This is a genomic window from Pseudoalteromonas caenipelagi (genome assembly GCF_013140855.1).
GTDB lineage: Bacteria > Pseudomonadota > Gammaproteobacteria > Enterobacterales > Alteromonadaceae > Pseudoalteromonas > Pseudoalteromonas caenipelagi.
In genome coordinates this window covers 1-115,343 of the sequence record NZ_JABBPG010000007.1, presented here as the reverse complement: position 1 = coordinate 115,343, position 115,343 = coordinate 1, and the positions used below count along the sequence as shown (strand labels likewise).

98 protein-coding genes, 1 tRNA gene and 3 pseudogenes are annotated in these 115,343 nt (G+C 41.8%); 37 read left to right on the top strand and 65 right to left on the bottom strand.

All coding sequences use genetic code 11. The annotated features are described in order from the left end of the window. Positions 1-125: 125 nt before the first annotated feature. The 9 genes from der to ndk all read right to left on the bottom strand — a co-directional run bounded on the left by der (position 126) and on the right by ndk (position 10,387). The gene (der, locus tag HG263_RS15900) at positions 126-1,601 is read right to left on the bottom strand and encodes a ribosome biogenesis GTPase Der (RefSeq protein WP_171627073.1); all 1,476 of its coding nucleotides are present in this window, start codon (positions 1,599-1,601) and stop codon (positions 126-128) included. Between the two features lie 72 nt (positions 1,602-1,673). Continuing rightward, positions 1,674-2,846, bottom strand: coding sequence for an outer membrane protein assembly factor BamB (gene bamB, locus HG263_RS15895; RefSeq protein ID WP_171627072.1), 1,173 nt, complete (start codon positions 2,844-2,846; stop codon positions 1,674-1,676). A gap of 8 nt (positions 2,847-2,854) precedes the next feature. Next, positions 2,855-3,475: a YfgM family protein gene (locus tag HG263_RS15890; RefSeq protein WP_171627071.1), complete on the bottom strand. Its 621-nt coding sequence runs from the start codon at positions 3,473-3,475 to the stop codon at positions 2,855-2,857. Between the two features lie 9 nt (positions 3,476-3,484). Continuing rightward, positions 3,485-4,762, bottom strand: coding sequence for a histidine--tRNA ligase (gene hisS / locus HG263_RS15885; protein ID WP_171627070.1), 1,278 nt, complete (start codon positions 4,760-4,762; stop codon positions 3,485-3,487). 164 nt (positions 4,763-4,926) lie between these two features. Next, positions 4,927-6,045 carry a flavodoxin-dependent (E)-4-hydroxy-3-methylbut-2-enyl-diphosphate synthase gene (gene ispG, locus HG263_RS15880; protein WP_171627069.1) on the bottom strand — a complete coding sequence of 373 codons (1,119 nt, stop codon included), beginning with the start codon at positions 6,043-6,045 and terminating at the stop codon, positions 4,927-4,929. A gap of 7 nt (positions 6,046-6,052) precedes the next feature. Further along, entirely contained in the window at positions 6,053-6,970 is a 918-nt protein-coding gene (locus HG263_RS15875) for a RodZ domain-containing protein (protein ID WP_171627068.1), read from the bottom strand. Further along, positions 6,967-8,490, bottom strand: coding sequence for a type IV pilus biogenesis/stability protein PilW (gene pilW, locus HG263_RS15870; protein ID WP_171627067.1), 1,524 nt, complete (start codon positions 8,488-8,490; stop codon positions 6,967-6,969). Before pilW ends, HG263_RS15875 begins: the two co-directional genes overlap by 4 nt. Before the next feature lie 125 nt (positions 8,491-8,615). Further along, positions 8,616-9,752 carry a dual-specificity RNA methyltransferase RlmN gene (gene rlmN, locus HG263_RS15865; RefSeq protein WP_171627066.1) on the bottom strand — a complete coding sequence of 379 codons (1,137 nt, stop codon included), beginning with the start codon at positions 9,750-9,752 and terminating at the stop codon, positions 8,616-8,618. Positions 9,753-9,955: 203 nt separating this feature from the next. Further along, positions 9,956-10,387, bottom strand: a complete 432-nt coding sequence (gene ndk / locus HG263_RS15860) for a nucleoside-diphosphate kinase (protein WP_171627065.1) — start codon at positions 10,385-10,387, stop codon at positions 9,956-9,958. A 255-nt stretch (positions 10,388-10,642) separates the two neighbouring features. Between ndk and trhP the strand changes: the two genes are divergently transcribed. Continuing rightward, on the top strand, positions 10,643-12,001 hold the full coding sequence (trhP, locus tag HG263_RS15855) for a prephenate-dependent tRNA uridine(34) hydroxylase TrhP (RefSeq protein ID WP_171627064.1): 1,359 nt from the start codon (positions 10,643-10,645) through the stop codon (positions 11,999-12,001). A gap of 2 nt (positions 12,002-12,003) precedes the next feature. Beyond that, positions 12,004-12,255, top strand: a complete 252-nt coding sequence (locus HG263_RS15850) for a YfhL family 4Fe-4S dicluster ferredoxin (RefSeq protein ID WP_171627063.1) — start codon at positions 12,004-12,006, stop codon at positions 12,253-12,255. A gap of 64 nt (positions 12,256-12,319) precedes the next feature. Here the strand turns inward: HG263_RS15850 and HG263_RS15845 are convergent, their stop codons facing one another. Together HG263_RS15845 and HG263_RS15840 are read right to left on the bottom strand one after the other, a co-directional pair. Then, the gene (locus tag HG263_RS15845; protein WP_171627062.1) at positions 12,320-13,249 is read right to left on the bottom strand and encodes a porin; all 930 of its coding nucleotides are present in this window, start codon (positions 13,247-13,249) and stop codon (positions 12,320-12,322) included. Between the two features lie 214 nt (positions 13,250-13,463). Continuing rightward, positions 13,464-14,309 carry a LysR family transcriptional regulator gene (locus tag HG263_RS15840; protein WP_171627061.1) on the bottom strand — a complete coding sequence of 282 codons (846 nt, stop codon included), beginning with the start codon at positions 14,307-14,309 and terminating at the stop codon, positions 13,464-13,466. A gap of 87 nt (positions 14,310-14,396) precedes the next feature. Between HG263_RS15840 and HG263_RS15835 the strand changes: the two genes are divergently transcribed. Together HG263_RS15835 and HG263_RS15830 are read left to right on the top strand one after the other, a co-directional pair. Continuing rightward, positions 14,397-14,765 (top strand): MaoP family protein, encoded by a 369-nt coding sequence (locus tag HG263_RS15835; RefSeq protein ID WP_171627060.1) that lies wholly within the window; start codon positions 14,397-14,399, stop codon positions 14,763-14,765. Between the two features lie 184 nt (positions 14,766-14,949). Continuing rightward, positions 14,950-16,185: a diguanylate cyclase domain-containing protein gene (locus HG263_RS15830; protein WP_171627059.1), complete on the top strand. Its 1,236-nt coding sequence runs from the start codon at positions 14,950-14,952 to the stop codon at positions 16,183-16,185. A gap of 25 nt (positions 16,186-16,210) precedes the next feature. On the opposite strand, the gene rarD is transcribed toward HG263_RS15830, so the two are convergent. Further along, positions 16,211-17,113, bottom strand: a complete 903-nt coding sequence (gene rarD, locus HG263_RS15825; RefSeq protein WP_171627058.1) for an EamA family transporter RarD — start codon at positions 17,111-17,113, stop codon at positions 16,211-16,213. Between the two features lie 356 nt (positions 17,114-17,469). Continuing rightward, positions 17,470-17,925, bottom strand: a complete 456-nt coding sequence (locus tag HG263_RS15820; RefSeq protein ID WP_171627057.1) for a thioesterase family protein — start codon at positions 17,923-17,925, stop codon at positions 17,470-17,472. A 109-nt stretch (positions 17,926-18,034) separates the two neighbouring features. Here HG263_RS15820 and recQ point away from each other — a divergent pair, with 109 nt between their 5' ends. From recQ to HG263_RS15800, 4 genes are all read left to right on the top strand, one after another. Next, the gene (gene recQ / locus HG263_RS15815) at positions 18,035-19,852 is read left to right on the top strand and encodes a DNA helicase RecQ (protein ID WP_171627056.1); all 1,818 of its coding nucleotides are present in this window, start codon (positions 18,035-18,037) and stop codon (positions 19,850-19,852) included. 17 nt (positions 19,853-19,869) lie between these two features. After that, a complete protein-coding gene (locus HG263_RS15810) occupies positions 19,870-20,166 on the top strand; it encodes a DUF3630 family protein (protein ID WP_171627055.1) in 297 nt (98 codons plus the stop codon). A gap of 78 nt (positions 20,167-20,244) precedes the next feature. After that, positions 20,245-21,942: a BamA/TamA family outer membrane protein gene (locus tag HG263_RS15805; RefSeq protein WP_246240001.1), complete on the top strand. Its 1,698-nt coding sequence runs from the start codon at positions 20,245-20,247 to the stop codon at positions 21,940-21,942. 71 nt (positions 21,943-22,013) lie between these two features. After that, the gene (locus HG263_RS15800; protein ID WP_171627202.1) at positions 22,014-22,565 is read left to right on the top strand and encodes a mechanosensitive ion channel family protein; all 552 of its coding nucleotides are present in this window, start codon (positions 22,014-22,016) and stop codon (positions 22,563-22,565) included. Positions 22,566-22,814: 249 nt separating this feature from the next. Here the strand turns inward: HG263_RS15800 and HG263_RS15795 are convergent, their stop codons facing one another. Genes HG263_RS15795 through HG263_RS15785 form a run of 3 tightly spaced genes read right to left on the bottom strand, consistent with a single transcriptional unit; the run spans position 22,815 to position 25,202 of the window. Next, the gene (locus HG263_RS15795) at positions 22,815-23,873 is read right to left on the bottom strand and encodes a succinylglutamate desuccinylase/aspartoacylase domain-containing protein (protein WP_171627054.1); all 1,059 of its coding nucleotides are present in this window, start codon (positions 23,871-23,873) and stop codon (positions 22,815-22,817) included. Further along, the gene (rimK, locus tag HG263_RS15790) at positions 23,860-24,765 is read right to left on the bottom strand and encodes a 30S ribosomal protein S6--L-glutamate ligase (RefSeq protein WP_171627053.1); all 906 of its coding nucleotides are present in this window, start codon (positions 24,763-24,765) and stop codon (positions 23,860-23,862) included. Before rimK ends, HG263_RS15795 begins: the two co-directional genes overlap by 14 nt. Next, positions 24,762-25,202: an ATP-dependent zinc protease family protein gene (locus tag HG263_RS15785; protein ID WP_171627052.1), complete on the bottom strand. Its 441-nt coding sequence runs from the start codon at positions 25,200-25,202 to the stop codon at positions 24,762-24,764. Before HG263_RS15785 ends, rimK begins: the two co-directional genes overlap by 4 nt. Before the next feature lie 142 nt (positions 25,203-25,344). On the opposite strand from HG263_RS15785, the gene HG263_RS15780 reads away from it, so the two are divergent. Further along, positions 25,345-26,316 carry a zinc transporter ZntB gene (locus tag HG263_RS15780; RefSeq protein ID WP_171627201.1) on the top strand — a complete coding sequence of 324 codons (972 nt, stop codon included), beginning with the start codon at positions 25,345-25,347 and terminating at the stop codon, positions 26,314-26,316. Between the two features lie 22 nt (positions 26,317-26,338). On the opposite strand, the gene HG263_RS15775 is transcribed toward HG263_RS15780, so the two are convergent. Further along, positions 26,339-26,413 (bottom strand) — tRNA-Arg (locus tag HG263_RS15775). A gap of 244 nt (positions 26,414-26,657) precedes the next feature. On the opposite strand from HG263_RS15775, the gene HG263_RS15770 reads away from it, so the two are divergent. Beyond that, positions 26,658-26,840, top strand: a complete 183-nt coding sequence (locus HG263_RS15770; RefSeq protein WP_171627051.1) for a helix-turn-helix domain-containing protein — start codon at positions 26,658-26,660, stop codon at positions 26,838-26,840. On the opposite strand, the gene HG263_RS15765 is transcribed toward HG263_RS15770, so the two are convergent. The 8 genes from HG263_RS15765 to HG263_RS15730 form a co-directional block, all read right to left on the bottom strand. After that, positions 26,819-27,616, bottom strand: a complete 798-nt coding sequence (locus HG263_RS15765) for a phosphotransferase family protein (RefSeq protein WP_171627050.1) — start codon at positions 27,614-27,616, stop codon at positions 26,819-26,821. The genes HG263_RS15770 and HG263_RS15765 overlap by 22 nt on opposite strands. Positions 27,617-27,632: 16 nt before the next feature. Beyond that, positions 27,633-28,259, bottom strand: coding sequence for a nicotinamide riboside transporter PnuC (pnuC, locus tag HG263_RS15760; protein ID WP_171627049.1), 627 nt, complete (start codon positions 28,257-28,259; stop codon positions 27,633-27,635). Next, positions 28,259-28,507 (bottom strand): hypothetical protein, encoded by a 249-nt coding sequence (locus tag HG263_RS15755; protein WP_171627048.1) that lies wholly within the window; start codon positions 28,505-28,507, stop codon positions 28,259-28,261. The genes pnuC and HG263_RS15755 overlap by 1 nt, the downstream gene beginning before the upstream one ends. 12 nt (positions 28,508-28,519) lie before the next feature. Beyond that, complete coding sequence (locus tag HG263_RS15750; protein ID WP_171627047.1) at positions 28,520-29,026, bottom strand: nuclear transport factor 2 family protein; 507 nt, start codon at positions 29,024-29,026, stop codon at positions 28,520-28,522. Positions 29,027-29,058: 32 nt separating this feature from the next. Then, entirely contained in the window at positions 29,059-30,441 is a 1,383-nt protein-coding gene (locus HG263_RS15745) for a Gfo/Idh/MocA family protein (protein ID WP_171627045.1), read from the bottom strand. A gap of 126 nt (positions 30,442-30,567) precedes the next feature. After that, positions 30,568-31,641, bottom strand: a complete 1,074-nt coding sequence (locus HG263_RS15740) for a phosphotransferase enzyme family protein (protein WP_171627200.1) — start codon at positions 31,639-31,641, stop codon at positions 30,568-30,570. A gap of 52 nt (positions 31,642-31,693) precedes the next feature. Continuing rightward, positions 31,694-32,569, bottom strand: coding sequence for a sugar phosphate nucleotidyltransferase (locus tag HG263_RS15735; RefSeq protein WP_246240000.1), 876 nt, complete (start codon positions 32,567-32,569; stop codon positions 31,694-31,696). Between the two features lie 92 nt (positions 32,570-32,661). Further along, complete coding sequence (locus HG263_RS15730; protein WP_171627042.1) at positions 32,662-34,095, bottom strand: NAD-dependent succinate-semialdehyde dehydrogenase; 1,434 nt, start codon at positions 34,093-34,095, stop codon at positions 32,662-32,664. Positions 34,096-34,512: 417 nt separating this feature from the next. Between HG263_RS15730 and HG263_RS15725 the strand changes: the two genes are divergently transcribed. From HG263_RS15725 to HG263_RS15715, 3 genes are all read left to right on the top strand, one after another. Further along, positions 34,513-36,483, top strand: a complete 1,971-nt coding sequence (locus HG263_RS15725; protein WP_171627041.1) for a sensor histidine kinase — start codon at positions 34,513-34,515, stop codon at positions 36,481-36,483. A gap of 96 nt (positions 36,484-36,579) precedes the next feature. Then, entirely contained in the window at positions 36,580-37,779 is a 1,200-nt protein-coding gene (locus tag HG263_RS15720) for a porin (protein WP_171627040.1), read from the top strand. Between the two features lie 12 nt (positions 37,780-37,791). Further along, positions 37,792-38,205 (top strand): type 2 periplasmic-binding domain-containing protein, encoded by a 414-nt coding sequence (locus HG263_RS15715; protein ID WP_171627039.1) that lies wholly within the window; start codon positions 37,792-37,794, stop codon positions 38,203-38,205. A gap of 469 nt (positions 38,206-38,674) precedes the next feature. Here HG263_RS15715 and fdx read toward each other — a convergent pair whose 3' ends face one another. The 8 genes from fdx to trmJ all read right to left on the bottom strand — a co-directional run bounded on the left by fdx (position 38,675) and on the right by trmJ (position 44,999). Then, positions 38,675-39,013 (bottom strand): ISC system 2Fe-2S type ferredoxin, encoded by a 339-nt coding sequence (fdx, locus tag HG263_RS15710; protein WP_171627038.1) that lies wholly within the window; start codon positions 39,011-39,013, stop codon positions 38,675-38,677. Position 39,014: 1 nt separating this feature from the next. Beyond that, positions 39,015-40,877, bottom strand: a complete 1,863-nt coding sequence (gene hscA / locus HG263_RS15705; RefSeq protein WP_171627037.1) for a Fe-S protein assembly chaperone HscA — start codon at positions 40,875-40,877, stop codon at positions 39,015-39,017. 45 nt (positions 40,878-40,922) lie between these two features. After that, the gene (gene hscB / locus HG263_RS15700; protein ID WP_171627036.1) at positions 40,923-41,447 is read right to left on the bottom strand and encodes a co-chaperone HscB; all 525 of its coding nucleotides are present in this window, start codon (positions 41,445-41,447) and stop codon (positions 40,923-40,925) included. Positions 41,448-41,543: 96 nt separating this feature from the next. Continuing rightward, positions 41,544-41,867, bottom strand: coding sequence for an iron-sulfur cluster assembly protein IscA (gene iscA / locus HG263_RS15695; protein WP_152085001.1), 324 nt, complete (start codon positions 41,865-41,867; stop codon positions 41,544-41,546). Positions 41,868-41,879: 12 nt separating this feature from the next. Beyond that, positions 41,880-42,263, bottom strand: coding sequence for a Fe-S cluster assembly scaffold IscU (iscU, locus tag HG263_RS15690; RefSeq protein WP_171627035.1), 384 nt, complete (start codon positions 42,261-42,263; stop codon positions 41,880-41,882). A 52-nt stretch (positions 42,264-42,315) separates the two neighbouring features. Continuing rightward, positions 42,316-43,530 (bottom strand): IscS subfamily cysteine desulfurase, encoded by a 1,215-nt coding sequence (locus HG263_RS15685; protein WP_171627033.1) that lies wholly within the window; start codon positions 43,528-43,530, stop codon positions 42,316-42,318. Between the two features lie 24 nt (positions 43,531-43,554). After that, positions 43,555-44,046, bottom strand: coding sequence for a Fe-S cluster assembly transcriptional regulator IscR (gene iscR / locus HG263_RS15680; protein ID WP_171627032.1), 492 nt, complete (start codon positions 44,044-44,046; stop codon positions 43,555-43,557). A gap of 227 nt (positions 44,047-44,273) precedes the next feature. Continuing rightward, positions 44,274-44,999 carry a tRNA (cytosine(32)/uridine(32)-2'-O)-methyltransferase TrmJ gene (trmJ, locus tag HG263_RS15675; protein ID WP_171627031.1) on the bottom strand — a complete coding sequence of 242 codons (726 nt, stop codon included), beginning with the start codon at positions 44,997-44,999 and terminating at the stop codon, positions 44,274-44,276. A 240-nt stretch (positions 45,000-45,239) separates the two neighbouring features. On the opposite strand from trmJ, the gene suhB reads away from it, so the two are divergent. After that, the gene (gene suhB, locus HG263_RS15670) at positions 45,240-46,043 is read left to right on the top strand and encodes an inositol-1-monophosphatase (RefSeq protein WP_171627030.1); all 804 of its coding nucleotides are present in this window, start codon (positions 45,240-45,242) and stop codon (positions 46,041-46,043) included. Between the two features lie 55 nt (positions 46,044-46,098). Here the strand turns inward: suhB and HG263_RS15665 are convergent, their stop codons facing one another. Both HG263_RS15665 and HG263_RS15660 read right to left on the bottom strand, forming a co-directional pair. Then, entirely contained in the window at positions 46,099-46,971 is an 873-nt protein-coding gene (locus HG263_RS15665) for a substrate-binding periplasmic protein (RefSeq protein ID WP_171627029.1), read from the bottom strand. A 126-nt stretch (positions 46,972-47,097) separates the two neighbouring features. Beyond that, entirely contained in the window at positions 47,098-48,867 is a 1,770-nt protein-coding gene (locus tag HG263_RS15660) for a GGDEF domain-containing protein (RefSeq protein ID WP_439331996.1), read from the bottom strand. Positions 48,868-49,255: 388 nt separating this feature from the next. Here HG263_RS15660 and HG263_RS15655 point away from each other — a divergent pair, with 388 nt between their 5' ends. The 9 genes from HG263_RS15655 (at position 49,256) to HG263_RS15615 (ending at position 59,646) form a co-directional block, all read left to right on the top strand. Then, positions 49,256-49,588, top strand: a complete 333-nt coding sequence (locus tag HG263_RS15655; RefSeq protein ID WP_171627028.1) for a hypothetical protein — start codon at positions 49,256-49,258, stop codon at positions 49,586-49,588. Positions 49,589-49,691: 103 nt separating this feature from the next. After that, positions 49,692-51,077: a TolC family protein gene (locus tag HG263_RS15650; RefSeq protein ID WP_171627027.1), complete on the top strand. Its 1,386-nt coding sequence runs from the start codon at positions 49,692-49,694 to the stop codon at positions 51,075-51,077. Further along, positions 51,077-52,822, top strand: coding sequence for an efflux RND transporter periplasmic adaptor subunit (locus tag HG263_RS15645; RefSeq protein ID WP_171627026.1), 1,746 nt, complete (start codon positions 51,077-51,079; stop codon positions 52,820-52,822). The genes HG263_RS15650 and HG263_RS15645 overlap by 1 nt, the downstream gene beginning before the upstream one ends. Before the next feature lie 11 nt (positions 52,823-52,833). Further along, the gene (locus tag HG263_RS15640; protein WP_171627025.1) at positions 52,834-55,992 is read left to right on the top strand and encodes an efflux RND transporter permease subunit; all 3,159 of its coding nucleotides are present in this window, start codon (positions 52,834-52,836) and stop codon (positions 55,990-55,992) included. Continuing rightward, positions 55,976-56,683 carry a PepSY domain-containing protein gene (locus tag HG263_RS15635; protein ID WP_171627024.1) on the top strand — a complete coding sequence of 236 codons (708 nt, stop codon included), beginning with the start codon at positions 55,976-55,978 and terminating at the stop codon, positions 56,681-56,683. The genes HG263_RS15640 and HG263_RS15635 overlap by 17 nt, the downstream gene beginning before the upstream one ends. A gap of 2 nt (positions 56,684-56,685) precedes the next feature. Beyond that, positions 56,686-57,720, top strand: coding sequence for a 2Fe-2S iron-sulfur cluster-binding protein (locus tag HG263_RS15630; RefSeq protein ID WP_171627023.1), 1,035 nt, complete (start codon positions 56,686-56,688; stop codon positions 57,718-57,720). A 174-nt stretch (positions 57,721-57,894) separates the two neighbouring features. Next, complete coding sequence (locus tag HG263_RS15625; RefSeq protein WP_171627022.1) at positions 57,895-58,113, top strand: DUF6500 family protein; 219 nt, start codon at positions 57,895-57,897, stop codon at positions 58,111-58,113. Between the two features lie 790 nt (positions 58,114-58,903). Beyond that, positions 58,904-59,062, top strand: a complete 159-nt coding sequence (locus HG263_RS15620) for a hypothetical protein (protein WP_171627021.1) — start codon at positions 58,904-58,906, stop codon at positions 59,060-59,062. 23 nt (positions 59,063-59,085) lie between these two features. Further along, complete coding sequence (locus HG263_RS15615) at positions 59,086-59,646, top strand: hypothetical protein (protein WP_171627020.1); 561 nt, start codon at positions 59,086-59,088, stop codon at positions 59,644-59,646. Between the two features lie 293 nt (positions 59,647-59,939). Here HG263_RS15615 and HG263_RS15610 read toward each other — a convergent pair whose 3' ends face one another. Further along, positions 59,940-61,481, bottom strand: a complete 1,542-nt coding sequence (locus HG263_RS15610) for an MBL fold metallo-hydrolase (protein WP_171627019.1) — start codon at positions 61,479-61,481, stop codon at positions 59,940-59,942. A gap of 224 nt (positions 61,482-61,705) precedes the next feature. Here HG263_RS15610 and HG263_RS15605 point away from each other — a divergent pair, with 224 nt between their 5' ends. Continuing rightward, positions 61,706-63,844 (top strand): winged helix-turn-helix domain-containing protein, encoded by a 2,139-nt coding sequence (locus HG263_RS15605; RefSeq protein ID WP_171627018.1) that lies wholly within the window; start codon positions 61,706-61,708, stop codon positions 63,842-63,844. A 107-nt stretch (positions 63,845-63,951) separates the two neighbouring features. Here HG263_RS15605 and HG263_RS15600 read toward each other — a convergent pair whose 3' ends face one another. The 18 genes from HG263_RS15600 to pdxR form a co-directional block, all read right to left on the bottom strand. Next, positions 63,952-66,183 (bottom strand): hypothetical protein, encoded by a 2,232-nt coding sequence (locus tag HG263_RS15600; RefSeq protein ID WP_171627017.1) that lies wholly within the window; start codon positions 66,181-66,183, stop codon positions 63,952-63,954. 64 nt (positions 66,184-66,247) lie between these two features. Beyond that, entirely contained in the window at positions 66,248-66,607 is a 360-nt protein-coding gene (locus HG263_RS15595; RefSeq protein WP_171627016.1) for a hypothetical protein, read from the bottom strand. A gap of 353 nt (positions 66,608-66,960) precedes the next feature. Then, a complete protein-coding gene (locus tag HG263_RS15590) occupies positions 66,961-67,791 on the bottom strand; it encodes a substrate-binding periplasmic protein (RefSeq protein WP_171627015.1) in 831 nt (276 codons plus the stop codon). Positions 67,792-67,976: 185 nt separating this feature from the next. Then, positions 67,977-69,764 carry a hypothetical protein gene (locus HG263_RS15585; protein WP_171627014.1) on the bottom strand — a complete coding sequence of 596 codons (1,788 nt, stop codon included), beginning with the start codon at positions 69,762-69,764 and terminating at the stop codon, positions 67,977-67,979. Positions 69,765-69,842: 78 nt separating this feature from the next. Beyond that, complete coding sequence (locus HG263_RS15580; protein ID WP_171627013.1) at positions 69,843-70,913, bottom strand: helix-turn-helix domain-containing protein; 1,071 nt, start codon at positions 70,911-70,913, stop codon at positions 69,843-69,845. Positions 70,914-71,235: 322 nt separating this feature from the next. Beyond that, positions 71,236-72,084 (bottom strand): alpha/beta hydrolase, encoded by an 849-nt coding sequence (locus HG263_RS15575; protein ID WP_171627012.1) that lies wholly within the window; start codon positions 72,082-72,084, stop codon positions 71,236-71,238. A gap of 390 nt (positions 72,085-72,474) precedes the next feature. Further along, positions 72,475-73,920 carry an MATE family efflux transporter gene (locus HG263_RS15570; protein WP_171627011.1) on the bottom strand — a complete coding sequence of 482 codons (1,446 nt, stop codon included), beginning with the start codon at positions 73,918-73,920 and terminating at the stop codon, positions 72,475-72,477. Next, a complete protein-coding gene (locus tag HG263_RS15565) occupies positions 73,901-74,566 on the bottom strand; it encodes a GrpB family protein (protein WP_171627010.1) in 666 nt (221 codons plus the stop codon). Before HG263_RS15565 ends, HG263_RS15570 begins: the two co-directional genes overlap by 20 nt. Positions 74,567-74,611: 45 nt before the next feature. After that, positions 74,612-75,514, bottom strand: a complete 903-nt coding sequence (locus HG263_RS15560) for a sulfotransferase (RefSeq protein WP_171627009.1) — start codon at positions 75,512-75,514, stop codon at positions 74,612-74,614. Continuing rightward, positions 75,508-76,218, bottom strand: coding sequence for an SDR family NAD(P)-dependent oxidoreductase (locus tag HG263_RS15555; protein ID WP_171627008.1), 711 nt, complete (start codon positions 76,216-76,218; stop codon positions 75,508-75,510). Before HG263_RS15555 ends, HG263_RS15560 begins: the two co-directional genes overlap by 7 nt. 33 nt (positions 76,219-76,251) lie before the next feature. Further along, complete coding sequence (locus HG263_RS15550; RefSeq protein WP_171627007.1) at positions 76,252-77,001, bottom strand: sulfotransferase domain-containing protein; 750 nt, start codon at positions 76,999-77,001, stop codon at positions 76,252-76,254. Between the two features lies 1 nt (position 77,002). Further along, a complete protein-coding gene (locus tag HG263_RS15545) occupies positions 77,003-78,295 on the bottom strand; it encodes a coproporphyrinogen-III oxidase family protein (protein ID WP_171627006.1) in 1,293 nt (430 codons plus the stop codon). Between the two features lie 44 nt (positions 78,296-78,339). Further along, positions 78,340-78,582 carry a phosphopantetheine-binding protein gene (locus tag HG263_RS15540; RefSeq protein ID WP_171627005.1) on the bottom strand — a complete coding sequence of 81 codons (243 nt, stop codon included), beginning with the start codon at positions 78,580-78,582 and terminating at the stop codon, positions 78,340-78,342. Then, positions 78,575-79,999, bottom strand: coding sequence for an AMP-binding protein (locus HG263_RS15535; RefSeq protein WP_171627004.1), 1,425 nt, complete (start codon positions 79,997-79,999; stop codon positions 78,575-78,577). Before HG263_RS15535 ends, HG263_RS15540 begins: the two co-directional genes overlap by 8 nt. Next, positions 79,992-80,576: a hypothetical protein gene (locus HG263_RS15530; protein WP_171627003.1), complete on the bottom strand. Its 585-nt coding sequence runs from the start codon at positions 80,574-80,576 to the stop codon at positions 79,992-79,994. Before HG263_RS15530 ends, HG263_RS15535 begins: the two co-directional genes overlap by 8 nt. A gap of 1,382 nt (positions 80,577-81,958) precedes the next feature. After that, a complete protein-coding gene (locus tag HG263_RS15525) occupies positions 81,959-82,459 on the bottom strand; it encodes a hypothetical protein (RefSeq protein WP_246239999.1) in 501 nt (166 codons plus the stop codon). A gap of 102 nt (positions 82,460-82,561) precedes the next feature. Then, a protein-coding gene (locus HG263_RS15520) for an IS3 family transposase (RefSeq protein WP_171627002.1) occupies positions 82,562-83,670 on the bottom strand; the annotation gives its coding sequence in 2 pieces (ribosomal slippage) (positions 82,562-83,424 and positions 83,424-83,670; 1,110 coding nt in all). Positions 83,671-84,404: 734 nt separating this feature from the next. Next, on the bottom strand, positions 84,405-85,862 hold the full coding sequence (pdxR, locus tag HG263_RS15515) for a MocR-like pyridoxine biosynthesis transcription factor PdxR (protein WP_171627001.1): 1,458 nt from the start codon (positions 85,860-85,862) through the stop codon (positions 84,405-84,407). A 113-nt stretch (positions 85,863-85,975) separates the two neighbouring features. Between pdxR and HG263_RS15510 the strand changes: the two genes are divergently transcribed. The 6 genes from HG263_RS15510 (at position 85,976) to HG263_RS15485 (ending at position 94,754) form a co-directional block, all read left to right on the top strand. Then, entirely contained in the window at positions 85,976-86,752 is a 777-nt protein-coding gene (locus HG263_RS15510; protein WP_171627000.1) for an aldolase, read from the top strand. A gap of 10 nt (positions 86,753-86,762) precedes the next feature. After that, positions 86,763-87,641 (top strand): dihydrodipicolinate synthase family protein, encoded by an 879-nt coding sequence (locus HG263_RS15505; RefSeq protein ID WP_171626999.1) that lies wholly within the window; start codon positions 86,763-86,765, stop codon positions 87,639-87,641. A gap of 62 nt (positions 87,642-87,703) precedes the next feature. Continuing rightward, positions 87,704-87,955 (top strand): hypothetical protein, encoded by a 252-nt coding sequence (locus HG263_RS15500; protein ID WP_171626998.1) that lies wholly within the window; start codon positions 87,704-87,706, stop codon positions 87,953-87,955. 46 nt (positions 87,956-88,001) lie between these two features. Continuing rightward, positions 88,002-88,817: a formate/nitrite transporter family protein gene (locus HG263_RS15495; RefSeq protein WP_171626997.1), complete on the top strand. Its 816-nt coding sequence runs from the start codon at positions 88,002-88,004 to the stop codon at positions 88,815-88,817. 417 nt (positions 88,818-89,234) lie between these two features. Next, positions 89,235-93,710, top strand: coding sequence for an FG-GAP repeat domain-containing protein (locus tag HG263_RS15490; RefSeq protein WP_171626996.1), 4,476 nt, complete (start codon positions 89,235-89,237; stop codon positions 93,708-93,710). Between the two features lie 102 nt (positions 93,711-93,812). Beyond that, on the top strand, positions 93,813-94,754 hold the full coding sequence (locus tag HG263_RS15485; RefSeq protein WP_171626995.1) for a hypothetical protein: 942 nt from the start codon (positions 93,813-93,815) through the stop codon (positions 94,752-94,754). 751 nt (positions 94,755-95,505) lie between these two features. Here the strand turns inward: HG263_RS15485 and HG263_RS15480 are convergent. From HG263_RS15480 to HG263_RS15465, 4 genes are all read right to left on the bottom strand, one after another. Further along, a complete protein-coding gene (locus tag HG263_RS15480) occupies positions 95,506-96,675 on the bottom strand; it encodes a MalY/PatB family protein (RefSeq protein WP_216628480.1) in 1,170 nt (389 codons plus the stop codon). A 165-nt stretch (positions 96,676-96,840) separates the two neighbouring features. Beyond that, complete coding sequence (locus HG263_RS15475) at positions 96,841-97,929, bottom strand: porin (protein ID WP_171626994.1); 1,089 nt, start codon at positions 97,927-97,929, stop codon at positions 96,841-96,843. Between the two features lie 228 nt (positions 97,930-98,157). Beyond that, a complete protein-coding gene (locus HG263_RS15470) occupies positions 98,158-99,348 on the bottom strand; it encodes a dicarboxylate/amino acid:cation symporter (protein ID WP_171626993.1) in 1,191 nt (396 codons plus the stop codon). A 263-nt stretch (positions 99,349-99,611) separates the two neighbouring features. After that, complete coding sequence (locus tag HG263_RS15465; protein WP_171626992.1) at positions 99,612-99,902, bottom strand: ArsR/SmtB family transcription factor; 291 nt, start codon at positions 99,900-99,902, stop codon at positions 99,612-99,614. Between the two features lie 131 nt (positions 99,903-100,033). Between HG263_RS15465 and HG263_RS15460 the strand changes: the two genes are divergently transcribed. Then, on the top strand, positions 100,034-100,951 hold the full coding sequence (locus HG263_RS15460; RefSeq protein ID WP_171626991.1) for a permease: 918 nt from the start codon (positions 100,034-100,036) through the stop codon (positions 100,949-100,951). 255 nt (positions 100,952-101,206) lie between these two features. Here the strand turns inward: HG263_RS15460 and HG263_RS15455 are convergent. The 3 genes and pseudogenes from HG263_RS15455 to HG263_RS15445 form a co-directional block, all read right to left on the bottom strand. Continuing rightward, a pseudogene (locus HG263_RS15455) lies at positions 101,207-102,056 on the bottom strand (DDE-type integrase/transposase/recombinase). A 116-nt stretch (positions 102,057-102,172) separates the two neighbouring features. After that, positions 102,173-102,586, bottom strand: a complete 414-nt coding sequence (locus HG263_RS15450) for an ArsR/SmtB family transcription factor (RefSeq protein ID WP_171626990.1) — start codon at positions 102,584-102,586, stop codon at positions 102,173-102,175. A gap of 275 nt (positions 102,587-102,861) precedes the next feature. Continuing rightward, the gene (locus HG263_RS15445; protein ID WP_246239998.1) at positions 102,862-103,896 is read right to left on the bottom strand and encodes a permease; all 1,035 of its coding nucleotides are present in this window, start codon (positions 103,894-103,896) and stop codon (positions 102,862-102,864) included. A gap of 197 nt (positions 103,897-104,093) precedes the next feature. Here HG263_RS15445 and HG263_RS15440 point away from each other — a divergent pair, with 197 nt between their 5' ends. The 4 genes and pseudogenes from HG263_RS15440 to HG263_RS15415 form a co-directional block, all read left to right on the top strand. Further along, positions 104,094-105,818 (top strand): proline--tRNA ligase, encoded by a 1,725-nt coding sequence (locus HG263_RS15440; RefSeq protein ID WP_171626989.1) that lies wholly within the window; start codon positions 104,094-104,096, stop codon positions 105,816-105,818. 278 nt (positions 105,819-106,096) lie between these two features. Then, positions 106,097-106,595 (top strand): annotated as a pseudogene (locus HG263_RS22440) (ISAs1 family transposase); the annotation flags it as partial. Between the two features lie 67 nt (positions 106,596-106,662). Further along, a protein-coding gene (locus HG263_RS15420) for an IS3 family transposase (protein WP_171626987.1) occupies positions 106,663-107,771 on the top strand; the annotation gives its coding sequence in 2 pieces (ribosomal slippage) (positions 106,663-106,909 and positions 106,909-107,771; 1,110 coding nt in all). Positions 107,772-107,824: 53 nt separating this feature from the next. After that, positions 107,825-108,175 (top strand): annotated as a pseudogene (locus tag HG263_RS15415) (ISAs1 family transposase); the annotation flags it as partial. A 298-nt stretch (positions 108,176-108,473) separates the two neighbouring features. Here the strand turns inward: HG263_RS15415 and HG263_RS15410 are convergent. Then, the gene (locus tag HG263_RS15410) at positions 108,474-109,136 is read right to left on the bottom strand and encodes a glutathione S-transferase family protein (RefSeq protein ID WP_171626986.1); all 663 of its coding nucleotides are present in this window, start codon (positions 109,134-109,136) and stop codon (positions 108,474-108,476) included. Between the two features lie 234 nt (positions 109,137-109,370). Next, on the bottom strand, positions 109,371-109,934 hold the full coding sequence (gene sigZ / locus HG263_RS15405; RefSeq protein ID WP_171626985.1) for an RNA polymerase sigma factor SigZ: 564 nt from the start codon (positions 109,932-109,934) through the stop codon (positions 109,371-109,373). Between the two features lie 517 nt (positions 109,935-110,451). Here sigZ and cysE point away from each other — a divergent pair. Continuing rightward, complete coding sequence (gene cysE, locus HG263_RS15400; protein WP_171626984.1) at positions 110,452-111,195, top strand: serine O-acetyltransferase; 744 nt, start codon at positions 110,452-110,454, stop codon at positions 111,193-111,195. A 251-nt stretch (positions 111,196-111,446) separates the two neighbouring features. Next, positions 111,447-112,907: a glutathione synthase gene (locus HG263_RS15395; protein WP_171626983.1), complete on the top strand. Its 1,461-nt coding sequence runs from the start codon at positions 111,447-111,449 to the stop codon at positions 112,905-112,907. 507 nt (positions 112,908-113,414) lie between these two features. Here the strand turns inward: HG263_RS15395 and HG263_RS15390 are convergent. Continuing rightward, positions 113,415-114,536, bottom strand: a complete 1,122-nt coding sequence (locus HG263_RS15390) for a hypothetical protein (RefSeq protein WP_171626982.1) — start codon at positions 114,534-114,536, stop codon at positions 113,415-113,417. Positions 114,537-114,544: 8 nt separating this feature from the next. After that, complete coding sequence (locus HG263_RS15385; protein ID WP_171626981.1) at positions 114,545-115,165, bottom strand: TnsD family Tn7-like transposition protein; 621 nt, start codon at positions 115,163-115,165, stop codon at positions 114,545-114,547. Positions 115,166-115,343 lie beyond the last annotated feature (178 nt).

Genomic DNA, 115,343 nt, shown 5'->3' with positions numbered 1-115,343 from the left:
CTCAACCGGCTCTAAAAGTGACTACTAAACCTTCATTGCCATAGGGCAATAAATACAAAAAATCCGCAAACTCGAAAGTTTGCGGATTATATCTTTTAGAATAAACGTGCTTTTAGCGTGTAAAATTAAGACTTGTTACGGTTTTCTTTGGTAAACGCCCTAAGTTTGCGCTTTTGCGACAATGTCATCTTATTCGTACGACCTGCGTATGGGTTATCCCCTTCGCGGAACTCAATTTTAATTGGTGTTCCCATAATATTAAGCGCTTTACGGTAGTAGTTCATTAAATAGCGCTTGTAGCTATCAGGTAAGTCATGTACTTGGTTACCATGAATAACGATCCTAGGAGGGTTGTAGCCCCCTGCGTGCGCATATTTAAGCTTAACGCGTCGACCTCGTACCAATGGTGGTTGGTGATCAGCCTGCGCCATATCCATAATTCTACGCAACATCGCTGTACTAATACGTTTAGTTGCTGAGTCGTATGCTTCATCTACCGATTCAAATAGGTGCCCAACTCCGGTACCATGTAATGCAGATATAAAGTGCAAACGGGCAAAATCAATAAAGCCTAAGCGACGGTCTAATTCTGACTTAATACGCTCTTTCACGTAGTCATCCAGCCCATCCCACTTGTTCACTGCAATCACCAAAGAACGTCCCGAATTCAAAGCAAAGCCGAGTAAACTTAAGTCTTGATCTGAGATCCCATCTCTTGCATCAACAACCAATAACACCACATTGGCATCTTCAATCGCTTTTAGCGTTTTGATCACTGAGAACTTTTCCACGACATCGCTGACTTTTTTGCGTTTACGTACACCTGCGGTGTCAATAAGCACATATTCACGTTCATTACGTGTCATTGGAATATAAATGGAATCTCGCGTTGTACCTGGCATGTCATAAACAATAACACGTTCTTCACCCAGTATGCGGTTAGTCAACGTCGACTTACCCACATTTGGACGACCGATGATGGCCAGCTTGATTGGCTTATCTTCAAAAGCTGATTTTCCGTCTTCGTCAGTACCTTCTTCACCCTCAAGGTAGAGCTCAGCCAGTTGCGAATCATCTTGCGCTAGCTCTTCTTCTTGCTCGGCTAATTCTGCAATAACGGGTTGCAATGTCACATCTAATAGCTGCGTTACACCACGGCCATGAGCCGCTGCAATTTGATATACTTCGCCAAGCGCTAGCTGATAAAACTCAGCACAGTTCGAATCAGCGTCAATACCATCGGTTTTATTCGCCACCAAAAAACATTTCTTTTGTTGTTTGCGTAAGTGCTGTGCAATAGCCTGATCGGCAGCATTCATGCCTGCGCGCGCATCTACCAAGAAAAGGACAATATCAGCTTCTTCAATCGCTAATAGCGATTGCTCGGCCATTTCTGTTTCAATGCCCTCTTCAGAGCCATCAATACCGCCAGTATCGACCACGATAAACTCATAGCCATCATAGCTGGCTTGACCATATTTACGATCCCGCGTTAGGCCAGGAAAATCTGCCACCAAAGCATCTCGAGTACGCGTTAAGCGGTTAAACAGTGTGGATTTACCCACATTAGGTCGCCCAACAAGAGCGATCACCGGAAGCATAGACTACCTCTTTAATAAACAACAAAAGGCTTCGCAAAGCGAAGCCTTAACAAACTTAACTAAAATTAAGTGTTACGGAATTTTAACTGCGCTAACTTCACCATTGCGGGTGTAAATAATCAGCTTATCATCAGCCACAACAGGCTCTACAAAAAAGCCTGAGCTATCAAACGTTTCACGGGCAACCAACTGACCGGTTTGTTTATCTAGCCAATGTAAATTGCCTTCCTGATCACCAAGGGCAACATAATTCCCCACGACAGCTGGTGCCGTTAAATACCAACCTCTTAGTGCAGGCTGACTCCAACGTTCAATACCTGAATCTTTATCCAACGCATAAACAACGCCGTTACTATCAACTAAGTAAAGAACATTTAAATCTAAACTCAAATCGCGGTAACTACTGTATTCTCGTTTCCAAACTACGTTGCCGCTTCGCACATCAACGGCTGCTAAATTACCATTATAGCCTATTGCGTAAGCCATTGCGCCGCTGACAACAGGCTTTGTGTCAACATCAACCAAGCGTTCAAACTCTGATGAACCTTTAGCAATAGCAACATCCGCACTCCATGCACTGTAACCATTTTCGGCGATCAGAACAGATAACTTCCCGCTTTCTTCACCAAATAACACGCCACCATTCGCAGCAGTTGGAGAGCTCAAACCACGCAATGTTAATGCTGGTACTTCTTGTTCATGACGCCAACGCTCTTCACCCGTGTCAGGGTGCAATGCAAGCAACTTACCGGAACCTAAATTCACATATATCAGTCCGTCACCAGCAGCAGGTGACGATAGTGCTTCACCAGGCACATTTTTACGCCAAATGATTTCGCCAGAATCTCGGTTTAAGGCAATTACTTCGCCGTGCTCAGAACCTATGTAGATATTTCCATAAGCCTGCAATATACCGCCTGCGAGCTTAGCACTATCATTGTCTTCCCAAGGCCAAAATGCAGGTTCCTTACGGGTATCTGTTTGCCACAAGATTTCACCCGTTTCTAAGTTAAGCGCTTTAACTTGACCATAGCGCTCGGCAACAAAAACGGTATCTTTGTATACTGTTGGTGTGAGGCGAGAGAAATAATGCTCTACACCATTACCAACACTTTCTTGCCAAACAACTTGTGTTTCAAATTGATTGTTGATCTCTGGCAATACCAGTTCGTCTTCATCACTAGATGAACATCCTAACAGCGACGCCATACATAGCGCCAAGGTGGCCATACTGAGCTTATTCATATTGACTCCTATGCTGCAGGTTGTGCTGAAGCTAAGTCATCTAACTTAATTTTAAGCAAAGTATTGGAACCCTCAGTCGATGCTTCCAGTGCGGCTTGGTATTGAGATTTCGCTTGCTCTTTGTCACCTTGAGCTAAGAAAATGTCACCTTTGATTTCTGAAATCTGTGCTTTAAAGCTCTCAGGCATCGGCTTATCTAGTGTTGCTAACGCTTCTTCAAATTGCTGTTGCGCCAATTGCACGCGAGCTAATCGCGTTATAGCCGTTGCTTTAAGCTCTAAGTTTTGGACATTATCTGCAGCCCACTGTAGCTTCTGAGCCGCCACATCTAACTGCTGTTTTTCAGCCGCTTCTTTAGCCGCAACAAATGCCGCTAAGACTGCGTAGTTAGAATCACCATTTTCTTTTACAAAGCTGTCGCTTACAGCTAAAACATCTTCGCTTTCAACAAATTGGTTATAAGCATTTGATGCCGCTTCTGCGCTATCAATTTGGCTTTGATTATAAGCTTTCCAGCCATATAAACCACCTAAACCAATAATAATGCCCAACGCCAAAGACACCCCATTTTCACGGAAAAATCGTTTTATAGCCTCAGCTTGTTGTTCTTCTGTTGAGTAAATTTCCATTATAACCTCTTATGCTATCAGCGCTTGTAATAGAGTTTTAACCTCATCCAAGGACACTGTGATCTGTTCTTGTTGTTCGCGCAGATATTTTACGGTTACCTTACCTTGAGCAAGCTCATCTTCACCAAGGATCAATGCAACCAATGCATCACTCTTATCTGCTCGTTTTAATTGTTTCTTAAAGTTGCCGCCGCCTGCATGTACCATAACGCGCAACCCTTCGACTTCATTTCTAAGTTGCTCCGCTATCACTGGCGCTTGAATGCTGGCTTTATCACCCATTGCCGCAACATAAACATCCGCATTGCGACGAATATCACCAACACAGTTAAGCTCTTGTAGCATTAACACTAGACGCTCAAGGCCCATTGCAAAGCCAACAGCTGGCGTGCCTTTACCACCTAGTTGCTCAACTAAGCCATCATAACGACCACCGGCACACACTGTGCCTTGCGCCCCTAAGCTATCCGTAACCCATTCAAAAACGGTGCGATTGTAGTAATCTAAGCCACGAACCAGCTTTTCATTAACGCGGTATTTGACGCCAGCAGCATCTAATCGTTCACATAAATTTTGAAAATGCGCCTGCGACTCTTCATCAAGATGTTCTGACAACTTAGGCGCATCGACTAAAATCGCTTGCACCTCAGGATTTTTGCTATCTAATACACGTAATGGATTAGTATGCATGCGACGCTTACTATCATCATCCAGCTGCTCAACATGTTGCTCTAAAAAAGCAACTAACGCATCTCTGTAGAGCGCACGAGCTTCGTTTGAACCAAGCGAGTTAAGCTCTAAGGTAACATACTCACTAATACCAAATTCTTGCCAAAGGCGCGCCGTTAATAAGATTACCTCAGCGTCAATGTCAGCGCTGGCGATACCATACGTTTCTACACCAAACTGGTGGAACTGACGGTAGCGACCTTTTTGTGGGCGTTCGTGTCTAAACATCGGCCCCATATACCAAAGACGCTGCTCTTGGTTATACAGTAAGCCATGCTGATTACCCGCGCGAACACACACTGCAGTTCCCTCTGGGCGCAATGTAAGGCTATCGCCGCTGCGGTCTTCAAAGGTGTACATTTCTTTTTCGACGATGTCGGTTACTTCGCCGATAGAGCGTTTAAATAAATCAGTAGACTCAACAATAGGAAAACGGATCTCTTGATAACCATAAGACGCCACCGTTTTGCGTAACGTATCTTCTACTTTCTGCCAAATTTGCGTTGTACCAGGCAGACAGTCGTTCATACCACGAACTGCTTGAATTTGTTTTGCCACTTAAATTCCTAAAAAATCTGTTTCTTATCAATAAGATCGTCGCAAAGTACCTGACTTGCGTAAAAAAGTAATCGCTCATTATACCCAAACAGGCTAAAAATGCGACCTACAGCATAGACAGGCTAAACACGAGATAAAAAAATGACCTCGTCAATATATGCTGCTTATTCTACAATCTTGATATCTATTTCTGGCTGTTGCTCTTTTTTTGCAACAAATTCACGAACCTGCGCTTCTAATTGGGCCACGATATTGTCATTATCAATACGCAGCTTTTGTCGCTCTCCGTTAATATATAAGCCCGAGCGGCGATTTGCCCCCGCTAGACCAATATCACTCACCAGCGCCTCTCCAGGCCCATTTACAACACAGCCGATCACCGAAACGGAGATAGGAGTGATGATGTCCTCTAAGCGTTCTTCAAGTTGATTCATGGTGTTAACCACATCAAACTCTTGACGAGAGCAACTTGGGCAAGCAATAAAGTTAATACCGCGAGAGCGAATACGTAGTGATTTTAAAATATCAAAACCCACTTTAATTTCTTGCACAGGATCTGCTGCAAGCGATACGCGTAATGTATCACCAATACCCTCCGCCAACAGCATACCTAAACCAACAGCTGATTTCACAGAACCAGAGCGGAATCCTCCCGCTTCGGTGATCCCCAGATGCAATGGCTGCTCTATCTCTTTAGCTAACAATCGATACGCACCAACCGCTAAAAACACATCTGATGCCTTTACCGACACTTTAAACTGGTCAAAATTCAAACGCTGTAAAATTTCCACGTGACGCATCGCCGATTCAAGCAAGGCTTCTGGCGTTGGTTCACCATACTTTTCCTGTAAGTCTCGTTCGAGTGAGCCACCATTTACACCTATACGAATTGGAATATTTCGTTCAGATGCGGCATCAACGACGGCACGGATACGATCTTCAGAGCCGATATTACCGGGGTTAATGCGCAAGCAATCCGCGCCATATTGCGCTACTTTGAGGGCAATTCGGTAATCAAAGTGGATATCTGTCACAAGTGGAATATCGACTTGCTCTTTGATACTTTTAAACGCTTCAGCAGCATCCATGGTTGGTACAGATACACGTACAATATCTGCACCCGCATCTTGAATAGCGCGAATTTGCGCAACCGTTGCGTCTATATCAAGCGTATTGGTATTGGTCATAGATTGCACCGCGATCGGTGCTCCGTCTCCAATCGGAACATTTCCCACATTAATGCGTGTTGATTTTCTGCGTTTTATCGGAGATTCTGAAAACATAAGACGGTTACTCTGCTAACGGTAATTTAAATTTTGCTAAACGATTTCTTGGTAAGCTAGATAAGTCAATTAATTGCCCATCCAATTCAACTTCAACCACTTGGTGTTTGCCCAACACGATAGAAAAAGGCGCTTTACCTGATACAGTCATGGTGTAACCCGCTTTTTTAACACCAAATGCAATGCGCTCTTGTGTTGCATCAAATATTTCAACCCAACTGTCATCACTAAACCGCATTACGACTGTACTTATCGATGGGTCTTTTTTTTCTTCAACCACCTCTACAACAGTCATTTCATCGGTTTGAACTGGCTCAACAGATTCGTCTAGCAAGGTCGTTTGATTATTGATAGATTCACTATCAGCAGCAGATGTGCTTACTTGACTAGAGGTATCATTTGAACTGAAAGAGTCTATATCTAACTGCTTTGTACTTTCAGATTCTACACCTATGGGTTGTTCGCCAAGTGGCTGTGCATTAGTCGTTGTTGAAGGCGACAAATTAGCATCCGTTGAGCTGTCGTTAGTCTGCCAAAACCAGATCCCCGACGAGCCCAATACCAACGCTAATATCAAATAACTAAAAATCATTAATCGATTATCGCTCGCTTCTTTTTCAGTGCGCCTTGAAAAGCTCTGCATTCTCTTGGTTGGTTCAGGTGCTTTAGGAGCATCCATCAAGGCTAACAATTGCTGTGCATCGATACCAAGCAAGGCACTGTAACTTTTGATATAACCTCGAATAAAAGTAACAGGGCCTAAGTCTTGATAATCATCTTGTTCTAACTTAGTTACTTGCAACGCGGTTAATTTTAGGCGTTGCGACACATCTTCAACACTCATGCCAGCAGCAATTCTAGCTGTTTGAAACGATTGTCCTATTGTAGGGACTTGTTCTTCCATTTCGATGTTTTCTTGCTTCATAAAACGTAACTATCAGGGTTCACAATCAGTAATCCATGACCTTCTTTTAAGGCCACATCCGGTGTTAATTCATTCCATCGCATTAAATCGTCGATCAACAATCCATGTTGAGTCGCTATTTTGAATAAAGTATCTCCTGCTTGAATAGTATGCATTGTTGCAGGGTTATTTAGATAAATTTTCTGCCCAGCATTCACCCTATCTGATTCTTTTAAGCTATTCCAACGCAGTAAATCAACCAACTTAATATCGTATCTGACCGACAAACTAAATACGTTTTCGCCAGCTTGTATTATATGAAATGGTACTTTTGGTGCACTTACTTTTTCGTTCACTAGAGGTAAGTTTTGCACATTTTCTTCAAAAGCTCGTGCCGTTTTAGTTAGGCTCGTTGCTACTTTACCAAATTGCACGTCGTTCGGATCAGGTTCGTAAAAACGAACAATACTTTCACTGGTTTGCTCAACCTGCACTTGGTCCTTTATTGGAGCAGTTGCCACACTTGAAGAACCCGCTAATTTTTGCTCGCTCGCCATAGTAGGTTTTGCTGCTGAACCCGCTGTGAATTGCGTATCAGGTCGCAATGACATGCTTTGCGATTTAGGCATTTGCGTCGCAGCCTCATCAATCACCTTACGCTTAACCTTTATTTTTGGCTGGAGGGATAAATGAGAAGGCGATTTTTGAGTTATTTTTTTAAGCTGAGCTAAACGATACTGCTCTTTCAAATGAGCAAACTCATTGTTATGAATTTGCTCATTCAATAATGCTTTCGCTTGAAAAGAATCAGGGTACGTTTGAATCAGCAAATCAGCGGTTTCTTGTGCCTTTTGCAGATGTCCCATACTAACGTGCAAAAGATGCTGCAAAAGCATACTTCGTGGTGAAACAAAGCCTTTATCGGAGTAATTTTCTAATACTCCCATTGCTTGATGTAAATCACTTTTAGCATAAAACAGAGCAGCTAAACCAATGAGTGCAGACTGACTGCGACCATCATGTGCAATCGCACTATTAAGGTAGTCTTCAGCTTTTGAAAAGTTATCTTGTTTTATGGCACATAGCGCTAAATTTTCATAGCTGCGCGATACTCGCAGATAACTAGGCACGTCGATGGCTTTAAAAAACTGCTCGCTGGCTGCTTGATATTCACCAATACGACACAAGAACGTACCATAATTATTGAGGGTATTTGGGTCATTAGGAGCGATACTAAGCGCCTTTTGATAAGCTTTGCGAGCTCGCCCATCTTCACCTACTTGTTCGTAGTAATATGCCAAAGAATAATGACCTTGAGGCAGGTCAGGCGCAAGCTGTAATGCCTTTTCAAGGTTATACTTTGCTTGACTTGTATTACCTGAGCGCAAATATTGCAAAGCCAGAGTAATGCGCGTTTTAGCGGCTTCTTGGTTATTTACTTCGTTTCGTACATTAGGCTTATTTCTGGTGACTGAACTTGTTTCAGTAACACACCCAGATAATAAACCGATTGCAACGATAGAAATCAAGCAAGAACGCATGCACGACCCTTTATGTAATAACACTGTGCCCTTATACTACCTAAAAGTCCTTATGATTCATCTATTTTTTATCATAAGGACCTATTTAAAATATCGCCAGGTGCTTTTTTACACTGCTTTGTGTATTAATTCGCACTGACCTTAACAGCAATAGCATTATCTTCACGTTGCTGCTTTTTAGCCAAACGCTTAGTTCTGTCTACCACATCACCCACTAATTGACCACATGCGGCATCAATATCATCCCCGCGAGTACGACGCACAATACAGGTTAAACCTGCCGCTTGTAACACTTTTGAGAAGCGATCTATACGACTATTACTTGAGCGACCATATTCATTACCTGGGAATGGGTTAAACGGAATAAGGTTAATTTTCGATGGTGTACCTTTAAGTACTTTTACCAACTCATGAGCATGATCCGTACTGTCGTTTACGCCCTGCAACATCACGTATTCAATGGTCACATCTTTATTCGCTTTTGAACCGTCGATGTAACGACGACATGCAGCCAAAAACTCTTCAATTGGGTACTTTTTGTTAATTGGCACTAGTACATCACGCAATTCGTTGTTTGGTGCGTGTAATGAAATCGCCAGTGCAACATCAATTTTTTCTTTCAGAATATCAAGTGCAGGTACGACCCCTGAAGTACTCAATGTCACGCGACGTTTCGACAAGCCAAACGCCCAATCGTCCATCATTAACTCCATTGCAGGCACAACGTTGTTAAGGTTAAGCAACGGCTCTCCCATCCCCATCATCACCACGTTAGTGACAGGACGCTTAGTGCTATCGCCATCATGAAGACCAATATCTTTTGCAACACGCCATACTTGACCAATGATCTCCGACACTTTTAAGTTGCGGTTAAAGCCTTGTTGCGCAGTAGAACAGAACGTACACTCCAACGCACATCCCACTTGAGAAGACACACATAACGTCGCACGCTCTTTTTCAGGGATCCAAACGGTTTCAACTTCTTGCCCGCCATCAAGCAACAAAGCGTATTTTATAGTGCCATCGCTGGCCACTTGCTTGACCGAGATTTCAGGCGCTCTAACCTCGCATTCAGCCGCTAACTTTGCTTTGAGCTTTTTATTAATGTTACTCATTTGCTCGAAGTCATCCACGCCGAAATGGTAGATCCATTTCATTACTTGATCAGCACGAAACGGCTTTTCGCCAAACGACGCAAATAGCTCTCGCATGCCCTCGCGGTTTAAATCAAGCAAATTAATCTTTTTTTCTGTAGTGGCCATGAAACAACCTCAATTCAAGTGACGGTATAACATTAGTAAGGCAGCCGCACATTGTACAAAAAACATGCAACAATAACAATCTTAGCGAATTGTTTTGCTAAATGCTCAACAGCATAAGCATTTAGCAAAGTATTCGATACGAAGTATTCGATACGAAAAAAAGGGCTCGAAAGCCCTTCTTTCATTTGCTCATAAACTCGAAATTAACGAGTACGTGGGCAAAGCTCTTCTTCAGCGAAGAAGTAAGCGATTTCGCGAGCAGCTGACTCAGGTGCATCTGAACCGTGTACTGCGTTTTCATCGATGCTGTCTGCGTAGTCAGCACGTAAAGTACCAGCTAGTGCTTCAGCAGGGTTAGTAGCACCCATGATTTCACGGTTCTTACGAACTGCATCTTCACCTTCAAGAACCTGAACCTTAACTGGACCAGAAGTCATGAAAGAAACTAAAGCACCGAAGAAAGGACGCTCTTTGTGCTCTGCGTAGAAACCTTCAGCTTTCTCTTGAGAAAGGTGAACCATTTTAGAAGCAACGATCTTAAGACCAGCTGATTCGAAACGGTTATAGATTGCACCGATGTGGTTTTTAGCTACCGCATCAGGCTTGATGATTGAAAAAGTACGCTCTAAAGCCATCTTTTTTGCTCCAAAATAGTTTGTGATTATTGACGGGCGCGAATTATACGCGTTTTAGCTGCAAAAACCTACTACATTTACCTGTAATGTGGTTAGGTCCATGCGTGAGTAAACTTAATTCTGAATAAAACAAATCATGATCTAAATCAAAAGCGCTTTTTCGATGCTGATTTATACTGCGCCGCTTTTTTATTTCGAGTCAATTTTGACCCCAACAGCTGGCTTGTAACCAGTTCGATGTATGAGGTTTTTATCATGTTTGTACCAGAACTCCTTTCACCTGCGGGTAGTTTAAAGAATATGCGTTACGCTTTTGCGTATGGCGCAGATGCAGTTTACGCCGGTCAACCACGTTACAGCTTACGTGTGCGTAACAACGAGTTTGACTTAGACAACCTCGCATTAGGCATAAATGAAGCGCATCAACAAAACAAAAAGCTCTATGTAGTATCTAATATTGCACCGCACAACAGTAAAGTAAAAACTTACTTACGTGATATTGAGCCCGTTATCGCCATGCAACCCGATGCATTGATCATGTCAGACCCAGGTTTAATCATGCTAGTACGTGACAAATGGCCTGACATGCCAATTCATTTATCCGTACAGGCCAACGCAGTGAACTACGCTAGTGTGCAGTTTTGGGCCAAACAAGGTATAGAGCGCGTGATCTTATCCCGAGAACTGTCACTAGAAGAGATCGCTGAAATTCGCCAGTTATGCCCGCAAACTGAGCTAGAAGTATTTGTTCATGGCGCTTTATGTATGGCCTATTCAGGCCGCTGTTTATTGTCTGGTTACATCAATAAACGCGATCCCAACCAAGGCACTTGCACCAATGCTTGTCGCTGGGAATATGACGTAAAACCAGCAAAAGAAACCGACACGGGTGATGTGGTTCATAAAATCGACCCTAAGGCTGTGATCCCAACACTCGGTGAAGGCCAGCCAACATCAGAAGTATTTATGCTTGAAGAGCAAGGTCGCCCCGGAGAGTATATGCCAGCTTTTGAAGATGAGCATGGCACATACATCATGAACTCTAAAGACTTACGTGCTGTGCAGTATGTTGATCAGCTGACCAAAATGGGCGTCCATAGCTTAAAAATTGAGGGGCGAACCAAATCTTTTTACTATGTCGCACGTACCGCACAGGTTTATCGCAAAGCCATTAATGATGCTGTTGCGGGTAAACCATTTGATCCTAACCTAATGCATACGTTGGAAAACCTAGCGCATCGTGGCTATACCGAAGGCTTTTTAAAGCGCCATACACATCAAGACTATCAAAACTATGAATATGGCCACTCGGTGTCAGACAAGCAGCAGTTTGTGGGTGAAGTGCTTGGTCGCCACGACAATGGTCTTGTTGAAATTGATGTTAAAAACAAATTCTGTACCGGTCACAGCCTTGAACTTATGACACCACAAGGAAACATCTCGTTTAATCTTGAGCATATGGAAAACAAAAAAGGTGAGCGTATTGATGATGCCAAAGGCTCAGGTCACATTGTTAAGATCCCACTGCCTGAAGACATCAACTTAGATCACGCCATACTTATGCGTAATTTAGACAACAACCAAGATACACGTAATCCGTTCAAAAAGGCCTAACCATGGCCTTGATGATCAACTCTAAGTGTATCAATTGTGATATGTGCGATCCTGAATGCCCTAATCAGGCCATTTATTTTGGTGAAAAGATATATGAGATTGACCCAGATAAATGCACTGAATGTGTTGGCCATTATGATACGCCAACATGTGTCAGTGTTTGCCCGATTGACTGCATCAAGCCAGATCCGAATCATAAAGAAGACTTAGATACTTTAGCTGAGAAATATTTGCGCCTAACTGGCCAAAGTTGACCCAAGATACACAACGAAAAAAGGCTCACAATGTGAGCCTTTTTGCTGGGAGTCTGCTATTTAATTAGAATTTGTATTCAATACCTAAACCTAGGTAATCACGCTCAACTTGGTTATCACCATCAAACGTTGAGTAAAAACCATATAGCTTAGTTACTTTATTCAACTTATGATCGATACCAACCGATACACCGTCTAGCTTGTCACCTTGATCAAAGTCTAGTACTTGATATTGTGCTTTTAACGTGTTGGCACCGAAACTGTATGCCGCGTTTAGCATGTAGCCATCTGCTTCTTCAGAACCATCAACTTTCTCTTGAGTTTGATACATAGCACCCAGTTTAAAGTCAGCCACTTTACCTTGCACCGCAAAACGCACTGCGTCACGGCCATTTACTTCACTATCAACGGCAACAGCTGCGTAAATAGAAGATTTTTTCAAACCACTATCACCATATATTAATGCAGTTGAAAAACCGTTTTCGCCATCTTTCTTATCTTCAGCGATATAAGTGCCTAATACTTTGAAACCGTTAAAACTTGCTGATTTATATGAAATAGAGTTGCCTAAACGGTTTTCACCTTTGAAAAGGTTTTTAATATCACCTTCTAGGTCATTAAATAAGTCAAGCTTGCCTTGCGACTGTTTAAACGCGGTATCATTACGACCAATCACTACTTCACCAAAGCTGCCTTTTACACCAACATATTGGTTACGTGCAGTGATGTTGTCTTTTCCGTTCTTTGAATCAGCGTCAGATAAGTCCACTTGAAACTCTAACTTATAGATAACGTCTAAACCACCTTCCAACTTCTGTGCGCCTTTGAAGCCCAAGCGAGACGCATTGCTTTTGATCTCTGTTGCAGACCCTTCACCGTCATCACTTGATTGCAGTGAAACGTTCGCTTTACCGTACACTGATACATCAGCGTAGGCATTTAATGACAAAGCACTCAAAACAGAGAGCAAAAGTGCAGAATTAGTCAGTTTCATGTGTATTTCCTCAATATCGCAACACGTTAATTTTTGAACATGCGCAGTGTGCCAGCGCTAAATGACAAAAATATTACACCACGCGAAATTAAGTAAAAAAACAGTCTTAAAAATGAAATTTTTTGGAAACAAATAAAAATATCAACCTTACTACAAGGAGTTACAGATATTACCTAAAAAGAAAACATGTCATAAAAAAGATATATAAATGACATTATTTCAGTGATTCGAGTAATTTTGTGATTGTCTCAATCTGTTCCTTTTGTTCATTATCTTTATGGTATGCAATGAATATTTCTCTAGAAACTTGGTCAACACAATCAATATGAAAGAGTTTTTTCTGTTCTATCATATCTTGTGCCAACGCTTGAGGAATAAAAGCACTACCACCACATTGCATAATTAAATCAAGTGCAATTCGGCCTGTACTGGTTCTAAAATAAGGCGGCGTACTACCTGAAAACTGCTTAGCATGCCATAAAGAGAATGCAGTCCCCCAATCAACATAAACATATTGATTATTAAAAAACGCCAACGCATCTTCACACTCAAACGTACTTACGGGAATAATTGCCAAGTCTCTAATTGGTTTGACTACCAGCTCGTCTACTTTAGGGGGGTCGAATAAAACAGCTAAATCCAATGTTCTTTCTAATAGTAGGCGGGTACTTTCTTGTTGTGCTTTAACTTCCGCCACAAGTGAAACCCCCGGCATTGCGGCGACAATATTGTTGATACCAAATTGTAAAAACGCATCCCAAATATTCGGGGTACCAGATAACGACAGCTGTTTATGCATGTTATTGGCAAGAGCAACATCCACTTTCGCGCGCTGCATACCAGTTAAAATCATAGTTGCATGGGGCAATAACCTTTCACCTGGCGCGGTAAGTTGGATATTATTACGTTGGCGAATGAATAAATTGACGCCCAAAGATTGCTCTAGCTGGCGAATTCGAAAGCTCACAGCCGATTGAGTTATATATAAATTTTCTGCTGCGCGACCGAAATGGCGCGTCTTAACTACTTCGACAAAAGTTTTTAATAGATCTATGTCCACTTTTGTTCCTTACGATAAAAAAAACTTGTTTAAAAAAATTCGAATCCTGATCCATACTCCACCCAATATCAATGTGAGGATTGAGTTATGGATCAGAACCTAGCGAATTTACGCAATGCTTTTGTAAGCCCTCGCGCTTTTTATGACGATGCCAATTTTCCAAGAGGCTTTAGCCGCAGCGGACACTTTACGCTCGCCGAAGCTCAGGCTCTTGAACAACACGGTGTACTACTAAAAAGCTTATACAACAAAGACTGCGAACCACAAAATAGTTTTCAACTACAATTTGTTAATGTCATGGAAGGACAGCTCCCGCCAAGCAATGTCATTGAGCGTGCTTGGGCTAAATATTTAAAGCTCACAACCTGCAAAACAAAGTTTCACACATTGTTTGGCCGCTCAAAATCAGTACCAGACTCGTATACTCCAGCATATAGCGCTGACGACGAAGTGTAATCCCATCAGGTGCGCCTGCTCGGCGCACCCCACTTTACGCTATGCGCCTACAACGACTAAACAGACTATTTTTAGCCTTAATTTTATACTAAACTTGGCATACTAACTGATTAACATTTATTGCATTTTAGAGTTGATCAGTTTACAACTTAAATGTGCACAAAAATATAACAAGGCCAGCTTAGTGACCCGTAGAGTACTTATCATAGAAGATACGCCGACCATCGCAAAAGTACAAAAACACATTGCGATATCTTGTGGTTATGAAGCCGATATTGCATCGTCATTGGCGCAAGCACAGGCATTAATGAGTGAGCATCATTATTTTTGCGCAGTTGTTGATTTTATTCTACCCGATGCTCCCCTAGGTGAAGCTATTCCCGTTACGGTAAATGCGGAGATCCCAACCATCGTAATGACTGGTAATATTGATAAACGGACTAGGGAAATAGTCGATAAATATGCCATCATTGATTACATCACTAAAGAAAATAAGCAAGCCTATCACTATTTAAAAAAGCAACTTACCCGCTTACCTCGCAATGAGATGGTAAAAGTTTTGGTGGTCGAAGATTCTCGTCATGCAAGGTTATATATTTGTAGCTTACTTTATCGGCATAAGTATCAAGTGCTAGAGGCTAAAGACGGTGTAGAAGCACTCGAAGTATTACAGCAACACCCTGATATCTCGGTCATTATCGCCGATAATGAAATGCCAAGAATGAAAGGCGACGAGTTATGTGCAGAAATTCGTCGCTTGTACAGCAATGAAGATAAAGTCATTATAGGTGTATCTGGTTCAGACTCTCCGCACTTATCAGCACGCTTTCTAAAAAGCGGAGCGAATGATTACTTACGAAAACCATTTAATCCAGAAGAGTTTTATTGTCGACTGAGTTTAAACGTCGATATGCTAGACCAAATCGCCACCATAAGATTACAAGCAAATACCGACTATTTAACCAAGCTTCCCAATCGTAGATATTTTTTCGAACACGCCAAAAAATACCAAAGAATACGCACTGTCAACAATCAAGCTAGCCAAGTCGCCATGATAGACATCGATCACTTTAAGCATATTAATGATAATTACGGTCATGATGCCGGTGACGATGTACTGGTTGCGCTGGCTCAAGCATTTGATAAGTTTTTTCCTGAACAACTATTAGCAAGGCTAGGTGGAGAAGAGTTTGTTGTTTACTTTAATGACAATAGTGAGCAAGAAAACACAAAACAACTAGAGCTATTTCGCAAATATATAGAACTCAATAGCGCTTCATTTACAACGCATAATATACCATTTACTGTCTCTGCTGGATTTGTATCAATGCAAGAACCAAAGATAGACGAGTTATTAAAAGAAGCTGATAACAAACTATATGAAGCAAAAGAGTTAGGTAGAAACAGAGTCATCCTCTAACTCTTTTGCCAAAGCCATCACGCTGTTAATTTTGTTGTTTTCGAACCTTTCTAGAGAATTGGTAGGAATCCCAACTAAATAATGCTAACGCACTCCAAATAAAAGCAAATGTGACCACACGTTGCGAGCTAAATTCTTCGCCATAGAAAACAACGGCTAAAACAAACATAAGACTTGGTCCGATATACTGGAAAAACCCTAAAGTAGAATATGGGATCCGTTTAGCCGCAGCAGTAAAACACAATAGTGGCAATGTGGTCACAACCCCTGCACTGATCAGCAGAGTATTGATTAGCACGCTATTTTCGCTAAAGTCTGATGTCGCTGTTGGCGCAGAAAAATACCAATACGCGAGGGCTAATGGCAATAGAATGACAGCTTCAAGCAGCAGCCCCGGCAAGGACTCTACTGGTACCTTTTTTCGAATTAAACCATACACCGAAAAAGAGCTTGCCAAAGCAAATGCGATAACAGGAAAAGAGCCAAAACTCACCACTTGAATTACCACACCCACAACGGCAAAGCCAACCGCAACAAGTTGCCACTTTCTTAACCGCTCAGCTAAAAAAATCATCCCCAGTAGAACATTCAGCAGCGGGTTTATGTAATATCCCAAACTAGTATCAAGCATGTGCTCATTATTGACAGCCCAAATGAACAATCCCCAATTAAAACCTAGTAAGCAAGCGCTAATGCATAGCATTAACAGTAGTTTTGGCTTTTTTATAATATGCTGTACTTTATGCCACTGCTTTAAAAGTCCAACAATGACGGCAATAAATACAACCGACCAAATGACTCGATGCACGAGGATCTCCATGGCATCAATAAAGTCTATTTGCTTAAAGTAAATAGGCGCTAAGCCCCACATCAAAAAAGCCAACGAAGCAAAAAGATAGCCTTTTTGTTCTGCGTTTTCTTGGCCCATACCACCCCCTTCAATTTAGAGGCAGCATTATACCTGCTTTCTTTACAGTTATTCGTCAAATTGACGTAATCGGTTTGTTAAATTAATGACGTAAACTAAGTAACCTGAGCTTCGGATAACTAATATCTCTCTAGCAGCTAGTTTTAACGCTAACTGTGTTGAATCCACTTCTAATAGCCCGCTATTAATACGTAAGTTCGCTTTTTTATCCCTAAAACTTACAGGCTAGATGAGAATAAAAGTTAATCATTTTATTTAAAAACAATGAATTAACCTATTTCTTATCCAAATCTCTGGTTAAATACCTTAATCACCAGTATTTTCTTATTATGATTGAATATACTGAAAACTGACATTTACCCGACCAAGTATGTCCCAGTTCCGAACGCGATTTGCACGCCCTCCTGGTTGTGCAACTCCATTCGGCATACGCATACTTTATTACCTGAGCGTATTAGAGTTGCACTAGCAATGAAGTATTCACCTCTTCCTGGGCGTAAAAAGTCTGTACGAATATCGATGGTTCCCAAAGTAGCTAATTTGGCAGGTACACTGTTGAGCGCTTCATCAGGTAGTTTATGAATAATTGAAGCTGCGGCGAGCATGCCGCCTACATTGTCAAGCACCGCAGAAATAACACCACCATGAAGAATTTTTTGTGTGGGATTACCAATAAATTCATCTTGCCATGGTAATTCTATACGCGCACTTTCAGCATTTAATTCTTTGATAGAAATGCCTAGAAAGCGATTAAATGGCATTTTCTCTACAAAAATATTGCCCACTTGACTGATTAACAATGCTCTATCCATACTAACCCCTAAAACTCATCTGACCAGTAAAACTTATGCTTAACTTGGGTATTTTGCAAGCACTAAAAGTTACAGACAATCGAATGAAAAACCTCTAGAATGCTCGGCGATGGAAAACCAAGTGCTGCAAACTGATCAAACTCATACTTACACTGTGCTCAAAGACATTTTTGGCTACAGTGAGTTTCGTGATGGCCAAAATGCGGTGATTAATGCCGTGTTGGGGTCACAAGACGCCTTAGTGTTGCTACCTACCGGTGGTGGGAAATCGCTTTGTTATCAAATCCCAGCACTGACTTTCCCCGGGTTAACCGTGGTTATATCTCCGCTAATTTCGTTGATGCAAGATCAAGTAGCACAATTGCAAGCGTTAGAAATAAAAGCTGAATTTGTTAATAACAGTCTCACTTATGAACAGCAACACAATATCTATCAGCGCCTACATGCCAACGATATAAAGCTACTGTATGTTGCACCAGAGAAAGTGCTTCAGTATGAGTTTAAAGAACGCTTAAAACAGTTAAACATCAGTTTGTTCGCCATCGACGAAGCGCACTGTGTATCGCATTGGGGGCATGATTTTAGACCCCACTACTGCCGCTTAAGCGAACTCAAACAACATTTTCCAACGGTGCCAATGATGGCACTCACTGCAACAGCTGATACCGCTACGCGCAGAGATATTGTGCAACAGTTGGGCCTTAATCAACCCTATATCCACACTGGCAGCTTCGATAGACCCAACATTCGCTACACCATTGAAGAAAAATTTAAGCCTTTATCACAATTAATGCGTTATTTAAGAACGCAAAAAGGCCAAAGTGGCATCATTTACTGTACCAGCAGAAAACGCGTAGACGACATCGCGCAAAAATTAGCTGACGCAGGGTTCAATGCCGCTGCCTACCATGCAGGAATGAGCAACGAACAACGCCAATTTGTACAAACCGCGTTTGCCAGAGACGATATCCATATCGTGGTGGCAACGGTCGCATTTGGTATGGGTATCAACAAATCTAACGTTCGTTTTGTGCTGCACTACGATATTCCCAAAAGTATTGAAGCGTATTATCAAGAGACCGGACGTGCTGGTCGAGATGGGCTTGCAGCGGAAGCCATTATGTATTTCGATCCTGCTGATATTGGTCGCGTAAAGCGTTTTTTTGAAGATATTGAAGATGAGCACAGACGCCGAGTCGAAGAGCAACGTTTTAATGCCATGGCCAGTTTTGCAGAAGCCCAAACATGTCGCCGACAAATCTTACTCAACTATTTTAGTGAGTATCAACGAGAGCCATGTGGCAACTGTGATATTTGCCTCAATCCACCGAAACGTTTTGATGGTACACTTGTGGCACAACAAGCCTTATCATGCGTATATCGTGCAGAGCAAAGATTTGGCTTAGGGTATATCGTCGATGTATTGCGCGGCGCAAATACCAGTCGCATTAGAGATAATCAGCATCACACCCTTAGCACCTATGGCATTGGTAAAGAGCACAGCAATGAATATTGGCTCAGTGTACTCAGACAGCTAATCCATCATGGCTTGCTCACCCAAGACATTACTCAAGGAGCCAGCTTACGTTTAACCGAAGCGGCACGCGCTGTGTTAAAAGGCGAGTATGCTTTGCAACTTGCAGAGCCAAGACTGCAAGCCAAACACGTTTATCAAGATAAACTAGCCCAGTTTAACTATGATAAAAAGCTGTTTGCGAAACTGCGCAGCTTGCGAAAAGAGCTAGCTGATGAAGATGATGTCCCACCTTATGTGGTATTCAATGATAAAACGTTGGCTGAAATGGCACAGCTGATGCCAACTAACGACAGCGAATTTTTGAAAATTTCCGGTGTAGGATTTACCAAACTCAGCAAATATGGCGCACCTTTTATGCAGTTGATACGTAACTACCTAGCTGCCAGCTAATTACTAAGAGATATGTCATGAGCAACATCGAACTTGATCTTGAGCACCAAGTACTCATTATTACCCCAAAGTACCTACCTGAAGCTGACGAATTTGAGCTCTGGGGGAAGATATTTTTGCACTACCCAGAGGAAGTAAAAATATTAGAGTATGCTCAAGGTGCTGACCGCCATCAACTGCGCTTTTGCTACGCTGAACACAACTTTAACCTAAACTTTGAGCACTACAGCGAAAGTATCTGGGTTTCCCCAGAAGGTTATGATGCCGAAGCCCAATTAGGCAATTTACAGCAATTATTCCTATCAAATTCTTAATAATGAAATAGACTTAAAGATAACAGGTTAACTATAGTAACAAATTAATATGACTAGATAATTCTTCAGGAGCTGTGAATGAAGGCACTAAAATGCAATCCAATTCTCATCATTTTCAGCTTCTTCATGAGCATGTCAGTGCTGTCTAGTGAATTTAAAGACCTAACCGAGAGCTGCGCAAATCAAAGACCTTTTGAGGCGCTTAACAGCGACCTAAATAGGCAATTAGATAAAGCGATAATACTTCCTGAAGACGGCGACCGAAAAAAAATAAAAACCATCAGCTTTCATCAACTCAACGTATTCGACACCAGCATCCCAGAAGAAAACAACGCATTATTTCGTTTTGCTAACCGTGCTCATATTACAACTAAGCCCGAGGTACTACGCAGTATATTACTGTTTCAAGAAGGGGATGATTATTCACAAAAAAAGCTAGTCGAATCGGAACGCTTGCTACGTAGCCAAAACTTTCTATATGATGCCAGAGTATTTGCCGAAGAGGATTGCGATGGCAATATAGAAGTGAGCGTTGTAACACGCGACCTTTGGACGCTACTGCCCGAACTTAGTTTCAGTCGTAGCGGTGGCGAAAACTCATCCAGAATCGGTTTTAGAGAAAGTAATTTGTTTGGCTGGGGGAAACGGTTATCGCTTGCCCATACCAGCGATAAAGACCGCTCTGGATACTTATTTATCTATGACGACCCTCATATTTTATCAACCCGTTATCGAGGCCGTATTGAGTACGCGGACAACAGTGATGGAAAACGCCATTACTTCGGTATTCAATATCCTTTTTTCTCGACCGATACTCCTTACAGTTATGGGATATCAGATTTTCATAATCAACGTACTGAATCTTTATACCAAGCAGGTGAAGTCGTCTCTGAGTATGACCATACGAGTAAAGTCTCTGATATCTATTTTGGCGCAGCCACTTCGCTACACAATAGCTGGACACAGCGTTTGAGCCTTGGTTTTCGTAATCATGAAGACTCCTTTACCGCGACAACGGCGACTCAATTACCGCTTGCTGAGGACCGAAGGCTTTCTTACCCCTATCTACAAGCACATTGGTTTGAAGACAATTTTATTAAAGTGCGAAATTTTGACTCAATATATCGTACAGAAGACCTCAATTTAGGATGGAACATCAAAGCCTTGATTGGCTATTCCGACAAGCAATTGAGCAACGATGAGAGTCACTTTATCTACCAACTCTCGTTAGAAAAAGCACATTACACCTCAGATAGAAGCTTGTGGCGAACCGAATTAGCGCTCAATGGTCAATGGAACAGTGAGCAAAATACTGCCCGTAATATGATTTCGCAAGCGACTTTTGAATATTACTTAAACACCAGCGTATACCAATCTTGGTATACGAAAGTACAGCTGCGGTTTGCCAAAAACCTAACGGAGGATGTGCAATTAACGCTGGGGGGAGAAACAGGTTTACGAGGTTTTCCTATTAAGTATCAACACGGTAGTAAGAGTGTCTTAGTCAACTTAGAGAAACGCTACTATTGGGAGTATGATTTGCTGCAGTTATTTAAAGTCGGTGGCGCGGTCTTTTTTGACATTGGCCGAGTTAGGGGGAACAGTTTAGTTAATAGCGACCCAAATTATCTTAAAAACATAGGTATGGGTCTACGTCTTGCTCCAAGTCGTGCTAACGCAGGCTTAGTGCTGCATTTAGATGTAGCCGCACCAATAAACGCGCCAGGAAATATAGACGGTGTACAGTGGCTATTTACCGTTAAGAATCGCTTTTAACCAATCCTCCCTAGCGATATGATATAGCTATAATATTTCAACTCAGAGAACACACAATTTTGTCTTATCTTATGACCTTTTTGGGCGAGCAATACCGTTTAATCGTCACTATTTTTGTATTATTGCTCTTTCCAGTTATTTTAAAGTTCAGTCGGCGTCTTTTGGAAAAAATAACGCAAGGCAAAATCGATCCTCATCGTCAACTTAGGGCTGAGTTACTGCTCAAAATGATAACCGCTATGGTGCTGGTGTGTTTGCTACTCGTATTTTGGGGTATTGAGTTAAGAGGCTTATTGGTACTGGGCTCTTCTCTTTTTGCTATGCTTGGCGTGGCGTTATTTGCCGGTTGGTCTTTACTGAGTAATCTCACTTCTTTCTTATTAATGTTTATACAAAACTACTGCCGTGTTGGTAACTGGGTAAGAATCGTTGATGGTGCTAACCATGTTGAAGGTTGTATTATTGAGATGGGGCTGATGAATGTGGTGCTAAAAAACCTTGACGGCCATCGTGTTATTTATCCAAATAACCTATTTGTTACGCGACCTGTTTTAGTGCTTAATCAAGAGCCAAGTAAACCTAAATCACCGGCCGCTAAACGCGTTTTAGGTCCCAAAAAATAACATCCTAATTATTATAGTCTGTATTGCGAGCTTTCAATTCAACTTCAGAAAAGCCGCTATACAAACTAATCATTTACAAGCATATACTTTTTATGAATTAGGTTAGGACATGTTGATCGTTACTATGTATTTTTTCAGCAGTCATTCCGGTATTTTGCCAAGGTAGAACCTGCATTGCATCGTTATTGTTATAAGTCAGGTGATAACGAAAAAAGCCTCAACAGTGCAGCCTGAAAGGTTCAACACCCCCTAGTTATTGAGTATCACGTTGCCATTGGTTTCGTTACCGTCACTTAGCTCATCAATAAATGACTCCACCTGTTGTTCTACTAAGCTATTTGCATGCGCAAAGTAAGCAAGATGGAACACCGCATCACCTTCATTTACTAATGGCATCGTTTGCTGGCCAATGACTATACCACTACGTGGAGCTAACAAGGCAAGCTCGTTATTGCCTAACGGGTTATCTATGTACGCCAATACTTGCCCCTTTATAACCCTCTCTCCGAGGTTTACCTGAGCGCGCACAATACCGTCGACTTCTGCCCTTACCCAGCTAGTTGATGCTGCAATCACTGCATCAGGGCTTTTTTTACGGCGGCGTCCTTTGAGCATTCTTAGCTTTCTCAGTACATTTTCAACGCCCTGCAAGCCACCAGCAATCGCAACAGGGTCAAACCGTAAGGCTTCTCCAGCTTCATAAGTAATAACAGGGATATTACGACTACTCGCTTCACTTCTAAGCGAGCCATTACGTAAGGTAGCATCAATGACCACTGGCGTGCCAAAGGCATGCGCAATCTCTGCAGTTGCAGGGCACGACAAATCAGCGCGTACTTGTGGCAAGTTGGAACGATGAATTGCCCCCGTATGTAAATCAATAATATGCGTACATAAACTTGCTACTTGAGAAAAAAACATATGCGCCATCCGAGCACCAAGCGAGCCACGCTCAGAACCTGGGAAACAACGGTTGAGATCTCGTCTATCGGGCAAGTAACGCGACTTTTGTACAAAACCAAATACATTCACTACAGGTACCGCAATGAGTGTGCCTTTTAAATCTTGCACATCCACTTTTGCAAGTAATTGTCGAACCACCTCAACACCATTGAGTTCATCCCCATGAATGGCTGCACAGACTAATACAACCGGTCCAGCTTCCAAGCCATTCACGACTTCTATCGGGATGGTCAGTGGCGTGTGGGTATATAATTTAGCTATCTCAAGCGACAGCGTTTTTCTCTCACCCACACCGATAGATGTTTCCAATAAAGTGAAAGGTCTATTAATTTTAGCCTTTGCCACGCGTTGCAGTCCTCTTAGATGCGGCATTTTTTTCAATAAACTCAATAATCATGCCAGCAATGTCTTTGCCTGTTGCTTTTTCAATACCCTCTAAACCAGGAGACGAGTTAACTTCCATCACCAATGGCCCACGGCTTGAACGAAGTAAGTCCACGCCCGCCACATTCAAGCCCATGGCTTTTGCGGCAGCTACAGCAGTTTTACGCTCTTCAGGCGTAATACGTACTAAACTGGCACTGCCTCCTCGGTGCAAGTTAGAGCGAAATTCACCTTCTTGTGCTTGACGTTTCATCGCGGCAATTACTTTATCACCAATAACAAAGCAACGAATATCCGCACCACCCGCTTCTTTGATATATTCTTGCACCATGATATTCGCTTTGAGGCCCATAAATGCTTCAATTACGCTTTCGGCTGCTTTGCGGGTTTCAGCTAGTACCACGCCAATTCCCTGAGTGCCCTCTAGCAATTTAATCACAACAGGTGTACCACCAACCATTTCTAGTAAGTCTTTAACATCGTCAGGTTTACTGGCAAATCCAGTAATAGGCATACCAACGCCTTTGCGCGATAATAACTGTAGCGACCTTAATTTATCTCTTGAGCGTGTAATTGCCACAGATTCATTCAATGGGTACACCCCCATCATTTCAAATTGACGAAGCACAGAACAACCGTAAAAAGTCACCGACGAACCAATTCGAGGGATAACCGCATCCACCTCAGTGATTTTGTCACCTTTAAAATGAATTTCAGGCTCTTCAGAGTTAATATTCATATAACAACGCAGCGCATCTAGTACCAAAATATCATGACCACGATGCTTAGCTGCTTCTATTAGGCGGCGTGTTGAATAAAGTTGTTTGTTACGTGATAAAATCGCAATCTTCATTGTAATTCCGTTTCTTTAGTTAAATACGAAGCGCTTGGGTCAACAACAATACGTCCGGCCATCGCCGTTCGTCCTAATAACATTCTAAATTTCATGTTGTCGCGGTTCGTGAGTGTTAATTCAATTGGCCAGTTCTGTCCTGCAATAACTAAGTTACTCTCTATAACATAGCGCATTTCTTTATGACCTCCAGAGTCCGTAACTTGCCTTTCATCTTTTATTGGAGCTTCACAATACACTTCTAGATCAGTGCGCTCTTGCTCTGGATGCATCCAAAACCTCACCCACGCTTGGCCTTGCTTGTCAAACTGCTCAACGCGAAATGCATGCAAACAAGAAGTGCGTGCGCCGGTATCAATCTTTGCTTTTATTCGAGCTATTCCAAGTTCAGGTAAAGATAACCATTCACGCCAACCAACATTTATCATGTCAGACATACTCGCTCCTTAAAAAACTGTCTTATACAGCAATTTTCAGCATATAACAGCAAATAATATTTATCCAAACAATTAGCAAATTACATTGAAGTATCAATAGTTTTGTACAAACATGATAACTAGATAAGAAAAGGAAAGTATGATGAATTCAGGTTTAGTCCATGCATTACAATTAGATGGTTCAGGTGGCGCAATTCCCCTCAATGAACTCTCAGATATCACCCAGTTGCAGTCACAAAAAACCCCTGTTTGGCTGCATTTTGATTATAGTTCAAACGAAACGATTGAATGGTTAAAAAGCCAATCATTTTTACAAGAATGGGAATGGCAAGCCATGACAACTGGTGAAACTCGGCCTCGTGTCACACAAGCTGAGAATGGCCTATTGCTATTTTTAAGAGGGGTTAATTTGAACCCACAGCAAAGTCCAGAAGATATGGTCTCTATTCGCTGCTTTGTAAACGAACATACACTAATCACCTGTAGAAAACGTCAACTTATGTCTGCACAAGATATACATAACGCTCTAAAAATTGGCAAAGGCCCTAAGAATATAGCTGAGCTTTTGAGTGCTTTGGTTCAAAGGCTTACTGCCAGAATGCAAGATGTTATCTATCAAATCGATGAACAACTGGATATATTCGAAGACATTCTAGATAACCACGAAGGCCAAATAGACGCAACGGTTTTATCAACCACTCGCAGACAAACTATCGCTTTAAAACGTTATTTAAAACCACAAAAAGTGGCTATTAGTGAACTACTAGAATGCCAACTCCCGTGGTTGGATGATGTAACAGCACACAAAATAAACGAAGCGGATAATGCTTTAAGCCGTTACGTGGAAGAGCTAGAGTCAGCCATTGAACGAGCGCAAGTTATCCAACATAGCTTATCCAATCAGCTCAGTGAACAACTAAACCAGCGCATGTATGTTATGTCGGTCGTTGCCGCACTCTTCTTACCGTTAGGGTTTTTAACTGGTTTATTGGGTGTCAATATCGGCGGCATACCAGGAACAGAATCGCCTTATGCATTTGCACTATTTGTGATTGCGCTGTGTTTATTGACGGGTGTAATTGGCTATTACTTTAGGGTAAAAAATTGGCTTTAAAACATGTTTAACACAAATACACTGGCGCTCTCGGCAGGGATCGAACCTGCAACTTAGCTTCCGGAGAGCTACGTGATATCCATTTCACCACGAGAGCGCATCAGTCGCGACAATGATAATGGCATAGCCAAATAAATACTAGTATTTGTGTGCTATATGATTAATAAACAATCTAAAATTTAAAAAAACACTATACAAGACACAAAAAACACGATATTTAACTATGCTTATAGATACAGATGTTTAGATTGGGCTCTGTAATCAATAATGGCAACGCAACTGTCGCACCATTTATACAACAAAGCGTCATTGCAATTTTATACATCAAGAGGATTTTATTTATGACCCCTATGACCACTGAGCAAGTTGCTGAATTTTTGGGCGTTAAAGTTGAACGTGTAAAACGACTTGCAAGAGAAAACCTACTCGTGGCAAAAGACCAAGACCCTCAAGGGCACCCTATATTCGATAAGTCAGATGTTGAAAAATATAAAGAGCTAGCTCAACGACTAGGTGGGATCTGAGCCACACATTGATCTAATTGACGCAGCAAGGGATTTGCCAGCTCAACATAACCTCTTTGTTCATACCATTGAATACTTAAAAGTAAATATCCGCACCGATACGCGGTGAGCTTAATGTCGGCATTTTTAGGTGGCTGTTGTTGTTGCAAGTCGTAGTAAAGCGCTAGCATGTTACGACTTTGAGTAGTCGTTAGGTCAAAACTACAACACAAAGCAGCCAAATCAAAAAAAATGTCATTATAAGCACAGTATTCAAAATCGATTATTTTTATCCTGTGCTTACTTGTAATTAGGTTTTCTAGAACAAGGTCATTATGGCAAAAGGCAAGGTTTTTTGGTTGTTTTTCAAGCGTCGTAATACTCCATGCCAATGCCTTCTTTACATCACCAACTAAGCTTTTCTCCAAGCATTTAAGCTGTGGAATAATGTCTAAGTAATTAGATTCAAATGAAGGCACAAATTGATGCACTGTTAATACGCCTTGCAGTAAGTCTTTCGTCAATTTTGTTGGGGAGTCAACACCAGGCAAAAACTCGAAGACTGCGATGCGCATTGCTTCACTCCAAGTGTGCACATTCGCTGTCACTTCATAATTGTGGGCTAATTGGCGCTGAGACTTTAAAGCTGCGATGGGAAAGTTGTCTCTATAACGTTTCAAAAGTAGAGGACCTATAGATGACTCGATTAAAAAGTTATCATTACTTAGGCCTTTCCCCAAAGGGCCTAGTTTAAAGACGGTCACATTTGGCATTAATGCACTAAAATACTCGTGCATAGCTTTGCTATTCAAGCTACAGTTCTGCAAGTGTTTTACCTTGTTTAAGCTCATAACGCTCGTACCAACGTTTATAACCGACGCAAGAGATTAAGGTAAGAAGCAGTGCCAAAGCCAAGGTTGGGTAATATCCTTTCATAAAATATAGATACATGGGTGCCATGTTAATAACAATCCAATATAGCCAGTTTTCAAGTACTTTTCTTACTACCAAATAAGTTATTACAACGGCAAAACACAGTGTAAAACTCTCTATATAGCTCAAGCTAATATCATTTGAAAGTTCTTGTATTAGCGTGCTGAGCGATATGGCAAATAAAGACGTTAATATAATGATAAACAGGTGTATTCTCACTGGCCAAGATATTATTGGTAACGGAGAATTATTAGTTCCCTGCCGCCAGACCCACCAGCCTATCACCGCCATAAGCATATAATAGAGGTTCAGTATTGCTTCTACTAATATATTTCCATGCCAATACATAGCCGCATACATGATAGAACTTACAAACCCTGCATACCAGCACCATAGGCTTTCTCGCACGGCTAACACCACATACATAAAGCCCAGCAACACTGCCGTATACTCCCAATAAGAAGATGTGAGCAGCGCATTTAAAAATACTGTAAATGAGTCTGGCATTAGGCTGACAAGTCACCACATATAAATTTACACACAAACACGATTTTCCCATACGCTTCGAAAGACTGCTTCATATGTGTTTGCAACAAAGGCATAACGACATCATACTCGCCAAATACTTGGGTTGACATACAGTTCGTTACAACTTTCAGTTCCGAGTGCTGATTTAATCGTTCAATAAAGTCTTTGATGAAGGGAATATAATCTTGGTGTAGAGGATATTTACTGATCTCAACAGAAATTTTCATGTATTTTCCTTATTAATCGTCAGCTTGCACTGGCACATTCAGATTTTTGCTCTCTTTAATTAAGGAACGAGGCGTGTAATTTATCCAGTCTTGTTGATAAATAATTTCCCCTTGCTCATTAAACTGCAACTTAATCAAAAACCGCCAAGGTCCTAACTCATTGCCAAAATACAAAAAGCGATGAAACACCCCAGAAAAAACAGCTACTTTTTTTTGGCTATCAACTACTTGTTGATCCACTGAAAAAAGTGGCTTACCGTCTAATACCGTGAGTTTGTTATTTGGCCAGTCATAAAATTTAGCTATGGCTTGGCTCCCAACTGCTGAATGTCCGTACAGCATATCTTCAAGTTGCGCATCAGGTGCATAAAATGACAAGAGCTGCTCAAAGTCCTGACGTTTTTGAAACACCTCTATATACTGCGCCACTGTCTTATCTAGCGCAGTTGAATTGGGGGTTGATTGACAAGCGCACAACCCAATAATAATAAACAGTAAGAGTATTAGCTTGTTGATCATAAGGAATGCTACTTTGAAATTAAGGGCGCGATTTACGCCCCTATAATGCCTAATGGTTTACCTTGCTGCCAAGCACCTCGAGTAAAGTCCGGAATATCAATAGCAGCACTTCTGTTTGCCACTGATTGTGCTGAAAGTGGCGATATCACTGACCATGCTGCTCCATCGTAAACGTCTTGATCGAGTGGCTCACCATTGCGTAAACAATAAATCATCCGCCAAAACATCAAAAAGTCCATTCCACCATGTCCACCATTGCGCTGAGCTTCTTCACCCATTCGCAACCAAAGTGGATGATCATATTTGTCATACCAACTTTGCATATCATAATCCCATTCATGGAAGCTTTTATCACCACCTTGTTCTAGCGCTATGCGATTTGGAAAACCAGCAAACACGCCGTTGGTTCCTTGAATCAAATTATGTCGTGAATAAGGCCTTGGTGTTGTTGTATCATGTTGTACCATGATGCTTCTGCCTTGCACAGTTTTGATCATCGTGGTGTTCATGTCACCTGCAATATACTTCGCTTGGTTACGCTGATGTTCAGGGGCAAATTCACGTTTTGCATACGCTGTGCGACCCAAAGACGGTGAACTCATTGAGGTCAAATAGTCAAAGCGATCACCTCGGTTGATATTCATGTACTGAGATACTGGGCCTAAGCCGTGGGTCGGGTACAAGTTGCCATTGCGTTTGGTATGCCAATCAGTACGCCAAGAGCCGGTTTTATGTTCAACTTCCTTCATTTGCCAACGTAGTTCATGGATGTAAGCGGCTTCGCCATGCAGTAGCTCTCCAAATAGTCCCTGGCGAACCATATTGAGCACCATCAACTCATCTCGACCATAGTTGACATTTTCCATCATCATACAATGACGTTGCGTACGCTCAGCAGTGTCGACTATGTCCCACATTTCTTCCACGCTAAGCGCCAAAGGCACTTCAACAAATGCATGCTTGTTGCTGTTCATGGTGTCGATTGCCATAGGAGCATGCCATTTCCATGGCGTAGAAATAATCACAATGTCAATATCATCTCGCGCTAGCATATCTTGATAAGCTAGTTCAGCCCCTTTATATACGCTTGGCGCTTCTACCCCTTGCTCTACTAGGTAGTTAACAGAACGAGTGAGTACTTCATCATGGGTATCGCAAATCGCCACGATACGGGTGCCTTCTATCTGGCTCATTCTTTTAACATGACCAAAACCACGCTGGCCTACCCCAATAAAAGCCACGCGTACTATATCTAGCTTTTCGCTCACCAGCCCCATTACAGAGCGACCTTGGCGCGATGGCGCGATATTAGATGCGTTGTGCTGAGCGCAACCTGATAACGTTGTAGTAAGCGCAGCCGCGCCTACAGCACTCCCCGCAGCCTTTAAAAAATCACGGCGATTCATTTTTGTCATTATGATTGTTCCTTAAAAGATACTTCACTTAGCAAGCTACCCCATCTTAGTGACAATGCAAAGTGAATGCGATTAAGTAAACGGAGTATAAAAACACAAGACACTTAGGTACCTTGTGTTCTTTGATCAGTAGCGAGCCAAAATGCTTCTAAGCGTTTTTTCTTTGTCTAATACATCTTGATATAGCTTGAATTGATTACGAGCACGTTGCAAATTATGTTGCGCTCGGTGAGTCGCAAAGTAGTTATCACCATCCAAATAATCAGTCAAAAAGCGCAAACCTATCATAAATGGCATTACTTTAGCGCCTAGCAGAAAGCTCTGTTTTTCTTGCTCTGTTAAAATATCAGCCAAAGGCTCTACATACCCTTGTACAATCGCCGAAAAAATTTCTTCTCGAACAAGCACGTTATCTAGATCTGTTGAGTCTTCGGCCTCTGGCGAGCAAAATGTTCGTACCATATCGCCAAAATCAAACAACCAATAGCCAGGCATACAAGTGTCCATATCAATAACCGCTTTGCTTTGATTGGTTTTGCTACAAAACAACATGTTGTTGATTTTTGTGTCGTTATGGCAAGGTCGAAGTGGAATTGTTTGACATGTTTTTTGTAACTCATCAGCAAGGGAGAACTGAGATTGGCAAAATGCTATAACATCTTCGCATTGCGCCGAACGTTCATGTGCATCTTCCGCTAGCACATGTTCAAATGCTTCGATGCGTTTAGCCAAGTTGTGAAAATCAGGGATTACATGGTGGAGCTGCTGCGCTTCAAAATCTTCAAGCGCTTTGGCAAACAATCCAAACGCATTGGCCGCAGTTTGTGCTTTGTCTATAGAGTCGACCACATCTTCACTATAACTTCCGCCAATGAATTCTAATGCACGCCATACACCGCCACTTAAATTCACTAAATAATCATTTTTTATAGTGGGTAGGTGTTTGATTATATTTAAATCATACTCCCCATTATTGGCTTTTTTAGCCAAGTGTTGCTCAATCGCTCTGGCATTCTCGACCAAATGATCTGGGTTTGGGAATACGTCTGTATTTAGTTTTTGTACTACTACAGCTTGCTTACCATCTTTAAGCAACATAGTTGTATTAATGTGACCATTGCCAATTGGGTTCATTACAGGCTTCTCACCTGCCAACCCAAATTGCTGTGATAGTTGTGCCGCTACTGCACTATTTTCCATGCTAACCTCATTGACTAATGGCATACAACTATTGAGAGCCTCACTCTCATTATTAGCGTTGTTCATTTATTTTTCCTGCCACCGCTGCTAATTCTTCTTTAAACGTAACGCCATACCAATGATCTTTGGCTGAATAGACAGTCAAGTCCATGTTTTTTGATACGATACATTGTTCAATACAATTCGGTAAATAATACTCTTTTATGACATCGCTGTCATAAGTTCTTAGAAACTCGTTGAAACCATACTCTAGTTCGGCAAAAAGCGCTTCCGTTACCCCCCAAAACGTCATTGAGGCTAACGCTGTATTGGGTAAAGTGTGAGAAGCATCGTCAAACGACCCTATGAGCCCACGCTCAGTTTGCTGAATATTTTCATATTCTTTAACACCAACGAGCCTGTTTCCCTCTAACTGGCATATTCCTCGGTTAACTCCGCCCGCTGACGAAAGCGTGTTAACCAAAGCGTAAGCAACCATCGCCATATTGCGTGGCGAGCGTTGAAAGTGATGGACCATTTGGATATAAGCTTGTTTGCCATAGTAATCATCCGCCGTAATGACAATAGCGGGGCCTGTGATATATGGCTTTGCAGTTAACAATGCATGCCCTGTTCCCCAGGGTTTTTCGCGTTGTTTAGCTAGTTCAATAAACTGTTCAGGCACATCACTCACCCGCTGTTCAACCAAAATCACTTCTAACTCTTTTGGTAAACGCGGTAAGATTTGTTGTTCAATGACCTGTCGAACACGCGCACTTATTACTAATACTGCCCGCCTCACGCCCGCTGCGTACGCATCTTCGATGCTTAACTCCATGATGGTGCGTTCAATACTAGGTAATACTGCTATTTGCTTGCTACCACCAAAACGACTACCTAAGCCCGCAGCTAATACCACCAATGTAGGGGCATCTATTAGTTGTTGCAACGACATTGCTCCTTGCAAAAAAGATAAAAAACAATCAGACGCGAAAGTGTATCTCGCTTTACAACTAATGAAAAGTCATTGCAAAAATTGCGCTAATCAAACTTTTGGCATAGATACTTTATATCCAGATACTCATCAAGCCCTTGATGTGCACCTTCACGCCCTAAACCAGACTGCTTTACTCCACCAAAGGGTGCTACAGGATTAGAAACCATGCCCTCATTAATGCCCACCATACCGTATTCAAGAGACATAGAAACTCGATGTATTTGTGATACATCCTGTGAGTAAAAATATGCAGCAAGACCCTCTTTTACGTCATTGGCGATGTGCAAAGCTTGGCTTTCGTCTGAAAATGACATCACACTGACCACTGGCGCAAATATTTCTTGTTGAGCAATCTGCATCTGTGGTGTGACGCCCGTCAAAATCATAGGTGCCATAAAGCTGCCGTCGAGTTCTTCTCCTTGGTACACAATCTTTGCGCCTTGCTCAACCGCTTCAGCAACGAGCTTTTGGGCCTTTTGTTTTGCTTCAACAGTGATCAAGGGGCCAATGTCGACCCCTTCGCTTAGACCATCACCTACAACGAGTTGTGCTACTGCTTCTACAAGATGCGCTAAAACCGTTTGCTCAATACTTTGTTGAATTAAAATACGGTTAGCAGCAACACACGTTTGCCCTGCATTTCTGAATTTAGCAGCCATTAAGCCAGTGATTGCATTGTCGATATTTGCCGATTCAAAAAAAATAAACGGCGCATTACCACCGAGTTCCATAGAAGTGCGCTTAATGGTGCCTGCACATTGTGAAAGTAATGTCGCTCCAACCTTCGTTGAGCCTGTAAAAGTCAGTTTGCGGATATCTGGGTTTTCGCACAAAGGTTTAATTAGCGCTGCAGAATCAGAGGTAAGCAATACCTGAAACGCCCCTTTTTGCATGCCAGCCTCCAGCGCAAGTTTTGCCAGTGCAATGGCACTTAATGGCGTTTGCTCTGATGGTTTTAAAATAAAACTACACCCTGCTGCATATGCTGGCGCGACTTTACGGGTGATCATCGCCAACGGAAAGTTCCACGGTGTGATGCCAAGCACTACGCCTACACCTTGTTTAACTATGCGTAACTGATGCTGTTGATCATTGGCTGGAATAATTTCGCCATAGTTACGCTTAGCTTGCTCGCCATACCACTGAATGAAGCCTGCGGCATAATCAACTTCTCCCATAGCCTCTTTTAGTGGCTTGCCCTGCTCTTGTGTAAGCAAGCGTGCCAACACCGCTTTGTGCTCTATCACTAACTCAAACCAACGCTGTAACACCTCACTACGCTGTGCTGCACTTGTTTGTTTTAACGCATCGAATGTAGTCAGTGCGCTGTTCAGCGCCAATTTTACGCCTTGCTCGTCTACTTGTGATACATAGGCTATTTGCTCGGCGTTGGCTGGATTCAACACACTGAACCGCTTTTTTCCCTGATACTCATCACCCGCTATCAGTGAATGTTCTAACCCAGTTAATAAACTCATTTTTAACCTCTTACAAACATAAAAAGCCACAGCCTAACTAATATTTTCAGCTAAGAACTCTTATCAGGCGTATGTTTGGGCAGTTGTCATCATTGAATGCCCACTTTAAACGCATATAACTCTTAAGCGGTCATATTACCTATCAACAAACGCTTTACTGTTCAAATTCAATAATACTAATCGTAAAAATGTACTAAAACAAAGATACAAACTGTACTGCAGAATAAAATAAGCTCACTTATTGAGGAAATACAATGAATTCACAATAAGACTTAGATTCATATAACTATTTGATATAAATAAATTACTGTCCTTAGGTCTTTTTTAAAAACAAATAAAAACTTACACGTTAATTTGCTCACCATATGTTTGTCTATTACTCTTAGTTAATTAGCAACAATATGGGTCTAGTTCATATTGAAAAGCTTGTCTTTCTATCTCAACATTTGTTTAGTTGTAGCGTGTTTATATAGCTTTGCTCACGCTTACCAAAATAATTTTGGGTCTGACAAGGAATACCTTAAACAGGAAATTTTATCAATTACAAACTCACAGATACGTGAACACTACTTAGATGTTTTACACCTACTCATAAACTCAAAAACCCCCAAAGCTTTTGAACTTCTATCACACATCAATAGCAATATAAAAACCGAACAGAGCCAATACCTTTATTTACAATACATGCTCACCGCTCATGCTTTCTCACAGCTGTCACTCCATAATCAAGCTACTGCTCACTACCTATCCGCATATGAGTTAGCTCTCATTGAGAAAAATCAGCAAAGAATACTCATCAACTTAGCTTTTATCGGTGATTACTTTATGCATATGCAACGACATCAAGAAGCGTACTATTATCTATCCCAATACCATGATAAGGCGACAGCGAGTGACTTTCTCCAGCACAAGCATAAGTCGCTCAATCTGTTGACAGAATTATCGATTAGACAAGAAAAATATCAGCAGGCCGAAAACTATTTAAATCAAGCGCTGCGCTTAACATATGAGTTACCTGATTCATTACCCGCTACTCGTAGCTACTATCTTAAAGGGTGGCTTAAATACACACTAAAGCAACCAGATGCTGCAAAGTGGATAATTAAATCAATCGCTTCATTGGAAAAACACAAAGCATATGAAGCAAAACAAAAGGCACAACTGCACCTTTTTAATATTTATCTCAAAACAAATGAAATTGCAGCAGCACTTGAACTTGCCGACAATATGATAGCGGCTAAATCACCTCTTTTAAGTCTCCCCACGATAATACAGTTATACAGCTCTGCGATTGAGTTTTATCACTCCCAAAATATGCAAAGCCGAGCGGCAGAGTTAGTCAAACCGTATATACATGCTCAAAACCTTTTAGAAAAACAAAGGCAACTTGTTGATTTAAAAAACTATATTGCAGCTTCAGAACTCGCAAGTAAAGAGCTAGACATCATACAACTGACCAAAGAGAACGAGTTGATTGCAGCTAAAAACAACAATATAAAACAGTTAACCATAGTTATAGTTAGTGCATGCTTTTTCGTCACATCACTTTCTATTCTATTTTTGACACTGCATACCAGAAAACATAAAAAGCTTGTTACCGCTTTAGAAGACCTTGCCAACACACAAAAAGCATTAACAAGTGAACAGAATATGTCAGCCATGACCACGCTTGTTTCCGGAATGGCTCATCAACTGAATACCCCATTAGGTATTATTATTACATCAAGCTCGGCACTAAGTGATGCCCTAAAGACGCTTAAAAAGCGATATAAGCAAAAAAAACTTGGCTCAAAAGATTTAGAGTTGTTTATTGAGCACGCAGAACATGCTTTGGCTCTTACAAATTCTAATAGCAAAAAAGCTGATGGCTTTATTCAAAGGTTTAAAATGATCTCGGAACATTTAGAAGAAACACGCCCTACACCTTTTTTAATCAACTCGTTTTTGCAATCTAAAATCACACAATTGATGGAACAGAAGTCTCAGCAGTTTACATTTCAAGTCAACGGCCCCGATATTGAAATAGTGAGCTACCCTGATGTACTTTACAAAGTCTTCGAGCAGCTGATTGAAAATAGCTGTGTCCATGGAGCCCAAAATAAAACAATTAACATCAATATATTTATTTCAGAAAAAGTAACAAAAAACATCATCGCAATAGACTATCAGGATGATGGTATCGGCATTCCCATCGAAGACATTGAAAAAATCTTTACGCCCTTTTTTACCACGCATTCCATGCAAGCTCGGCTTGGGATAGGTATGAACATTATTTACAATTCAGTGGTAGACATAATGCAGGGAAGTATTACATGTGAACACAGTCACAAAGGCGCAAAATTCATTATAGAGATACCCCAAAATACAAAAACTAATAGGGTAAGTTGATAAAAGCAAACAAAAAACTAAACTTTAAATGTGCCTCTAGCTACTAAATCAAGGCGGCACAAAATACCTTCTCTGCGTTAACAATAGGAATACATTATGAGTAATATTTCGAGGTTTACCCTCTATTTAATGCTACCAACTCTGTTGCTATTATTTAGTCAAGCAACCTATAGTCAGGGAGTGAGAATCAGTGGGTTTGGTACGGTAACCATGGGCTCTACACTGGATTCTGAGAAGCCCTTGGGTTTTTACAAAGACGATGTTCAATTTAAACCTGAATCTCTAGCTGGCGTCCAACTCTACAGTGATATAGGTAGTAAAACATCAGCAACTTTACAGCTAACCTCTCGAGGTATGAACGACTTTGATACCAAGATAGAGTGGCTATATCTAACTTATATTCTTGACCGAAATTGGAGTTTTAAAGTTGGTAAATTTAGAACACCTTTTTATAATTATAGTGAAAGTCTTGATATTGGTTACTCCTACCACTGGATAAGACCACCGCAGTCTGTTTATATTCCTTTATTCAATAATATGGAAGGTGCAAGTGCAATGTACCGCTCTGTATATGGTGAAATAGACTCTAACTTGCAGTTATTCTATGGCACCTTACATGAGACCTCTCCAGGTGGCTCAGTAGATATTGACTTCATGGCCGGTTTCTCGTGGTCGCTGCAAAAAGACTGGTTAAGTATGCGCGCTTCTTACTTTAAATCTAAAGTAACGATTCCAGCAGTTTTCGCCAGTGCGGCAATTCCTTTACTTCCAGCTGAGGCAAATCCTATGGCGATGCCAGGCCCCCCTGGTCCAGAAATGCCAAAGGTATCAGTATCCGTTGCCAATGCCATTTTGCCTCAAGGAGACAGTGCAACAAACGCAGGTATTGCACTGAAAGCTGAGTTTGATGACTGGATGGTCTTAGGTGAATATACCCACAATAAAGTGGACGATAGTATTTTTACTAACCCTGTAGGCTACTATGTATCCTTTGTATATTTTTGGGGTAAATTTCAACCTCACATTACCTACGAGCGATTTGATACTGAGCCTCAATATGAAATATTAGATATGGTCGCAGACACAGACCCTGTGAAGCCTCTATTACGTGACGCCATCGGCCGAACTGACGAAGACAAAAAGACATACACCCTTGGTGTAAAATACAACTTAGATAGGGGCACAGCAGTAAAAATCGATTACTCCTATACCGACTTTAAGATTGAAGTTAATGACCCCGTCAGACCGCAACTTGATGCTGGTGTTTTAAGTGCTTCAGTTAGCTTTATTTTTTGATCGGAGGTGAGTATGTTTTATCGAGTTATAATACTGGTAGCAACCTTGCTTCTATCTTTTTCAGCAAATGCTAACTTAGTGATAATTGCAAATAAGAACTTTTCAGAGAACTTAGATAAAGAGTATGTTAAGCGCATATTTCTTGGTAAGGAGCAGTTGCTCCCTAGCGGTTCAAAGATAATGATACTCGAAATGGATAATGAGTCTGACACATTTGCTGAGTTTGCAAATTCAGTTGTAGAAAAACAACCTGAGCGTTACAAAGCCTACATGGCAAGGCAAATTTTCACTGGCAAAATGCCGCCACTACAAAGAGTAGGTTCCTCAGCTGAAATGAAGGAGCTAGTTTCAAAAGACAATTACACAATTGGTTATATTTTGAAAAGTGAAGTAGATAATACGGTTAAAGTAATACTCTCTTTTTAACCCATTGAACCTATAATCTTTCACCTATAAGGTGGTTCTCTTATCTGAGCCACCTTATCATCTATGTCTTAATTAAAAACCAACTCCTACCTGTCTTACTTGCCTCGCGTACCTTCTATTTTTCCTTTCTGTTCCAAAAAATAACGTTGAGAAGTGAGTAATACAAACAATACCCAATGTTGACGCACTCGCAAGCAAAAATGCGATAAAAGGAAGTAAACCCTTAGCACTTAATATATCCAAATTATTTCTTTGTGTAATAGCAAGTAACTTGGGTAAGGTGCTCGGTATCGACATCTTTTATCAGTGAAAAATGCGTTGGCACGCGCACACTATCACACGTTATTTTCAATAATTTAAAGGGCCAGCTTGTTAAGGTAATGATTGAATCGCACCTTAAATTTGCAATACAAAAAAGCCACAGCGTTTGCTGTGGCTTTTTTAGTGTACTTTAAATAGGACGAAGCAATTAATGTTCTTCGTTGACGATATTTAGGTTGTACTTTGGAATTTCAACGACTAAATCTTCATCTGCTATCACAGCTTGGCAACCTAGACGAGATTCAGCTTCTAAGCCCCATGCTTTATCTAGCATGTCGTCTTCTAGTTCATCACTTTCTTCTAGAGAGTCAAACCCTTCACGCACAATCACATGGCATGTAGTACAGGCACATGACTTTTCACAGGCATGTGGAATGCTGATGCCATTTTTAAGCGCTGCGTCTAATACCGTTTGTCCTTTTGGTGCTTCAATGGCAGCGCCTTCAGGACAAAGCTCTTCATGGGGTAAAAAGATGATTTGTGGCATATTAAACCTCGTCTACCGACTGCCCTTGCAGTGCTTGTTTGATTGATACATCCATGCGACGCGAAGCAAACTCACTGCTCGCCGCATCTACTTTTTCAATCGCATTTTTGATTTCATCTGGCGATTGTGCCTGCTCACGCGTTTGAGCAAGTATAGTCATTTGTTCACGTAAGTGAGTCAGCTCCTGCTCATTGAGCAGTGCGCTGTCAGTTGCAAGTGATGCCTCTAGCGCTTCGAGCACACGTAGAGCTTCCACTTGCTGCTCTTTAAGCATACGCGCTTGCATGTCTTCTTTGGCATTACTCATTGACTCTTTAAGCATTTGCGCCACTTGATCATCGGATAAACCAAATGACGGTTTCACCTGAATTTCAGCCTGTACGCCCGTTGATTTTTCCACCGCCGACACACTTAGCAAACCATCCGCGTCCACTTTAAAGGTCACGCGAATATGCGCTGCGCCCGCCGCCATTGGAGGAATACCTTTGAGGCTAAACTTAGCTAAAGAACGACAATCATCTACCAGCTCACGCTCCCCTTGCAACACATGCAATGACATAGCCGTTTGACCATCTTTAAAAGTAGTAAATTCTTGGGCGCGAGCAACTGGAATGGTGGTATTACGTGGAATGATTTTTTCAACCAACCCACCCATGGTTTCTAACCCAAGCGACAGTGGCAGTACATCTAGCAACAACATCTCTGAGTCAGGCTTGTTACCAACAAGAATATCCGCTTGAATCGCCGCGCCAATAGCAACCACTCTATCAGGGTCAATGGAAGTCAGTGGTTGTTTTTCAAAAAACGCTTCGACTTGCTCACGAATAACAGGCATTCTCGTAGAGCCACCGACCATCACTACTTGTAAGATTTCTTCATTGCTGACACCGGCATCTTTTGCTGCACGACGACAGGCTCTTAGTGTTTTTTTCACCAACGGCATCACTAGCTCTGCAAACTCATCACGAGTAATAGTAACCGTATGGCTTTGCTCACGCAGTTCAAGTTTAACGTTAACAGTTTCGTAGCTACTTAGCGCTTCTTTGCAGGCCTTTGCTTTATTGATGAATAAGCGTAACTCTTTGGCATTTAAATCATTAATACCCGTTTGAGACTTAAATAAGTTCACTAATGTAGAGTCAAAATCATCACCACCCAAGCTTGAGTCACCGCCCGTTGCCAGTACTTCAAATACACCTTGGTTTAAACGTAAAATGGAAATATCAAACGTGCCACCACCTAAGTCATAGACAGCTATCACGCCTTCTTGCCCAGAATCCAAGCCATACGCTACCGCAGCTGCGGTTGGTTCATTAAGTAAGCGAAGTACTTTTAACCCAGCAAGCTCTGCAGCATCTTTGGTACTTTGGCGCTGCGCGTCATCAAAATACGCCGGCACAGTGATCACAGCACCTTGTAGCTCTTCACCGGCAAAACTAGCTTCAGCGCGAGCACGCAAGCTTTTTAAAATTTCAGCAGAGGCTTGCACAGGGCTAACAGGCCCCGCTACAGTGTGAACGGCAAGACCACTTTCAGTTTGCACAAATTCATAAGGTAATTGACCATAACTTTGCTCAATTTCTTGTTGCGTTTTGCCTAGAAAGCGTTTTACAGAGATTAAGGTGTTTGTTGGATCTTCAGCGGATGCTTGTTGCGCTGCACTGCCTACAACCACATCGTCAGCTTGATAGCGCACCACCGATGGCAACATCACCGAGCCATCAAAGTCAGCAAGCGTTTTTGCTTCACCGCTTTGTACAGTGGCAACTAAAGAGTTAGTGGTTCCAAGATCAATACCAACTGCTAATTTATGTTCATGTGGTGCCGCGCTCTGCCCCGGCTCAGCAATTTGCAATAATGCCATAATGCTCTTTCACTTTTAGACTCGCTTTAACCAGGAGTCGAGAAATTAATCAAATAAATTGTCTTCGATACGCGCTAATTCGTCACGCAACTTGTATACAAACTTAAGTTTGCGAATGTTGTCGGCGGCCAACTGTAAGTCTTGCTCATTGTCACTGCTAAGCTGCTGTGCTAATTGCTGACTAAATTCAACATCTAACGCCTTGATTTGCTGTTCAAACTGTTCAATAGCCGCTTCTACATCATCACTTTGAGGCAACTCTTCAAGCGCTTCACGCATCTCCATTTGCTGCATCAAAAATATAGGATCTTGCAGTGTTTGCTGCTCAGCGCGTATATCTACACCGCGCTCACTGAGCATATATTCAGCACGTTTTACTGGATGTTTTAGTATCGAAAGTGCATCGTTTATTTCTGCTGTTTTTTGTACTGCCAGCAGCTTTTCTCGCTCACCTTTTCCGGCAAAGCGATCGGGGTGCACTACACGTTGAAGCTCTAGGTATTGCTGATTTATCTTTGCAAGATCAACATGATAATCGACTGGAATGTTAAATAACTCAAAATAGCGCATGTCTTTTACTTACCTAAGAGGTGCGCTTTACGCGCATTGCAAATATACGACAAAGCCCTACCAAGGCAGGGCTTTGAAAATCAACCAGTTCGGCGTTTATACCGTAAAGCTCTCGCCACAACCACATTCGTCTTTTTGATTTGGGTTATTAAACTTAAACCCTTCATTAAGACCTTCTTTGGTGTAATCAAGCTCGGTGCCGTCAATATAAACTAGGCTTTTGGCATCAACGATTATTTTCACATCATTGTGCTCAAATACTTCGTCGCCTTCGTCTAGTTCGTCAACAAACTCAAGTACATATGCAAGACCTGAACAGCCCGTGGTTTTAATGCCAACACGTAAACCTATGCCTTTGCCACGATTTGCTAAAAAGGCCTGAACTCGGTTTGCCGCTGCGTCTGTCAATGTCACTGCCATGGTTCTTTACTCTTACTTCGCTTGTTTACTTTTATAATCTGCAATTGCTGCTTGAATAGCGTCTTCTGCTAAAATTGAGCAGTGAATTTTAACTGGCGGTAACTCTAGTTCAGCGCTGATATCAGTGTTTTTGATAGTCGCAGCTTCTTCAAGGCTTTTACCTTTCACCCACTCAGTGACCAATGATGATGATGCAATTGCACTACCACAACCGTATGTTTTAAATTTTGCGTCTTCAATAATACCTTGATCAGACACTTTAATTTGTAACTTCATTACGTCACCACACGCAGGCGCACCTACCATACCAGTCGCTACGCTTGGGTCATTTTTATCTAATGAACCAACATTACGTGGGTTTTCCACGTGGTCTATTACTTTTTCACTGTAAGCCATAACTATTTCCTCACTATGTGCTCATAACGCTTGGCTACAAGCAAAAATTTGCTTAATGATGTGCCCATTCAACGCTATCTAGGTCAATGCCTTCTTGATGCATTTCCCACAGCGGTGACATTTCACGTAAACGGCCAATTGAATCTTTGATTAGGTTGACGGTGTAATCAATTTCTTCTTCTGTTGTGAAACGACCAATACTAAAACGAATTGAGCTATGTGCTAATTCATCGTTACGCCCTAATGCGCGTAGCACATAAGAGGGCTCTAAGCTTGCTGACGTACAAGCTGAACCAGATGAAACGGCAATATCTTTCACTGCCATCAACAACGACTCACCTTCAACAAAGTTGAAGCTAATGTTCACAATGCCGGGCACTGACTGCTCAATGGCACCATTAAAATACACTTCGTCCATGCCCATCACGCCATCAATTAAACGTTGACGTAATGCACTGATGTGAGCGTGATCTTTTTCAAAATCTTCTTTTGCGATACGAAACGCAGTGCCCATACCAACTAACTGGTGTGTTGCTAATGTGCCAGAACGCATACCACGCTCGTGACCACCACCGTGCATTTGCGCTTCTAAGCGAGCACGAGGTTTACGACGAACATACAACGCGCCAACCCCTTTGGGGCCATACACTTTGTGACCCGAGAATGACATGAAATCAACTTTTAATTCTTGTAAGTCAATTTTTACTTTGCCAGCACTTTGCGCGCCATCAACGTGGAACATAATTTTACGTTCGCGACACATTTCGCCAATCGTGGCAATATCTTGAATTACGCCTAGCTCATTGTTTACATGCATGATGCTCACTAAAATTGTGTCATCGCGCATGGCTGCTTCAAGCTTTTTCAAATCAAGTAAACCGTTTTCTTCAACGTCCATATAGGTGACTTCAAAGCCCTGACGCTCAAGTTCACGACACGTATCTAGTACCGCCTTGTGCTCAGTTTTAACGGTGATAATGTGCTTACCTTTCTTTTTATAGAAATGCGCTGCACCTTTAATCGCTAGGTTATTTGACTCAGTAGCACCTGAAGTGAATACGATCTCACGCGGATCTGCGTTAATTAAATCAGCGATATCGTTACGCGCTTGGTCAACTAACTCTTCCGCCTGCCAACCGAAACGGTGTGAGCGTGAAGCTGGGTTACCAAAATTGCCATCCATTGTCAGACACTGCATCATTTCGTCTGCAACGCGCTGATCAACCGGAGTGGTTGCTGCATAATCTAGATAAATCGGTAATTTCATTTGTTTCTCCGCTTGACGTCAACCCTACAGTTGACAGCTCACTTGAATATTGTCTAATTGCTTCATCGCACTGTTGACGCTTTTATCCTGACGCGATGCAACAGATTGCACATCAGAATTAGCGACTAACTCGGCAAGGGAAATATTGTTTAAAAACTCTTCGATGCGCACGCTCAAATCTGACCACAGTGTATGAGTTAAACAACGCATACCACTTTGGCAGCCGCCCCCTTCTCCGTGGCAACGCGTAGCGTCTACAGACTCATCAACCGCGTTGATAACATCTCCCACAGAAATACTCTGCACATCACGACCAAGTAGATAGCCGCCGCCTGGACCACGTACAGATCTGACTAATCCGTGTTTACGCAGTCTGGCAAATAATTGTTCAAGGTAAGATAGAGATATTTCCTGACGTTCTGAAATATCTGCCAGCGGGACCGGACCAACTTGGGCATGCAAGGCAACGTCTAACATTGCTGTTACTGCGTATCTGCCTTTCGATGTCAATTTCATGAAGCCCCCTAGCTTTTTACCAAGCCGCAAATTTTAATTACCTGACTAGGATAGTCAAGTATTACTCACACGTAATACGACTAAAGTTACCCAATACCCGAGTAAATCAGTCAAGTACTAGTGACCATTGTAATTACCTGAGTAATTTAGTCAAGTATTACGCTCAATTAAATGCCGCAAGCTACATCACCAATAAAACGCGTTTAAAAGCGGCATGATTTCAGGGGTTACTTGTTTGTTGACTTATTAATTGAAGTCAAAATACCACGTAAAATATTGAGTTCTTGATCTTCTGGTCGTGCACGGTTGAATAAACGCTTAAGTTTAGTCATCACCATGCCTGGGTGTTGTTTGATGATAAAGCCCGTTTCATTTAGCGTGCTCTCTAAGTGCTCGTAGAATAATTCCATTTGCTTTGCACTTGGGTAAACTGCCTCATCCACTTCAGGGGTTACTTGTTGGCCATCTAAAAACGCCATACGCGTTTCATAGGTCAGTGTTTGTACAGCCATCGCCAAATTTAACGAGCTGTATTCTGGATTGGCAGGAATACACACGTGGTAGTTGCACAGCTGCAGCTCTTCATTTGTTAGACCACTGTTTTCACGGCCAAAAACCAATGCAACAGGGCCATGATTCGATTCTTTCACTAACTTTTGAGCACACTCTCTAGGCTCAACCATAGGCCAAGAAAGCGTGCGAGAACGCGCACTTGTGCCAATCGTCAATGCGCACTCTTCAATCGCTTCTGATAATTTATTGACTCGAATGGCATTGCCCAGTACATCCGTTGCGCCTGCCGCTAATGCACTGGCGTGGCTGTCTACTTCACATGCTGGGTCGACTAAATACAATTTAGATAGGCCCATGGTTTTCATCGCACGCGCTACTGAGCCAATGTTACCTGAGTGAGATGTGTTTACTAACACGATACGAATGTCTTCTAATGCCATTGATAAACAAGCCTTGAAAAAATAATTGCGGAGTTTACCACAGCCTTGATGCGGCACCATAGTAAAAAGCGCACTAACTAACCACAACTCCAGTGCAGACTAACTAATTCCTTTTCCAGAACAGTGCAGTACAAAAAAGCAGCAACTTTATTTCCATTTGCTTATTTACTTTGTGGTAAAAATCGCTAGAATACGCCGGCTCTATACGAATATGTTCTTTTACAACTCAAAGGTAATGCTATGCATCCAATGTTAAACATTGCGGTACGCGCTGCGCGTAATGCAGGTAAAGTGATCTTACGTGCATGTGAAGATTTATCAAAAGTCGAAGCTCAACAAAAGGGCACTAACGACTTTGTTACTAACGTAGACAAAGACGCTGAAGCCGTCATCCGTGATACCATTCTTAAAGCCTTTCCCGAACACTCACTTGTGGGTGAGGAACTAGGAGTAATAGAAGGCAAAGATGCTGATTACCAATGGGTTATCGATCCTCTTGATGGTACAACTAACTTCATCAAAGGCATTCCTCATTTTGCTGTTTCTATCGCCTTAAAAGTTAAAGGTCGTGTTGAACAAGCTGTTATTTATGATCCAATCCGCAGTGAGCTTTTCACCGCGTCACGTGGCCAAGGTGCGCAATTAAACTCTAAGCGTATTCGCGTTACAAAAAGCACTGAAATTGCAGGCTCGGTACTTGCAACTGGCTTCCCATTCAAGCAAAAGCATCACATTGATGCGTACACAGAAGCATTTAAAGCACTGTTTGTGCACACTGCTGATATTCGTCGTGCTGGTTCTGCAGCGCTTGATATGGCTTATGTTGCTGCTGGCCGTGTGGATGGTTTCTTTGAAATCGGTCTTAAGCCTTGGGATACTGCAGCAGGTGAACTATTGGTTAAAGAAGCCGGTGGCATGGTAATGGACTTTGCAGGCGGTGCAGGTTACAACCAAAGTGGTAACATTATCTGTGGCGCTCCTAAGCTTTGCCAACTAATGGTAAAAGAAATTCGTCCAGTGCTGACTGAGTCACTACTGCGCTAATCACATTGATTATTACGTGATATAAAAAAGGAGCCGAGGCTCCTTTTTTAATGCTTCACTTTTCTTGCTCGGCGGGTACATTATCATTTAAGACCACCGCTGGTTTGGGTAATTCAGCCGTGGCTGGTATGTTGAAATACGGATTTTCCAACTCCAGTACCATCGTGTTCTGGTCAAAAGGCAACTGTGCTAACACATCCGCAAAGTAACGCTCGAACAGCGCATCAAATTCGCCCGATGCTTGTAGCTTAGCTAGTCCCATGGTTATCGCATTAGCAAGTTGCGGCTTGTCTTTGTTGACAAAAAAATAAAAGGCACTGGGATAATGCAAGTATACACTTGGCAAAATCACCAAATTATCAACTTTTTGAGCGGCCAGCTCGGCCCCTACTTCGATGAATGAGCGTGGAAAATAATCTAGCCGACCACGAGCGACCATTGCAAACATAGCTTGATAATTAGCCATTGGTCGAACCGCTAAGCTATTGTGCCCTAATATTTTTGTATCGGGCCAATCATGCCCTTGCACGGCGGTTAATTTAGATAATTCGGCTAAAGACTTTACATCGTCAAACTGAGATAAATGGGTTTTATTAACCAGTAAAGCCCGTTTACCAATAAATCCTTTGAAAAGCGGAACTCGAATAGCCCTAGCAAGTTGCTCTCGTTCGGGGCTTGTCATGCTCCAGTGTAAGTCTACGTCACCTTGAGAGAGTGCAAGTAAGGTTCGCTGCTGATGAGGATGCACTTTTACGTGTTCTATTTTTACATCATATGCTGCTTTTTTAAGGGCTAAATCAAGCAGTTCGTATAGATATAAATCTCTGTCGTACAAAGTACGTTGTTCTTTAGCGACATAAATGGTTTGTGTCGCAACTACGGCGCTCGCCCAACTACACAATAGGCACAGGAATACGAACTTACGCATATATCTGTTCCAAACTTGTTTTTGTTTACGCTACACCCAGCCGAGTTTTTACTCAAGTCTTTATAACTGTTTTTATTGCCAGCTTGACTTACCTTGTGCCAAGAAAGCCGCCCCTTCGTTAAATTGTTAGGCTGAGCATTCTGTCTGCGTCTGCCCATGCCGCACAGTAGATACCGTTGGGCGACGACGATTACAAACAAATAAATAGCTATTTCTATAACGCTTGGCTTCTTTTTTAGCGTCTGTTGCCAATGCCGCAACTTGATGGCTGTTTTTACAGCTATCTAAATCAGGCCTTACCAGTCCTATAGACAGAGTCAAAAGCGGCACAAACTGCTTTTGCCCTTCTCGATTAGTTGCCCAATACCCGCCAGATTTAACATGCTCTGGTGTAAAAAACGCCTTTGATTGCTGTTCAAAGTCGCTGATAATCTGATGGCATAGCTGCTGGGCATCATCACCATCAAACACCACCATAAAGTCATCGCCACCTATATGTCCAACAAAACAAGGGCTGTTTTCACAGGCCTGAACGGTTACCTCAGCGAGCAGTTTGATCACGCTGTCACCACTGGCGTAGCCATATAAATCATTAAATTGCTTAAAATGATTTAAATCAATATACGCCAATGAGAAGCCAGATTGTTTGCGCAAACGCGTTTCAATCGCTTCGTTAATCGCGACGTTTCCCGGTAACATAGTCAAAGGATTAGCATGTTGCGCATGGCGAATTTTTTCTTCGGTGATATGTTTTAATATATCTCGCAAAGGTGCCAGCCCTAAATACTTACCCTCGCGGGTAATGATGATGTGTCGACGTATATCAAACTCTTGTTCGGTGATCTGCTGACTCACTTGGTCAAGTTGCGCATTTTCATCAACAATAAGTGGCTGTTTGTCCATCAGCTCCATCACCGATTTTTTGGCATAAAGCGCATGACCATAAGGTGCTGCAAATACCTCTGTAAGTTGGTCTCTATGTAGCAAACCGATCGGTTCTCGATGCTCGTTAACCACTGCTAAGCTCATGAGTTTTTTATCCAACTCAAAGTTTTTGTGCGCATCCTTACATTGCGTGCACTGATGAATAGCATTTTGCGCCATTGCCAACCAGCCGATCGATATAGAGTGTTCGTTTGAAGGTACTTGCGGCTTTAAGTTTAATGCCGACCATTGACTGGCATCGAGCTCTATTACCGGTTCAGTTTGCGGGTAAGCCAGCAAAAAACCTTGAGCATTTACAATGCCTAATTTTTCCAGCAAGGCGAGTTCTTCAATCCGCTCTATCCCTTCAGCGATTACCGATGTACTGGTGGCTTTCGCCAGTTCAATGATAGATTTCAAAAACTCACGCTTAACAATGCTTTGGTCGCAAAAGTCGATAAAATAGCGATCAACTTTTACATATTCAGGGCACAGCTCTGACCATTGCTTTAAACCAGAGTAACCCGCACCTAAATCATCAATGGCGATGTTAAAGCCAAGCTGCCGATAGTGCTCAATGGTTTTGAGCAGTAAAAAGCCATCATCAACCCTGTCTTGCTCAGTCACTTCAATCACAACTCGATTGGTCGCTAAACCGTACTTTTCGACCAAATCACGCGTTTCTCCTCTAGGGTGACTTGGATCAAGTAACGCACTGGGGCTGACATTTAAAAATAATTTACCCGGCAACTGCTGTGTGACAAATCGTTCTATCGCTTTTTCACGACATAACAACTCAAGCTCTGAGAGTTTGTTGTGAGTACTGGCGGCTTGAAACAGTCGTTCTGGCATTTCTAAGCAACCCACACCGCGACTTAAAGCCTCAAACCCAAGTACCTCTTGCTTGCTAATATCATAAATTGGCTGAAATAAAGTTGTTATAGTGCCTTGCTCTAATATGTTTTGTAGTATATTTCTTTCTAGCTCAGCGACTTTATTCACACCCATAACCAACAAACAATTGACCAAATAATAGCCCTGCAAACTAGCAAGGTTTCATGACATTTTTGTGTCAATTACAGGAATATATCAGTGAGCTATTGCTCTAATAATATCAACAAAGACTCTCAAACCGCGCTGCGCTGCTAGGATTATGCCCCGACCTACAACTGGGTGTTTATTCGATTGAAATTTATTCAGCAATGTTAAGTCTGAGATATTTAATACTTGAATTTATATCATGCAAATTATTAACAAATTTATGAATATTGGTATCTGCGTTTTATTTTAAAAACCTTGGCAATTTACTTAACATAAAAATTGTCGTAGCATTGATATTACCTACGCTATTGAGTTTGCCATGTTTAAGCCAATTTCTACCATATTAGTTGCATTAGCTATCTTGATTGCTCTGACAGGGCAAGCGATGGCTGTGGCTACTATGCCGTGCGAAATGGCGCTAACTAATCATCAAAGCATGGTGAGTATGGATCATGAGCAAATGCAAGGCGCCATGGACTGCTGTGATACACAATGTACTTGCCCTGCTAGTGCATGTTTAACCGTAGTCTATCTCGATACCATGCACCTTCTTGCATTTGAATATCACCTAGCAGAGCCTAGACAGACCTTTTTATCACAATCTCCCCACGCGGTTACCACTTCTCTTTATCGTCCGCCGATTTTTGCCTAACACGGGATAGGTGCGCCTAAAATCTGGTGTATCTTCTACTGCGCTCATTTATTTAAAAATGTTTTATTATCATAAAGTTAAATCCAATTTAGGTTGGTAAATCATGACAAAAGTATTTATACAGGCGGCATTAGCGAGTTTATTGATACCACTTTGTGCAAGTGTCAATGCTGAGCAAACGGTTCAACAAATAATATCGCTCAATGATGCCATTTCGCTGGCCCAACAAAACGACCCTTGGTTACATAGCAGCCGTTTAAAGCAAAGCGCTGTTGAGCATAAGAGTGTTGCAGCGCTTACGCTGGCAGACCCAAAAGTGTCTATCGGTATGATGAACTTACCGACTGATGGCTGGGACTTGGCACAAGAAGGAATGACCCAGTTTAAAGTGGGTGTATCGCAAATGTTCCCAAGAGGCGATAGCTTAGCGATTAAATCTGATCAGCTAAAAACCTCGGCAACGCAATTCCCATTGCAACGAGAAGACCGCCACGCCAAACTCACACGACTCATTTCACAGCTGTGGTTAGACGCCTATTTAGCTCAGCGCACCATAGCATTAATCAATCAAGATCGAGCCTTGTTTGAACAAATGGCCCAAATCGCCAAAGCCAATTATGCCAGTGCCATTGGTAAAACAAGGCAGCAAGACGTTATTCGAGCACAGCTAGAAATCATTCAACTTGAGGACCGTTTAACGGTAGAGCAGCAAAAGCGAGACACCGCTTTAGAGCGTTTAAATGAGTGGTTACAGCTGTTTAGTATAGATAGTCTTGATACTCTGCAAAATTTAAAAGCAGCCACGGCACCCATTGTGCTGCCTAATGAGCTACCAAAAATCGCTTTGGCACATGCACAACATCTCAAACCCAGTGCATACCAACGCAGCGACGCTGTAACACTACTGCTTAACCACCCTGCACTGCGCGCAATTGATATAAAGCACCAAGTTTCTAAAAAGGCAATCGAACTCAGTGAACAGCAGTATCAGCCGCAATGGGGCGTTAATGCCAGCTACGGCTATCGCGACGATATGCCCTCAGGCAGCAGCCGAGCAGACTTGTTCTCTGTTGGGGTGTCTTTTGACTTACCTTTGTTTACCGAGCATAAACAAGATAAGCAAGTTGCGGCAGCCGTGGCCGAATCTGAAGCCATCAAAACAGACAAGTACGTCATGCTAAAACAAATGCTCAGCGAGCTGGAAAAAGAACTGGCACAATTGCAGCGTTTATCTGAGCGACAAGCACTATACAAACAGCAACTTATAGAGCAAACACATCATCAAGCTGAGGCTGCATTGACAGCCTATACCAATGACGATGGCGATTTTTCGGATGTGGTTCGTGCAAGGATCACAGAACTTAATGCCAATATTGCAGCATTAAAAATTGATGTGGATGCACTCAAATCCGTAGCCAAAATTAACTATCTATTGACCCAATCTAATCACAGCATCACTGAGCCAACCAAGCAGCTAGGAGAGCAATAATGTCAGCGAATAAAACAACGCTTACTGCCTTAGTAGTGGGCCTAGCATTGGGTGCGGGGATCACCGTAAGCTTGCAAAATACAGACTCAAACAACGACTCACATTCAGCACACACAGGTAGCTCAGGAGAGAAAAAACCGCTGTATTGGGTCGCACCAATGGACTCAAATTATCGTCGCGATAAACCTGGAAAATCGCCCATGGGCATGGATTTGGTGCCTGTTTATGAAGAGGATAGCGGTGACAATCACGGTCCGGGTAGCGTTAAAATTGCCCCTCACGTAATCAATAACCTTGGGGTCAGAACCGCTCCCGTTGAGTTTAAAAGCATGCATACGCAAGTATCTACTGTGGGCTATGTGCAATACGACGAAGATCAATTACTGCATATCCACCCAAGGGTTGATGGTTGGATTGAAAAGCTTTTCATCAAAGCGGTAGGTAATCCTGTCGAAAAAGGCCAACCCTTATATACCTTGTACTCTCCGCAATTAGTAAATGCCCAAGAAGAGCTACTGATCGCCCTAAAACGTAACAATAGTTCGCTTATTAATGCCGCAAAAGACAGGCTAAAAGCCCTACAATTATCTGAGCAGTTTATTCGTGAGTTAGAAAAAACCCAACAGGTCCAACAGACCATTACCTTCTACTCGCCGCAATCAGGGGTCATTGATGGGCTGAAGATACGCGAAGGCTTCTATGTCAAACCAGGTAATACTTTAATGAGTATTGCTAAGTTGGATCAGGTGTGGGTTGAGGCCGAGGTTTTCGAGCGTGATACCGCGTTAATTAAGCAAGGTTTACCTGTAACCATGACGCTAGACTATTTGCCCGGTAAAACATGGCAAGGCAGCGTAGATTACGTCTACCCAGTGTTAAACAGCAAAACGCGCACTTTAAGGGTACGCCTTAAATTTGATAACCCAAATTATGAGCTAAAACCCAATATGTTTGCGCAAGTGGCCATTGACGCCAACCTTGATGATCCAGTGATCTTGGTGCCTAAAGAATCGGTGATCCGCACCGGTAAACAAGACCGCGTAGTGTTAGCGCTCGGTGACGGTCAGTTTAAATCAATCGCGATAACCATTGGCCGAGTGGGCGAGCAGTACATCGAGGTGTTAGACGGGTTAAATCAAGATGATGAAGTCGTCACCTCAGCACAGTTCTTGATCGACTCAGAATCAAGCAAGAACTCCGACTTTAAACGCATGGAAGACAATGCACCCGCCAATGCCGTTTGGATGCAAGGTGAAATAAACAGCGTAATGGCCTCTCACAACATGGTGAATATTACCCATGACCCTGTTAAAGAATGGGATTGGCCGGCGATGACGATGGACTTTGATGTTGCCGAGCAAGTAGACATCAACACCTTAAAAGCCGGTCAAACTCTGCACTTTGAAGTAACTAAAACCGATGCGGGCAACTACCAAGTAACGGGCATTCACATTATGTCACAGCCATCAGATGAGGTGTCTAGCGCAACCGTTGATGGCCTGATCAATGCTATCGATAAAGAAAATAGAGTTTTAAATATTAGCCGTGGCGCCATTGAAAAGTGGAACCGCCCTGCTGCCACCATGGACTTTTTAGTCAGCGATGAAATTGATTTAAACCAGTTCAGCGCAGGGGATGAAATCACCTTTACCTTTGAAATTAGGGATGACTTTGTGATCACGGAGATAACCCCTAAAGCCGATGATAATAATGATGCGCACAGTGCGCACGAAAATCATAAATAAGGGGTGCCAGCATGATTGAAGCAGTAATTAGATGGTCTGTGGGCAACCGCTTTTTTGTTTTGCTCACCACCTTGATCATCGCCTTTGCGGGAGTGTTTTCTCTAAAAAATACCCCCGTTGATGCAATACCCGACTTATCTGACGTGCAGGTGATCATTAAAACCAGCTACCCAGGACAAGCGCCACAGGTGGTACAAGATCAGGTGACGTTTCCACTGACCACCGCCATGTTATCTGTGCCGGGCGCACAAACAGTACGTGGCTATTCGTTCTTTGGCGACTCCTATGTGTATATTATTTTTGATGATGACACCGACCTTTATTGGGCCAGAAGCCGCGTACTGGAATATTTAAGCCAAGTAGCAGCGAGCTTACCCGATAGCGCCAAACCACAGCTAGGACCTGACGCAACCGGTGTGGGCTGGGTATACATTTATGCCTTAACCGACAAAACTGGTAAACATGATTTAAGTCAGCTACGAAGTCTGCAAGACTGGTTTTTAAAATATGAATTGCAAACCGTACCGGGTGTGTCAGAAGTGGCCGCCGTCGGCGGTATGGTGAAGCAGTACCAAGTGCAAGTAGACCCTGATAAATTACGCGCCTACAACATTCCGCTGAACCATATTCAAACGGCGCTGAAACGTGGCAACCAAGAAACTGGTGCGTCGGTGGTTGAAATGGCTGAAGCAGAATACATGGTCACGGCAACGGGTTATATTCAGTCAGTCAGCGACATTGAAAAAATTCCACTGGGGATCAACGAACAAGGCACACCTTTGCGAGTTGGCGATGTGGCTACCGTCAACTTAGGCCCACAAATGCGCAGAGGTATTGCCGAGCTCAATGGCGAAGGGGAAGTGGTTGGGGGTGTAGTGGTTATGCGCTTTGGCGAGAATGCGCAAACAACCATTCAGGGTGTCAAAGCAAAGCTCGCGTCATTGCAAGACTCTTTACCTAAAGGCGTAGAAGTCGTCACCGTTTACGACCGTTCAAAGCTGATTGAAAATGCCGTTGATAACCTTTGGAGCAAGTTACTCGAAGAGTTGGCTGTGGTGGCGATTGTCTGCATGGTGTTTTTGTTTCACTTACGCTCTTCATTGGTTGCCGTCATTACCTTGCCATTGGGTATTTTAGTGTCGTTTATCATCATGTACATGCAGGGGATCAACGCCAATATTATGTCGCTAGGTGGGATTGCTATTGCCATTGGCGCGATGACCGACGGTGCCATCGTGATGATTGAAAATATGCACAAGCATATGGAAAAAACCCCACTGACCGATGAAAACCGCTGGCAAATCGTTGCTAAATCGGCATCGGAAGTTGGCCCTGCACTATTTTTTAGCTTGCTGATCATTACCGTTTCGTTCTTGCCCGTATTTATTTTAGAAGCGCAAGAAGGACGTATGTTTGCCCCTTTAGCCTACACCAAAACCTATGCAATGGCTGCAGCCGCAGGGCTTGCGATCACGCTAGTGCCGGTACTAATGGGCTACTTTATTCGTGGCAAAGTGATCTCAGAGCGAAAAAATCCGTTGAATCGCGTGTTAATTGCACTGTATATGCCAGTGTTAAAGCAAGTGATGAAGTTTCCAAAGTTCACTATCGTATTGGCTATCACGATAACCGTTATCGGTTTTTATCCAGTTAATAAGATTGGCAGTGAGTTTATTCCCCCTTTGGATGAAGGCGACTTAATGTATATGCCCACCACTTATCCGGGTATTTCGATTGGTAAAGCGCGCGAATTGCTGCAGCAAACCGACAAACTTATTCGCACCGTGCCTGAGGTAGAAAACGTATTTGGTAAAGTGGGCCGTGCTGAAACCGCCACCGATCCTGCGCCATTAACGATGATTGAAACATTTATTCAATTAAAACCTAAATCACAATGGCGAGCAGGAGTAACAACCGAAAGCCTCAAAGCTGAGTTAAACGACCTAGTTACCTTTCCTGGGCTAACGAATGCTTGGGTTATGCCAATTAAAACGCGCATAGATATGTTGGCTACGGGTATTAAAACCCCAGTGGGTATTAAAGTAGCCGGCGCAGATCTTAATATTATTCAAGATATTGGTCAGCAAATTGAGCGTATTTTACCCGAGGTTACAGGCACCGCATCGGTCTATTCTGAGCGTGTGGCCGGTGGGCGTTATATCAAAGTGGATATTTCGCGCCAAAAAGCCAGTCGCTTTGGTTTGAATATTGCCGATGTACAACAAGTGGTTGCCACGGCAATTGGCGGTATGAACGTCACACAAACCATCGAAGGACAAGAGCGCTATCCGGTTAACTTACGTTACCCTCAAGACTACCGAGACTCGCCTGAACAGCTTGCTCGCTTGCCTGTGGTCACCCCATTTGGTGAGCGTATTGCGCTGGGCGATGTTGCGCGTGTTTATATTGAAACAGGTCCACCGGGGATCAAAAGTGAAAATGCCCGTATAAATGGTTGGACCTTTATCGATATTGACGGTGTGGATGTTGGCAGCTATGTTGCTAATGCACAAGCGCATTTAGCCAAAAATCTAGACTTGCCAGCGGGTTACTCAATCACATGGGCAGGCCAATATGAATACATGGCGCGTGCAAAAGCAAAACTCAGCTACGTACTACCACTGACTTTAGCGATTATCATCATACTGCTTTATTTAAATTTTAGAGCATTAAGTGAAGTAGTGATGATTATTGTAACCCTCCCTATGGCGATGATAGGTGGGTTGTGGCTAATGTATCTAGAAGGTTTTAACTTCTCGGTTGCGGTGGGGGTGGGTTTTATCGCACTGGCTGGCGTGGCTGTTGAAATTGGTGTGATCATGCTGGTGTACTTAAACCAAGCACTGCAAGAACTCAAAGCCAATGCACAGCAAACAGGACAAACAATTAGCCAGCACAAGTACCTCGAGGCGCTATTACATGGCGCAGGTATGCGTGTACGGCCAGTAATGATGACAGTTGCCACCATCATTATTGGCTTACTACCCATTTTATATGGTTCTGGTACGGGATCGGAGGTAATGAGCCGAATTGCTGCACCTATGGTGGGAGGTATGAGTAGTGCAGTCTTACTCACATTGCTTGTACTACCTGCTATCTATAGTTTGGTCAAGCAAGCTGATATTGTGCAGTTCAACAAAGGTATCCAACATTATGATAAGAACAATTAGGAAATACCATAAATGGCTGATGGCGTTTATCGGCGCCCAATTTTTTATTTGGTCACTCACTGGGCTATACATGGTGACGATGGACATTCACTACATCCATGGTGAATCGTTGCAGCGCCAAAGCCAGCAACCCATTGCACTAAACCAAGTAAACTACTCACTGAGCAAGTTGCTCAGTGAGTACCCCGGCGCACAGCAGATAACCTTAACGCAGTTACTGGCAAAGCCGGTTTACCATTTTATTGATAAAAACCACACGCGCCATTTGTTAGATGCGCAAACCGGTCAACTGCTGCCATTAATTGATAAGCTGCAAGTGTTAAAAATCGCTAAACATCAATATACAGGCGATGATGCCGTAGCATCAGTGCTGCTAATCACCAACAAAAGTGAGCTACCTAGCGAACTTGCACCAAGGCATTTACCCGTTTGGCAAGTCGTGTTCGACAACGTTTGGGCCCCCACCTTTTATATCAGCCAGAACACAGGCACTATTGTCACCAAGCGTCACTTTTTTTGGCGACTGTTTGATTGGATGTGGCGCTTTCATATTATGGATTATGACGATGGTGAGAATGTTGCCAACTGGTTCTTGCTACTCATTGCACTACTGGGCACGCTAGCGGCTGTATTTGGGGCTACGCTCACCTATCAGCGCGTCTTTAAGCCAAACAATCAAGGAGCCAATTAACGATGTTGCAGTTGAATAAATCCTTACATAAATGGCTGTCATTATTGGTTGGTTTACAACTGATTATTTGGCTTGTTACTGGCTTATATTTTAATTTAATGGACCATAAAAAGGGCTCAGGAAACGCCAACTTTCGCCCTGTTGCACATGCTGCCAGCGAGTTAAATGCTCCGTTTATTCCATTAAAAAGCTTAGACTTTGCACCCGCTCAGCAAATCAAGTTACTGTGGGTTTTAGGTCATCCTTATTATCAAATTACTCATCACTTAGGCGCTCATAGCTATCAGGCCAAGCAAGTTACTTTGCTGGATGCCTATTCGGGGCAAGAGGCAGCTATCAACGAGACATTAGCTCGCACCATCGCACTTAAGTCTTTTAAAGGTGCGGTTAATATCATCAGTGCAAACTTGCTTCAACCACCTATTGCAGAGCTGCCAAAGCACGAAAACCCGCTGTGGCAAGTAAAGCTAAGCGATGCTGAAAATACCAATGTATATATCGATAGTAATTCGGGGCGTGTCATTGCGCATATTAATGACGACCGCAGACTGCGTGATTTGATGTTTACCCTGCACTTTATGGATTACTTTGGCACGGGCGGCTTTAATCATTGGCTCATTATTGTGTTTGCCATTGCCACGCTGCTACTGTCTATGACAGGCATCACTTGGTTGATTGAACGCTTTAATGCAGGCCAACTAAGCTTTGCTTTTAAATCTAAAAAACAGCGTATAAAGGTCATTGAACTGGCACAACAGCAAACTCATGAGCTTGAATTAAAAACAGGCATCAGTTTGTTTGATGGCTTGGCTGCTGCTGGTATTGTGCTGCCCTCTAACTGTGGTGGCGGTGGTACTTGCGGCCTGTGCAAAGTGCGGTGCAACGAGAATACACAAATGACCGACGCCGACAAAGCAAATCTATCCAACTCAAAACTTGAACAAGGTTATCGACTTGCTTGTCAGCACAACACAGCGGAAGTCACTGAAATTGAGGTACGCAGTCGCACGTTTAATAAACCTAAGAATAAGCCTTAGCTTTAGTTTTTAACCGTATAAAAGCCACTAAAACACCTCAGTTCTGTCGTATTTGAGTGGCTTTATGTATCTACATCGCTGCTCTACACAGCCCAAACCCAGAACTATTCCCCAATTGCTTAACGATGAATGTTACACTGAGCATCATCAACTCTCCAAAAGTAAGGACTCTCAATGAGAGCCAGTCTAAAAGCACGAATGATCGAAGTCTGTAACAGTAAAATTGCCTACAAAGGCGATAATGTCGGCTTGTCTTTTTATGCGTTCTTTTCTAATAAAAACAGTGATCCCGAACTACTCATGGAAGCCGCCACATGGTGGATACACACCCACCAGCTCGATCACTTTGAAAAAGCACTCAAAATAAAAACCATGGTAGAGCAAGAGTTGTAAACGAGAAGCTATTGCGACTACACATCACTCGTATTACCAGCCTCAGCTAGAGATCTTACTAAAATAGCCTCAGGTGAAAGTGTTGTATTTTTTATCAACCTCAGGTGTAGATAAGTGCATTGAAATAGTAAATGGCTGTTAAGTGACTAACGTATATTCACCTTGCTGACCAACGCCAACCATTTGAGGTTATTTAAACCGTGAGCAACAATATCATGCCATTCGCTTAAGATATCCTGACCTTCGTCAAGAAGACGGCAAGTGTTGTTTGGGCTGTGCCGTCTTGCGTGTTGGTCTTATCATTCTGAACTTGCTTCGTCATTATGACCTTGTTTTGCTATTCTCTGTTTGTTTTAAAACCTCTATAAACTCACACAATCAGCAGTCACCTAAAAGGCGCGGTGCGCACGTGCAATAACACGACCTTCCCCATGCTTTAATTGATTAAATCAACATAAACATGCTTATAAATAAATTGCATTAAGCATACATTATCTATCAACGCGACGAATACTATATATTTTATTATTGAATAAAGCTTATCAATAAACATATCCGACAAGTGCTACTAATTAACTAAATTAATTGTTCAGCGCCGCCGAAAAAAGTACCATAACTTTGCCAACATGCGGAATATGTTATCGCACTAGGTATGAGAATATAAATAATTTCATACAAACCAAACCGTTAGCCCAAAATCAGCTTGACTATTTTGTTGCCATATTGTGTACCAAGCGTTAACATTGGGTAGTGAGGTGAGGAATGTATACCAGATATAAGGAATTGGATAATGAAAACCTCAATTAAATTAAATATCAAAGCTAAAAAACTAAAAGAGCTATCGAAAGACAAAGCAGGACTGGTTGGTGGTGGTGCTACTTCTGAAGCAACAAGACCAATGTATGCTAATAGCAGTTATTGGCCGACAGTGTATACATGTAACTGTTAGGTGAAAAATAATAAGGATAATTTATGAATGAAATTTTTTATGGTCTCGGTTGGGTCATCAAAACGATTGAGCTCTTTGTTGTCATTTTTTGGGTTCATCAGTTCTCAAAACTCCGTTGGAAGCTATTTTTTGGCATTAAGAAAGATTTAGTATCTGTAGAAAAACACGAATTGTACTCTTGTTTCTTAACCGCCTTTGCTATGCTCATATTTCACCTTATAGCTTCCGAAGTAGACCAATTCATTCTAACACTCAACATGGAACAGCTAGAGAAAATTAAGCTGTTTTATACTAGTGGCGTTATAGTACAGTTTTCATTTGCGATGACTCTAATGTGTTTACACTTGATTAGAGACTGTACATTCTCACCAACAGCCCGTATCTGCATGTATACCACACTTGTCTATATGATGTTACAAGGTATGGAACTAATATCTCGCGCATACTACGATTACCACGATTTAGGTCTCATCTATCAAGTAGGGGTGTGGGTATGTAACTTTATAGCCGTAGGCGCCCTATGCACTTACCCCATTCGCTCCATCAAAGAGCACTTTAAACAAAGACGCGCAGCCGCTGAGTAGTCGATTTACAAACTAAAATTTCATTCATGCAAAAATGGCGACCTTGGTCGCCATTTTTATTACTCACAAACTGAATACCAACGTTAATGACTATGACTGACGCCATTTAACTGACTGTGGTCAATAAATTGTCTAACGCTATGACGATAAGCTTTTCCATCTATAAGCATCTTTGGTTTGGCGACACCACACTACCATTTTGTGTGCTGGACTACATATATCGTTTCTCAATCTCACATCTCAAACCAATAATACTTTGCGCAAATAGACACCTTGTAATCACGCTAACATGCTTAATTTGTTGTAAATAACCTTTTGAACAACAGCTTTTTTGACTGCAATTTTAGACCTTTTGCCTGCTCAATATCCGCTGTATTTAATACGCGATAATGATGCGATGACACAAGCTGTTCAACCTCAATGCCAAGCTCCGCCATTTTATCCATCAATACTGCGAGGCGATGATACGCATCTATATCCGGCCAATTACTAGGTGAATTAAACGCCTTTTTAAAGCTGCTACCAAACATATCCTCCGTGAACAGTAATTTATGTTCTGGCAGGTAAATAACTAGGTTGTGATTTGCGTGGCTGTTTGGCACATCAAATAGCAGTACCTTACCATCGGCAAGTTGTCCCTGCTTACTCACTTTAATGAGTTGCTCAGCTTTTAGGGTGATGTATAAATGCGCCTGGACGGCAGCTAGGTCGTTGGGATGAACAATTAAAGCTGCCCCTTGTGCGAGCACATCTTTTACACCCATCAGGTGGTCGCTATGATGATGGCTGATCACATGTTGCTTGATAGGCTTGGTACTACCCGTTGTTTGGCGCAGTAACGCCACATTGCTCAGCCAATCTTGGCTTTGCTGATCCATTTGCCAAGCACCTGCAGAGATAAAATAATCGCCTACATCAATAAATAAAGAGTATGACCAATCTTGCCCCACATAATACACACCAGAAGCTAACTCTCTAATTGTACGCTTTGACACATCCACAGGGCTCACAATTGGACGAGGCTTGTAATGTTCTGGCAGCAAAAACAGCGTGTTATCTGTGACGTTAAAAGTCACCTCTTTGGCACTTGAGTAAAACAACGGCCCTTTTTCAGTACCTGCAAATAGTTGCTTTGCCCACACAAGCCCTTGGCTTTGCTGGTGATTTAAAAAATCATAACTGATCAGTTGCCCGCCCTGCTTTTTTAACATCCGTGTTAGGTAGCCAGTTTGCCGATTAATGTACACCACATATTCTTGCTTTGTGCCCGCAAAAACAGTGAGTACATCATGTGCCTGACCTTGAATAAATGCGATGTCGCTCCACAGGCTCTCCGCTTTGTCATCATTTAACTGCTTAACAATCAGCGTGTCGACTAACTGGCTTTGCCCAAGGTCAGCATTGGCAAACGTCACCCGCTGTGACGCTATCGTTTGCGCTAAAGCATGGTCAACGCCATAACCTTTTCCATCGCTATAGAGCCGATGCAAAATACTGGGGCTATTTGAGCCGTGAGAACCAACCAAATACGTTGTGGCGCGTTTAAAAACCTTGCGCTGGTTGCTAAAGTCGATAGCAAGCTCTAATTGCTGCTCATTTAAATAGCTCACCATTTCACCTTGGCGTGCATGAGCGCTTTGCCACTGTGAAAAATGCAGTTGCTTATCGCGCACCGTAATACTATTTAGCTCGGTGAGCTTTGCTCCTCCATAAGCGCTGACCGCGCGGTTAATAATTTGCTGTGCTTGTGGCCCTGCCCAAGTTGCCGTGCTTGCCAAAACAAGTAAAAAACCAGCCGTCCAATAGCACATGCTAAGCCTATTTTTGTTCCACATTATATTGCCTTTGTTTATGTAACTTATCGCCAGTGAACACAAGCAATCAGACACACACCACAAAGCGCCGCTTATAAAAAGCTGATTATTAACTGATGGAAAATAAGGCACTGTTTTATCTGCTTATTTTAATTTTGACACCACAAAAGAGTGCTTAGCCTCAGCTAGACAGGCGATTCAATAGCTCATACACTGTGGCCAGATGTATTTGAGTAACCACCACGATGCAGCCAGTCATTTTTTATATTCAAGATTTTAAAATCGACTTATCCCAGTCGTTGATAATGCAGGGTGAGCAGCACACTAAAGTAGAGCCTAAGGTACTCAAAGTATTGTATGTGTTAGCGCAACATCACAATGAAGTGGTCACGCATCAAGCTTTAATGGAGCAAGTTTGGCAAGGCGCTGAGGTGGTGCCCAATGCCCTACAGCGCTGCATTGCCATCTTACGCAAAGAGCTAGGTGATGACGCTAAATCGCCTACAATTATTGCCACCCATCCAAAAATTGGTTATCGACTACTGAGCGAAGTAACTTGGCAACCAGCGCCTTGTGAGCACACAAAACCACCAACCAAAAAACACCTACGCGCACTCAAGTTAACCCCAGCAACTTTTGGCTTAGTCTTTAGCACCTTGCTGTTATTGCTGATCACCTTGTTTTGGCTCGACACCGAGCACCTTCAATACTCTAAACTGAGCGAGCTAACACGCACAGATGCCCATGAGTCTCACGCGATATACAGCCCAAATGCTCAGTACGTGGTATTTAATCGCTATGCAGGCGGTTGCAAAAGCCACATTTGGGCAAAAGAGCTGGCAACTGGAAAAGAAACGCAACTGAGCGAAGATGCAGGGCAATTTGGGGCGATAAGCTTTACGAGCGATGGCAGAGAATTAGTGTTTGCCGCGCATAATACGTGCGATAAAACCCAAGCCAATACGCAAACACCCACCCAGTGCTGGGCGCTGGCCACCCTAGATTTTGCACAAGCGCTTAGCCACCCACAAACTCCCCATAAGCGCTACCAATGCCAAGCACAACAATTAGCAATGCCAAAAGCACTGGCGAATCATCAATATGCGTTTTTGCAATTTAATGGTAGCCGCTATTCGTTAATGCACTACAACGATTTAAACAAAACCAGTAAAACGCTGTATTCATCCAATGAACACGATATTTATCACTTTGATTACAGTGCCAAGCGCCAACAGTTTGCACTGTTTGCGCAAGCAAAAAACGCACAAACCTTACTTATCTTGCTCGATGAGCAAGGCACAATACAGCGTAAAATTGCGCTACAAAGCGCATCATCACATGGCTTGTTCGAGCCACTTAAAGGTGTATATTCAGCAAAAGGTGAGCACTTACTTGCCGTTAATAACCGTAAACTTTTTAAGATTTCCCTGACTGGTGAAGTGAGTGAAATACCAACTCCAAGTAATCGTTTGATTTCTGTTGCACCACATCCAGATAAACATACGCTTGTTGCGATACAAGGCAGCAAAGACATTGACCTCGCGCGAATAGACTTAACCAACAACCTAGAGCAAACAGCCCCCCATGATTTACACACCGTCGCCACCCCTTACCCTAGCTTGGCTCGCACGCCCGCCCAAGAGCGCATCGCACGCTTTGCCCCTAACGGACAAAGCATCGCTTTTATTAGCGACCAAACTGGGCAAGATGAAATATGGTTATGGCAAAATTCAGGTCATGCAGTGCGATTAACCCATCGAAAAAATCACAGTCAAATTCACGGCTATGCTTGGTCGGCGGATAGTCAAACTATCGCTTGGGTAGAAAGTGGCAAACTGGCGCTCACCAGTATAAAAAGTAATGATTTAAAAGGCTTTGATTTAAAAAGCTCTGTTCTAAAAGCAGAAAGCAAATTTGTAAGTACACACCAACCTTTATTTTCGGTTTTAAGCTGGCTTGATAAAAACACGCTGTTGGTGCTTATCAAGCACAAACTGACAACACACCTTTACCAGTTGAACATCAATACAAATACACTCACACCATACAACATCGGTGGTGTTGAAAATGCCTGGGTTAGTCACAAGCAACTGATTTACAGTACCGCACAAGGCGAGGTATTTAGCAGTGTGCTGGAGCCCAATTTAATGCCAGCTAGGGCGCTTACGCAACTAAATGGCAAGGCTTTATTGGTTAAAAATGGTTTTATTTATAGTGTGAATAAGCAAACCTTTGACCTAAACCAATACAACTTAAACGGGCAATTTATTCACACCTTAAAAACCCTTAAACCCACCGCTTGGAAAGTGACCGACTTACACAATGAACAACTCCTGCTGGAGCAGTTTATCGGCATAGATCAGGAAGTGGTGATAATGAATTGAGCAGTACAGCATTAAGCCATTCGAAGTAAAATAAAATGAACGGAAACACTGACAAGCAGCAATGTTGAATTGCTCATTGTCAGTGTTTTAGTTGCACTACTTAGCTACTAGATGATCGTGTCTATTTCGTCGATAAGTCCAATATAGTGCTTAGGAATATCTTGTTGATTATATGGCTTATTCGGTGTCCAATCTGTAGGCCAATTGCTACTACTGAACGACCATGCGTTCAAACCATTTAAACTTTCTTGCAAATCAGTTAGATTTTTTAATAGTCCTTTTTGTGATGACACATTGCTACTTACAGACATGCCTTTCCACTCAATATCACCTTCGGCTGCCGAAAAAGGTATCGGATAGCAGGTCACCTTGCCGTCTTGCGCACTCAACACCTTAAGGGTTTTATCGTAGTCAAATGACAGGTACTTAATTTTTTCATTTGGTTTTGAAAAAACAACTTCATTATCATAAATAGAGCTTAACCCACCCTGTTCAGGACCAAAGATCCAAATATCTTGATCAGGGGTAATAAGCGGCAATAAACTATAAAAGTCGCTAAACGCATGATAATTAGCAGATTCGAAGTCAAATGGGCAAGATACTAATGAATAAGATTGACGTTCACTTGTTCCAGTGAGCTTTTCAGATACCGACTTATCTCCTTTGATAAGGCCCAATCCCAGCTCACAATTTCGTAAGAATCCCACTTCATTCCACAATGAATAAATCGCGCCAGCATCCTTCCCTAGCTCCTTATATACCTCGTGCATGTCAGCGTTTGGTTTTTGTAACTTCGCCGCACCATTTGCAAAGGCATCTGCCAAATAACCGCTTTTAATGCTAGGTTTCGAGGTATCTTTTCTCGCTATTTCGGTGATCCCACAGCTTTCGGCAATATAATAAATTTTACTCAGGGTTAGAAAATCTTGCACCATGACCCGTAATTGTAAGGACTCAATTTCCTTAAAGTCTTCAACATTGTTATAAAATCCACGTGCCAACCAAGGGAAAATATCCGCCCAATTCGCTATCCACACGCCAAGAGGTACACATCCTTGAATATTTAAAAAACCACTTGAACTTGTATCCACACTATCAGCAGTCGCACTTAATACACTTGCTGAACGAGAGAGCTCTTGTAACGAGTGATGCTCAACATCACGCTTGCTTTCAATTTTTTCCTCTGATGCCAGTGTGTTGACATTATTACCTTTAATATTGCGAATTGTTTTCGATATACCAGATGTATTTGAAGGTTCATCTGTTTGATTTAGAAATTCAGTTAACGTAAGCGTTTTGTCTTTTGCTTTGGCTTTTGCTTTGGCTTGCTCATAGGCTTGTGCTTTGGCGAGTACTTCAAGTCCTTCTAAGTCTTTTATTTTGCCAACTTTTTCGATTAAAGTAGGATTTTCGAGAGGCTTTACAAAATCTGGGATTTTTGGCGTATCTTTTATCGTCATGCTCGGCGCTTTAGTCACCACGTCAACATCCGCTAGAGCTTGATAGCTCTTACCTATAAATTCACCACACCATTTGTTCGTTAGCTCTTCTAACTTTGAGCCAGCCCAGAAAGATTTACAATCCACATCCACTTTTGCATCATTGCTCGAGTTACTACCCGCATAGGTGGTTTTAACATTGATAGATGCTGCAGGGTTCGCGTAAGAAAAGTTTGCCTCACCGCCATATTGCCATGAGTTGGCTTTATCTTGGGCGGTCATATTCATTTGCACACAGCCGATCGCCCCCCAAGTCACGCCTACCACTATGCCATCGCCGTGCAACCGACTGAAGTCGTTGCTTTGTGCTACCCAAATATTAACTAACTCAATAAAATCTTGGTAATCACTAGGATGCTTCAAAGCACTTAATATATCGACATCCAAATTGCCAGCCGCTTCAATGACGTTGTTATACGCTGTAAGTACGTCGCTACATACACTTTTAGTCGAGTCGTTTAAACTCTCTAAGAAGCTTCCCACGTTGAGATTTTCAAAATCAATATATTGTACGCCAGCAACAGATGTTGCAGAGTAATCGACAGTGATTGATTTACTTGACTGTGCAACCGCATTACCCGCATACGCCGCTAAAGAAGATTTGAATTGACTGATCCCTGAAACACCATAGGACCCCGATACACCAAATGACCCTTCATTCATGCGATCTTTATATACATAGCTGCTTTGCCCTGACATGTACACGTCAGATCCTTCTTGCTCCACCATCTTGCTCACATTTATATTTAAAACAGAGCCTTTAAATACTGTGCCAACTGAAGAATGGACCACTGAGCCAAGGGTAACGCCATGTAATGGGTTATTGATAGGAGATGCCATATTGCTTATTCCTTACATTAAGTGCTTGTAATTAAAACTATTAGATTCGTGTTGAAGCCGCGCTCTACTCACTTTTGTTATAAAGTTTGTAAAACACTTTTTGCGTGTGTCCACCAGAGTGCTCTTCTTCATATTCAAAATCAGCGTCTGAAGGTTTAAGCTCAATACCGTATTTGCTTTTGGTCGCAGCGATTGGGTGATTAAACTTAAATTTAACTGTCGTATCCTGCCCCTCAAACTGGTAAAGCACATAGCCCTCCGGTCCGTAAGCACCGCCACTCACACTGCTGCACTTCCACGAACCTGTTGCTTCTATTCTCTTTGGTGGGTTTTTAGTAAATTTGCCGTGTTTATCGTCTTTCTTAACATAGATAAGTGCTATGCTCGTGTTGTTTTCAACTGTTAAAGTAACGTCTCTACTCATGTTCCTGAACTCCTATTCACTTCAATGATGCGTTTAAAATTTGCCACGCGTACCGAGTAAAATGCCTAACCTCTTGCTTCAAAGCCTAAAGGTACTGCTGGGAGGAATAAGAATCAATTACATGACATTACGGTGACATATCGCAAAGTTCAGAGTTTGTTGACATAAGATAAGAGAAACAAAACTGTAGAAAAGCCAAAATATAGAAGGATTAGCTGTATGCCAATAACGCTTATTATCTACAGTCTTTGAATTATGTGATCTAAACAGATAAACACTGAATGCAGTCGCTGTTTATTGATATTGAGCAAAAGCTAACGGAAATAAAATAAGCCTATAAATTAGATGCTTGCTCATTTGACTGACGCCTTTAGTCCCTTTTCTAATGCAGCCGTATAAGCAGGCATATACTGTTGAATGATGGCCAACCTTTGTCCTGAACTATCAAGCGTATCCAGCGCTTTTTGCCAATTAGCAACCACACTGTCGGGCGTATCTTTTGAAAAAGCCATATACACGGCATGTGCTGGCAATTGAAACGACATCATTTCGAGCGCATTTAAAGGATAACCCGCTTCTTGCAAGGCTTGTTGGGTGTTCATTAGCGCAATCATGGTGCAATCAAATCGACTTTTGGGCTGTAAAAGCAACCTAATCGCTTGCTCTTGGCTAGCAGTCTCATGATACATAATACCGGCACTGGTAAATATTTCGGTGTCCGCTACTTTTTGTTGCGCCACACAAGTGGCGTCATGCTGTTTTATGTCTTCTAAGCTGCGATAAGTGCGCTGATCACTCGCGCGTTTATACACCACGGGGCCATCATATAACAATGGCCCTACCCACTTAAATTGTGATTCTCGTTGAGGCGTTCTGACGACAATCAAATGTGCATGAGGTGCGTATTGCGAGTTTGCTGAATTGACACGTTTAGCGGCGCGGCGCAGGGTGTTTAAACCACGCATAAACGAACTTAATTGAATGTCACTATACTGCCCAGTTAACTGCTCCATCTGTTTATAAATGTCGACAATAAAACCTCCCTTTATCTCACCATTTTCAACTATCACAAATGGGGCTAAAGGGTGCATTGATACCACTAAACTATTTTTGCTCTGCGCCGCTTGTGCCGTAAATGGCTGACCACAGCTACAAAATATTAGAACCAATAAACACCACTTCATATCAGTCAACCAACAATTGCTCATCATGCAACTGTTAGTATTGTTGATCACTCGCAGGTCTGTCTAATTGCTGTTAAATAGGAATGAGTAAAAAGTCGGTAATTCATCGGCACTTTACGCTCAAATACTGATACAAGTACCGATGCAACCCCCGTAAAACAACGCGCTTCGTCTGAGCAAAAAACTTAATGGCTTAACGAGAATATCGCCGCTAGCGCTGGATCTTTACCAGCAAAATAATCGCCCGCACTGAGTTCAATGGGTAAGTCGGGCGCCACCCAAATACGGTGATCTTCCGGCGCGCTAGTTTGATGAAATTGTGACGACAACAAACCATGCTGCCTGCTGTACGGTAAGTTAAACCAGCCCGACTCGCCAATGGTATTGGGGCGAGTGGCCGACGGCTCACCCACAATGATCGGGTTTGTAATAGCCTGCACTTTAACCAAAATATCGTGGCCTGCCGAGAAGGTGTTACGGCCCACCATCACAAACAACTTACCTTGAGGCTTATACAGTTCAAAAAACGCAGTTAACGCAATCAAAGGCGGTGTAATGGAACCATTACCGCCGCTATTATGGCGTAAGTCTAAAACTAGACTGTTGATATCATTACTTATAATTATATCTCTGAGCTGCGTGCTAAATTCAGCCAGTGACACATCCTTGCGATTTCTCACATCGTTCACTTGCACATATAAAAGACTTTGCTCAGCGAAGTGCTCATGCCAATAAGGTCTGTCGTTATGCTTTAAATAAGTCGGTAACTCGCTTGCGCGCAACTTAGGTAACTTAGGTAATTTGGGAAATCCGCCAAAACGCATAGCTCGTGTACTTGGTGTTACCGTAAACTGCTCGTCTTGCTTGCGTAAAGTCAGTGTCACCGCTTGCTCAGCCGGTACTATATCTAAGCCGTGTAACACGGGCACTAAGCTTAAATAATACGGTGCTAACCAACTTTGCTGCATTTGGTTGTCGCGGGCATTAATACTGCCAACCAACTCAATGGCTTTATCAACCGCCAGCTCGCCAATGCGCTCCACCTTACTGCCAATTAAATGTTGATAGTCATCACTTGCTGCAACGATGTACAAGCCGTCGTTAAATAAGTAAAACTGCACAGGTAACTGGGTAAAGTTACCCTGTGCTCCCCAAGCCGGAATTAAAATATTGTGACCGTTGTTAAGCAGGCCAATAAGCTGCATAAAACCAAACACAATTTGCTGGTCGCTCAGCTGCGGAATACGTTTATCTAACGCATCAACTTGCGCTTTAAAGTCAGCTTGACTGATAGAATGAAAGGGATTGACATGCAGACGCTGAATTTCAGCATAAAGATAGGCTAAATCGCTGCGCCAGCCTGCATCTCGGCTTATGTTTTGGGTATCAATCACACCTGCGGCGCGCTTAAACGCTTCACTATTTTCCATGCTCTTAAACGCGGCCATGGTGTCACGACTAAACAAACTACGCCCTGCCAGTTTAGGCTTATCATCCCAGCGCGCGGCAAGGGCTTTGTTGAGCCATTCAATGGCTTTACTTTGTTCACCTGCAAAGCCATACGCCTGTGCTAGTTTAACCATTAAATCGTTTGCTGTGCTGGCACCATCGGGAATGCCCGTTAAGCGGTAGCCCAGCGACAGCGCTTGCTCAAACGCACTCACCGCATCAAGCCATTGCTTGTGGTTAAAATACGCCAGTCCCAATAAATACCAAGTGGCACCATCGTTTTTATATTGCTTGGTGAGCTTTTCTAACAAAGGCTTGGCTTGTGGCCACTGAGCTTGCTGAGCAAATTGTACGGCTTGTTGTTTATCTCTGAGGTAGTCCGTTGGCTTTTTAACTTGGCTGGCAAGGTAAACATTGTCGGCTTGGTTTACCATCTCGGTGGCTTTATTTTGCGCCACGGCATTTACGCTCACGCCCGCTAACAACAAAGCGCCTAACAACACGCACCCACTCGTATACAACATGTAATATCTCCTTTGCGATAAATACCGCTATCGCGATTAACTTGCCGCCAGCATAACAAAAGCACCCGTAAATAGAGTTTAAGATCCTGATCTGCGACTCATTAACTGCTTTTTAAACTGCATAGGCGTTAATTCAAACTCTTTTTTAAAGCTATTAAAAAACGTCGACTTTGAATTAAACCCATGATCTAAAGCGATATTAATTAGCGGCATAGTAGAGTGCGGTGCCTTTTCAATAGCGTCTTTTACTGCCCTAGCGCGCAAGCTGTTGATGTAGTCACTAAAGTTACGATTGGCCATCTTATTTACCGCCCAAGAAATATCTCGCACCTTAAACCCGGTATGTTCAGCCAATTCGCTAATCGTTAACCTGGGCTGTGAGTAGAGCTTGTCATGCCAAACCGCGTGTTCAATGTCGGTAAAAATAGCCTGTGCAAGCGCATCATCTTGCTGTGCATTTTGAGACTCATTCAACAGCTTTTGATAACGTTTAATATCGTCAAACACTTCAGGGCTGCGCAGCACTTTAAAAATCAAATAACAAGACAGGCTAAAAAAGATGAGTTCACTGGCAAAGTACAGGCCCTTTTTGAGTAACAGTGGCGTGATGGTTTGGGTGTTCATTCGCACTAAATCCAACACCAACAAAGCGCTAAACACCCCAAGTGCCGTTGATAACCACTTTAATGAGTAAGTATCAACTTGCGAGCTTACCGACTTAAGTAAGCTATGGTATTGGCCCAATTTGATAAAACACACAAAAATATAAACTAGCTGACTGAGCGTGCCCAGCAACACCACCGTTTGCACCTGCGAGGTAAATGACAACGCCAACAAGGCAGGTATAAAATGTGCTGCCGTCTTAACATTTACTTTTGGCTCGTCCCCCGTCAATGAGCTCACCAACAAATACAACAAAGGCCCAAACAGCAAGGTAAATGCTGGGGTGATCAACACCTCCGCCAACAGCGCATTATTCTCAGCAATATTCAGCACACACAACACACTTTGAAAGGCTAAAAACAGCGCCAGCAACCTAAACTTAGCCACCTGAAACACCAACGCAGCACCAAAAGCGCTCATAAACGCAAACACCACTTGCAGCAAGCTCACCGTTTCAAGCGTGATGGGGGAAGAGATAAAATTCATTAACTAATCAAAACCTTGTGATGGGGTAAGTTATTTTCTTTTAAAGCAGAGCGTACCACATATTGTAAAATCGTAAGTTAACTTTCATGCTTACCATCACACAGTCATCCTGACGAAGGTCAGGATCTTGTTTGGCACTACTGCAGAGTTTGAATAGGCTGGTGTAGACCCTGAAACAAGTTCAGGGCGACGCAAGTCGGTTCGAGACGGCGAATGTTGGTTCAAAACGACGAATGTTGGTTCTGGAGGACAAGGGCGACTCTATTCGTCCATACCGCTGCGTCATCCTGACAAAGGTCAGGATCTTGTGAAACCATTCACCTCAATTCAAAGACGACAACCACTTTATACTTTTAGCCCCCATAATAGGAAACGAATCACTATGGCCAGCGGCATCAATCACCACATGCTCAACTTTTGATATACTAGGATAGCGTTGGCTTTTTAAGGTAGTAACAAACTCATCAATATGACCACTTAGCTCTTTTTCTTGTTCGCCATAAGATATAAACACATTGATATTTAAGTTTTTATTTTTTAGGTTTGCACTTTGCTGAGCAAAAAGTTCAGGTGCAAAACGCCAAATACTGGGGCTGCCGAGAATGTAGTTTTTAAACATATCTGGCTGTGTGAGCAATGCATACGTTCCAAATAAGCCCCCTAAAGAAAAACCAAAATAGCTGCGCGCTTGTGGTTTGGTACGAAAGGTTTTTTCAACATAACTAAATACATCATTTTTTATAAATGCGAGATGTTCACTCGCTTGACCCAATTGATACTTAGCCTGCTTAGCCACATCTTTAGAGGGTTTTATTGAGTAATCCCGATAACGACTAAAGTGCACACCTTCTTGCGCTTTTACCTGCTCTGCAATATCTGTTTGCCATGAAATACCCACTAAAATTATATCTTCTAACAAAAAGTACGTAGCACCTGATAACAACTCCATATGCCACAATGCATCGGTAAAGTAGATCACCGGATAGCGTTTTGCTGTGTCTTCGGTATAACTTTTGGGTAGTTTGATATACAGCTCATACTGCCTCTTGTTTTTACTGTCTTGTATAGGCACCACTTGAGTACCTGATATGCTAAAAGGCTTATATTCGTTGGCATTCAATGTAAAAAGCGGCAGCAGCGCAAAAAGCGCAATGAGCAAAGTTGATTTCATGTTGTTTTACCTAGTTCGGTTCAACGTATCAACACACTAGATAATGCAAAAAATAAATACCTGAACTACAGATGATTTCTACCTGACGTCTAGCCGCACACTATAAAAAGCAAAGTTTTTATAGTGTTATAAACTTCTGAGCAGAAAATTATGCGCCACCACTGCAGCCCCACCCGCACTGCAACGTTAACCTGACAAAGGTCGGTTTAAATACACTGCGTCATCCTGACGAAGGTCAGGATCTTGTCAGCCCTGAAACAAGTTCAGGACGACAAGTGTAAGTTCTGAGCGACACGTGTAAGTTCTGGGCGAATCATGTCGATTCAGATGGAGGCGGTAAAATAATATTAGCTATCACACTATCTTTCGTCGTATTCTCGCCTACCTAACTTAATATCTATTATTGACCCCACACGTGCTACTACCAGAGGGTTTCTGAATGACCGTAAAGCACGTGTTATCGTTTGACTCGAGTTCCATCTCAGATATGGCTCGCTTTATTAACGTCAGACATATCAGGATCAACCCACATTGTCCCCAAAAAACACCTGCAAATGCCCCTTTGATATCACCCACTAATAGGCCGATGAAACAAGGTAGTAAAAACAGCCCATAAGAGCGGAATACGGTAAGGTAAATAGAATGCATAGGTTTTTTAACTGCATAGTAAAAGGTATTTGTCACTATCATCAGGCCTAATCCAACCATACTAATTGGCACAAGTTGCATATAAAAAACAGCGAGATACTCAATGGCAGGGTCACGACTAAAAGCCCCTGTAATAGGCTGTGCATATATGTATTGCACAGCGCTATTCAGCACGCCCCAAGCACATATAAAAATGAGTGCGTAACGCAATACTTGCTTAACTTGAGTTCTCTGATGCTGCTTAATTGCCGCGCCTAAATAAGGCCCTATGGTATTGGCCAACGCTGAGAGTAGTACCATTGAAAAACCCTGTATTGCATTCACTAATCCAAAACTGGCGACTGCGGCTTCAGAGTGCCATGCCATCAGTGCCGTAGCAAAAAGTGCCGCGATGGGCGTTTGTACTCGATTAAACATGGCGGTTAGACTCAATTTGGCCACGTCTCTTGCCGCCGCTTTCAAACGCGTAAAACACAAATCTGTTGAACATCGCCACTGATGCAACCTGTACAGGATCATTAAGGTATATCCGGCACCTCCAATCCTTGCTATCAGTGCGGCAATTGCAGCACCTTCCACTCCAAATGCAGGCACTTTCAACCAACCAAAAATAAACACGGGGTCAAGGCAACTACTGGTGATTGCTACACCGACCATAATGCGACTCGCTTGAGCCATTTTTTTCTGCCCTCGCAGAATCGCGGCACCTACCATGCAAATAGCCAAAAATGGAAAGCTGATCAGCCAAAAAACGAGATAACCAGTACCTAATTCGATTAAGCTTTTACTCCCTCCCATTTGCCCGAGGAGCCAAGGTATCGCAAAGACCAACCCGATACTTAACATTGTGGAAATAATAAACGACAGTAACAGTAACGCTAGATTTTGGACTTTTTGCTTGCCCTGTGCTTGCTGACTGGCGACCACACCCACACCGATCCCTAGCCCAACGAGTAAAGCCAAGAGTAAATTGGCTATGGGCAGCACCAAAGACAATGCGGCCAGCTCACTCGTACCTAACTGGCTAACAAAGAAAGTATCGATTAGATTGGCACTAAATACAGCAAGGAGGCCCAAAGACGTGATCATAGTTGCTTTGAGCAAGTCCCAATAACTATGGGTACTCAACGACTGAGCACCCAACAGGGTGGGCAGTGAGCGAACTGGCTCATTGAGTTGATTTTTCATGACGTACTAAAGCTAACCCACCAGGCTGTTTTGCTTTCCACTGTCCAGCCATTTTGAAAAAATGACAATATATACCTAGCTTAGATACAGAATACGACAGAAGATCTTGTTCGGACGAAATCAGCCTTTGCTTTTGTACAACATACTCTAACTGGGCCTGTCTATTTTTATTTAAATATTCTGGAAACGCGACAATCAGTTCAGTACAAGGGTTGTTGCTATGACAAATGTGAACAACATAGCTCACCTCTTCTAATATGCGCCAACACCAAATAGCGTCACTTGATATCGGGCTCACACCGTAGTTTTGATATCCTAACTCAGCTAGCTGACTTAATAACGCTTCATGTGTGGGCTGACAATCAACCACAAGAATAATATCAATCACATCTTTTGCGGTCATACCTTGGATTGATGTACTGCCTATGTGAAAAGCGTTGAAAACGTTAGATACACCTTGCAATAATCGGTATTTCTCTAAGTTAAAATCACGTTGCCAACTTGGCTTAAAACTTTGCTGCTCTAGCGATAAATCAGGTGCTTTTACCAGCAACATTCGCTTAAAAACCTGCTCTATAGGTTCGTGATTAAACTCTTTGTATTGACTTTTTAATGCTTTAAATGCTTTTAAATGTGCTGTTTTCATTGAATTTCCATGTCTCTACGGCTGCTTTTATACATCGATCTCACGTCATGAATACCATAGCTGACAAAGATCACGGCTGAGCAGCTCAGATAGATCAGCTACTTGTTCTTTACACTGTAATTTCAAGTGTGCCAAATAATCTGCACTGTACTCACTAACAGACGTTGTTTTGTGTATGTGTACGAGTTTTGGATGTATTTTATTTCGAACATGAGGGGCTAAGTTCTTGATTTGCTTTATTGCGGTAGAACGCACCCGCTGCTGCCCTTCACTTTGGGTTTTCGCCCAATTTGAATAACGACTGATCTGCAGAAAATCACACACCTTAGCCAAGGTGCCTAGGTTATCCTGTCGATAGTCGTCAAACAAAAGTACGCACAATTGCTCAGGTTTAAAATACTTGCCATAGTGGCTCAGCATTTTTGCGTAATGGGTGTTTTCTAGGTAATTGAGTCCATGAGAAAAGTAGTGTTCGTTTGGTAAATACCGCCCTTGTGCGCGTTCTGCTGCTAAATCAATCGCACGCTCAAGATCGCCAACCTCTTCATTCCCTGTTCGCAAATATAGTGAGTGCAACGACTGTATTTGCTCCCATGGACGGCGCAACAAAACGATCACTTTCGCATCGGGATTTAACTCGGCAATATGCTTGGGCGCATGCTGACTACTTAAATACCACACAGAACCTTCACCACGAATTGTCGTATCAGATGAATTAAACAAACTTTGATAATCCTGCCAATCCGTCAGAGTATGAGGCTGTATCGGCAAATCATCAGCTAAAAAATGAGGTTCTTTTAGCACCGAAAGACTCACTTCAGGGTGCTGCTTTAAACTCAGATATAGCGCAGATGTGCCGCTACGTGGCGCACCCACAATAAACAAATTAGGGCGTTGACTCATAGCCCACTCATCAGGGCAAGACGTTTCTATCCAAGGTGCTACCACGGAAAAACTCCTCTGTCTTTGTAGAGTTTACCGCGAATTTGCTTGTCGTTGGTCATACATAACCAAACAGCTGTCTCTGCGCCTTCTTCTACACTTCGCTCGGCACGCAAGCCACCTAAATGCGTTCTCACCCACCCAGGCGTCATCGCGTTCACTAAAATATCCTCATAGTCTTTTACTTCATCGTCAAACATTTTGGTCAACCCATTTAATGCCAACTTTGAAATGCGATATCCTGGGTTATATCTGTCTAGTTTGGCGTACGTACCGTGGCCACTTGAAATATTAACTATCCTTCCATAGCCCTTTGCTTTCATTGCGTCAATGCACATCCGCGATAAACGCCAAGCTCCCCAAAAGTTGGTTTCTAGAGTCAACCGTGCATTTTCTTCAGACTCAGTGACCACAGTGTCTGTCACTGCGCGAGAGATCCCCGCATTATTAACCAAAATGTCTATCCCCTCTTGGCACCAAGTTTTTTCCAATGTTTGAAAGTCTTCATCACACGTCATATCAAGTTGGACTAAGCTGGTTTTCGCTAACGCGTTTGGCAATTGAGCAGCGAGTTTTGACTGCGCCTTCTGCACTTTTTCAAGATTCCGACAAGCCATGACAACGTGAATGTCACGAGCAATCAACTGCCGGCATATTTCCAGTCCAATCCCTCGATTAGCACCGGTGACTAAAGCTACTTTTTTACTCATGTTTCAATCCTTTTACTGCCTGATTTAAACTGATTAGTCAGTAATGACTTGGCTTTGGTAATGGGGAAAGCGATTAAACAACAACCTTTCTCTGTTACCTACAAAGGTTGCTAACTCGTTTTGGAAATAAGTTTGCCACTTGTCTTGTGCTTGTCGCTTTGTACCCTCTTTAGGCTGGAGTTTGTCTTGGTTCAAGATAAATTCAATCTGATTTGGGGCTAAATTTTGCTCTTTTAAGTATTCAACAAGCTGCTCATTGAGGCATTCAGTATGTAAAAATTTAATCGGATATTCAGCTTCTTGGTAAGCCCCAGATTGAATTGTCTCTTCATCTAGTTCTGCATATACATCTTTGGCGTCACGATAGAAAAAACGGATAAATTGCTCCGTGTGCCAACCCAAGGGTTTATCGGCTTTACGGTTTTCAAATCCGTTCAACTGCCCTTCAAAGTGGCCTTTAAAATACGTATCACTGACACGAATAAAATCGCTAAAGCTCATCGTTTCTGGATCGACCCCCATGTTTTGCCACTGTGCCTGTGAACAATATCTATGGGGGTGTAAACGCCACCAACCAAAGTGATATTGCGACACATACCTATCCATTGGATGACGCATGATAGAGAGAATAGGCATACCTTTGGCCTGCTCAGGAATGTCGCTACAAGTTAGGTGTGTTTCTAGTTCTGTGGCCTCAGGATAAACTCGCTTTAGCATATTTTGAACAAAGGTCCCACCCGTTTTTGGCATGTGGACAAAAACAAAATCATTAGTGATCAACATATCAATACCCCGTATCTAACCAAGCACGAGCCAAGCTCTTACCACTAAAATCACCATACATAACACCTTGTTCTGTAAGCTTTAGAATGTTGTTTTCTATGGTTAAAAAGCCTTTTTCAATGAGTAAATGCAGCATCTCATTGTTTGGTGATGCCAGTGCAATGCCGTGCTTGTGTTCAAAGGCACTCAAATCGATTTGCGAGGTTTTCATTCCCAGCACGATATCCCGCGCAATGACTTCTTTGCTGTTAAGGTGCATACCTCGGTCAATGGGCAGTTCGCCCAGATCGATTTTGTCTAAATAAGTTTGCGTGTTGGAGGTATTTTGAATATACGCCCTTTCAAGAGAACTAAACGCAGAGACGCCAAAGCCATAGGTGTCTTCACCACGCCAACGTTTAATAATGTGTCCTTGCGGGTAATCACCATTTTTAGTAAATGTAAAATAGGTCGATGGGCGATAATTGGCTTTTTTCAGCGCCCCCATAGCCATACGCATAAACGCAATTTCTTCATTATCACTGGGTAGTACGATGGTGTTTTTACGTACTGCTGAGAAATACTTAGAGTTTTTATACAGCTCCATCTTATAAACAGTGATCGCATGAACATCCAAGGATATTGCCCGCTCCACCGAATGACGCCAAGTTTCCATAGTTTCGCCTTCCAAACCACTTAACAAGTCGATGTTGACAGTAACACCGGTATCAAGCGCACGGCCAATGGCATCTATATTCATTTTTTCTGTGTCTTTGCGCCCTGTTTTACTGACAATCTCATCAACAAAAGATTGGATCCCAAAGCTCATTCTTGTGATGCCAAATTGACTAAGCTGTTTGGCTTTTGATTTATTGTAAGTGATGGGTTCAACTTCAAAAACAAACTCACTCAAAGTCATATTAAAATGCTTGTTGAGCTGTTCGAGTATTTTTTCCATATGATGAGGTTTGAGCAAACTAGGTGTGCCCCCACCAAAATACAAGGTATCTACCGGCCTTTGCTGCCACCCATAAGCTTGGCTAACCATGGCAATTTCTCGGCACAAATAGTCTACGTACTGATCCATCTGCTCTTGATCACTATCGGCCAGTTCCGTGATCTTAAAAAAGCAATAAGCACATCGTTGAATGCAATAGGGAATATGAATGTATAAATGGAGACGATTATTCGCAGCCACTGTGGGACTAAAACTGCTTTTCCAATATCGACTAGAAGGATAATTAGTAACAAAACCTCGTCGATGTAACTCATCTTGCGGGAGGTGGACTTGTTCTTCTTGTAGCTTGCTTTGCATATTCAACTCCTTGAATGCCAATTGTAAGCGCGTAAACGCCAGAGTTAATTTAACTTTTGTTTGATGCGTTCAATGATCACGCCCAAGGTTTCAAAATTTTCCACCGTGAGTTCATCGTCGTCGTACTCAAAGTTAAAGGCTTTTTCTAGCAACAAAATAAATTCAGTAAAAACAATAGAATCCATAGCTAATCCGCCTTCGAACAGCGGTGTTTTCTCGTCAAAAGAAGCAAGATTTAAATCGATATCGAGTTCTTTATCCATTAAGGTTTTGATTTGTTCAAACATGTGAGATTACTTCCTCTAATTTTCTTCGATTGAGTTTTCCATTTGCCAACCTTGGTAAGGGGTCGACCAATTTGATTTGCGATGGCACAGCGTAAGCAGGTAAGTGACTACGCCACGCTTGTTTTAATGCGCTAAATTGACTTTCGGTCACACCTTCACAACAGGCAATCAGCGTTTTGCCCTTGCTGTCTTGTGGTCCACATACAAGTGCCAACTCTTGAACAAAAACATCTAAGTTCAGAGCTTGTTTTTTTAATTCGATTTCGAGCTGCGCAAATGCCAATAAACGTCCTTCTCTATTTACGCTAAAATCTGCACGACCATGCACGCTAAAGCGTCCATCTGATGCCAATTTTCCCAAGTCTCCGGTTTTAAAAGGCTTTTCAGCAACATTAAAAAACTGAGGGTGCGCTGGGCTCATAGCTATCGAGGCATTTGAATTTAAATAACCAACAAAGGCATGCATTTGGTGTACTTCAAGTTGCTCATTGACACTGGCAACGTCTACCCCAGGACAAGGTGTAAAATAAGCTTGCTCAGCATCACTATTGAGTAAACCTTGATTGATAAGTGATGCAATGCCAATCACCCCCATTTCTGTACTGCCATAGAGGTTCAACCAAAACTGTGTTTTGTTAACCCACGCATTTAAGTAGCGAGTGTTAACACAATCCCCGGCAGTGACTATCAGCTTTAGAACATGTTTATCACTTAGCTTGGCACTTACTGCATCGAGCAAAGAGGAGGTAAAGAATACGCAGCTTGGTTGCCACGTTTTTTCTATCTGCTTCCATTTCAATAAATTGAGACCTTGGGTCAAACACACTGATGCACCCGCGCATAAACTCGATAATGCAGCGGCACCAAAGCCATACATGTGGGAAATAGGCACAGGTATAAGCACATTATCTTGTAAAGACAAGGGCAAAAGGTTAAGCGCATTTTGGCTATTTGCGACCAAAGAGTCGGGCTGATGAAAAATCACTTTGGGTTCACCCACACTACCAGAGCTCAAAAAACCCAACATACCTTGTGAATCACCGCATGTTTGCTCAGTGTTTCCTTGCATATGGCTGCTTTGCCCTACCACTTGGGCTTGGGTACGACAGAGCAATTGGTTAGCATCTAGCTCAAACTGGTCACACTCTTTTAACTGAGTGGGTATCTCACTCGTACTAGCACGCAAAACGGCGGTTTTTTTAAGGCCAAAGCATGCCAACATCAATGCAAGGCAGTGAATGCTTTGCGTTATGCTGAGCACAAAAACTTCTGAACAAGGCACGTCTAACAGTGCCTCATGATAATCGCGGATCAACTGATTAAACGCATGATAGGAGACACTGTTGTTATCGTCACAGATCGTCGCGCTCGTCGTTGGGTTGAATTGAATAGGTGCCATTGAGATCACATTATGCATAAACGTCGGTTCCTTTTTTTGCATATTGATGGACGCGGTACAGACTGTGTGCATTGACTACTTCTAGCAATTGAGCAATTTTATGCTGCTTAAAATAAAGGTCAAAAGAGCGCAAATAATAAGGTCCAACAACGTCTAAAATACGTTCGTACTTATGCGTTTGGGCTCTGTCACATCGAGAACCGACTTTGCGCAAATGTTCACACCCAAAAATATCGCCTATGGTGAGGTTTTGTTCGATTAGAGCATGCTTTTGAGTGTCACAGAGTAACGACAAATCAAATAAGCATTCCGCATAAAGCAAAGGGGAATTTGGGTTTTTTAGATATAAAACAGAGTGACGCGTTAAGGTATCTTCGGCTTGAAGTTGCTTATGCACCTGTACACTGATTTTTTGCTGTGCTTTTTCTTCCAAAAAAGCGGTTGTGGACGTACTTAGCTTGAGGTAATCCTTAAGTAATTGCTGACCTCTGGCTCTTTGAATATCTGTACTTGCCTCAAAGTAAGCTAACTCATCGGCATTTGTATCGTCGATAGTTGAATGAAAGGCGCTCAGTGCCTTGCTGGTCAATTCCATTGGTTTACTCCTAATCCCATTGCCTCATTCCTAGAGAAAAAACGGTTGAGCTTAACTGATAAAGTCTTCCCTCACTACCGTATTCCTTTATGCATTCCTTTTATATTGTGCTTTTTAGCCAGACAAACTGGCGACACAACGATATAAAAATATTAATATGATTATCAATATACAGTCAACTATCTTTAAATAAACAGTAATGAACAATTTAAAAACCAAGCAAAAACGTTATTGCAAAAAAAGCACAAAAACACACCTCACATTTACAACAAACCGATAAACACACACCAAAATACCAAAAAAATGCTTTTAAAAACAAAAATACCCATAAACATTAAACACATATAATTTAAGACACATATCAAACAGCAAACAAACACACCTATCAATCAGCATTTTCTATTTTAAAAATAAACAACTTATTTTAAAGCTAGATATTTTATTTAAATAAAGTAAATAATTTTTAGCCGTTAAATTTTATTTCAAAGATAGTCGGTTATTTTGACGGCCAGGTTTTATTGCAAAATAAACATATTTTTGCCTGTATAAGCACCACCTCTAAATACGACACTTTGGTGTCGCTCTTTAATAAGCTTTGCTTTATTGACCCCCTGTTTGGCAAAGTGCTTGTTGAACCACTAACAGTGGCGCAAACAACCCCATCACCCTAAACACCACTGCCGTCATCCTGACGAAGGTCAGGATCTTGTTTAGCACTGCTGAAGGATTTGAAGAAGATCCTGAAACAAGTTCAGGAAGACATAGCGCCTGATGTTTAGGCCCTAGGACCCTGAAACAAGTTCAGGGCGACGAATGTCGGTTCAAGATGACGAATGCCAGTTCAAGACGACAAATACAGGTTCAGATACACTTCCGTCATCCTGACGAAGGTCAGGATCTTGTTTAGCACTGCTGAAGGATTTGAAGAAGATCCTGAAACAAGTTCAGGAAGACATAGCGCCTGAAGTTTAGGCCCAAGGACCCTGAAACAAGTTCAGGGCGACGAATGTCGGTTCAAGGCGACGGTGCCGATTTTGGGTGACAAGTGACGGTTTAGTACGACTCACATCGGCTTTAGGCTACTCCACTCGCCTATAGTACTCCGTCATCCTGACGAAGGTCAGGATCTTATTACCAGTTTTTACTAACACAAACTGTTTTCCCATAATTCTACCGAAGACAAAGTAGCCTAGCAGGCCCATATATAATGAGGGTGTCTGGAACCCCAAAATTTAATTGGAACGAAGACAATTCTAACCTGCTAAATTCCTTTGATTTTTCACTCAGATTTCGTTTCTTGGTATTTATTTATCATAACCGTTTGAGTAAAACGAGCAATCTCGAAATTGGCGTTCTGTGAGCCATTTCAAAGAATATCTTGCTTATATTTCACCAAAAAGCACCTCATAGACATTAGCAATAGTGTCTATGCGATGAAATTGCCCTTTGTTCAACTCTCGGATATTTGGTCTTTCAGCTTTCAACCCGTCACTATCACCCTTGGTATGTTTTGCTATTTTAACACCATCAAGTGCAGGCAGAGGTTCACCAGCTTTCCCACCAAAATAGTAGAATGGCCCCAGTTCAAGAGTGTTTTCGTCAAAATAAATCCAGATGACGCAGCCTGATGGTTTATCAGCGAGTTTAACATGCACTTTTTGTCGAGAAGTTTTACCGCCTTTATATGAAGCCTTTAGCTGAACATGCCTAACAAGTCGATTTGATTCTAAAATGACATCATAACCAGAGTTATCAACTTCTGGTTTTGCCACTTCCAAATCACAAGCTCCATTTTTCCAAGCGATTTTTAGTAGCTCACCAACAAACAGGTGCTCTATTAACTTCTCTCTGAATGAAGAATGTTCTGTGTGTCGTTCCATCATGCATAAAATTCCTTCTCGTAATTATATTGCTGAAATAATTAAATTTTTGTTATGTTTCAAGATATAAGATTAAGATTCTATTGAAAACTGTCCACTCCCCCGTCAGTGAGACACCTGTAAACTAGAGTTTTCCAACTTTGCTCGGTAAGCTGCGGGCGGCAGATCACCAAGGCTTTCATGTGTGCGTTCTTCGTTGTAATCTAATCGCCAGAACCACACCATTTCTTTCACTTGATTGATACTTTCAAACAAGTAAGCATCTAAAAATTCTCGTCTAAATGAGCCATTAAACCGTTCAACAAACCCGTTTTGCTGTGGCTTTCCAGGCTGGATATAAACTAATTCTATGTTATGTGCTTCACACCAATCGGTTAAACGGGCTGAGATTAATTCAGGCCCGTTATCTACTCGAATTTGTTTCGGTAAACCGCGCTCTGCTTTGAGTTGTTCAAGTGTTCTAACAACCCGTTCCGCTGGCAGCGAAGTATCTACTTCAATAGCCAAACACTCCCGAGTGCCTTCATCAACAATATTGAGCGTTCTAAATCGTTTTCCGCAGTATAAAGAATCATGCATAAAATCTAAGGCCCACTGATGATTAGCTTGAGCGACAACTTCCAATGGCTGCACAACTCGTTTTGGCAGCACGCGTTTCACTCTGCGCTTTAAGTTCAAACCCATTTGGCAATACACCCGATATACGCGCTTATGGTTAAACGGATAACCTTTAAAGCGAAGGCGACCATAGCATTTCCAGAATCCAGCTCTGGGGGACTTTTTTAATTCTGCATTGATAGCATCAATGACAGCTGCGTCAGCCTTTCGCCAATCTCGTTCTGAGCGGTAGTAGGTAGCGCGACCAATACCCACAAACTTACACGCTTTTAGAATACTTAAACCCGCTTGAACCAGTGTGTTGGCGCTACTTCGCTTCTGCGCTGTCACCAACCCTTTTTTGCGAATAACTCCTTAATCGCATGATTTTCTAAGCTGACATCTACGTACTTCTTTTTAAGCTTGGCATTCTCTTCTTCAAGCTCTTTCAGGCGCTTAACATCTGACGCTTCCATACCGGCATATTTGGCTTTCCAGTTGTAGTAAGTGGCGCTACTGATCCCATGCTTGCGGCACACTTCTTCAACCTTCATACCCGCATCGGTTTCTTTAAGCACAGCTATGATCTGAGATTCTGTAAAACGTGACTTTTTCATCGTTGTCTCCTGATTTTGATATTACAGAAAACTCTAATTAAACATGTCTCATGTTAAGGGAAGTGGACAAAATCACTTGTGGATGGACAATAAAGTTTGCCCGTAATAAACAGAATAAACAATAAAGTTTGCCCGTAACATAGGTTTATTAATCTAGTAAATTGCCTTCTCACAAGGATAAGGTAGGCATACTAGCCGTTGCAACCACGCTCACTCCTTCAGTGATCAATAACGAATTACACAATAAGCCCAATTAAAGTCTGGCCACCAATTTATGGCGTTTATTTTTACTTTCAATCTGGAGTGTGACGTAAATGCATCTTGAAGGGTTCAAAATGTAAGCTAAGTAGATTCAAACTGTACCTTATTTAAGAAGTGAAAAAGCGCAAAGGGCTACTAGGAAGTATCTCCTGCCTGGCTTAAAAGTATGAGAATTATCTTCAGATTAAATAGTCCCGGAATCAGTTAAGTAAAAATTGAGCTAAAAACATCTTAAATGAGCAGCGCTTTACAGAAAGGTATGCTTTTCGATACCTTTTGTATGGTGTCAATAAAACTAAGAAGATAAAAGAGTATTTACCCTGATCAAAATACAGGAAATAAGCCTTCACTCTGATCGCATTGTGCAAACATACTGGAGTATTTAAGCCTGAGCTAGCACGCCTCAATGCCACCACGCGGATTTATCGGGAATCAGTCGTACACTATATTAATGCAGCCTATCCGAGGCTAATTCATTTTAGTACTTCGGATAGTTGTTCAACAGAGCGCGTTATTTCGGATTCATTTAACGCACCAAACCCAAATCGAAGGTGTGTTGGTGAAATTTGATCATATTTATAAAGTGTACTCAACGTTGAATCACTACCGGGGAGACTATCTAACAGCTTACCGTTGACAAGCTTCGAAATGTCAATCCAAATAGCCATACCACCTGTTGGCAGCGAAAATGAGACACCTGAGCCAAAAATACGCTTGAACTCTCTTGCGGCAAAATCCCTTCTGGCTTGATACTGTTTTCGGATTTTCCGAATATGTCGTTTTACTTCTCCGGATTCCATTAACTCTGAAAGAACAATTTCGGTTACTGTATTGCCCTGCCTATCTATTAAAACGATTTCTTGTGCCGCTCTTTCAATAAAACTTGGATCAGCAACAATATAGCCAAGCCTGAGACCGGGAGCAAAAACCTTTGACATAGACCCAATATGTACAACATTTTCCGAATGTGGAAGACTTGCAAGAGGTGGAATTGGATTGCCATCGTAATGAAATTCATGATCATAGTCATCTTCCAACACAGCAAATTTATGTGACTTAGATAGCTCTAATAGTGCTAATCTTCTATCCATTGGTAAGCATACTGTCGTAGGAAATTGATGGTGTGGCGTTACATAAACAGCAGAAATAGTATAGTTACCCAAGATCTCTCTTAAATGCTCGATACTTAATCCATTTTGGTCAATTTTACAACTAATGATCTTAAAACCATTTGATTCAAATGCAGCTCTTGCAGGCAGGTAACAAAGATCCTCTACAACGATTGCACCTTTATTTGGGTCTAGCACTCGAGAAGCCAAATAAATCCCCATTTGGCTACCTCTGACAATACAAATTTGTTTATCTGAGCAACTCATAAACCTGTCACTTGATAGCATCTTTTTTACTGATTGGCGTAATTCAGTGGTACCTCTAGGATCACCATAGCCAAGCTTTGAATGGCGACTGAGGTTAATGCACACCTTTCTATAGGTCCTCGCGAGCAAGCTATAGGGTATTAGACGAGAGTCTGGTGTACCATCGTTCCCCGATATCTCCCTGCTATATGCACAAACAGCATCTTGATACAAAATCTCGACTAACTGCGATGTAGCCTTAGCTTTATCTTGACTATTCACTGCATGTTCGTTAGACAAAGTTAGCGTTTGTTCCGGCAATGTTTGTGAAATATAAGTACCTGACTTTGGGCGAATAACCACCCATCCCTGTCCTTCAAGCTCTTCATATACTTGCTGGACAGTTTTACGGTTAACACCAAGTTGCTTAGCCAGTGTTCGCGAACCAGGTAGCATACTGCCAGGTGCTAGTCTCCCGTCTTTTATATCCTCGGTAAGCTTGTTCAGCAATTTTGAATGCAAAGTTTTACCTGGACTGTCTTCTAACCAAAATTGTGTATCCCAAGGCCTTAGCATTTATCCCTCCCCTACATCTGGACCATATAAAATAAAATTTCTGGACCTTATTATTGGTCCAGTCTAGCGGTATCTTACTGACATTGTCAAAACCGCTTGAGAGGAAAGCTTGTATGAAGACAGCAACAAAGTCGAAACAGGACCTAATGCACGGTGCTGAGAGTGATATGCAGAAGCTCATCGAAGACATCGGATTATCAGAAAGAGAAAAGCTAGCACTAACTTGCAGAATACTATTTGATAAAGGCCATGATTCTGGCCTGGCCGGACAGATCACCAGTCGTGCAGAACAACCAAATACTTTTCTAACACAAAGATTTGGACTGGGGTTTGACGAGATCAGTGCTACGAATCTGATTACTGTAGATCAAGACTTAAATTCACTTGATGGTACAGCTATGCCAAACCCAGCAAATCGCTTCCATACATGGATTTACAAAGAGCACCCTGAAGTTAACTGTATCATCCATACACACCCCACCTACGTCGCAGCCCTGTCAATGGTGGGTACACCATTGATTATTTCACATATGGACACAAGTGGGCTTTACAACGACTGCTCTTTCATCGCGGAGTGGCCAGGTGTACCCGTAGGCAATGAAGAAGGTAAGTTGATATCGAAAGCTCTGGGGAATAACCGTGCAATTTTCATGGCTCATCATGGCCAGCTTGTCACTGGCCGGACCATAGAGGAAGCATGCAACTTGGCCATCCTCATTGAACGTGCTGCAAAGTTGCAGCTCCTGGCAATGTCAGTTGGGGATATTAAACCGCTGCCGCCTGAACTCGCAAAAGAAGCACACGACTGGACTTCGACAGATAAGCGAAACAAGGTCAATTTCGCGTATTACGCCAGACAAGCCCTAAAGAATCACCCTGATTGTATATAAGGATCACAATATGAACCTATCTGGAATTATTGGCTACCCAGTTACTCCCTATAGCCAAGATAACAAAAGTGTAAGCCTCGAAAAGCTTGGTAACGTAATAGATATTTTGCTTGAAGCGAAGGTGGATGCTATCGCAGCACTCGGCAGCGCGGGCGAAGCTGCCTATTTAAGTGAGTCTGAATGGAGGCTGGTTGCTGATTATACTGTAAAGCATGTAGCCAATAGAGTACCAGTAATAATAGGTATTGCAGAGCTAACAACAGATAAAGCTGTTAACTACGCAAAGTATGCCGATGAAATCGGTGCCGACATGATTATGCTTTCACCGTTCTCTTACTATAAATTGAGCGAAGAGGAAATCCATTCACACTACGAAGCTGTTTCAAATGCCACAAAATTACCCATCATGATCTACAACAACCCTGCAACATGTGGCGTAGATATGTCTCCGGAATTTATGCTGAAAATGGTAAACAATATTACTAACGCGACAATGATTAAAGAGAGTACAGGCGACATTCAGCGGATGCACAAAATATTTGCACTCTCCAATGGCAAAGTGCCATTTTTTAACGGGTGTAACCACATGGCCTTAGAAGCGCTTAATGCTGGTGCCAATGGCTGGTGCACAGCAGCCCCATGCTTAATAGGAGACAAACCGAAACAGCTATTTGACGCCGTAAAAAATGGCAATAGCCAAGAAGCACAGCGGTTGTTCTATCAGCAATATGAGTTTTTGGAATTTATAGTAACCTCAGGACTGGCTGCATCGGTAAAGTCTGGGTTGTCCCTGTTAGGCAATGAAGTCGGCAGCCCAAGAAAACCATTGTTACCGCTTAACCCTGCCGAGAAAAAGCGGCTCAAAGCCATGTTAGATATCCTTGTGTAGCTCTAAATAATAAGGCCTGCTCGTATTTGCAGGTCTTCATCCTATTGATAGAAGGTACTGGCATGGATCAAGCTTGCCCAAACACCATTATCTCATTGCTCGAAGATGCAGGCCGAAAAGGCAGCTCTGGCGCAAATTTAAGGCGTTCGTTAGAGATGACTGATACAGAGTTTAAACAAGAGTCAAAAAAGCTCTGGGACAAAGGAAGTTTATGTGGAATACGCGAAGAAAACTGTTGTACCAGGGGCTGTGGGTTTATGTGCACAGCATACTTAGATGAGAGTAAAATATGGAAGCTCACAGAAAACGATTAATCCCCACTCTCGCAACCATTACACATTAGAATAGTGAGTAAATAAGATGTATGTCGAGCAGATAAATAGATTCGCAGATCAAGCGAGTAAGAAAGTAAGTCTCTTATTAGAAAGGGCATCAGCAATATGTATTGGCGGGTTGCTAGCTGGTGCATACATCGGCTTTGGCATTGTTTTAATCATGACATTAGGCACAGATGTTCCTTCTGAGTTTAGAGCGCTAGTTATGGGGGCCTGCTTTGCCATTGCGTTAACCTTGATTATATTTGCAGGCGCAGAGCTGTTCACTGGTTACACTATGTATACAACTTTTGGGGTATTAAGAAAGCGCATTTCAATATCAAATGCCGTGCATATCTGCCTTGTTGTCTGGCTTGCAAATTTAAGTGGATCAGTGGTATTTGCCCTGATATATAAATTAGGGGGAGGCGTATTGACAGAGAGTCAGAATACTGTTTTACAGTTAATCGCCTATAAAAAAATAAATGCTCCTGCAAGCACTTTATTTTTTAATGGTGTTCTCTGTAACTGGTTGGTTTGCCTTGCAATCTGGATGTCGGCCAGAATGGACAGTGATATAGCTCGGTGCATCAGCATCTTTTGGTGTCTGTTATGTTTTATTGCCAGCGGATATGAGCATAGTGTTGCCAATATGACCATTTTTTCTCTCGCGCTTATGGGCCCAACCATCGAAGGGATTTCTCTGTCAGGTGCAGGACTTAATTTATTGTGGGTGACCCTTGGCAACACGCTAGGTGGTGTGCTTTTTGTTGGGGTGAGTTATTGGTATATGTCTACTTTAGCAACCGATAATCAGCAAGATAATAAAGTGCACGTACCGTCGCAAAAGCGTAATAATTAAACCACATGAGATAATACTGACTATGAAGTACTGTTCGTTGCGTCAGGCTCTTTATACGCATTCACGACGTACTAGTTTGGGGTCGCTCAATTTCAAGTGAGTCTCGCCAAGTAGAGCATAGCGAACACTTGCGGGGCTCAGGACCTTGCCCTTGGGTTTATGGCCTTTCATTCCTTTTTTGGCTCTCTTTTATGGCAACTTTTCTTTTATGGCAATGTATACATTAATTTTGCGTCTTTTCCCCTCGCCCTCCGTCATAACATTAAGCCAGCATTGTTTTAACTATATAGATACAAAAAACCAACCTCTGGCTAACTATTGCACACCAGATATGTTGTCAAGAGCGCCATTTACAGTGCTTATACAGGCAAATAATGGGTGCAGTTCAAACATTAATTCTCATTAAGGGAAATGATTATGGAAAAAAGAAGTTATTTATTGAGGGGGGCTGCTTTGATATTAACGGCCTACTCTTCGATAGCCAGTGCTGTCAAGGTGCATACATCTGATGTGCCTTGGAAATACAGCATGATAGATGGTAAAGGGCAGGAATATAACAACGCCCTGGTCGCCGATCTGGATGGTAATGGCACCGATGATATTGTATTACAAGAGGTTTCAGATAGAGGGTATGTTTCGACTCAGGGGATGTTAGTTCTTCTTAGTCGAGCAACGGCTGGAGCAGGGAAGTACGATGAAAATGAGCAAAGAGCTGAGTGGAGTTCATTGTTTAATGCAGGTACTGCCGAGTTTCGCGACCAGCTTAATTACCCGGGATATTTAAGAGGTTTTTCATCTGTAAAATCAAATTTGTTTGCAGCTAATATGGCGAGTAGTAAGGGTGTAGAAATATTCAGACAGAATAAAGCAGATAGTTATGATGGTCGTTATTATGCATCAGATTTTTATACAGTTGATGTTCATGGAGCAAGGGAAGAAGCCCCCGATAAGCAGAAGATAGATATAAACTTTAGGAACGATTTAGTGGAGGGCCTCGTCTTTATTCATGCACCAGACGAGCTAGCATTTGCTGATTTTGACCATGACGGCCTAGACGACATATTTGTTCAGATAACCGGTATTGGTAATGGCTATAAAAAAGACGGCTCTATTTATTACAACAAAAATTTTAAAATATATCAGAATGCTCCTATCCGAATGGCTGATGGTAGTGATGGCATTGCTCAGCAAGATTTACTCTCATCATCAGGATTGCTTAATGGTGCCAATGCGCATATTCGCTTTGGTGACTTCAATGGCGATGGCTACCCAGATATATTGCGCTGGGATAAAACGGAAACTAGCGAATTCATCAATGTTAAAACTACTGAAGGACATTCAAAAATTGATATCTGGTTTGGGCTAAGTACCCCCGGTACTTTTAAACGCAGTTATCTATACCTTGATGGTGATTTTAATCACCAAAAAAACAGTAACGATCCGCAAGTCAAAGAATCGTTTAAAAAATATTCCAAGGAGCAAGTCAGAATTGGTGACTTTAATGGCGACGGGAGTGATGATATCGTATTTATTGACGACTACAATTACACCGTTTATATCAGCCATGCCGTTAAAGTAACCGTCGACCAGGCTGGCAAAGAAACAATTACCAGAAGCACTGACGCTCTTTTCTCAAGCGTAACGGTGGAAGATCAAACCGTATATAACAATACCAATTTCATTAGTATCGCCGACTTTAATAATGATGGCATGGATGATATCGGTGCCTGGAATGGCATACCTTATATTCTGTACGCTTCATATACAAACACAAGCGACACAGCAGCACAAGGCTTAAGCTTTACAGGGATAGAATCTTCTCGGACGATAGATCAAAACGGCAGTTTTAATAATCATTTCAGTGGTTATACTAGTAGTCGCTATCACAAAATGGCGCATGGGGACTTTAATAATGACGGTTATACCGATATCTTATTGTTACCTAAGTCTACAGACAACCCGGTAGTGTACCTTACTCCGCCTTACAACCCCTTATCAGCGATTAATCAGCCGAGTTATAGTGAAGTTAATCATATGACGGGCCTTACTTATAAAAATAAGAACTTTGTGTTCTTTGCTGAAGGCAATGACATTAAGTATATCTATAAAGATGAGCACGGTTGGAGCAAAGCCCAAACATTACCATTTTATCACCAAAACAACGACAGTCGCTGTAATAACGACAAGCCTGAAAATACGACTTTTTTAACCGATGCAACATTAGCAGGTGTCGATACTAAAGGGCAAGGAAAGTACTTCTCGCCAGTATGTAATGCTAGTTATGACGGACAAGTCTTTGATGTAACAAGCGATGGTCAATACCTTTATTTGTTCAGGGCAAATGGTTATGCAAATAATTCGAAAGTGTTAGCTGAGAGATTCGATTTTGCCCCTGTAGACAAAAAACTCATCCGACTGTCAGAATCCAGGTATAAGCTTAGTGGCAAACGCTATGCCTCAAGTCAAGGTTCAGAGGTTATTACCACGCCTGGAGACAAACAAAACTTTACAGAAAGCGCAGACATCTCCACCAAAGATAGTTCTAACATGCCTTTCTATGAGCCCGCATTCATTGTGCCTTTTTCTATCGGGGAGCTTTCAAATGACGCAAGCTGTAAAGTAACAGCTTTATCGGCTTCCACCCTTGGTGAAGGTAAAGGGCAACAACGTTTTGTGGTAACAACTGCGGTAAGTAACGCTTGCAGTTCCAACCCTAAACTGGTCGTTGCTTCCTATAGGAAAGGTAGCGAGCAAATATTTGATAATAGTGATTATACATATTTGCAAGACGGCAAGGCTGAAAAAGTAAGTCCCTGGTATCACAGTACTTATTTTTATGCCAGAAATGTTCGCAATTTAGACACTGCAGTTGTTCAAACCTCAGCACCCGCCGTTCTTAATGGCGAGCAAGGTACACATATCTTTGATCGGGAGCTGGTTATTTCCTCAGCCTATGAAGATGAAGGTGATGGAAAGGTTCTAACCTACAATCTTCCTCTGGATAAGCTGGGGCAGATAAAAAATGACACGCCGAGAGGATGGTCATTCACCTTGATGGATACGGACTTAAATATCACCCCGCGCTTATATGAAGGCACAGATGGTTTGCTCTATAACATGTGGAGGCGAGATTCAAAAGGCGACCTTGTCTACAACGTAAAGGATACTACATTAATAAAGCAAAGAACCTGGCGTCACGAAGAGTCTGCGTATGTAAACATGCTTGTGAGTAACTGGGGGGAAACAGAAGGTGATTCGGTAAGAACATTTGAATTCCCGCATAGTTGGCCAGTAGCAATTGACGACCAGCCTGATAGCCTGCGCCGTGCTCTAATGATCCCAAGAGATGCTGAGGAAAGGAAGCCCCCGCAATGGTCTCCCAAGTTTGGTACTTTCTTTCGGGGAAATGATATGGTTTTAGCCAAAGGCGTTACACCAATGACTTTCACTGGAGGTAGGTTGTCAGAGTTTGGTGGACAAAAGCAAGGGATTATGATTCAAGAATATGTCGAACCACTGAAACAAGCCGACGGGCGCTTCAAATTTGCCTTTTCCGAAGTACCTATGGGAAAACTTAAGGCGACTTTTAACGGCAGGCATGTGGTGAGTACAACACCTTATGGTTACATTGAAGGCGCACCTCCGGTACCAAGAGAAAATTTAGGCAGAGACCAAAATGGTCGATGGGGCTATTCTGGAGCTCTTGCCGATGTTGAAATTGAAATAAATATCGGCACTACGGTCTCAAACGCTATTGATTCCACAGGAGGCGGTAAAGTTTCACTTTATGAAACTGCCGGTATTAAAACGCCAATAGTATCCAGCAGCCTTAAACTCTACGTCAATGCCTCAGGAGGTAAAATCTGGGGTAATGAAGAAGAATTTTCTTTATCTAAAACAATAGTGAGAAAGTCATTTATGACTGGGAATGTTCCTGGGCGAGTTTGTGAACAAGGAGAAAGCGCTTACCTGCAACCTTGTTATGAAACCGATGACAAGGGAAATAAAACGGTTGAGCTATGGGCTCCTCACACGGAAGGAACACTTTTTGTTTCTACATTGAGTGCATCTAGATATGCACTACATCACCCTGAAACAGGTAGACTGGTCGGCTATGTACTGGATTTCTCTGATGCCGCTATCAATGATGAAACCATTAATTTTAAAATGAACCCTAACTACCTGGTGGCGGGCTCCCTCGATGGCTTTATCGGTCCTAAAAAAGTTAATGGTGTCGGACAGTCTTATTTTAACCCAAGAGAAGAGTTGGTTTGGCGAATTAAGGATAAGCGTCAGCAGGATGAACTGTTAGCTCGTCACAATGCAGCCAAAACAGATACCAGTGGTACGTCTGCACAAGAGTTTATCAATGATAAATTGTTAATCTCAGAGATAGCAGTCTCTGATGGTGGGTTTCAGTCAAAAAATGAAATAGCTGCCGGATCAATTACTGATCACTATGGCTTTGAAGCCAATGTAGATTTTGGTGTAGATTTTGAAGTTGACTCCAGTGGTACAGGTTTTGGGGTTGGTGTAGGCGGATACTTCTCCCGTACATTCAAGCAAGCAAAAGATACCCAAAGCTCTATCAGTTTCGTTGCCAATATAGATCATGGCGTGACGAGTGAGGTTCAGGATGAAAATAATAACACCCTGCCATGGGCTGTCGATAAGTACAACTCCAGAAGCTATTTTTTACCTGCAAGCGCGCAAAACCTGAACATTTTCTTTGATAAGGTTGTATCGCCTCACCTACTCACAGGAGAGAACATCCATGACAGTGAAATTCAAACTGCGGCATTGCTTAAGAAGTTACGCGCAAGCTCAGTGCCTGTTTGGCGGGTAACCCATAGAGTAGATGGTGTAAGCCGTTATATTCCGAATCCAAATTAACATAGAGAACTAGAGAAACAAAAGGCCGTGTATGGGTGTTTATCATCAATACACGGCAAACTCATTCTCGATCGATACCCTCTTGAACGGTACTTATCAATTATGAAAATAAATCACTATTTATGCTTATCTATAGTCGTTACTGCGTTACTATCTGGCTGCTATGACAGAAGTAATCAGCAAGCCGTAACAGATGACACAAAACTTGCACCTCAACTGCAAACCTCTATTCATGTCCCTGAAAAAATAGATAATATCACCGGATTTGCTAACCAGAAACGGTTTAGTTTTAATCGTGCAAAACAACAACTATTTAGTTATCAGGAGGATGGCTACTCCTCATTACTAGAGTTAACACTAGAGCAGCCCCAGAAGGGCCAGCTATTAGCTTGCCAAACTTATCAAAATGACGAAATACATCAGCTACCATTATCAACTAAACAGATGTCCGAAGCTTTAGACTCTAGCGCGAATATCGAAAATATAAAGATAAAAGCAGCTTTGTGCGGAAATATTCAAGCGGATATGGGAGTTGATGTAATCGTACTGCTCCAGCAAGAACAAACATTGTTACTGATGTTGGGTTCAACCGATAACAATATGCAGGTAGATCACTGGCGGGAGATCACTTCATTTCCAGCTAAAGAAGATCGACAGTATATGTTATGGCCACAACTTATTGCGCACAGCGCTACCAGTATTTCCATCATGCAATATCAAAATAAAAACTGGTCTTCAATAAAAGAGCTACTACCAGGTGACTTTATAGAAAGTTTTACCTATGAACCAACCGATCATACTGAAATGTGGGCAGAGTATATAAAATTGGACCGTGCATCTGCTAAATTGATGTGGAATGGAGGTGCAAAAAGCATGGCTCAATTAGATAAGTATATAGATTCAATCGATAACAAACTGCCAATTTCACCAAACCAATATAAAAAGGAGATTGAACAATTACTACTAAACCTAGACCCAAATAAAAATGAGGAGGTCGCTTCTCGGTTGGCTTCGATATATGTAAACTGGAAGCAGTCCCCCTAATTAAGAAATATTAAAATTGACGTTGGCAAGAACCTAAGGCAGGTCCAGCTCAACTATCACCTCCCTAAATTTTTTTGTCTGAGCGTCCCCCGAGTTCCACGATAAAAAATAATTTATTGCCCATCGCCAGCTCTGAATAAGCCTTGTTAATTTCTTGCTGGCGTTTTCAATTACCATAAATACCACTTTGCTTGAAGATCCACAGCCGGAAGCAACTCTTCACTACTTGATTACGTTGTTATTCGAAGTGTAAGTGCGGCATAGTGTCCATAACACCAATCAAACTCGCTGCTTTCAACGAGCTACAAACGGAAATTAGCGCAGAGGAGTTTTCCTGGATACCGTGCCTTCAAATACTACAACACTCTTAAAAGAGTGCTGGCAAAGCGACCAAGTTGTATAGCCGATGGAAATGAAACAGGTTTGATGTTTGAACTGGCTTTAGGCTGAATCAGGAAGCGTATGAAGCGCAGTTCTCCACTTCGCTTTTATTGTTTGGCTCTATAAAAAGGAAGATTACCAGGTCAAGTTTTAGCTAATACATATTAGTAAGCTGAGTGTTCACGCACTCGAGCGCCCAATGCAGCTGCACTTTTAATTTCCGACATGAGGCTGAAATAACTGTGGTATTCAGGCAGTTCAATGCTCTTATCTTTTTTAGCTAACTTGTGCACTTCTATACACGTTCAGCTGCCTGCCCTTTACTTTTTTTTGGAGTTAAAGGGCAAGCTGTCAAAGAAAAAAGTACCACCTATGTGATTGCTTTTAGCTCTAGGTCTAGACGCTTGAACGCCTCTTGTATATCCGCACGAGGGCAGGCAAAGCTGATCCGGGCATATTGTTTTGCGTCACTATCAAACCAAGTGCCTGGAGACGCTCCAAACCCAGCTCTTCCAAACAGCTTTATCAATTCATCACCTGGAAGACCTACGCCAGAGAAATCTAACCAAGCTTGGTAGGTGCCTTCGACGGGAAACATCTTGACGTTAGTGAGTTCTTTATCAGTGAAATTTTGGAGCCAGTCTACAGTTCCTTGCATGTACTCCATAAAAGCGCCTAACCACGATTCACCTTTCTCATATGCCGCAATAGTTGCAAATGTCGAAAATGCGCTCCCATGATCTAGGTAAAGCGACTCAGAAATGGCTTTCATCTTCTCTAATAGCTCGGTATTTTCAGTGTAGAGATAACCATTTGAGATACTTTGCAGACCAAATGTTTTTGATGGCGAACCGATTAATGATACGTGTTTATCAGCCCCGACAGTCATCAGGCTGGTAAACTTATATCCTTGATAAATAATGTCAGAATGAATCTCATCACTGATTATTGTAACATTATATCTATTTGCCAATTCAAGCACTGTAATCAGTTCGTCTGGCCGCCAAACTCTGCCAACAGGGTTGTGAGGGTTGCACAATATGAGTACCTTCACATTTGGATCTTTTAATTTGCTTTCCAAATCTTGAAAATCCATTTCATAACTATCGTCAACGACACGAAGAGGGCTTTTAACAACTTTCCTATTAGCAGTACTTATTACTTTAGAAAACTGGTGGTAAGCAGGTGTTTGAATCAAGATACTATCATTGACTTCCGTCAGCTCTCGTATAAGTAAAGCTATGCCTGTTAGTACGCCGGTAACTTGTACAAAGTTACTCGTATTCAATTTGAGACCATGCCTGCGGAGATTCCAGTCACTTATTGCTTTAAATACCCCTTGCGAGTGAAATTCATAAGCAAACTTCCCTCGACTTGTCAGGCGTTGTAACTCATCTATGATTGGTTCTGCAACCCTTAAGTCCATATCAGCCACCCAAAAAGGAGTGACATCCGCGGTTCCGAATATCCCCTCAAGCATATGCGCGCTATTTCTGATGAATTGGTTCTCCGCTGCAGGATCTTTCTTGTCAAAATTCACTATTAACCTCTGTATTGTAGTACGTACTGTGTAAACTTTAGACGGAGCTGGCTAACAAAGGATGCAAAAATTTTCTATAGTAGCTTGTGAGATAAGCCTGTCCTTTCCATTATCAAAAAACTAATACTTTCTTTTCACAAAAAGGTCACCAATAACCATAGCGCTTTAAAGTGAGGCTTCGAAATCATAACGTATGCCGACACTTAGTTGGTTTTTCCTTGATTGATTTTCGATGTCCCGAGTCAGCCATTCTGTAAATATATAAATATAACTATTAAAGTGCCTTTCAAAGGTTACGTTGTAACCGTTATACGAGCGCCCTAGCCCGTTACCGTTCCAATCGAAATATGACATCTTTAATTTGTAGCTCTTGCTAAAAGAGTATGCAGACGCTATGTCTAAAGATGATTGTTTGTAATGATTGCCTGACAATACATGTTCGACATCCCGATAAGTTATGCCTAAGTATAGTTTTTCTTTTACATTCCAACTTGCAGCAAATGAAACAAAATCTTTTTCCTCACTATCGTTTATCTTTTGATTAAGAAATGAAGCACCAAAATAATAGCTGGATCCGTTATATCCAATTCCCAATGAGCTAGCATCTATGTGTGCTTTATTATTGGAATTAGTATTATCTCCACCGGCACTGTACTCTTCATGTCCGTTGGCTTGAATCCCGGCTTCAAATTTCAAGTTATTAGCAGCGTATGAATATGTTATTAGTTGATTTGTTCTGGCTGGCCCAGCTTCATCGTATGCAAAAGGACTTGCTCTGTTATTAAATATATCTGTCACGAACGCGATAGTATTGTAATGCGGGCTGTATTGTTTTCCGATTGCAATCTTACCGAAATATCCCTTCAAGCCGACAAACCCTAGTCGCGCATCACCAAAGTCAGAATCAGCTTCTATGTCAACATCCCACTCCCCCTGATAAAAGGCAGTTAGGTTGCTGCTATGAACTTTCTCTCCTTTAAAGCCAATCCTAGAATAAAAATCCGTAACATCTGTACTGGTCTTCCCATTGCCGAAATGACTATATGTGAGTGCGGGCCTAAAGCTTCCATAAAGAGTTAAGTTACTACTCTTCGATGGCACTTTTTTTTCTTCAAGTTCATCTACACGATTTTGTAATGCTGCTATTTGACCTTGAATAGCCTCAAAACCTTGACTATTTGCTGTTGCATCCAATGCATTGAATAACAGAAAAATGGAAACTAATGTTACCGGTATATTTTTTAAACTTTTCATAATCAACAAATCATTTCTAAAGGAAAAGCGACAGAGCATTCACTGCTTGAGGCGCTAGCACTTATATTTTTCAAAACTATCTTCCTGATGTTTTTCAGGTATAAGGTCGCCATTAATAAAATTGCAATTCAAGCTGTAACGTCAATATCTTCTTAGTTTTGGAATTTAGCAGCTACTAGAAAAGTAGTTGCTGTTGTAACTTATTTTTTATTTTTGGTTAAGCCCTTATCATAGCGCTGGATCTTGATCTGCATTTTTATTAAATATTCCTTCTAGCATTAGCGTGATTGCGCCATCACCAGTAACATTACATGCAGTTCCAAAGCTGTCTTGGATTGCAAATATAGCAATTAATAGTGCTACACCAGCTGGGTCAAAGCCTAACACGCCTACCACTATCCCCATTGAGGCCATAACGGTGCCTCCTGGAACGCCTGGGGCACCAATCGCAAATACCCCAAACAACAAGATAAATACTGCCATCACATCAATTGGTGGGATTGAGCCATAAAGCATCAGTGAAATAACCATGACAAAAAGTGTTTCGGTTAAAACTGAACCACAAAGGTGAATCGTTCCTCCAAGCGGCACCATAAAGTCAACAGTCTCCTTACTTAGAACTTTCGATTTTCTTGCTCCATTCAACGAGACAGGAAGTGTTGCAGCGCTAGACATAGTACCAATAGCTGTTAGATATGCTGGACCGTAGTGCTTTATAACTTGCCAAGGGTTTTTACCAGAAATAAATCCAGCTATTGAATATAAAATAGCTAACCAAACTAGGTGACCCAACAGCGCTAACATGACTACTTTCAAAAATACAGGAAGCTGTTGAGTTAATAACCCTTCATAAGCGAGCCCTGCAAAGGTGGAAGCCACAAATAGCGGTAAGGTAGGAATAACAACTGCTTTTATGACAATCATCATCATACTTTCAAATTCAACTAGAAGTTTTTCGAAGCCACTGGCTTTTGTCTTCAACGTTGTCATACCAATAAGAATGGCTAGTACTAATGCTGACATCACCGACATAACAGGAGAGATTGAGAGTTTAAATGCTGCTTCGGGAATGGGTCTCAAGCTCTCTGTTTCGATTGGGACGGAGAGATATGGAATCAAAACTAGACCTGAAAAGTAAGCCAAAGATGCAGCTCCGACAGCTGAAAAATAGGCGATACCTATTCCGGCACCTAACATTTTGTTAGCGTTATATTTTAGTTTAGTTATTGCAGGTGCAATAAATGCGACAATTACCAGAGGAACAGTAAAGAATATAAATTGCCCTAACACATACTTTACTGACGCAATAATAGACATTGTTTTTTCGTCGGCAAATATACCAATAGAGATACCAGTTAAAATCCCTAAAATTAATTTAAGAATGAGCGACCACTCAGATATTCTATTGCTCAAATTCATATTTTAATAGCTCTTACCGTTAGAAAAGCTAACCCTTAGTTGTATTGGCTACTTACTAAGACGCAGTATTGGCAAAAAGGATGCATAGAACTTGGCAAATGTGACCAATGCAATTTATACATTTTCAGGAAAGGAGTTTTAGAGAGGCGAGGACTATTGTTGAACAACTAAACTTTATCGAAAAATCGTTATCATTCATACAGTCAGCCCTTGGCATTGACTGACCGTGACAAATAACTTACTTACAACTTAACTCTGAATAACTAAGGTTCATCAAAACAGCATTCATCCTGTAGAAAGCTGATAACAGCAAGTAACTTCTTGTATTCAACAGTACAAAACAAGACCCTCCCCTCTCTTCGCTGTTTAATTAGACCAGCAGAGATGAGACTGGAAATATGATGGGACAATGTTGAATTGGGAACATTTAGCTCTTGCTGTAGTGCTCCAACACTTATCCCGCCCTTACCTGCCTTTACTAGTCTTTTAAAGATCATTAGCCGAGTCGTATGGCCAAGCTCTTTAAAGGCTTTGGCCACTTCTTCAATTACCATAATTTATCCACTCTAGAGGCTTTAATATTTCCATATTACCAGAAATTTATTGACAAAGCCAACAACCTCACCCTATCATTTCCAAGTTACTAGAAATATAGATTTTGATTTTTATCGTCGAGAGGTTTTTTATGTCTATTAATCAAGAGGTTGTTTTAAACACTTTGAGTATGTTTATTACTCTAGCTGTTGAACTGACTTTGCTTTATTTAATAATTAGCTACATTGTAGGTATCTTACAAGAGTACATTCCAGCTTCAAAAATCCAGAGTATATTAAGTGGGAAGAATGGTCATGGTTACTTTATAGCAAGCTTACTTGGGGCTATAACCCCCTTCTGCTCATGTTCGACAATACCTTTCTTAAAAGGTCTGTTGCGAGCGAATGCTGGGTTTGGAACCATGATGGTCTTTTTATTTTCAAGCCCATTACTTAACCCCATTATCATAGGGCTATTTGCGGTTACCTTTGGTGTCAAGGTTACAGTCTTTTATTTCTCAATTGCGATGGCAGTGTCAATAATAGCAGGCATCACGTTGGAAAAACTCGGTTTTGAAAAGTACGTTAGATCAGAAGCTTATATTGAACCTGAGAAAAAACAATGTGGTTCAGCTTGTCACAAAAAAGCCCCACCTGTAAGCAAGTGGATAAAAATTTGGAGAAGCACCTGGAAAGATTTCAAAAAGGTAGTTCCTTATTTGTTCGGAGGTATTGCTTTAGGTTCAATTATATATGGCTTCATGCCAACAGAAATTATTTTAAGCATCGCTAGTGAAACTAACCCTTTTGCTATTCCGATTTCAGCAGTTATCGGTATTCCATTGTATATAAGAGCTGAAGCTGTGATCCCACTAAGCTCAGCGCTAGCAGCAAAAGGAATGGGGCTTGGAGCCGTTATGGCACTCATCATAGGTAGTGCAGGAGCTAGCTTGACAGAAGTTATTTTACTCAAATCAATTTTTAAGAATAAGCTGATTTGGGCGTTTCTTTTTGTAGTCTTATCAATGGCTATCAGTGCTGGTTACTTATATCAGTTTATTTTTATTTAAACTAACTCTAACCCACCTAACCTGATGTAACTTGCTGCTAGCAAGGTTATAAGGCCTCAAAGATAGTCAACTGGAAACATGTTTTCCAGCGTATCACGGGGCCTTCCGTCGTTGTAAACCTAGAACTGATGATCTTTCATTTTACCAAAAAATTGCTACTGTAAAAATAGATGCAAAGCTCACATGGCTTTTTCACGAACAGTTGTTTGTGAACTCAAAAAACGATGATCTGATCCAGTAAAACAGGACACTTCATTAAGCTATGTTCAGTTGTTCAAATCTTTCAGTGCTTAGATAGCCAATAGCACTATGCCTTCTCTTTTTGTTGTAATCAATTTCAATGTATTCAAATATGTGCTGGCATGCCGCGTCGCCACAGCGCCATTTATAGAGCATCACACACCAAGGTTGATGTCATGCGCTTACTCACTACCAACCAATCACTACGCGTGAGTATAAATCGATAATAACTGCTAAATAGAACCAACCTTCGCTTGTCATTAAATAGGTGATGTCGCCTGCCCATTTTTGATTTGACTCGTCAGCGATAAAGTCTTGCCCAAGCAAATTCGGAGCAACAGGCAATACGAGTTTACTGTCTGTTGTCACTTTAAACTTGCGAGCCGCTTTAAGCTAAAAGCCCTTGGAGCTCCATGCTCTTTGTAAACGTATCTTTGATTTTAGTATCACACGCTTGTTACGCCTGCTTGCGCTTACTCGGCTGCTGGCACGATTTTAGCCATGAATAATACACACTTGGCGACACTGATAATACATAGGCTATCTTGCGTATTAAGAATGACCTGCGGTTGTCTTTCATAAACTCAAATCGAGTTACTTTTGGTTTTTCGCGAAGTTGGTAGCCGCCTTTTTTAGGATTTCTAGCTCCTCTGCTTGCTTAGCCAACTGGCGTTTTAACTTGGCATTCTCTGCTCTCAGAGGTTGATGCTTTCTTTTGAGCTGCGTTACGCCAAGCATAGAGCTGAGATTCATAAACTGTGAGTTCTCGCGCAGCCTGTGCAATTCCAGCTTTGGTCGCCAGCTTCAAGGCTTCTTCTTTAAATTCGGCTGAATAAGTTTTTCTGGTTTTCTTTGGGGATGTCATTTTTCACCTCTATGAGTTAGTTTACTCACTTAATGAGGTGTCCAAAAGTGTTGAATCAGATCAACCCTATATTAAAAATTAAAAATTAAAAATTAAAAATTGACAGTTACACAGATTTATACAGAGTCCATTTTTTCTTTGTTGATTAATGCCTTCCACTCTTCACTGTCAGCACCAACCACACACTCTCCGTTAACACGCATAGACAAGCGTAAAACACACCGTTCTATTATTTCCGAAAAAGATTCGGAAGGTAGATACCTAACCGAGTCTATTAGAGCTTGGCAATGAGGTGCGCTTTGCTCGCACATTGTGTAGTAAACCCACTTGCCCTTCTTTTGCTGTGTTAACAACCCTGCTTTAAAAAGCATTTTTAAGTTTCTTGATACGTTATATTGAGTATCCCCTGTAACATCTAATGCTTCAGCTACTGTTATACGTTGATCAACATGTAGTAGTAACCAAAATAAACGTAGTCGAGTTGGATCCGATAATGCTTTAAGGGCATCAATATAATTTACATCAATCATGAGTCTTTGTTCTTACCGCTTCGAGATAACCTGTGGCCATTATACCGACCCCAATAAGAAAAATAAAAATCAAAACCAAGAATCCACTTTAAGTCTTCATGTACACTGGGTGGAATGCCGCTAACATTATCAAGTTCAAATTCACGAATTAAACATTGTCCGTAGTCTCCCTACCCTGCTTGTAACTTACTCGGCACATAACCACACAATAGGATCTCTACTTTCATACAAGTTCCATAAAAATACGCCACAACCAAGAGTGGCGTATTGATTGTTTAAATCAAATATTGGAATATCATTCCACCTAACACTGCGGTGGTTAAAACAATTGTTAAGAATGCAAATACTGCTTTTTTCTTTAACACTGAAGAAACTAGCGCAATCTCAGGCAAACTAGCACCTGTACCACCAATTATCAGTGCTAATGCAGGCCCTAACCCCATACCTTTTATGATTAACACTTTTAACAAAGGAATAGCCATTTCAATGCGCAAGTACAAAGGAACACCGATAACGGCAGCAATAATAATTGAACTAATATCATCTCCACCAACATATTTTTCAACCAGCTCCGCTGGTAGGTATGCCGCAGAAAGGCCACTTATTAACGCACCTAATAAAACATAAGGGACAATTCGCTTAAATAGCGCAATAGCTGAATGCATTGCACTTCGCATGCGAGACGGCTGGACTTGTCCCTTGACCATTGTTGCTAAGGAATCACAACTCATATTTACTGTATCACATGCATTTAAGCTTTGTTTTTGCTCAGCACTTTCACAAGGTGTTGTAGTCATTGTCGCACAGGCACTAGTTGGTGCATTACTAGATGTACTGCAACTAGGCACTTGCTTTGCATCTTCTAACTCATCACCTCGTTTAATCTCGTTTTTCCAAGGTGATTTAGAAATTATCCAACCACCGATAACAGCTGCACCAAATGTAAGAGCCAGATAGACAGCCGTTATTTTTAAGCCGAACATCGCGTAAATCATCGCTAAAACAATAAAGTTACATAATGGCGCTGAAATCAAAAAGCTTAGTACAGTACCTAAGGAAACTCCCATTGAAGCCATCCCCATAGTAACTGGTACTACAGCAGCACTACAAAAAGGTGTAAGCATTCCAAAACCAGCTCCTAATACACTGCCCCACTTTTCATGCTTATTGATTTTTTTCTGAACTTTATCCTGTGGCACATATTCTCGCATTAGACCAGTTAAAACTGAAACTACAGCAATTATAAGTATCAAGCCTCCGCCTACATGAATAAACTCATTAAGCGCTATCATCAATTTATCTATATCCAAAATATTATCTCTCTTAAATGTTGAGTTCGGATTGAAATATACGCATACATGCGCTATTGTGCAACTGTAAATTTAGATGCGACTAATTAATCTTGAATACATAACTAACACACGTGTACGGAAAGCCCTCACTTACTGAATCGGCTTCCTGAAATACATGAACATGAATACTCACAACTAGATAACGGATACAGAATATGCGTACAACTAATTACCTTTTAGCTACACAAAAAGCTATACCGAAAGATGCTGACATAATCAGTCATCAATTAATGCAGCGAGCTGGCATGATCCGCAAATTGTCATCGGGCTTATACACGTGGCTTCCTTTGGGATTAAGCGTACTGCGTAAAGTAGAAAAGATTGTTAGAGAAGAGATGGATAACATTGGAACAATGGAAACTCTAATGCCATTAGTCCAGCCCTCTAATTTGTGGGAAGAAACTGGGCGTTGGGATAAGTTTGGGCCGGAGCTATTGCGCATTTCAGATCGACACAATCGCTCATTCGTTTTAGGTCCTACTCACGAAGAAATCATTACTGATCTCGTTCGTAACGAAATTAGCTCCTATAAGCGCCTTCCTTTAAGCATTTATCAAATTCAAACAAAATTTAGAGATGAAATTAGGCCTCGCTTTGGTGTCATGCGCTCTCGTGAATTTGTTATGAAAGATGCCTACTCTTTTCATTTAAGTAAAAGTAGCTTGAGAGATAATTATGAAAAAATGTACCAAGCATATTGTAAAATTTTTGACCGTATTGGGCTGAGGTATCGAGCAGTGCTTGCTGATTCAGGCAATATAGGTGGCTCAAATTCGCATGAATTTCATGCTTTAGCTGATAGTGGTGAAGATTTAATAGCATTTTCTAATAAATCGGAATTCGCTGCCAATATAGAGAAAGCAGATGCGTTGCTTCCTAAAACGAAGCGTAAAATGGCATCAGAGAGTTTGAAAATGGTTTATCTGCCAGAGGTAAATGATGTTGACGAGTTAGCGATGGAAAAAAAGCTATCTAGCAGCTCTTTTGTAAAAGTTATATTTGTGAAAGCGTCTAATGTAGTAGGTTCTAATATTGTTGCTTTGGTTATTCGCGGAGATCATCAGCTAAATGAAGTTAAAGCTGAGAAATTGCCAGAAGTTGAGTTCCCAATTCACTATGTTGATGAGAAAGAAATTTTCGAGCTGACAGGTGCATCTATAGGAGCACACGGCCCTGTCAACCTCAACATTCCGTACATAGTTGATTACAGCGCTTCTGTTATCAGCGACTTTGTCGCTGGTGCAAACCTAGACAATAACTACTATTTCGGCATTAATTGGGTTCGTGATGCAAAAATAGATCGTATTGCTGACATTCGAAACGTTGCAGAAGGAGACCCTAGTCCGTGTGGCCAAGGGAAACTTAGCTTAAAGCGAGGAATTGAGATCGGTCATATTTTCGAGTTAGGTGATTACTATTCAAAAGCGATGAACGCAAATGTTTTAGATAAAACAGGTAAAAACCGAACTTTAGAAATGGGAAGTTACGGTATAGGTTGTACACGAGTTGTGGCGGCCGCTATTGAACAAAATCATGATGAATTTGGAATTATATGGCCTGAATCTATTGCACCTTTTAATGTGGCAATTATCCCGATAAATATGCATAAATCTTCATCCGTACAGAGAGCTACTGAGATGCTATACAACACTTTAGCCTCTAATAACGTTGAAGTATTACTTGACGACCGTAAAGAGCGCCTCGGCGTGATGATTAATGATATTGAGTTAATTGGAATCCCACATATTTTAATCATTAGCGAGCGTAATCTAAAAGAAGGAATTGTCGAATATAAAAACCGGTTAACTGGCAACAAAGAAAAAATGCAAATTGAGAATGTGATTAGTCATTTTAATTGTATTAGTTCAGACAAGATCTGACACTTCGCTTGAAAAAGTGGGAGTTACCGCTTTGATAAAGGTGTCGAACCTTAAAATCAAAACAAATAAGAGGTAACTCTCATACTACATACTAACAATACAATCATTAAACACAAAATAGGTTTACTTAGTCTTGCAAAGGAACTTGGTGACTATCAAAGAGCCTATAAAGTGATGGGTATACCCCCACGGAGGGATCACACTTTGTAAAAAGGCTTTAACACCCAGTCCTTCTCTGATCTAATAAAGCCCACATTATCACTATCGACTTGTTAATTATCTCATTATTTAGCCTCCTTGAACTTATTGAAGATAAGCGTTCTTCTATCAATCAACATCATGATCTTGCTGATGTTTTGTTTCTTATCATCTCGCCTGTTTTATCCGGTTGTGAAGGCTGGAAAGATATCGAGGTGTTCGAGCACGATAAACAGCCCAGGCTCAGGCAGTTCAGAGCATTTAAGCACGGTATTCCAACGCGACATAGCATTGCACGAATTATTAAAAAACAGTGGAGACTGATTCGTTGGTTTTAGCCTGTTTAGTTGGGTCAACGAGCAGCGCTTTCAGTCTATTAAGCCAATCATTGCATTTGATGGCAAAACCCTGCGCGGTGCCATTAAGAAACGTGAGGATAACTTACACTTAGTGTCTGCTTTTGATTGTGAGTCAGGTTTAACTTTGTATCAGCATACACTAGCGAGTAAACCCAATGAGATGCCGGCAGTTAGGGCCTTATTAGATGTGCTCGATATTTCAGATTCTATCGTCACACTGTCCACTTCCCTTAACATGAGACATGTTTAATTAGAGTTTTCTGTAATATCACAAACAGGAGACAACGATGAAAAAGTCACGTTTTACAGAATCTCAGATCATAGCTGTGCTCAAAGAAACCGATGCAGGTATGAAGGTTGAAGAAGTGTGCCGCAAGCATGGGATCAGCAGTGCTACGTATTACAACTGGAAAGCCAAATATGGCGGGATGGAAGCGTCAGATGTTAAACGCCTGAAAGAGCTTGAAGAAGAGAGTGCCAAGCTTAAAAAGATGTACGCAGATGTCAGCCTAGAGAACCATGCGATTAAGGAGTTATTCGCAAAAAAGGGTTGGTGACAGCGCAGAAGCGAAGTAGCGCCAGCACACTGGTTCAAGCGGGTTTAAGTATTCTAAAAGCGTGTAAGTTTGTGGGTATAGGTCGCGCTACCTACTACCGCTCAGAACGAGACTGGCGAAAGGCTGACGCAGCTGTCATTGATGCCATCAATGCAGAATTAAAAAAGTCCCCCAGAGCTGGATTCTGGAAATGCTATGGTCGTCTTCGTTTTAAAGGTTATCCGTTTAACCATAAGCGCGTTTATCGGGTGTATTGCCAAATGGGTTTGAACTTAAAGCGCAGAGTGAAACGCGTGTTGCCTAAAAGAGTTGCGCAGCCATTGGAAGTTGTCGCTCAAGCTAATCATCAGTGGGCCTTAGATTTTATGCATGATTCTTTATACTGCGGAAAACGATTTAGAACGCTCAATATTGTTGATGAAGGCACTCGGGAGTGTTTGGCTATTGAAGTAGATACTTCGCTGCCAGCGGAACGGGTTGTTAGAACACTTGAACAACTCAAAGCAGAGCGCGGTTTACCGAAACAAATTCGAGTAGATAACGGGCCTGAATTAATCTCAGCGCGTTTAACCGATTGGTGTGAAGCACATAACATCGAATTAGTTTATATCCAGCCTGGCAAGCCACAGCAAAACGGGTTTGTTGAATGCTTTAATGGCTCATTTAGACGAGAATTTTTAGATGCTTACTTGTTTGAGAGTATCAATCAAGTGAAAGAAATGGTGTGGTTCTGGCGATTGGATTACAACGAAGAACGAACACATGAAAGCCTTGATGATCTGCCACCCGCAGCTTACCGAGCAAAGTTGGAAAACTCTAGTTTACAGGTGTCTCACTAACGGGGGAGTGGACAACACTAGATGCACTACATTGTCAGAAAGCGACTCTTTCAGCATTGATTTCAAGAGGGGCTAACTATCTGGTACAGGCCAAAGCAAATCAGAAAACACTCTATAAAGTAGTCATTTCATGTTTGGAAACAGCCTTTGCAGAAGAAAAGAATTTGACTGAAGATGTACAAGTTAGCAATGGTTATGGACGTCAAAAAACATACATCACTTATGCTCTAAAGGCCGACAATCTGTCTGAAGAGATAAGAGAAAAATGGCCTAGACTCACTTCGCTAGTCGCGTTTGAAAGACACAAAAAATCCGAATCGTTAACAAAAATAGACACGCACTTTTATGTCACTTCAGTTGAGCCTGATGCACAGATGTTACAAAAAGCTATCCGCCACCATTAGCACATCGAGAACCAGCAGCATTGGGTATTGGGTGTCGTGTTTAAAGAAGATGCCTGTCAGAGTAAGTGAATCTTTTCCGCGGAAAACATGGCGCTCAGACAGGGTGTTCGCAATCTGTAAAACAGCACACAGGCCGTAAAGGTTCGATACGTGGCAAATGTGTTCGGGCAAGATTTGACGATGAATGAATTCAGGGCAGAGCTTACCTCCAGTTAATGGTCGTTAACGAAGTATACTCTCACCCCGGATCCCGCCCTGATACTAACCTGCAATACGATTTAGATAGCTAAAGTTTGAATTAACGATTTTGTACCAAATTTCCTAAGTACGTTTTGTCTGTCAGATAAAAGCCATAAAACTCTTCCAAAAAATCAACAGCTACCGAGCGGTCAGCAATACCGGTATTTAATACTGCAGATTGCCATGATTTAACTTTGGGAAAACCACCAAGTAAATCATATCCTGTTTTTTCTTCTATAATTGACGCCCGGTGTAACAAGGGCAGCCAAGCAATATCAACGTTACTAAGGCTATCACCCTTGAAGAATGGATGCTCTCCCAACACCGCTTCCGCTTTCTCAAAAACTTTACTTAGTTTTGCCTGCCGCTCTTGCAATATCTCAGCGTTGGGACTTCTCATTGTAGAACACTGCAATAGGTAGTGCTTTGTGGCTTGATAGCTCCAAGCTCTGTCTTTAGCTCTCTGCTCTGGTGTGATGCCAACTTCTATAGGGGCTGTAATATCATCGATATACTCTGCGATTGCGTCGGATTCAAATAAGACCTCACCAGTTTCAAGTATCAGGACTGGTACTTGCGCATTCGGCGAAATATCCAAAAACCATTGTGGTTTATTTTTGAGATCAATGAATTCAATCTCATAGGGGACATTTTTTGCTTCCAACAAGCTAGTTACGCGCTGTACAAACGGGCATATCTTTAAACTCACAACTTTCATCATATTAATACTCTCTTATTCAGATATCACATATATGACGTTGTTACACACAAAATAGACGCAACAATATGGTCGTCATTCTGCACTTTATTAAAAATGTTCTACTGCATCATAACGAGCCAATTTTAGCTGCTAGCCATTATTATTCTTTGACGAATCGCTTTAGGTTAGCCATTGACTTAACTTCCTTATGGTAAATTCTTAAATTAAAATATTACACAATATAGAGGTTACAATTTAAGTGTACCTTTTACGCACTCTATCATAGCACTTTTTCCCTGTTTCACTTTTTGGTGTAAAATCTGTTATTTCCCCTTTAGACATTTCAAATTCACAACAAGCTAACATTAGCTCTCTCAACTTCGCTCGACCACGCTGTACTCTACTTTTAGCACCAGATAAAGAAAGCCCGAGACTCGTTGCAACATCTTGTTGACTCATCCCTTCAAGCTCCGATAGTTCTAAGGGGATACGATATTTATCTGGCAACTCTTGTAACAAAGGCCTCAAGCACCCAGACAATACTTTATAGTTTTGCTCTATGAGGTCTTTTGACTCTTGAGCAAGGTCATCAGGCAATTCTTCGTAGTTAGTTCGTTTTCTGTAGTAATCAATTATTGTGTTTCTAGTTATGGTGTACAGCCAACTCCTGAGGCTCCCTTTTGCTTTCAGTTGCTGTAGATTATCACTCGCCTTAATGAAGACTTCTTGTAGTATGTCTTCAACAACTTCCTGATCACTTATTTGCCGAGCTATATAACTTCTAAGTTGTTGTTTGTGGCTCTCCCACTCAGCTAGCATATAAACCCCCCTAGCATATGAAATACCTTCCTCTATAACGTTACGAACTCTAAGTATGACGGCTACTTTCAAAAAAAGATGCATAATCTCCGACTATTTTTGCGTCCTATTGAAAGGCTTTTCGTCTTTCTTAACTCCTGAACTTTGAAAAGTAGTGGTGCTAGGTGTGGGGCATAGGGAACTTAGTTGTATCGACTTCAATCCCGAAAAAAGAAAAGTAATAGCTGAAAACAGAGACTCCCCCAGACCTAAAAGCTCGTCACTCGATAGTTAGTTTTTAAAATTATGGCCCATTGAGTTTTGCATTAGGTTGAAATAAAACCGCTATAGCTAGCGGATTTATTTGAAAGCATAGAAATGCGCTCAGCTGGCTTTGAAAATGACGACATCCTTTGGTTTTAGCAAGGTTCTCGAGATAGATACAAGTCAGCCCAACGAAATAAAAAAGAATATTATTAAAAACTGAAATTAGCTTTACGCGTTGTTAAATATAGATTCATTACTTGAGGAATATTAAGTGATTAAACTACTTAGAGAAGACATCAAGAGTGTTCTTCAGAGAGATCCTGCAGCTAGAAACGTCATAGAAGTAGTTTTTAACTACCCTGGTGTGCATGCAATAGCGATGCATCGCATTGCTCATGCAATGTGGAAAAGGAAGCTCAAATTCTTATCTCGAGTTTTGTCTAACCTGAATCGCTTTCTCACCGGTATTGAAATTCACCCCGGAGCTATAGTGGGCCGAAGGTTCTTTATAGACCATGGTATTGGGGTTGTGATTGGCGAAACCGCCGTCATTGGTGATGATGTAACAATTTACCATGGAGTCACCCTAGGTGGGACCAGCTGGGTAAAAGGTAAAAGGCACCCAACCTTGGGGGATGGCGTGATCGTCGGTGCCGGAGCAAAAGTACTAGGCCCTATAAAAATTGGCAATGGGGTGAAAGTAGGCTCAAACTCAGTTGTTACTAAAGAAGTACCTGATAATACCACTGTCGTGGGTGTGCCAGCTCGCGCAGTTTCAAAATCTAACAAATCAAAAGATAGTGACCAAAAGTATCGAACGTTAACAGAAAACCTATGCTTTTTCTCGTATGGTGAAACCCAATCAGAGAACGATCCTGTTGCACAAGAAATTAGGGAAGTTTTAGACCGACTGTTGACTATGGATCAAAAGCTCGAATCTATCTGCCTTAAACAAGAGGATAAGAGGTGCAACAGCAACGAAAAAAAAGCTCAACCTTCAAAACTGATAAATTAAGTACTGGTTGTCTCTGCCTTTTCAAGGCTCTAAGCGAACCGTCCCGATTTCAGGAGGGTACGCTCTCAACTAGTTAGAGTAAAATTGTAATAGTGTGTTTAACAAATATTTTGCCGTAAGAAGAATGCTGAGCTTGCTCGCTGCTAGATAAACATCAAATTCTTTATTTTGCTCTACAGGCACAAGAGAAAGCATGAATCGCTTGAAATCAGGCTTGGTTGTTAAAGCCTTTCAAACATGAGTATCAAAGCATGACAATATCAAACGAAAGCAATTACCTTCCATCAGAAATCGTTGAAGATATTATTGAGTGGGAAATAATGCATGGCGTCGCGTTTAAGCAACATGATAGTACAGCAAGACACGTGCCTTTTAGTATTGCACCAATGAAAATGAAAAGAAATCACTTTGAGCATCTGTTGAAAGTTACCCCCCTAGTATCTAAATTAATTAATAATATTTCAGAAGACCATGCATTTTTACAGTCATCTTTAAGCAAGGTTGCAGAAGCGGAGCCTTTTTTCAAGATACTACTATCATTGCATAAAGAGGCCCATGGTGAAGATGGCTTGAGCAGCTTTTCAGCTAGAAAGCCACTCCTAATCATGCGGACAGATTTCATGGATGATCGTGAACAAGGTGCTAAGGTTATAGAGTTTAATGGCATTGCGGCTGGTATGGCACCATTTGGCTCCCGTGGTACTCAACTACATAGGTATATATGTGAGCAGCACAATAGCGCTTACCAAAAATGGTTAGAAACGGACGAAGCCACTGTGGCGGAAAACGAGGGGCTTGAACAGGTAGCTATCGGCATCGCTGTATCCGCGATTGAAATTAAAAAAGATTTTGGCGAATCGGGCTCACCTACATTTTTAATGGTGGTTCAAGAAAGTGAAGACAACGTTTATGATCAACATTTATTGGAGTTAGAATTACAAAAACTGGGCTTTCGTACCGTCAGGCGCACATTTGAGCAGTTGAGCAGTCAACTTTCAACCGGTCAATCCAAGCGCCTGATTTTAGAAAACGTCGGACCTATAGATGTAGTGTATCTCAGGACTGGATATCAATGTTCTGACTACTACTCACCTAAACTCGACAAATTGGTTTGTTGTCAAACCCTTAGTAGAGTTAGGCTATTTATCGAGCGACACCATGTAGCTATGAATGCCACAATTAGTCAGCAGCTGGCAACAAGTAAAGCAATGCAAATGCTGGTAACAAATATGTCGATAGATGAATATATGAATTGGGGGTTGACCTACGAAGAGGCACTCTTAGTTAAAAGTGTTTTGGCGGATATGAATCCGATTAGAAAAGAAATTATCAAGTGGTTCAATTCTGAAGCCAATAAAGAAGATTGGGTTTTAAAGAACCAAGGAGAAGGCGGAGGAAACTGTGTTTTCGGAGCGGATATTAGCCAAAAGTTAGAACTTATTAAGCCCCAAGAGTATGATGCATGGGCATTGATGCAACGTATCTACGCTATTGAACGTGAAAAACCAGTATTAACAATTCGGGACGGAAAGCAGGCTATTGTGAATCACCTGATTAGTGAAATAGGCTTATTTACAGTTTACTACAATGGGGAGCCTGTCACCGAGTATGGTGGGTATGCTGGCTACTTAATAAGAAGCAAACCGGCAAATGAAAATGAAGGAGGTATTCATAGTGGTCAAGGACTTTTGGATTCTCTAATGCTAATTTAAAGTGCACTAAGCTTAGACTTACTCTGGCAGTTACCCATTTTTCTATCGGTGACTTTTGATTTAGTGAGTTAACTGATAATTGCATTAATATAGCAACACATTGTAAAAGTTGCCCTTAAACTAAACAAAGAACTCAAAAATTCCCGTAAGGGTGTAATATAACACCGAAGATGGCTCCTATTAGAACAGCACCGTTATTTCAGCTGCACTTTTTTTATAGTCTTCTGGCATAGTAGATTGGAACAGTAGCGGAGACCAAAAGTGCTTCCCTGCTCGCGAAATCCACCCTTGCTCAAGAACATATCTTCTTACTGATGTAGAGTTTTGCACAAGAAACTCAAATTCGCTTTTTACGCAAACGCTTTAAATTGAATAAGACCGCTCTTGAAGAGCTCAAAGCCGCCTGTCAGGCGAAGTCAAACCTGTTCTTTTAAACTGTAAGATCGGATATGAGCTAATGCTAAAACATAATTGTCATTACAAGTTTTCGTAGAGGAAATATCGACACTATGACTCAAACTTCATTAGCTCCCCTTTCTTCATTTCTTCCTCCGACATAAGAGAGTTAATTCGAAAGGGCATCCATGCATGGTTGCCTGTCAAGTCAATATATCCTTGATCTAAGGCGTACCTCTTAAAAGAGTGTGAATAGCGAAACAAAAATTGAAGATCAACTTCCTCTTTAATTTCACTATATTCCAAGTTCATGACCGCACAATCTTCCTTCTTAGCGCATAAACCGCAGTCTCGCTCCTTTGGAAGCATCATAACTTCAGATAGCTGCCTTCTCGGGGAAACAAACATTCTGACATATCCGACATGTTCGCTCATATATTCACTAAAAGTGGAGCGTCTCCCTAAAAAAATAATCAATGCATTCAGCTTTCGAATAGCTTGTAAATAATCATAAGAATCAATTGGTAAAACAAGTAACTTAAAGAGGACTGCGAACCACTCTTCTCTAATTATAAACTTATTAGATTCACACAGTTTATTTAAGTTTAACCTCAGCCAACTTGCCAATAAGCGCCCTAAGCAATATGGCGCATGGACTGCAAAAAAGAGCTCTAGTTTCTTTGTGTTATTACCCAATGACGATTTGGCAACCTCCGATGGCCTCTTTTGTGTACACACTTCGTTAACCGGTATGCCACCAACTAAAACTTCTTTTACATCCTCAATCGCATTTCTATATGAAGTACTTGTTAAGTGCCGTAAAGGCAATTCATGCACATAGCACCAAGTGTTTTTAAGCCATTGATGTCTAAAGTAACCGTGTCCATACTCGGAAATGGCCTCGTTAACACATGCCTGACAAAATCGAATTCCTGTTTTACACGACATTCGACTCCGCCACTTTTCATTGCTGAAAAAGCTACCCCGTAAAGACAAACAATAGCTATCGGGAGGGGTAAAAATACCATCTAGGCAAGCTTTTATTGGTTCTCCTACCTCAGCGGCTTCAAGCAGAACGCTATCATCAAATCGATGAAAAATATGTTGAACTTCTTGATGGGCATAAGGATATGAGTACCACATTCCATCTTTTGTTATCACCCCCTTAGGGTTCAGCTCCCCTGCAAATAGCATTTGCTGCCGAAAAAGAAAGCTTTGTAATGATTCATCCAAAGGTATGTTCATTTATTTCTTAACTTATAGTTTTCAAATATCATCATCGTTGTTGGTAGTTTATGTTTGTATCTCGTCAACCACCCATGAGCACCTAATAACTGATCTAGCTTCGTTAAAGTTACTGAGCCTGTTTTCTTAGACAAAAGATCACTGAGTTGTTTTGAAAGCAGCCTATCTCTTTGATTCCAATCAACCCTTTGATTACATTTGCCCTTAATCGCCGTTGGCAAAATGGCGTGTAACCAACCTTGTTCGTGATTGTACAGCCAATAAAACGCTGCATAATTACTTTTCTTGCAATCTTGCCGAGATGCCAACGGGTGTGTCTTAATAAAATTCATTATTGCACATTTATATCTACGACGCTTTGAGTCAGATTTACACTTCTTTCTCCAAATCACTAGGTTAGGACAACTAGAAATAAGTTGCTCAACGCTACCACTTGATATGCCATAGCGATAAGCAATCTCACGTCGGTGAAATCCTTTCTTGGCTAAATCTAAGATATATAATTTGACTTGTTTGGTTATGATTTTCGGCTTTGTTTCAACTTCAACATTTTCTCTTAGTGCTAACGTTTTAATGTAACATCTGCTTTTCCCTATTCTTCGACTAATCTCAGCCATAGAATAACCTTGCTTTAAAAGCTTCAAGCATTGCGCTTCAACAATAGAATGTGTAGTGGTCAATACTTTTTGGCCACCTCGTTATAAGTTTCCCAGTATTGCTTTTCTTTCATAATCGGTGAGCAACCATTGTTATGTTGATGAGGTCGATACCGATTGTAATAACCCACTATGTATT

Coding starts and splice junctions, on each gene's coding strand:
- der (WP_171627073.1), bottom strand. CDS start 1,601: ATGCTTCCGGTGATCGCTCTTGTTGGGCGACCTAATGTGGGTAAATCC.
- bamB (WP_171627072.1), bottom strand. CDS start 2,846: ATGAATAAGCTCAGTATGGCCACCTTGGCGCTATGTATGGCGTCGCTG.
- HG263_RS15890 (WP_171627071.1), bottom strand. CDS start 3,475: ATGGAAATTTACTCAACAGAAGAACAACAAGCTGAGGCTATAAAACGA.
- ispG (WP_171627069.1), bottom strand. CDS start 6,045: ATGTTTTCAGAATCTCCGATAAAACGCAGAAAATCAACACGCATTAAT.
- HG263_RS15875 (WP_171627068.1), bottom strand. CDS start 6,970: ATGAAGCAAGAAAACATCGAAATGGAAGAACAAGTCCCTACAATAGGA.
- pilW (WP_171627067.1), bottom strand. CDS start 8,490: ATGCGTTCTTGCTTGATTTCTATCGTTGCAATCGGTTTATTATCTGGG.
- rlmN (WP_171627066.1), bottom strand. CDS start 9,752: ATGGCCACTACAGAAAAAAAGATTAATTTGCTTGATTTAAACCGCGAG.
- ndk (WP_171627065.1), bottom strand. CDS start 10,387: ATGGCTTTAGAGCGTACTTTTTCAATCATCAAGCCTGATGCGGTAGCT.
- trhP (WP_171627064.1), top strand. CDS start 10,643: ATGTTTGTACCAGAACTCCTTTCACCTGCGGGTAGTTTAAAGAATATG.
- HG263_RS15850 (WP_171627063.1), top strand. CDS start 12,004: ATGGCCTTGATGATCAACTCTAAGTGTATCAATTGTGATATGTGCGAT.
- HG263_RS15845 (WP_171627062.1), bottom strand. CDS start 13,249: ATGAAACTGACTAATTCTGCACTTTTGCTCTCTGTTTTGAGTGCTTTG.
- HG263_RS15835 (WP_171627060.1), top strand. CDS start 14,397: ATGGATCAGAACCTAGCGAATTTACGCAATGCTTTTGTAAGCCCTCGC.
- rarD (WP_171627058.1), bottom strand. CDS start 17,113: ATGGGCCAAGAAAACGCAGAACAAAAAGGCTATCTTTTTGCTTCGTTG.
- HG263_RS15820 (WP_171627057.1), bottom strand. CDS start 17,925: ATGGATAGAGCATTGTTAATCAGTCAAGTGGGCAATATTTTTGTAGAG.
- recQ (WP_171627056.1), top strand. CDS start 18,035: ATGGAAAACCAAGTGCTGCAAACTGATCAAACTCATACTTACACTGTG.
- HG263_RS15810 (WP_171627055.1), top strand. CDS start 19,870: ATGAGCAACATCGAACTTGATCTTGAGCACCAAGTACTCATTATTACC.
- HG263_RS15805 (WP_246240001.1), top strand. CDS start 20,245: ATGAAGGCACTAAAATGCAATCCAATTCTCATCATTTTCAGCTTCTTC.
- HG263_RS15800 (WP_171627202.1), top strand. CDS start 22,014: ATGACCTTTTTGGGCGAGCAATACCGTTTAATCGTCACTATTTTTGTA.
- rimK (WP_171627053.1), bottom strand. CDS start 24,765: ATGAAGATTGCGATTTTATCACGTAACAAACAACTTTATTCAACACGC.
- HG263_RS15785 (WP_171627052.1), bottom strand. CDS start 25,202: ATGTCTGACATGATAAATGTTGGTTGGCGTGAATGGTTATCTTTACCT.
- HG263_RS15780 (WP_171627201.1), top strand. CDS start 25,345: ATGAATTCAGGTTTAGTCCATGCATTACAATTAGATGGTTCAGGTGGC.
- HG263_RS15770 (WP_171627051.1), top strand. CDS start 26,658: ATGACCCCTATGACCACTGAGCAAGTTGCTGAATTTTTGGGCGTTAAA.
- HG263_RS15765 (WP_171627050.1), bottom strand. CDS start 27,616: ATGCACGAGTATTTTAGTGCATTAATGCCAAATGTGACCGTCTTTAAA.
- pnuC (WP_171627049.1), bottom strand. CDS start 28,259: ATGCCAGACTCATTTACAGTATTTTTAAATGCGCTGCTCACATCTTCT.
- HG263_RS15755 (WP_171627048.1), bottom strand. CDS start 28,507: ATGAAAATTTCTGTTGAGATCAGTAAATATCCTCTACACCAAGATTAT.
- HG263_RS15750 (WP_171627047.1), bottom strand. CDS start 29,026: ATGATCAACAAGCTAATACTCTTACTGTTTATTATTATTGGGTTGTGC.
- HG263_RS15745 (WP_171627045.1), bottom strand. CDS start 30,441: ATGACAAAAATGAATCGCCGTGATTTTTTAAAGGCTGCGGGGAGTGCT.
- HG263_RS15740 (WP_171627200.1), bottom strand. CDS start 31,641: ATGGAAAATAGTGCAGTAGCGGCACAACTATCACAGCAATTTGGGTTG.
- HG263_RS15730 (WP_171627042.1), bottom strand. CDS start 34,095: ATGAGTTTATTAACTGGGTTAGAACATTCACTGATAGCGGGTGATGAG.
- HG263_RS15720 (WP_171627040.1), top strand. CDS start 36,580: ATGAGTAATATTTCGAGGTTTACCCTCTATTTAATGCTACCAACTCTG.
- HG263_RS15715 (WP_171627039.1), top strand. CDS start 37,792: ATGTTTTATCGAGTTATAATACTGGTAGCAACCTTGCTTCTATCTTTT.
- fdx (WP_171627038.1), bottom strand. CDS start 39,013: ATGCCACAAATCATCTTTTTACCCCATGAAGAGCTTTGTCCTGAAGGC.
- hscA (WP_171627037.1), bottom strand. CDS start 40,877: ATGGCATTATTGCAAATTGCTGAGCCGGGGCAGAGCGCGGCACCACAT.
- hscB (WP_171627036.1), bottom strand. CDS start 41,447: ATGCGCTATTTTGAGTTATTTAACATTCCAGTCGATTATCATGTTGAT.
- iscA (WP_152085001.1), bottom strand. CDS start 41,867: ATGGCAGTGACATTGACAGACGCAGCGGCAAACCGAGTTCAGGCCTTT.
- iscU (WP_171627035.1), bottom strand. CDS start 42,263: ATGGCTTACAGTGAAAAAGTAATAGACCACGTGGAAAACCCACGTAAT.
- HG263_RS15685 (WP_171627033.1), bottom strand. CDS start 43,530: ATGAAATTACCGATTTATCTAGATTATGCAGCAACCACTCCGGTTGAT.
- iscR (WP_171627032.1), bottom strand. CDS start 44,046: ATGAAATTGACATCGAAAGGCAGATACGCAGTAACAGCAATGTTAGAC.
- trmJ (WP_171627031.1), bottom strand. CDS start 44,999: ATGGCATTAGAAGACATTCGTATCGTGTTAGTAAACACATCTCACTCA.
- suhB (WP_171627030.1), top strand. CDS start 45,240: ATGCATCCAATGTTAAACATTGCGGTACGCGCTGCGCGTAATGCAGGT.
- HG263_RS15665 (WP_171627029.1), bottom strand. CDS start 46,971: ATGCGTAAGTTCGTATTCCTGTGCCTATTGTGTAGTTGGGCGAGCGCC.
- HG263_RS15655 (WP_171627028.1), top strand. CDS start 49,256: ATGTTTAAGCCAATTTCTACCATATTAGTTGCATTAGCTATCTTGATT.
- HG263_RS15650 (WP_171627027.1), top strand. CDS start 49,692: ATGACAAAAGTATTTATACAGGCGGCATTAGCGAGTTTATTGATACCA.
- HG263_RS15645 (WP_171627026.1), top strand. CDS start 51,077: ATGTCAGCGAATAAAACAACGCTTACTGCCTTAGTAGTGGGCCTAGCA.
- HG263_RS15640 (WP_171627025.1), top strand. CDS start 52,834: ATGATTGAAGCAGTAATTAGATGGTCTGTGGGCAACCGCTTTTTTGTT.
- HG263_RS15635 (WP_171627024.1), top strand. CDS start 55,976: ATGATAAGAACAATTAGGAAATACCATAAATGGCTGATGGCGTTTATC.
- HG263_RS15630 (WP_171627023.1), top strand. CDS start 56,686: ATGTTGCAGTTGAATAAATCCTTACATAAATGGCTGTCATTATTGGTT.
- HG263_RS15625 (WP_171627022.1), top strand. CDS start 57,895: ATGAGAGCCAGTCTAAAAGCACGAATGATCGAAGTCTGTAACAGTAAA.
- HG263_RS15620 (WP_171627021.1), top strand. CDS start 58,904: ATGAAAACCTCAATTAAATTAAATATCAAAGCTAAAAAACTAAAAGAG.
- HG263_RS15615 (WP_171627020.1), top strand. CDS start 59,086: ATGAATGAAATTTTTTATGGTCTCGGTTGGGTCATCAAAACGATTGAG.
- HG263_RS15610 (WP_171627019.1), bottom strand. CDS start 61,481: ATGTGGAACAAAAATAGGCTTAGCATGTGCTATTGGACGGCTGGTTTT.
- HG263_RS15605 (WP_171627018.1), top strand. CDS start 61,706: ATGCAGCCAGTCATTTTTTATATTCAAGATTTTAAAATCGACTTATCC.
- HG263_RS15600 (WP_171627017.1), bottom strand. CDS start 66,183: ATGGCATCTCCTATCAATAACCCATTACATGGCGTTACCCTTGGCTCA.
- HG263_RS15595 (WP_171627016.1), bottom strand. CDS start 66,607: ATGAGTAGAGACGTTACTTTAACAGTTGAAAACAACACGAGCATAGCA.
- HG263_RS15590 (WP_171627015.1), bottom strand. CDS start 67,791: ATGAAGTGGTGTTTATTGGTTCTAATATTTTGTAGCTGTGGTCAGCCA.
- HG263_RS15585 (WP_171627014.1), bottom strand. CDS start 69,764: ATGTTGTATACGAGTGGGTGCGTGTTGTTAGGCGCTTTGTTGTTAGCG.
- HG263_RS15580 (WP_171627013.1), bottom strand. CDS start 70,913: ATGAATTTTATCTCTTCCCCCATCACGCTTGAAACGGTGAGCTTGCTG.
- HG263_RS15575 (WP_171627012.1), bottom strand. CDS start 72,084: ATGAAATCAACTTTGCTCATTGCGCTTTTTGCGCTGCTGCCGCTTTTT.
- HG263_RS15570 (WP_171627011.1), bottom strand. CDS start 73,920: ATGAAAAATCAACTCAATGAGCCAGTTCGCTCACTGCCCACCCTGTTG.
- HG263_RS15565 (WP_171627010.1), bottom strand. CDS start 74,566: ATGAAAACAGCACATTTAAAAGCATTTAAAGCATTAAAAAGTCAATAC.
- HG263_RS15555 (WP_171627008.1), bottom strand. CDS start 76,218: ATGAGTAAAAAAGTAGCTTTAGTCACCGGTGCTAATCGAGGGATTGGA.
- HG263_RS15550 (WP_171627007.1), bottom strand. CDS start 77,001: ATGTTGATCACTAATGATTTTGTTTTTGTCCACATGCCAAAAACGGGT.
- HG263_RS15545 (WP_171627006.1), bottom strand. CDS start 78,295: ATGCAAAGCAAGCTACAAGAAGAACAAGTCCACCTCCCGCAAGATGAG.
- HG263_RS15540 (WP_171627005.1), bottom strand. CDS start 78,582: ATGTTTGAACAAATCAAAACCTTAATGGATAAAGAACTCGATATCGAT.
- HG263_RS15535 (WP_171627004.1), bottom strand. CDS start 79,999: ATGCATAATGTGATCTCAATGGCACCTATTCAATTCAACCCAACGACG.
- HG263_RS15530 (WP_171627003.1), bottom strand. CDS start 80,576: ATGGAATTGACCAGCAAGGCACTGAGCGCCTTTCATTCAACTATCGAC.
- HG263_RS15525 (WP_246239999.1), bottom strand. CDS start 82,459: ATGATGGAACGACACACAGAACATTCTTCATTCAGAGAGAAGTTAATA.
- pdxR (WP_171627001.1), bottom strand. CDS start 85,862: ATGCTAAGGCCTTGGGATACACAATTTTGGTTAGAAGACAGTCCAGGT.
- HG263_RS15510 (WP_171627000.1), top strand. CDS start 85,976: ATGAAGACAGCAACAAAGTCGAAACAGGACCTAATGCACGGTGCTGAG.
- HG263_RS15505 (WP_171626999.1), top strand. CDS start 86,763: ATGAACCTATCTGGAATTATTGGCTACCCAGTTACTCCCTATAGCCAA.
- HG263_RS15500 (WP_171626998.1), top strand. CDS start 87,704: ATGGATCAAGCTTGCCCAAACACCATTATCTCATTGCTCGAAGATGCA.
- HG263_RS15495 (WP_171626997.1), top strand. CDS start 88,002: ATGTATGTCGAGCAGATAAATAGATTCGCAGATCAAGCGAGTAAGAAA.
- HG263_RS15490 (WP_171626996.1), top strand. CDS start 89,235: ATGGAAAAAAGAAGTTATTTATTGAGGGGGGCTGCTTTGATATTAACG.
- HG263_RS15485 (WP_171626995.1), top strand. CDS start 93,813: ATGAAAATAAATCACTATTTATGCTTATCTATAGTCGTTACTGCGTTA.
- HG263_RS15475 (WP_171626994.1), bottom strand. CDS start 97,929: ATGAAAAGTTTAAAAAATATACCGGTAACATTAGTTTCCATTTTTCTG.
- HG263_RS15470 (WP_171626993.1), bottom strand. CDS start 99,348: ATGAATTTGAGCAATAGAATATCTGAGTGGTCGCTCATTCTTAAATTA.
- HG263_RS15465 (WP_171626992.1), bottom strand. CDS start 99,902: ATGGTAATTGAAGAAGTGGCCAAAGCCTTTAAAGAGCTTGGCCATACG.
- HG263_RS15460 (WP_171626991.1), top strand. CDS start 100,034: ATGTCTATTAATCAAGAGGTTGTTTTAAACACTTTGAGTATGTTTATT.
- HG263_RS15450 (WP_171626990.1), bottom strand. CDS start 102,586: ATGATTGATGTAAATTATATTGATGCCCTTAAAGCATTATCGGATCCA.
- HG263_RS15440 (WP_171626989.1), top strand. CDS start 104,094: ATGCGTACAACTAATTACCTTTTAGCTACACAAAAAGCTATACCGAAA.
- HG263_RS15410 (WP_171626986.1), bottom strand. CDS start 109,136: ATGATGAAAGTTGTGAGTTTAAAGATATGCCCGTTTGTACAGCGCGTA.
- sigZ (WP_171626985.1), bottom strand. CDS start 109,934: ATGCTAGCTGAGTGGGAGAGCCACAAACAACAACTTAGAAGTTATATA.
- HG263_RS15395 (WP_171626983.1), top strand. CDS start 111,447: ATGACAATATCAAACGAAAGCAATTACCTTCCATCAGAAATCGTTGAA.
- HG263_RS15385 (WP_171626981.1), bottom strand. CDS start 115,165: ATGGCTGAGATTAGTCGAAGAATAGGGAAAAGCAGATGTTACATTAAA.